The organism is Chitinophaga varians (genome assembly GCF_012641275.1).
Classification (GTDB): Bacteria; Bacteroidota; Bacteroidia; order Chitinophagales; family Chitinophagaceae; genus Chitinophaga; species Chitinophaga varians_A.
In genome coordinates this window covers 2710069-2825411 of record NZ_JABAIA010000001.1, presented here as the reverse complement: position 1 = coordinate 2825411, position 115343 = coordinate 2710069, and the positions used below count along the sequence as shown (strand labels likewise).

General features: G+C 48.6%; 106 protein-coding genes, 1 tRNA gene and 1 pseudogene (2 of these 108 only partly in view). 49 read left to right on the top strand and 59 right to left on the bottom strand.

The annotated features are described in order from the left end of the window. The 4 genes from HGH92_RS34160 to gltB all read right to left on the bottom strand — a co-directional run. A protein-coding gene (locus tag HGH92_RS34160) for a translocation/assembly module TamB domain-containing protein (RefSeq protein ID WP_168870860.1) crosses the window boundary here: on the bottom strand, positions 1-2713 show its 5' portion. 2357 nt of this gene lie to the left of the window's left edge; 2713 of the gene's 5070 nt are visible here — the first part of the coding sequence; the start codon lies at positions 2711-2713; its stop codon lies beyond the left edge, outside the window. A 270-nt stretch (positions 2714-2983) separates the two neighbouring features. Beyond that, positions 2984-3613: a hypothetical protein gene (locus HGH92_RS11520; RefSeq protein WP_168870859.1), complete on the bottom strand. Its 630-nt coding sequence runs from the start codon at positions 3611-3613 to the stop codon at positions 2984-2986. A gap of 290 nt (positions 3614-3903) precedes the next feature. Continuing rightward, positions 3904-5379 (bottom strand): glutamate synthase subunit beta, encoded by a 1476-nt coding sequence (locus HGH92_RS11515; RefSeq protein ID WP_168870858.1) that lies wholly within the window; start codon positions 5377-5379, stop codon positions 3904-3906. A gap of 93 nt (positions 5380-5472) precedes the next feature. Next, complete coding sequence (gltB, locus tag HGH92_RS11510) at positions 5473-10002, bottom strand: glutamate synthase large subunit (RefSeq protein WP_168870857.1); 4530 nt, start codon at positions 10000-10002, stop codon at positions 5473-5475. 344 nt (positions 10003-10346) lie between these two features. Between gltB and HGH92_RS11505 the strand changes: the two genes are divergently transcribed. Then, positions 10347-11438, top strand: a complete 1092-nt coding sequence (locus HGH92_RS11505) for a hypothetical protein (RefSeq protein WP_168870856.1) — start codon at positions 10347-10349, stop codon at positions 11436-11438. A gap of 23 nt (positions 11439-11461) precedes the next feature. Here the strand turns inward: HGH92_RS11505 and HGH92_RS11500 are convergent, their stop codons facing one another. The 4 genes from HGH92_RS11500 to HGH92_RS11485 all read right to left on the bottom strand — a co-directional run bounded on the left by HGH92_RS11500 (position 11462) and on the right by HGH92_RS11485 (position 16042). Further along, complete coding sequence (locus HGH92_RS11500; protein WP_168870855.1) at positions 11462-13003, bottom strand: glycoside hydrolase family 10 protein; 1542 nt, start codon at positions 13001-13003, stop codon at positions 11462-11464. 73 nt (positions 13004-13076) lie between these two features. Then, positions 13077-14936 (bottom strand): mechanosensitive ion channel family protein, encoded by a 1860-nt coding sequence (locus HGH92_RS11495; protein ID WP_168870854.1) that lies wholly within the window; start codon positions 14934-14936, stop codon positions 13077-13079. An 83-nt stretch (positions 14937-15019) separates the two neighbouring features. Further along, complete coding sequence (locus HGH92_RS11490) at positions 15020-15472, bottom strand: methylglyoxal synthase (protein ID WP_168870853.1); 453 nt, start codon at positions 15470-15472, stop codon at positions 15020-15022. Positions 15473-15526: 54 nt separating this feature from the next. Continuing rightward, entirely contained in the window at positions 15527-16042 is a 516-nt protein-coding gene (locus HGH92_RS11485) for a ferritin (protein WP_168870852.1), read from the bottom strand. Between the two features lie 153 nt (positions 16043-16195). Here HGH92_RS11485 and HGH92_RS11480 point away from each other — a divergent pair, with 153 nt between their 5' ends. The 4 genes from HGH92_RS11480 (at position 16196) to HGH92_RS11465 (ending at position 19747) form a co-directional block, all read left to right on the top strand. Next, complete coding sequence (locus tag HGH92_RS11480) at positions 16196-16792, top strand: NifU family protein (RefSeq protein ID WP_168870851.1); 597 nt, start codon at positions 16196-16198, stop codon at positions 16790-16792. An 85-nt stretch (positions 16793-16877) separates the two neighbouring features. After that, positions 16878-18575 (top strand): PNGase F N-terminal domain-containing protein, encoded by a 1698-nt coding sequence (locus HGH92_RS11475; protein ID WP_168870850.1) that lies wholly within the window; start codon positions 16878-16880, stop codon positions 18573-18575. Positions 18576-18605: 30 nt separating this feature from the next. Continuing rightward, the gene (pnuC, locus tag HGH92_RS11470; protein WP_168870849.1) at positions 18606-19229 is read left to right on the top strand and encodes a nicotinamide riboside transporter PnuC; all 624 of its coding nucleotides are present in this window, start codon (positions 18606-18608) and stop codon (positions 19227-19229) included. Then, positions 19226-19747 (top strand): AAA family ATPase, encoded by a 522-nt coding sequence (locus tag HGH92_RS11465; RefSeq protein ID WP_168870848.1) that lies wholly within the window; start codon positions 19226-19228, stop codon positions 19745-19747. The genes pnuC and HGH92_RS11465 overlap by 4 nt, the downstream gene beginning before the upstream one ends. On the opposite strand, the gene mtgA is transcribed toward HGH92_RS11465, so the two are convergent. After that, a complete protein-coding gene (gene mtgA / locus HGH92_RS11460; RefSeq protein ID WP_168870847.1) occupies positions 19713-20483 on the bottom strand; it encodes a monofunctional biosynthetic peptidoglycan transglycosylase in 771 nt (256 codons plus the stop codon). The genes HGH92_RS11465 and mtgA overlap by 35 nt on opposite strands. Positions 20484-20653: 170 nt before the next feature. On the opposite strand from mtgA, the gene HGH92_RS11455 reads away from it, so the two are divergent. Then, positions 20654-21271: an L-threonylcarbamoyladenylate synthase gene (locus tag HGH92_RS11455; RefSeq protein ID WP_168870846.1), complete on the top strand. Its 618-nt coding sequence runs from the start codon at positions 20654-20656 to the stop codon at positions 21269-21271. Positions 21272-21286: 15 nt separating this feature from the next. Continuing rightward, on the top strand, positions 21287-21676 hold the full coding sequence (locus HGH92_RS11450) for a hypothetical protein (RefSeq protein WP_168870845.1): 390 nt from the start codon (positions 21287-21289) through the stop codon (positions 21674-21676). A gap of 239 nt (positions 21677-21915) precedes the next feature. On the opposite strand, the gene HGH92_RS11445 is transcribed toward HGH92_RS11450, so the two are convergent. The 3 genes from HGH92_RS11445 to polA form a co-directional block, all read right to left on the bottom strand. Further along, a complete protein-coding gene (locus HGH92_RS11445; RefSeq protein ID WP_168870844.1) occupies positions 21916-23058 on the bottom strand; it encodes an aminopeptidase C in 1143 nt (380 codons plus the stop codon). 85 nt (positions 23059-23143) lie between these two features. Continuing rightward, on the bottom strand, positions 23144-23689 hold the full coding sequence (locus HGH92_RS11440; protein WP_168870843.1) for a GNAT family N-acetyltransferase: 546 nt from the start codon (positions 23687-23689) through the stop codon (positions 23144-23146). Between the two features lie 145 nt (positions 23690-23834). Beyond that, positions 23835-26618: a DNA polymerase I gene (gene polA / locus HGH92_RS11435; protein WP_247654870.1), complete on the bottom strand. Its 2784-nt coding sequence runs from the start codon at positions 26616-26618 to the stop codon at positions 23835-23837. 126 nt (positions 26619-26744) lie between these two features. On the opposite strand from polA, the gene HGH92_RS11430 reads away from it, so the two are divergent. Further along, positions 26745-27074, top strand: coding sequence for an arsenate reductase family protein (locus HGH92_RS11430; protein ID WP_168870841.1), 330 nt, complete (start codon positions 26745-26747; stop codon positions 27072-27074). Between the two features lie 112 nt (positions 27075-27186). Here HGH92_RS11430 and HGH92_RS11425 read toward each other — a convergent pair whose 3' ends face one another. Continuing rightward, positions 27187-28254 (bottom strand): glycosyltransferase, encoded by a 1068-nt coding sequence (locus HGH92_RS11425; RefSeq protein WP_168870840.1) that lies wholly within the window; start codon positions 28252-28254, stop codon positions 27187-27189. Between the two features lie 381 nt (positions 28255-28635). Here HGH92_RS11425 and HGH92_RS11420 point away from each other — a divergent pair, with 381 nt between their 5' ends. After that, positions 28636-28884, top strand: coding sequence for a hypothetical protein (locus HGH92_RS11420; RefSeq protein ID WP_078669652.1), 249 nt, complete (start codon positions 28636-28638; stop codon positions 28882-28884). 116 nt (positions 28885-29000) lie between these two features. Further along, entirely contained in the window at positions 29001-30140 is a 1140-nt protein-coding gene (locus HGH92_RS11415; RefSeq protein ID WP_168870839.1) for a formimidoylglutamase, read from the top strand. Between the two features lie 63 nt (positions 30141-30203). Here the strand turns inward: HGH92_RS11415 and HGH92_RS11410 are convergent, their stop codons facing one another. The 7 genes from HGH92_RS11410 to HGH92_RS11380 all read right to left on the bottom strand — a co-directional run bounded on the left by HGH92_RS11410 (position 30204) and on the right by HGH92_RS11380 (position 36789). Further along, positions 30204-30608 carry a lysozyme inhibitor LprI family protein gene (locus tag HGH92_RS11410; RefSeq protein ID WP_168870838.1) on the bottom strand — a complete coding sequence of 135 codons (405 nt, stop codon included), beginning with the start codon at positions 30606-30608 and terminating at the stop codon, positions 30204-30206. A 101-nt stretch (positions 30609-30709) separates the two neighbouring features. Continuing rightward, complete coding sequence (locus HGH92_RS11405; RefSeq protein WP_168870837.1) at positions 30710-31105, bottom strand: lysozyme inhibitor LprI family protein; 396 nt, start codon at positions 31103-31105, stop codon at positions 30710-30712. A gap of 3 nt (positions 31106-31108) precedes the next feature. Further along, the gene (locus HGH92_RS11400) at positions 31109-31918 is read right to left on the bottom strand and encodes a class I SAM-dependent methyltransferase (RefSeq protein WP_168870836.1); all 810 of its coding nucleotides are present in this window, start codon (positions 31916-31918) and stop codon (positions 31109-31111) included. 10 nt (positions 31919-31928) lie between these two features. Further along, a complete protein-coding gene (locus tag HGH92_RS11395) occupies positions 31929-33209 on the bottom strand; it encodes a M16 family metallopeptidase (RefSeq protein ID WP_168870835.1) in 1281 nt (426 codons plus the stop codon). A gap of 35 nt (positions 33210-33244) precedes the next feature. After that, on the bottom strand, positions 33245-34489 hold the full coding sequence (locus tag HGH92_RS11390) for a M16 family metallopeptidase (protein WP_168870834.1): 1245 nt from the start codon (positions 34487-34489) through the stop codon (positions 33245-33247). A gap of 136 nt (positions 34490-34625) precedes the next feature. Continuing rightward, positions 34626-35543 (bottom strand): retropepsin-like aspartic protease, encoded by a 918-nt coding sequence (locus tag HGH92_RS11385; RefSeq protein ID WP_168870833.1) that lies wholly within the window; start codon positions 35541-35543, stop codon positions 34626-34628. Positions 35544-35556: 13 nt separating this feature from the next. Continuing rightward, positions 35557-36789, bottom strand: coding sequence for an aspartyl protease family protein (locus HGH92_RS11380; protein WP_168870832.1), 1233 nt, complete (start codon positions 36787-36789; stop codon positions 35557-35559). A 131-nt stretch (positions 36790-36920) separates the two neighbouring features. Here HGH92_RS11380 and mqnC point away from each other — a divergent pair, with 131 nt between their 5' ends. The 3 genes from mqnC to HGH92_RS11365 all read left to right on the top strand — a co-directional run bounded on the left by mqnC (position 36921) and on the right by HGH92_RS11365 (position 39623). Then, positions 36921-38045: a cyclic dehypoxanthinyl futalosine synthase gene (gene mqnC, locus HGH92_RS11375; RefSeq protein ID WP_168870831.1), complete on the top strand. Its 1125-nt coding sequence runs from the start codon at positions 36921-36923 to the stop codon at positions 38043-38045. Between the two features lie 257 nt (positions 38046-38302). Next, on the top strand, positions 38303-38929 hold the full coding sequence (locus HGH92_RS11370) for a hypothetical protein (protein ID WP_168870830.1): 627 nt from the start codon (positions 38303-38305) through the stop codon (positions 38927-38929). A gap of 148 nt (positions 38930-39077) precedes the next feature. Continuing rightward, on the top strand, positions 39078-39623 hold the full coding sequence (locus tag HGH92_RS11365; protein WP_168870829.1) for a GNAT family N-acetyltransferase: 546 nt from the start codon (positions 39078-39080) through the stop codon (positions 39621-39623). Here HGH92_RS11365 and HGH92_RS11360 read toward each other — a convergent pair. Both HGH92_RS11360 and HGH92_RS11355 read right to left on the bottom strand, forming a co-directional pair. Continuing rightward, complete coding sequence (locus HGH92_RS11360; RefSeq protein WP_168870828.1) at positions 39617-41077, bottom strand: amino acid permease; 1461 nt, start codon at positions 41075-41077, stop codon at positions 39617-39619. The genes HGH92_RS11365 and HGH92_RS11360 overlap by 7 nt on opposite strands. Before the next feature lie 143 nt (positions 41078-41220). Continuing rightward, positions 41221-42114, bottom strand: coding sequence for a hydroxypyruvate isomerase family protein (locus HGH92_RS11355; RefSeq protein ID WP_168870827.1), 894 nt, complete (start codon positions 42112-42114; stop codon positions 41221-41223). A 200-nt stretch (positions 42115-42314) separates the two neighbouring features. Between HGH92_RS11355 and HGH92_RS11350 the strand changes: the two genes are divergently transcribed. Then, positions 42315-42599, top strand: a complete 285-nt coding sequence (locus HGH92_RS11350) for a hypothetical protein (RefSeq protein WP_168870826.1) — start codon at positions 42315-42317, stop codon at positions 42597-42599. An 81-nt stretch (positions 42600-42680) separates the two neighbouring features. On the opposite strand, the gene HGH92_RS11345 is transcribed toward HGH92_RS11350, so the two are convergent. Next, on the bottom strand, positions 42681-45566 hold the full coding sequence (locus tag HGH92_RS11345) for a TonB-dependent receptor (RefSeq protein ID WP_168870825.1): 2886 nt from the start codon (positions 45564-45566) through the stop codon (positions 42681-42683). Positions 45567-45605: 39 nt separating this feature from the next. Further along, entirely contained in the window at positions 45606-46436 is an 831-nt protein-coding gene (locus HGH92_RS11340; RefSeq protein WP_168870824.1) for a GLPGLI family protein, read from the bottom strand. A gap of 190 nt (positions 46437-46626) precedes the next feature. Between HGH92_RS11340 and HGH92_RS11335 the strand changes: the two genes are divergently transcribed. The 5 genes from HGH92_RS11335 to HGH92_RS11315 all read left to right on the top strand — a co-directional run bounded on the left by HGH92_RS11335 (position 46627) and on the right by HGH92_RS11315 (position 52076). Next, complete coding sequence (locus HGH92_RS11335) at positions 46627-48054, top strand: sensor histidine kinase (RefSeq protein ID WP_168870823.1); 1428 nt, start codon at positions 46627-46629, stop codon at positions 48052-48054. A gap of 211 nt (positions 48055-48265) precedes the next feature. After that, on the top strand, positions 48266-48952 hold the full coding sequence (locus HGH92_RS11330; protein ID WP_168870822.1) for a response regulator transcription factor: 687 nt from the start codon (positions 48266-48268) through the stop codon (positions 48950-48952). 24 nt (positions 48953-48976) lie between these two features. After that, positions 48977-50005 (top strand): phenylalanine--tRNA ligase subunit alpha, encoded by a 1029-nt coding sequence (pheS, locus tag HGH92_RS11325; protein WP_168870821.1) that lies wholly within the window; start codon positions 48977-48979, stop codon positions 50003-50005. A 155-nt stretch (positions 50006-50160) separates the two neighbouring features. Next, positions 50161-51009, top strand: a complete 849-nt coding sequence (locus HGH92_RS11320; RefSeq protein WP_168870820.1) for a 3-hydroxyacyl-CoA dehydrogenase family protein — start codon at positions 50161-50163, stop codon at positions 51007-51009. Between the two features lie 89 nt (positions 51010-51098). Continuing rightward, positions 51099-52076: an NAD-dependent epimerase/dehydratase family protein gene (locus HGH92_RS11315; protein ID WP_168870819.1), complete on the top strand. Its 978-nt coding sequence runs from the start codon at positions 51099-51101 to the stop codon at positions 52074-52076. Between the two features lie 4 nt (positions 52077-52080). Here the strand turns inward: HGH92_RS11315 and HGH92_RS11310 are convergent, their stop codons facing one another. From HGH92_RS11310 to HGH92_RS11245, 14 genes are all read right to left on the bottom strand, one after another. Further along, positions 52081-52764 (bottom strand): hypothetical protein, encoded by a 684-nt coding sequence (locus HGH92_RS11310; protein ID WP_168870818.1) that lies wholly within the window; start codon positions 52762-52764, stop codon positions 52081-52083. A gap of 90 nt (positions 52765-52854) precedes the next feature. Next, positions 52855-53799: a UDP-3-O-(3-hydroxymyristoyl)glucosamine N-acyltransferase gene (locus HGH92_RS11305; protein ID WP_168870817.1), complete on the bottom strand. Its 945-nt coding sequence runs from the start codon at positions 53797-53799 to the stop codon at positions 52855-52857. Positions 53800-54261: 462 nt separating this feature from the next. Next, a complete protein-coding gene (gene hemN / locus HGH92_RS11300) occupies positions 54262-55620 on the bottom strand; it encodes an oxygen-independent coproporphyrinogen III oxidase (protein WP_211092576.1) in 1359 nt (452 codons plus the stop codon). Between the two features lie 5 nt (positions 55621-55625). After that, positions 55626-56333 carry a sulfite exporter TauE/SafE family protein gene (locus HGH92_RS11295; RefSeq protein ID WP_168870816.1) on the bottom strand — a complete coding sequence of 236 codons (708 nt, stop codon included), beginning with the start codon at positions 56331-56333 and terminating at the stop codon, positions 55626-55628. A gap of 6 nt (positions 56334-56339) precedes the next feature. After that, positions 56340-56777 carry a FixH family protein gene (locus HGH92_RS11290; RefSeq protein ID WP_168870815.1) on the bottom strand — a complete coding sequence of 146 codons (438 nt, stop codon included), beginning with the start codon at positions 56775-56777 and terminating at the stop codon, positions 56340-56342. A gap of 27 nt (positions 56778-56804) precedes the next feature. Beyond that, positions 56805-58193 (bottom strand): cytochrome c oxidase accessory protein CcoG, encoded by a 1389-nt coding sequence (gene ccoG / locus HGH92_RS11285; RefSeq protein ID WP_168870814.1) that lies wholly within the window; start codon positions 58191-58193, stop codon positions 56805-56807. A 4-nt stretch (positions 58194-58197) separates the two neighbouring features. Continuing rightward, the gene (locus HGH92_RS11280) at positions 58198-59274 is read right to left on the bottom strand and encodes a cbb3-type cytochrome c oxidase N-terminal domain-containing protein (protein WP_168870813.1); all 1077 of its coding nucleotides are present in this window, start codon (positions 59272-59274) and stop codon (positions 58198-58200) included. A 9-nt stretch (positions 59275-59283) separates the two neighbouring features. After that, positions 59284-59463, bottom strand: coding sequence for a CcoQ/FixQ family Cbb3-type cytochrome c oxidase assembly chaperone (locus HGH92_RS11275; RefSeq protein ID WP_168808603.1), 180 nt, complete (start codon positions 59461-59463; stop codon positions 59284-59286). A 21-nt stretch (positions 59464-59484) separates the two neighbouring features. Further along, entirely contained in the window at positions 59485-61653 is a 2169-nt protein-coding gene (gene ccoN, locus HGH92_RS11270) for a cytochrome-c oxidase, cbb3-type subunit I (RefSeq protein ID WP_168870812.1), read from the bottom strand. A gap of 40 nt (positions 61654-61693) precedes the next feature. Next, the gene (gene ccoS, locus HGH92_RS11265) at positions 61694-61852 is read right to left on the bottom strand and encodes a cbb3-type cytochrome oxidase assembly protein CcoS (RefSeq protein ID WP_168870811.1); all 159 of its coding nucleotides are present in this window, start codon (positions 61850-61852) and stop codon (positions 61694-61696) included. Between the two features lie 7 nt (positions 61853-61859). Next, positions 61860-62150: a cupin domain-containing protein gene (locus HGH92_RS11260; protein WP_168870810.1), complete on the bottom strand. Its 291-nt coding sequence runs from the start codon at positions 62148-62150 to the stop codon at positions 61860-61862. A 195-nt stretch (positions 62151-62345) separates the two neighbouring features. Beyond that, complete coding sequence (locus tag HGH92_RS11255; protein ID WP_168870809.1) at positions 62346-64778, bottom strand: heavy metal translocating P-type ATPase; 2433 nt, start codon at positions 64776-64778, stop codon at positions 62346-62348. 2 nt (positions 64779-64780) lie between these two features. Beyond that, the gene (locus HGH92_RS11250; RefSeq protein WP_168870808.1) at positions 64781-65335 is read right to left on the bottom strand and encodes a hypothetical protein; all 555 of its coding nucleotides are present in this window, start codon (positions 65333-65335) and stop codon (positions 64781-64783) included. Between the two features lie 109 nt (positions 65336-65444). Continuing rightward, complete coding sequence (locus HGH92_RS11245; protein WP_317166388.1) at positions 65445-66038, bottom strand: Crp/Fnr family transcriptional regulator; 594 nt, start codon at positions 66036-66038, stop codon at positions 65445-65447. A 170-nt stretch (positions 66039-66208) separates the two neighbouring features. Here HGH92_RS11245 and HGH92_RS11240 point away from each other — a divergent pair, with 170 nt between their 5' ends. The 5 genes from HGH92_RS11240 to HGH92_RS11220 all read left to right on the top strand — a co-directional run bounded on the left by HGH92_RS11240 (position 66209) and on the right by HGH92_RS11220 (position 70142). Then, positions 66209-66805, top strand: a complete 597-nt coding sequence (locus HGH92_RS11240) for a pseudouridine synthase (protein ID WP_168870807.1) — start codon at positions 66209-66211, stop codon at positions 66803-66805. A 166-nt stretch (positions 66806-66971) separates the two neighbouring features. After that, positions 66972-67847, top strand: coding sequence for a YicC/YloC family endoribonuclease (locus tag HGH92_RS11235; protein ID WP_168870806.1), 876 nt, complete (start codon positions 66972-66974; stop codon positions 67845-67847). A 17-nt stretch (positions 67848-67864) separates the two neighbouring features. Then, entirely contained in the window at positions 67865-68353 is a 489-nt protein-coding gene (locus HGH92_RS11230) for a gliding motility lipoprotein GldH (RefSeq protein WP_168870805.1), read from the top strand. Further along, a complete protein-coding gene (locus tag HGH92_RS11225) occupies positions 68350-69369 on the top strand; it encodes a sensor histidine kinase (RefSeq protein ID WP_168870804.1) in 1020 nt (339 codons plus the stop codon). The genes HGH92_RS11230 and HGH92_RS11225 overlap by 4 nt, the downstream gene beginning before the upstream one ends. Before the next feature lie 62 nt (positions 69370-69431). Continuing rightward, the gene (locus tag HGH92_RS11220) at positions 69432-70142 is read left to right on the top strand and encodes a response regulator transcription factor (RefSeq protein ID WP_078669614.1); all 711 of its coding nucleotides are present in this window, start codon (positions 69432-69434) and stop codon (positions 70140-70142) included. Between the two features lie 20 nt (positions 70143-70162). Here the strand turns inward: HGH92_RS11220 and HGH92_RS11215 are convergent, their stop codons facing one another. Continuing rightward, a complete protein-coding gene (locus tag HGH92_RS11215) occupies positions 70163-70456 on the bottom strand; it encodes a hypothetical protein (protein WP_168870803.1) in 294 nt (97 codons plus the stop codon). On the opposite strand from HGH92_RS11215, the gene HGH92_RS11210 reads away from it, so the two are divergent. Beyond that, positions 70377-71189 carry a sensor histidine kinase gene (locus HGH92_RS11210; protein ID WP_317166387.1) on the top strand — a complete coding sequence of 271 codons (813 nt, stop codon included), beginning with the start codon at positions 70377-70379 and terminating at the stop codon, positions 71187-71189. The genes HGH92_RS11215 and HGH92_RS11210 overlap by 80 nt on opposite strands. An 8-nt stretch (positions 71190-71197) precedes the next feature. Here the strand turns inward: HGH92_RS11210 and HGH92_RS11205 are convergent, their stop codons facing one another. The 3 genes from HGH92_RS11205 to HGH92_RS11195 all read right to left on the bottom strand — a co-directional run bounded on the left by HGH92_RS11205 (position 71198) and on the right by HGH92_RS11195 (position 74846). Beyond that, positions 71198-71974 carry an SH3 domain-containing protein gene (locus HGH92_RS11205; protein ID WP_168870801.1) on the bottom strand — a complete coding sequence of 259 codons (777 nt, stop codon included), beginning with the start codon at positions 71972-71974 and terminating at the stop codon, positions 71198-71200. A gap of 17 nt (positions 71975-71991) precedes the next feature. Beyond that, a complete protein-coding gene (locus HGH92_RS11200; RefSeq protein ID WP_168870800.1) occupies positions 71992-73941 on the bottom strand; it encodes a BatD family protein in 1950 nt (649 codons plus the stop codon). A 203-nt stretch (positions 73942-74144) separates the two neighbouring features. Beyond that, positions 74145-74846, bottom strand: coding sequence for an SDR family oxidoreductase (locus tag HGH92_RS11195; RefSeq protein WP_168870799.1), 702 nt, complete (start codon positions 74844-74846; stop codon positions 74145-74147). Positions 74847-74942: 96 nt separating this feature from the next. Between HGH92_RS11195 and HGH92_RS11190 the strand changes: the two genes are divergently transcribed. Then, positions 74943-75638 carry a YjjG family noncanonical pyrimidine nucleotidase gene (locus HGH92_RS11190; RefSeq protein WP_168870798.1) on the top strand — a complete coding sequence of 232 codons (696 nt, stop codon included), beginning with the start codon at positions 74943-74945 and terminating at the stop codon, positions 75636-75638. 59 nt (positions 75639-75697) lie between these two features. On the opposite strand, the gene HGH92_RS11185 is transcribed toward HGH92_RS11190, so the two are convergent. The 5 genes from HGH92_RS11185 to HGH92_RS11165 all read right to left on the bottom strand — a co-directional run bounded on the left by HGH92_RS11185 (position 75698) and on the right by HGH92_RS11165 (position 78929). After that, positions 75698-75952 (bottom strand): hypothetical protein, encoded by a 255-nt coding sequence (locus HGH92_RS11185; protein WP_168870797.1) that lies wholly within the window; start codon positions 75950-75952, stop codon positions 75698-75700. Between the two features lie 27 nt (positions 75953-75979). Beyond that, positions 75980-76633 carry a phosphatidylserine decarboxylase family protein gene (locus HGH92_RS11180; RefSeq protein WP_168870796.1) on the bottom strand — a complete coding sequence of 218 codons (654 nt, stop codon included), beginning with the start codon at positions 76631-76633 and terminating at the stop codon, positions 75980-75982. Between the two features lie 127 nt (positions 76634-76760). Beyond that, complete coding sequence (locus tag HGH92_RS11175) at positions 76761-77645, bottom strand: phosphatidate cytidylyltransferase (RefSeq protein ID WP_168870795.1); 885 nt, start codon at positions 77643-77645, stop codon at positions 76761-76763. 66 nt (positions 77646-77711) lie between these two features. Next, on the bottom strand, positions 77712-77951 hold the full coding sequence (locus HGH92_RS11170; protein ID WP_168870794.1) for a DUF2007 domain-containing protein: 240 nt from the start codon (positions 77949-77951) through the stop codon (positions 77712-77714). Between the two features lie 27 nt (positions 77952-77978). Then, entirely contained in the window at positions 77979-78929 is a 951-nt protein-coding gene (locus tag HGH92_RS11165) for a CPBP family intramembrane glutamic endopeptidase (RefSeq protein WP_168870793.1), read from the bottom strand. Between the two features lie 198 nt (positions 78930-79127). Here HGH92_RS11165 and dusB point away from each other — a divergent pair, with 198 nt between their 5' ends. Both dusB and HGH92_RS11155 read left to right on the top strand, forming a co-directional pair. Next, complete coding sequence (gene dusB / locus HGH92_RS11160) at positions 79128-80195, top strand: tRNA dihydrouridine synthase DusB (RefSeq protein ID WP_168870792.1); 1068 nt, start codon at positions 79128-79130, stop codon at positions 80193-80195. A gap of 43 nt (positions 80196-80238) precedes the next feature. Beyond that, positions 80239-80808, top strand: coding sequence for an NUMOD4 domain-containing protein (locus tag HGH92_RS11155; protein WP_168870791.1), 570 nt, complete (start codon positions 80239-80241; stop codon positions 80806-80808). Positions 80809-80906: 98 nt separating this feature from the next. Here the strand turns inward: HGH92_RS11155 and HGH92_RS11150 are convergent, their stop codons facing one another. Then, positions 80907-84197, bottom strand: coding sequence for a DEAD/DEAH box helicase (locus tag HGH92_RS11150; protein WP_168870790.1), 3291 nt, complete (start codon positions 84195-84197; stop codon positions 80907-80909). Positions 84198-84285: 88 nt separating this feature from the next. Between HGH92_RS11150 and proC the strand changes: the two genes are divergently transcribed. Then, positions 84286-85083, top strand: coding sequence for a pyrroline-5-carboxylate reductase (gene proC, locus HGH92_RS11145; RefSeq protein ID WP_168870789.1), 798 nt, complete (start codon positions 84286-84288; stop codon positions 85081-85083). Here the strand turns inward: proC and HGH92_RS11140 are convergent. The 6 genes from HGH92_RS11140 to rimP all read right to left on the bottom strand — a co-directional run bounded on the left by HGH92_RS11140 (position 85080) and on the right by rimP (position 94866). Next, positions 85080-85574: a SixA phosphatase family protein gene (locus HGH92_RS11140; protein ID WP_168870788.1), complete on the bottom strand. Its 495-nt coding sequence runs from the start codon at positions 85572-85574 to the stop codon at positions 85080-85082. The two genes, proC and HGH92_RS11140, sit on opposite strands and share 4 nt — an antisense overlap. Before the next feature lie 179 nt (positions 85575-85753). After that, complete coding sequence (locus HGH92_RS11135) at positions 85754-87601, bottom strand: amidophosphoribosyltransferase (protein WP_168870787.1); 1848 nt, start codon at positions 87599-87601, stop codon at positions 85754-85756. A 235-nt stretch (positions 87602-87836) separates the two neighbouring features. After that, positions 87837-89216: a peptidylprolyl isomerase gene (locus HGH92_RS11130; protein ID WP_168870786.1), complete on the bottom strand. Its 1380-nt coding sequence runs from the start codon at positions 89214-89216 to the stop codon at positions 87837-87839. Positions 89217-89431: 215 nt separating this feature from the next. After that, positions 89432-93046 (bottom strand): translation initiation factor IF-2, encoded by a 3615-nt coding sequence (gene infB, locus HGH92_RS11125; RefSeq protein WP_247654869.1) that lies wholly within the window; start codon positions 93044-93046, stop codon positions 89432-89434. Positions 93047-93137: 91 nt separating this feature from the next. Continuing rightward, positions 93138-94385, bottom strand: coding sequence for a transcription termination factor NusA (gene nusA / locus HGH92_RS11120; RefSeq protein WP_168870785.1), 1248 nt, complete (start codon positions 94383-94385; stop codon positions 93138-93140). A 16-nt stretch (positions 94386-94401) separates the two neighbouring features. After that, the gene (gene rimP / locus HGH92_RS11115; protein ID WP_247654868.1) at positions 94402-94866 is read right to left on the bottom strand and encodes a ribosome maturation factor RimP; all 465 of its coding nucleotides are present in this window, start codon (positions 94864-94866) and stop codon (positions 94402-94404) included. Positions 94867-95026: 160 nt separating this feature from the next. On the opposite strand from rimP, the gene HGH92_RS11110 reads away from it, so the two are divergent. The 3 genes from HGH92_RS11110 (at position 95027) to HGH92_RS11100 (ending at position 96008) form a co-directional block, all read left to right on the top strand. Further along, positions 95027-95323 carry a DUF2752 domain-containing protein gene (locus tag HGH92_RS11110; RefSeq protein ID WP_168870783.1) on the top strand — a complete coding sequence of 99 codons (297 nt, stop codon included), beginning with the start codon at positions 95027-95029 and terminating at the stop codon, positions 95321-95323. Between the two features lie 6 nt (positions 95324-95329). Next, the gene (locus HGH92_RS11105) at positions 95330-95683 is read left to right on the top strand and encodes a TM2 domain-containing protein (RefSeq protein ID WP_168870782.1); all 354 of its coding nucleotides are present in this window, start codon (positions 95330-95332) and stop codon (positions 95681-95683) included. A 76-nt stretch (positions 95684-95759) separates the two neighbouring features. Beyond that, on the top strand, positions 95760-96008 hold the full coding sequence (locus HGH92_RS11100; RefSeq protein WP_168870781.1) for a DUF4834 family protein: 249 nt from the start codon (positions 95760-95762) through the stop codon (positions 96006-96008). A gap of 36 nt (positions 96009-96044) precedes the next feature. On the opposite strand, the gene HGH92_RS11095 is transcribed toward HGH92_RS11100, so the two are convergent. Next, the gene (locus HGH92_RS11095; protein WP_168870780.1) at positions 96045-96671 is read right to left on the bottom strand and encodes an HAD family hydrolase; all 627 of its coding nucleotides are present in this window, start codon (positions 96669-96671) and stop codon (positions 96045-96047) included. A 134-nt stretch (positions 96672-96805) separates the two neighbouring features. Here HGH92_RS11095 and HGH92_RS11090 point away from each other — a divergent pair. Then, positions 96806-96879, top strand: a tRNA-Ile gene (locus tag HGH92_RS11090). A 130-nt stretch (positions 96880-97009) separates the two neighbouring features. Here the strand turns inward: HGH92_RS11090 and HGH92_RS11085 are convergent. After that, on the bottom strand, positions 97010-97372 hold the full coding sequence (locus HGH92_RS11085; protein ID WP_168870779.1) for a hypothetical protein: 363 nt from the start codon (positions 97370-97372) through the stop codon (positions 97010-97012). A 162-nt stretch (positions 97373-97534) separates the two neighbouring features. On the opposite strand from HGH92_RS11085, the gene HGH92_RS11080 reads away from it, so the two are divergent. From HGH92_RS11080 to HGH92_RS11045, 8 genes are all read left to right on the top strand, one after another. Next, the gene (locus tag HGH92_RS11080; protein WP_168870778.1) at positions 97535-98455 is read left to right on the top strand and encodes a hypothetical protein; all 921 of its coding nucleotides are present in this window, start codon (positions 97535-97537) and stop codon (positions 98453-98455) included. A 108-nt stretch (positions 98456-98563) separates the two neighbouring features. Then, complete coding sequence (locus HGH92_RS11075) at positions 98564-98896, top strand: helix-turn-helix domain-containing protein (protein ID WP_168870777.1); 333 nt, start codon at positions 98564-98566, stop codon at positions 98894-98896. A 20-nt stretch (positions 98897-98916) separates the two neighbouring features. After that, positions 98917-99807 (top strand): toprim domain-containing protein, encoded by an 891-nt coding sequence (locus HGH92_RS11070; RefSeq protein WP_168870776.1) that lies wholly within the window; start codon positions 98917-98919, stop codon positions 99805-99807. Positions 99808-99868: 61 nt separating this feature from the next. Then, positions 99869-100231, top strand: coding sequence for a plasmid mobilization protein (locus HGH92_RS34315; RefSeq protein WP_410493885.1), 363 nt, complete (start codon positions 99869-99871; stop codon positions 100229-100231). Next, on the top strand, positions 100212-101375 hold the full coding sequence (locus HGH92_RS11060; RefSeq protein WP_168870774.1) for a relaxase/mobilization nuclease domain-containing protein: 1164 nt from the start codon (positions 100212-100214) through the stop codon (positions 101373-101375). Before HGH92_RS34315 ends, HGH92_RS11060 begins: the two co-directional genes overlap by 20 nt. A 788-nt stretch (positions 101376-102163) precedes the next feature. Continuing rightward, positions 102164-102421: a helix-turn-helix domain-containing protein gene (locus HGH92_RS11055; RefSeq protein WP_168870773.1), complete on the top strand. Its 258-nt coding sequence runs from the start codon at positions 102164-102166 to the stop codon at positions 102419-102421. A 38-nt stretch (positions 102422-102459) separates the two neighbouring features. Beyond that, a complete protein-coding gene (locus tag HGH92_RS11050; RefSeq protein ID WP_168870772.1) occupies positions 102460-103983 on the top strand; it encodes a hypothetical protein in 1524 nt (507 codons plus the stop codon). A 258-nt stretch (positions 103984-104241) separates the two neighbouring features. After that, positions 104242-104547: a phage antirepressor KilAC domain-containing protein gene (locus tag HGH92_RS11045; RefSeq protein WP_168870771.1), complete on the top strand. Its 306-nt coding sequence runs from the start codon at positions 104242-104244 to the stop codon at positions 104545-104547. Positions 104548-104658: 111 nt separating this feature from the next. On the opposite strand, the gene HGH92_RS11040 is transcribed toward HGH92_RS11045, so the two are convergent. Next, on the bottom strand, positions 104659-105882 hold the full coding sequence (locus tag HGH92_RS11040; protein WP_168870770.1) for a tyrosine-type recombinase/integrase: 1224 nt from the start codon (positions 105880-105882) through the stop codon (positions 104659-104661). A gap of 539 nt (positions 105883-106421) precedes the next feature. On the opposite strand from HGH92_RS11040, the pseudogene HGH92_RS34310 reads away from it, so the two are divergent. The 6 genes and pseudogenes from HGH92_RS34310 to HGH92_RS11015 all read left to right on the top strand — a co-directional run. Then, a pseudogene (locus HGH92_RS34310) lies at positions 106422-106751 on the top strand (YegP family protein); the annotation flags it as partial. 36 nt (positions 106752-106787) lie between these two features. Further along, a complete protein-coding gene (locus HGH92_RS34305) occupies positions 106788-106973 on the top strand; it encodes a helix-turn-helix domain-containing protein (protein WP_343744835.1) in 186 nt (61 codons plus the stop codon). Next, positions 106970-107305 carry a HipA N-terminal domain-containing protein gene (locus HGH92_RS11030; RefSeq protein WP_168870769.1) on the top strand — a complete coding sequence of 112 codons (336 nt, stop codon included), beginning with the start codon at positions 106970-106972 and terminating at the stop codon, positions 107303-107305. Before HGH92_RS34305 ends, HGH92_RS11030 begins: the two co-directional genes overlap by 4 nt. Continuing rightward, complete coding sequence (locus tag HGH92_RS11025) at positions 107295-108245, top strand: HipA domain-containing protein (protein WP_168870768.1); 951 nt, start codon at positions 107295-107297, stop codon at positions 108243-108245. Before HGH92_RS11030 ends, HGH92_RS11025 begins: the two co-directional genes overlap by 11 nt. 105 nt (positions 108246-108350) lie before the next feature. Further along, the gene (locus tag HGH92_RS11020; RefSeq protein ID WP_168870767.1) at positions 108351-108623 is read left to right on the top strand and encodes a hypothetical protein; all 273 of its coding nucleotides are present in this window, start codon (positions 108351-108353) and stop codon (positions 108621-108623) included. A 112-nt stretch (positions 108624-108735) separates the two neighbouring features. Continuing rightward, entirely contained in the window at positions 108736-110034 is a 1299-nt protein-coding gene (locus tag HGH92_RS11015) for a hypothetical protein (RefSeq protein ID WP_168870766.1), read from the top strand. Between the two features lie 98 nt (positions 110035-110132). Here the strand turns inward: HGH92_RS11015 and HGH92_RS11010 are convergent, their stop codons facing one another. Continuing rightward, the gene (locus tag HGH92_RS11010; protein WP_168870765.1) at positions 110133-111221 is read right to left on the bottom strand and encodes a TIR domain-containing protein; all 1089 of its coding nucleotides are present in this window, start codon (positions 111219-111221) and stop codon (positions 110133-110135) included. Positions 111222-111298: 77 nt separating this feature from the next. Next, complete coding sequence (locus HGH92_RS11005; RefSeq protein WP_168870764.1) at positions 111299-111886, bottom strand: sigma-70 family RNA polymerase sigma factor; 588 nt, start codon at positions 111884-111886, stop codon at positions 111299-111301. Between the two features lie 103 nt (positions 111887-111989). Here HGH92_RS11005 and HGH92_RS11000 point away from each other — a divergent pair, with 103 nt between their 5' ends. Both HGH92_RS11000 and HGH92_RS10995 read left to right on the top strand, forming a co-directional pair. Next, positions 111990-112970 (top strand): FecR family protein, encoded by a 981-nt coding sequence (locus HGH92_RS11000; RefSeq protein ID WP_168870763.1) that lies wholly within the window; start codon positions 111990-111992, stop codon positions 112968-112970. Between the two features lie 253 nt (positions 112971-113223). After that, positions 113224-115343: the 5' portion of a SusC/RagA family TonB-linked outer membrane protein gene (locus HGH92_RS10995; RefSeq protein WP_168870762.1), read on the top strand. Its footprint extends 1150 nt past the window's final position; only the first 2120 of its 3270 coding nucleotides appear in the window; the start codon lies at positions 113224-113226; its stop codon lies beyond the right edge, outside the window.

Genomic DNA, 115343 nt, shown 5'->3' with positions numbered 1-115343 from the left:
TGTCTGCGATAGACACATATGCCTGCAGGGTGGTATCTACGATACGGGCATATAAGCGCAGGCTGTCTACCTGTATCGAGTCATAGTTGACTTTAGGCTGGTTGGCTTTTACGAACAGCAGGCTGCTGTCGCTGTTGAGACGGCCGGCGATGTCAACCGGCATTTCCATGCGAATGCCGGGAACCAGCGGCTCCAGGTTATGAGGCACCTGCAGGGCGGCGGCAAATTCAAGATATTGTCCGGGAGGGACCACTACAATACGCCCGGAGTCGGCGGGCATCAGCGGTTTCATGATGATCTGGCTGAAGGCGTTGCCGATTTTTGTGTAATCCATACGCCCCTGTGCTGTAACCGGGCCAAACGGGCTTTTCAGCACCAGATATTGCTGGTCTGTATAGTGAGCGGTAAGTGCCAGAGTATCCAGGGGGATGACCTGGTCCTGCATCTGCACCTGCCAGCCGGTGAGCAATGCGGTGCCTTCCAGCCGCTGTGGTTCAAGGCTGCTGAAGTCAGCATCTACATTGCCTTTGAGGGTCATTGGTTCGTTGTGCCAGTGTGTGGCGAACAGGTCGGCCCGTGCAATTTCAATATTGGCTTTCAGGGTTTGCAGCGCGGTATCGCTGAGCGTGCCGTTAATGGCAAAGCGGGTATTCAGGCTGGTATCGGCACTTTCGCCGTTGGCTTCAAATACACCTTTGCGGATGTTGGCGTTCACGTTTACATCGTGGTACGTATAATGGTTATAGGTGGCTTCGTTCAGGGTAACTGCCGCCTGGGCTGCCATTTGTTTCAGCGTATATCCCTGACCGGTAGCTGTGAGATGGCCGCTCATCCATCCGTAGGTGGTGTCGTAGAGCATGATGCCCGGATGTACCCGGAAGTATGGGACATTCACGTCGTAGGCGCTGCGGACGCTGTCGGTGATATTGATCAGCTTTGCGTTGACAGTGGCGTTGGCATAGTCGCTTTTCAGTTGCAGCTGTGCCAGTATATTTTTCATACCGCCTTTAAACAGGCCGGTGATCAGCATATTTTCCGGCAGTCTGGGTGTATCGGGCAGCGTGCCGGCAGGCAGCCATGAGCGCAGCGCCTTGTTGCCGGTCTGGATATAGAGCTCTGGCAGATTGGCGTTGAACCGGTCTGCGTCGGTCGCATGTTCTACCTGGCCATTGGCGGTTTTGATCAGGTTGCCCTGGTGGTCATTTACATACAGCTGCTTGATATTCAACAGGCCAAGGTTGCCTTTTAATATAGCCGATAACGTTAGTTCCTTGTTCCACAGCGGGGCAAAAGATTTGTTTTTGCGTGCATCCGGTACAAAGGGCAGCCATTCTGCAAGGGCTACCTGCACAGAATCCAGGTTGGCATCAATACCCATCTGGTCCATGTGGTCTGCAATACCAGACCAGGAAGGAACGGTAATGGCTATATGTTTCCGGAAAACGCTCTTGCCGGTTTGCACAAAAAAGTTCCGCAGCTCCAGGCTTTTAGGCGTGAAGGTCACGTCCATGTTCGCTTTCCGGAGAGTGAACCCTGACCAGTCGCGGGCGGCAAGGCTTTTTAAACTGGCTTGTATGCTGTCCGGCGTATAACGGATATTGCTGATAGCGGAATTGATATTGGAAAGGAACAGGTGGTTGTAGTTGGGATCAGGGCCGGCAGCTTTGGGGGCCGGACCGCCGTTATCGTACCGCATGGCCAGTTTATCGAGATTGACCTGCGTGGCAAACACCTGCCAGGTATTGGGCGCCGTGTCCGGTGCTGCCGGCGTGGTATCTTTTCCGGGTACCATGGCCAATATGCCGGTGGTACGGTGAATGGAAAGATCGCCTACCTGTATGCGGGTGGAATCCTGGTCCAGGTTACTGTTGCGCAGCGTGAGGTCCCCGATTTTCCAGCCGGTGGTAATGCCGATGCCATCGCTGCTGTAGGTGAAATTACTTTCTTTAATGCGAAGCTGTTTAAGGAGCAGGTGAAGTCCTACGGCGTTGGTGTCCGGCGTTGGTGTCGGCGGAGCGGTGCCTTTGTTCGGCGACGGAATATATTGTTGATGGAAAAAGCCTTTCAGGCCGGCCAGTTCCACCCCTCTGAATGCATAAATGCCATCATCGGGAATCAGCTCGTCCGGATCGGCATGAAGGGTGTCCCAGGTAGCTACAGCATGCATGCCACCGGTCTGGTCATCGAAACTGACCTTAACATGCCGGAGGGAAACATCTTTGATACGGAACTGGATAGTAGTGCCGGTAGCAGGTGCAATTGTGTCGGGTTTCTTACCGGGAGAAACAAAAGCATCTACCGCAAACTGAAAGTTGAAGGCGCTGTCTCCTTTATGCCGGTAAACATTTACCAGCAGGGTATCCCATTCCAGTTTATCGATCTGTAGTTCATTGTTAATAAAGGCCAGCAGGTTATAACGCACTTTCAGGGAACCGGAGTACAGCAGCGCCTGATGGGAGGTATCGGCCACAAATACATTTCTCAGTTCGAGGTATTTCCATCCTCTGGCCCTGAGATAACCAATTTGTACTTTGGTCTTGAGTTTTTTCTGCAGATAGCTTTCGCCTTGCAGCCGCAGATAATTCTGTACACCGTCCAGCTGTAATAATAACACCGCCATCACGGGCAAAAGAAGCACCGCAACAATGATCCATAAAAGCCACCGCCACCACGGGCGCCTGTGTTTAATTTCTGTTTCTGCTGGTTCTGTCACTATAATAGGTTGCTAATAGTAATTTACTGAATAAAAACGCATAAGCGTTCCAATGGTTTATTTTCAGGTAAGCCCTGGCTTCCGCCCGCTTGCCCGGCGAAAAGCACAAAATCCATACCCGCAGGCAATGGGGATAAACAGTACTGCAAGGATACATTAAAATACGGGAACGGACATACTGAAAATTGTCCGGAAGGCTGAAAACAGGGATCCCGGGACAGTACTCATACAGAATATTCAGGAGGAAAATGTGCAGCCGGTACGGGTAGTTTATTGCCCGCTTTGAGGTGGTTTGTTGCGTTCATTAAAGCGGGAGATATAATAATCCAGCTTATCTCTTTTGGCTTTGTCGTTCCGGAATTCTTCCAGCAGGGCAGGGTCCTGCGGCAGAATATATTTTTTGAGGTTATAGAGCGATAGCTCCAGAATTTCGCCGCTGACGATGTTAATAACTTTCTTAAGCCTGACAGGCGTGTTCATGGCATTGACGGTCATATCGGCGGGATTGTAGGCGCTGCGGGCAGGCTGTACCCCCTGTAGTTCGTAGGTGCAATAATAGCCGAAGGCCTGTATCCGGTTAAGCCCGTTGTCTTTAATATAGATATTGGTGCCGTCACAAAATCCCCAATAGTTTTTTACTTTCTGTTCCTGCCCTGCCGCATCGCGAAGCACCAGTTCGTTCCTGCTGGCGAGGAGATAGATCTGCGCGGCGGTGCTCCGGCTTTTGATCACCAGATCGCCGGATTCGGAGGGGTTGTTTTCCCGGAATTCCCGGAAAGACCGGTACAGTCCTTTTTTGAGCCTTCCGGCCTGAAGGGCCTGGCCGGGTCCGGGATTGTCCTGTGCCGTGGTCATCAGGCAAAGGCAGATAAATCCCCAGAGGCAGCACCATTGTTTCATAGGGCACAAATGTATCCGGAATCGGGCCCTTGCCGCAGGGAAATAGCTGAATGGTGGAATTGTTTCTGCTGATCTGTAATTTCTGTCTGTAAAGTTATCAGGAGGAGATAAAAATAAAAGGCCGGGTAAAAACCCGGCCCGGCTGAAGGTTACAACAAAATCTAAACCTGCTTATGAGAAAAGCGTTAATAAATAGCTCCTAGCTTTTAGCCGTTAGCTGTTATCATATTTTTATGAACGTTGCCTTCAGCCTGTTTATGATAGTAACAGGCTAAAAGTGTCCGCTATTATTACAGTGCCATTGCCTGCAGTGAATGGTCTTTGCTTTCCAGCTGGGAGCTGCCCATCAGGAATTCATCTACTTTCCTCGCACACTCGCGACCTTCGCTAATGGCCCACACCACCAGTGACTGGCCACGGCGCATATCGCCGGCAGTAAACACTTTAGGAATGGACGTCAGGTAATCTTTTTCTGTGGCTTTCACATTTCCTCTTTCATCTTTTTCCACTTCAAGCTGTTCCAGCATGCCGGTGTGCTGCGGATGAACGAAGCCCATCGCCAGCAGTGCCAGTTCGCAGGGGATATCTCTTTCAGAGCCTGGTACTTCGGTGAATTTCGCGGGCCTGCCGTCGGCGCTCAGTGTCCACTGGATATCCACGATGCGGAGGGCTTTCAGATGCCCGTTATCGTCACCGATGAACGCTTTGGTAGCGATTGCCCATTGACGGTCGGCGCCTTCTTCATGGGAAGAAGATGTTTTCAGCACCATCGGATAAGTAGGCCATGGCATGAAATCGGTACGCTCGCCCGGCGGTTTGGGCAGCAGTTCCAGCTGGGTAACGCTTATCGCGCCGTGGCGGTTGCTGGTGCCCACGCAGTCGGAACCGGTATCGCCCCCTCCTATTACTACCACGTTTTTACCGGTGGCCAGGATATCGTGCCCGTCAACAGGAAGGTTGCTTACTCTTTTATTCTGCTGTTTGAGGAAGTCCATGGCGTAGTGTACCCCTTTCAGTTCGCGGCCGGTGATACCGAGGTCGCGTGGAATGGTGGAACCGCCTGCCAGTACGATGGCATTGTATTCCCTTAACAGGTCATTGGTGCTCACGTTAACGCCTACGTTGGCATTGCACTGGAAGGTAACACCTTCTTCTTCCATCAGTTTTACCCTGCGGTCGATGGTCCACTTTTCCAGTTTGAAGTCCGGAATGCCGTAGCGGAGCAGGCCTCCGGGCTTGTCGTCACGCTCAAATACGGTAACGCTATGGCCGGCGTAGTTCAGTTGGGCCGCTGCGGCCAGTCCGGCAGGACCGGAACCGATCACGGCTACTTTTTTGCCGGTACGTACGCGGGGCACCTTCGCCTGAACGAGGCCTTTGTCGAAAGCAATTTCTATGATATGCCGTTCAATTTCCTCGATAGCTACCGGCGGCTGATTGATACCCAGCACACAAGCGCTTTCGCAGGGAGCCGGACAAATACGGCCGGTGAATTCAGGGAAATTATTGGTGGAAGTCAGGATATCATAAGCATCCTGCCAGTCCTGGCGGTATACGGCATGATTAAATTCAGGTATTACGTTACCGAGCGGGCATCCGCTATGGCAGAAGGGTACGCCACAGCTCATACAGCGGGCGGCCTGCTGGTTCAGTTTCTGTTCGGGGAAGCGTTCTACAAACTCGTTGTAGTGGCCAACCCTTTCCCGGGGATCTGTTTTTCCGGGCAGCTCTCGTGTAAATTCCAGGAATCCTGTAGGTTTACCCATAGTCCTAAGTTATTTTCTCATTTTGTTATCAGGTAGTTTTTTGATTTACCAGATTGTTAAATCAATCTCCTGACAACAAAACCTGTTCAATTTTTAACGGTTTATTTTCTGTCCCTGTGCCACGCCTGCCTTCAATACTGCCTTGTATTCTTTCGGGAATACTTTCACGAAGTGGCGCAGTTGATTTTCCCAGTCTTTCAGGATAAATTTCGCCACGGTGCTGTTCGTGTAGGCGTGATGTTTAGTGATCAGGTCCTGCAGGGTAGCAACATCGTCCTGGTCCAGCGGATCGAGGTCGATCATATCGCGGTTGCAGTGGTTGGCAAAGGAGCCTTTTACGTCGTATACATAGGCGATACCACCACTCATACCTGCGCCGAAGTTGCGGCCGGTTTCACCGAGGATGACAGCGCGGCCACCGGTCATATATTCGCAGCCGTGGTCACCCACGCCTTCTGCCACAACGGTGGCGCCGGAGTTACGTACGCAGAAGCGTTCGCCGGCCTTACCGCGGATATAGGCTTCACCGGAGGTGGCACCATAGAAGCAGACGTTGCCTGCAATGATGTTCTCTTCCGCTTTGAATCCTGCTTCTCCATGAGGATAGAGGATCAGTTTGGAGCCGGAAAGACCTTTACCGAAGTAGTCATTGGCTTCACCTTCTAGTTCAAGGGTAAGCCCTTTGGTGGAGAAGGCGCCGAAGCTTTGACCTGCGGAACCGTTGAATTTGAAGTGGATGGTATCTTCCGGTAGTCCTTCGCTCTTGTAACGTTTGGATATTTCGTTAGAGAGGATAGTGCCGATAGTACGATCGGTATTTTTAACAGGATACTGTTGGTAAACCCTTGTTTTTTTGTCCAGTGCAGGCTGTGCTGCTTTGAGCAGCTGCCAGTCGAGTACTTCAGCGATGCCGTGGTCCTGTTCTTCCTGTTTGTACAGGCCGGTTTCAGGGGCAGCAGGTTCTTTGTACAGGATGGGTGACAGGTCCAGCTTCTGTGTTTTCCAGTGGCTGATGCCTTCGCGCATCTGGAGGTTGTCTACCTGGCCTACCATTTCCTGGATGGTACGGAAGCCAAGGTCGGCCATGATTTCACGGAGTTCTTCCACGAGGAAGGTGAACAGGTTCACTACATGTTGAGGGTCGCCGGTGAAGCGTTTGCGCAGGTCCGGGTCTTGTGTGGCCACACCTACGGGGCAGGTGTTGACATGGCATTTACGCATCATAATACAACCTTCCACGATGAGGGCTGCGGTGGCCACGCCCCATTCTTCCGCACCGAGCAGTGTAGCGATGGCAATGTCGCGGCCTGTTTTCAGCTGGCCGTCGGTTTGCAGTACCACCCTGCTGCGCAGCTTGTTTTTCACCAGTGTCTGGTGGGATTCGGCGAGGCCCAGTTCCCAGGGCAGACCGGCATGTTTGATGGAGCTTATTGGAGAAGCGCCTGTACCACCATCGTGACCGGCAATCAGTACCACATCGGCATGTGCTTTGGCAACACCGGCGGCGATGGTGCCAACACCTGCTTTAGACACCAGTTTTACGCTGATGCGGGCGGCGCGGTTGGCGTTTTTCAGATCATAAATGAGCTGTGCCAGGTCTTCGATGGAATAAATATCGTGGTGTGGCGGTGGAGAGATAAGACCTACACCCGGGGTGGAGTGTCTTACCTTGGCGATCCAGTCGTCCACTTTATGGCCGGGCAGCTGTCCGCCTTCACCGGGCTTAGCGCCCTGGGCCATTTTAATTTGTAATTCGTCGGCATTGGTCAGGTAATAGCTGGTAACGCCGAAACGGGCGCTGGCTACCTGTTTGATGGCAGAACGCATAGAGTCGCCGTTAGGCAGTTGCTCGTAGCGGATTTCATCTTCTCCCCCTTCGCCGGTATTGCTTTTGGCACCGATGCGGTTCATGGCAATAGCGAGGGTGGAATGCGCCTCATGAGAGATGGAACCGAAGCTCATAGCACCTGTAGCAAAGCGTTTGAAGATGCTGGATGCTGGTTCCACCTCATCGATAGAGATGGAAGCACGGGTACGTTTAAACGAAAAGAGGCTACGCAGGGTGCAGGCTTTTTCGCTCTGGTCGTTAACGGCTTTGGAGTATTTCTTGAAGATGCTGTAATCGCCCATACGGGTAGAATACTGCAACAGGTGGATGGTAGTGGGATTGAAAAGATGGAATTCCCCTTTCCGTTTCCACTGGTACACACCGCCTTCGGTAAGACGTTGCACCGGTTTTTCCTTACGGCCATAGCCCATCCAGTGTTTTGCCAGTGTTTCACGGGCAATTTCATCCAGGCCAAGGCCCTGAATGCGGGACACGGCGCCGGCGAAGTATTTGTCCACCACTTGCTGGTTGATGCCCAGTATCTCGAATATCTGAGCGCCCTGATAAGATTGCAGGGTGGAGATGCCCATTTTGGAGAATACCTTAAGCAGACCGTCACAAACGGCTTTGATATAGTTTTTCTTCAGTTTGTCCACGTCCAGGCTGGTGTCCAGTTTGTTGGACAGCTTCAGGTCGCGGATGGTGCTGAGGGCCAGGTATGGGTTTACAGCGGTGGCGCCGAAGCCCAGCAGGCAGGCGAAATGATGTACTTCCCAAACATCGCCGGCTTCCACGATCAGTCCTACAGAGCCGCGTTTGCCTTTGCGGATCAGGTGGTGATGTACGGCAGAAGCGGCCAGCAGTGAAGGGATAGCGGCATGTTCGGAGTCGATGGCGCGGTCAGAGAGGATGATCACTTCAAATCCGTCTTCCACGGCGTCTACAGCGTAGCGGCAAAGGCGGTCGAGTCCTTTCTCAAGGGAGCCTGGTTTACCATCGGCCTTGAAGTAGGTATGCAGTGTTTTAGCCTGAAACAGGCCGGTATCGATGCTGCGTATTTTTTCCAGTTCGTAGTTGTTGAGGATGGGATGGCGCAGTGCCAGGCTGTGGCAGTGCAGCGGATCTTCATCCAGCAGGTTGCCGTTGCCACCGACAAAAGTGGCGAGCGACATCACCAGTCTTTCCCTGATAGGATCGATAGGTGGATTGGTTACCTGTGCAAACAGCTGTTTGAAATAGTTGGCCAGATGCTGCGGCTGGTTGCTGAGCGCTGCCAGCGGCGTATCGGTGCCCATGGAACCAACGGGTTCTTTACCGTCGATGGCCATCGGGGAAATGATATGCTCCAGGTCTTCAGTGCTGTAGCCGAAAGCCCGCTGGTATTTGAAGATCTGGTCATGCTCCAGATGGGTGAAGGTGACCCTTGGCTCAGGCAGTTCTTCCAGACGGATTTTATATTTATTGAGCCACTCGCCATAAGGTTGTTGGGAGCAGATCTGTTGTTTCAGTTCTTCATCACCAATGATGCGGCCCTGGTCCATATCTACGATGAACATTTTTCCGGGCTGCAGGCGTCCTTTTTCTTTTACGTTTTTAGGATCGATGGGCAATACACCGGCTTCGGATGCCATGATCACACGATCGTCTTTGGTAACAACGAAGCGGCTGGGACGTAATCCGTTACGGTCCAGGGTGGCGCCGATAATTTTACCGTCGGTGAAGGAGATGGAAGCGGGACCGTCCCACGGCTCCATGAGGGAAGCGTGGTATTCGTAGAACGCTTTTTTCTCTGCCGCCATGTCTTCGTTGCCGTCCCATGCTTCGGGAATCAGCATCATCATTACATGCGGGAGGGACCGGCCGGTCATGGTCAGCAGCTCGATCACATTGTCGAGGCTGGCAGAATCCGACTGTCCTTCTTCTACGATAGGCAGCAACATGTCCATCTCTTCCGCTGTAAAATACCTGGACATAAAGTCACGCTCACCGGCACGGAGCCAGTTGAGGTTGCCTTTCAGCGTATTGATTTCACCATTATGGGCGATATAGCGGTAAGGGTGCGCCAACCGCCAGCTGGGGAAAGTATTGGTTGCAAAACGGGAGTGGATGAGGGCGAAGGCGGATACCATCTTCTCATCGCTCAGGTCAGTATAATAATGACGCACCTGGTAGGTGGTCAGCTGGCCTTTATAAACGATCGTTTTATAAGAAAGGGAAGCAATGTAAAACAGTGCTTTCTCTTTGGGAATAGTATTACGGACGGTTTTGGACACGTAGTTGCGGAGCACGAACAGTTTGCGCTCAAAAACTTCGGGGTCGCTGATATGATAGGGACAAGCGATAAATACCTGTTCAATTTCCGGTTCTACAGACAGGGCCGATTCACCGATGCCGTCAGGGCGAACCGGTACTTTACGGTATCCCAGGATTTCAAGGCCCAGTTTCTCAGCGCTGCGTTGCAGGATTTCCCGGCACTCTTCGCGCCAGCGGGGCTCTTTCGGGAAAAAGACCATGCCCACGCCATACTTGCCAAACTCCGGTAAGCTGATGCCTATCCGCAGGCATTCATCATACAAAAACTCATGAGGGACCTGAAACAGGATTCCTGCACCATCGCCCGTGTTCTGCTCACAGCCGCAGGCGCCGCGGTGTTCCATGTTTTCCAGCATGGTGAGGGCATCACGGATAATATGGTGGGATTTACGCCCCTTAATATGGGCCGTAAAACCTGTTCCGCAGGCATCATGTTCGAATTCAGGACGGTATAAACCTTGCGTTTGCTTCACTTCATCCATTTGGTTTAGATTTTTTTCTTTGATACACTCCTCCCTTCTGACTTTCGTCGATGGGTGGTGTACGATATAATTCGGGAACGGTTTAAAGATACTAAAGGAATGCTGTATTTTTTATATAAATTTTTGATAGAAGCGAAAAATTTAGAAAAAAATAAAATTATGTCCCTTATTGTTAGAATTTATAGAAAAATGACTGCGATGGGGCCTGGATTCCGGGCGGCAGGTTGCAGGAGGATTGTCAACCAGGGGGACTAAAATGATTAAGCGTGATGATAGCTGCTTTTGATTAATTTCGGGGAATTATCATTAACAGCGACCTATATCTATCATTCATATATAATATAATGTCAACAAAACAAGCGCTGCTGCTTTCGGCAGTGTTAACCGTCTGGGGAATGGCCGCTATGGCACAATATCCCACCGATGAGATAACTCCGGCAAAATCCCAACAGCAGATTGATCTGGGCAAAGGAATTATCACACTGGGAAAAGAAAAACTACTGACGGCCGATAAACTGCCGCAAAAAATCAGTGGCATTGAAGTGGTCAACGCCACCTGGGATACAGCATATCTCGGCTTCATATCACTCGGCTCCCGCTGGATGCACGCCTCCCCTGATAAAGAAATGACAGCCTACCTGTCTGAATTCGTTGAAAATGCATTTTCTCATCTGTATACGGCGGAGGGGACCAAACTACTATGGATAGTGGATGATCTGCGGATCGGGGAACAACCAGGCAGCGTAGGTGAAAAAGCGTTTATCCGCCTGAAGGCCACTGCCTATGGTTCAACAGACGGACAGACTTACAAACGGCTGTATGCCATGGACGAAGCCAAACTAAACAGGGGGATAGGATTGACAAAGAAACATCACCAGTTTATTGCCAGTGCTTTTATGGAACTGCTGCAGAAAGCGCCGGAAAAATCTGATGTGTCGCTTACTAAAACCGATATTATTCAGCGTCACCTGCAAAGAAGACAAATGCCGGCTTTAACAGCGCCGCAAATGAAAGACGGGGTATATCAAAATTTTGAGGAATTCCGGAAAAACGCTCCCGGCCTCACACAGTTTGAAATCAAAAAAGGGGAATACGAATATGAATGGGTTGATATCATCGGCACAACGGCGGATGGCCGGAAAGGACGGGTCAGATCCTGCTGGGCTATTGTGAAAGATGGCAACGTGTTTCGTTATCTGGATGGAAAGCTGGTCCAGCTGGAGCGGTTGAACTATGGGTATGTGCTTTCCCGTTATCTTAAAGACAGCCGTGACCGTAGTCGCTCGGCAGTTGTGGGTGCTGTACTGGGGGGCGTACTGGGCGCCATGATAGCATCCGGCAGCGGGCATATGGTCAGCGCTGATGCATTTCCTGCCCTGAAGGTAAGTCCTGATGCCACCGCTATCGACATGGAAACAGGCGCGTTTATTTTTTAATACACGCGCCTGTCCCCTATCTGTCAGGGTTCAAAGATAAAAGTCGTTTTACCGTTTTTGATTTCCATCCGTAGTGGCTCGCTGAGGTGGCTCTCATTTTGAAGCCGGTCCAGCGCGGTGACTACGTATGTATAGGTCTTGCCTTTTACATAAGTCTGGTCTTTGTATTCCGGGTCAGATGATTGAGGCAGTATGGCCAGAATTTTCGTAGGGTCGGTAGCGTTAATTGGCTCGTTGGCTTCAAAACGGTACAGCACATATTGTTTGGTACGGCCGCTGGTATCGTCATCTGTCCAGTGGATCTCCAGTCCACCGGGCCTTTCGAAGGCATCGATGAAGTATGGCGGGTCAGGCGTGGTATTAGGCAGCCATGCCATGACGGGGCGCAGCGCCGGGTATTTGTAATAGTGGTTGCGCAGCGAGTCTTCGATGCCCAACGGGTTGCCGCGGAAAGATTTGGCGCTGTAGAAGATGCTGCCTTGTATAGTATTAAGTGTTCTGGATTCTTCAATCTGCATAGGCAGTTCCCGCGGATTTTTCCAGGCGGGGTTGCTGCCGAGGCGGTACACGCCATGCCCGATATATATCTGCCGGCCATAGCCATGCTGGCTCCACCAGTTGAGCAGCACTTCATAGTCTGCCAGACGATGGCCGCGTTCCCAATACAACTGTGGTGCGGCGTAATCTATCCAGCCTTTTTTCAGCCATTTTAAAATATCGGCGTACAGGTCGTCATAGTTGGTCATGCCGCCATGTGTGTAAGATCCTTCGGGGTCTCTGCTGCGATCGCGCCACACGCCAAACGGACTGATACCGAATTTCACCCAGGGCTTTTCTGCTTTGATGGCCACACTGAGCATTTCGATGATGGCGTCCACATTGGCCCTGCGCCAGTCATCTTTCATCATCCCGTTGCCGTACAGGCGGTAGGAAACATTGTCCGGAAATTCTTTGCCAGGCACCCGGTAAGGATAAAAATAGTCGTCGAAGTGTACCGCATCGATATCATATCTTTTCACTACGTCCCGTACTACCATGGTCACATAGTTCCGTACTTCCGGAATACCCGGGTCGAAGTACTTTTTATTGTCATAAGTGAGGAACCATTGCGGTTTCAGGCGGGTGATATGATTGGCGGCCACGCTGCTGCGGCTTGCGTTGAATACAGCTCTGTAGGGATTGAACCAGGCGTGGAATTCCATGCCCCGTTTATGTGTTTCTTCAATCATGAATTGAAGCGGGTCATAGTAAGGATTGGGCGCCTGTCCCTGGATGCCGGTCAGGTATTCGGACCAGGGCTCGTACGGGGAGGCATAGAATGCGTCAGTTGCAGGACGTACCTGTGCTACGACTGTATTCATGCCATTGCGCTGCATCTGATTGAGCAGATCTATAAACTCCTGTTTTTGTTGTTCTGTTGGTAAACCGCGTTTGGAAGGCCAGTCAATATTTTCCACTGTAGCGATCCATACCCCGCGCATTTCCCTTTTGGGCGGCAACTGCGCCCATACCTGTTGTGTGAGGCCCGCACAAAGGGCCACACCGGCTAATAACTGCTTCAACATCTGCCTTACTTTAAACCGTAAGATGCGAAAATAGCAAAAAGGAAGCCTGTTTGCTTGCTTAATTAGATGATTCTTATGGCTTATTGTCCACTTTTACTTTAAAGGCAGGAGGCTCATAATTTCCCGGCATATAGGAAGGGGGAATGGTAGAGGCGTTCCCGTCGCGGTGCGCATGGTATTGCGGCGACATGATTTCTACGCCGGCTTCATTGAAATGGTCCTGTATCTGCTGGTTTAGCCGGGAATAGATTTCATTCATCCGGTGAGACTCCTCAGTATAGGCATTGATTTCATAGGCAACAGAAAAATCGTTGAGCGCGGTCTGCAAGACAAAAGGTTCACGGTCTTTTTGAATACCATCTGTGGCCAGGGCTGCGCGGACAAGCAGCGCATGCACCTGCTTCCATGGAACGTCATATCCAATAGTGACAGTTGTGTGCAGGATCAGTCCAAGGTCCTTGCTGGAGGAGGTGAAGTTAACAGTATGTCCGTTGAGGATACTGGCATTGGGCACAGTGATCTCTTCGTTTTTGGTGGTGCGTAAACGGGTCACCAGCAGGTTCTTTTCTATCACGTCGCCGGTAATCTCTCCAAGCCGGATACGGTCCCCTATTTTAAAAGGGCGCATGTAAGTGATCACGAAGCCCGCTACTACATTGGAAATGGCGGACGATGACCCCAGCGAGAAAAGGATGCCCAGGAAAACGGACACGCCCTGGAACACCTTGGAATCGGACCCGGGCAGATAAGGGAAGATGACAACGAACATAAACGCATACAGCAGGAATTTGATGCCGCTGGCCGTGGGCAAGGCCCAGTCTGTATAAAAGCCGTTTATTTTCAGGTTGCCGCAGGCTATTTCACTGGCGAGATAGTTGACCAGTTTAACGAGCAGCCGCGTTACCACATATATCACCAGGATGGTAAGCAGTTTGGGCAGATAATGGAAAACGCCCGACAGGATTGCTTTGACGGGCGACAAGGTCCAGTCTGTCAGCTTGTCTGCGATACCCCTGGTCCATGGAAAGATGCCGAAAATCAGCGGCAGGGTAAGGTATAAGACCAACAGGATAAGCACAACGCGTGCAATGCCGAGCGCGCTGTAAATGATGCCGAGCTGTTTCTGCTGATTCAGCAGGGCATAGTTTTTTACTTTCACGCCTTTGACGTACCGGTCTTTTTCGCGGACGAGTCTTCTGCGAAGCGCTCTGAACATGCGGTTGATCCCGAAAATGATAACGCCCAGCACCACCAGTATCAGCAACAGCCAGCCAAGGCGCACCAGGATATACTGAACGCTGTGCTGTGCTTTTTGTTCCCTGATGGCTTTGCGGATGATCGCCGCATATCCGGCGGCCACCTGTGCCTTGTCCTGGTCCAGCCAGAGCGCATCGTCATCTGTGATGGTCTGGATGATCAGGTCGTTGTAGGCTACGTCAATATTGTTTTCGTTGGGCACTACGATGATGGAGTCCGGTGAATAGAACGGATCTTTCTCTATCAGTTGCAGTTTACGGGAGATATTGGCGGCGCGGTCGCTGGGTTTGAACGGGCCCAGTTTATTATATACACGGAACAGGGTGTCGCCGAAGGGCGCTACGGGTATCCCCTGGGAAATGGCTTTCATCTGGAGTATGCGTTCCCGTTGCCGGGCTTTCTTCAGGGAGTCGGTTTGTTCGATATTGGCGAGTTGTTGTTCCAGTTCTTTTTTCCGTTGGTTGCTGCTGTTGCTCAGCTGGAGGATTTGCTCTTCCAGTGAGGCTTTGGCAGCGGCATCTGCTTTGATCAGAGAGTCGCTTTCCCGAAGCAGCCGGGTGGTAGCAATGAGTTGTGCGTTGGCGGTAGAGTCCTGTGATACTTTGCTGCTGTCTTGGGCCAGGCTCTGAAAGTGTATAGTGAGGATGGTTAATAAAATGGGAAAAAACGGTCTCATTCCGAAGCTTTCTATCAAAGTACGGAAATTTCCCGGCGCAGCATCGCTGCAGAGCATAAAAACGGGGAATTTAAAAGGTGGGACTACACTTTCCGTTTCAGGTACTGGCTATAGTCAGGCAGGATTACTTCATAGTCCTGGTGCATCAGCGGGGATGTCAGCAGGAAGTCGGCAGAAGCGCGGTTACAGGCCACCGGGATGTTCCATACCACGCCAAGCCGCAGCAGAGCTTTGATGTCCGGATCATGAGGCAGGGCTTCCATGGGGTCCCAGAAGAAGATGATCACGTCAAGTGCGCCTTCCGCAACGAGGGCACCAATCTGCTGGTCGCCGCCCAGCGGACCGCTCAGCAACTTTCTCACGGAAACGTCCAGTGCTTCCTCGATCAGTTTGCCGGTGGTGCCGGTAGCGTACAGTTCATGGCGGCTCAGTACCGTTTTGTTGTAGGTCGCCCATTCTATCAGTTCGGCCTTTTTGTGGTCGTGTGCAATCAGGGCGATCCTTTTGCGTGCTTTCAGCGTTTTGATTGTCTGCATATGCTGCAAAAGTACTAAGCCGCCTGAAAAAAATAAATGTAAAATTTAATAATATCAGTACTTGTCGGCTGTGTCCAGCGTCGCCAGATCACGGTCAAAGATGTAAAGACCGCCTTTGTCTTCACCGATGAGCTTCAGCTTATCAAGGATATGCCGGGCCATACGTTCCTCTTCAATCTGTTCAGTTACATACCATTGCATGAAATTGTGCGTGGCATAATCTTTTTCAAACAGGCAGAGGTCCACCAGGTTATTGATTTCTTTGGATACTGCCAGCTCGTGTTTAAATACGAGGTCAAAAACGGCCTGGATGTTTTTGAACTGGTGCTCGGGCTGCTTCAGTGCGGGCACCAGGCCGTGGGCGCCTCTCTCATTGATGTATTTCAGTAGTTTCAGCATGTGCGTCCGTTCTTCGTCGGAATGGCGATAGAGGAACTGTGCGGTGCCGTTGTAGCCCTGTACTTCGGCCCAAGAGGCCATAGCGAGGTAATACTGGGAGGAGGCTGCCTCCATTTCCACCTGTTGGTTGAGCGCAGCCAGGATTTTGGGAGAAAGTTCTTTCAATAACATGACCTTAAATTTTAATTTGATTTAGGGGACGGCGTTAGGGGAAGGATATTGTTGCCGCTTATAACGTTATTGTAAAATTCGATGAGGTTTCCCTTTCTGCGGGCAAAAATTCTGCCCGGAAAGTGCTACCTTTGTCAGGTAAATTAGGATAAAATGATTAAAACAGGAAATCCGATCATCAGCATATATACGGAAATGACGCCCAACCCGGAAACAATGAAGTTTGTGGCCAACAAACTGTTGTATCCAGGCAAGAGCATCGATTTTCCGGATGAGGCCAGCGCTAAACCATCACCATTGGCGATAGAACTGTTCAGCTTCCCTTTCATCAGGGGCGTGTTCATTATGGCCAATTTCATTACGCTTACCAAAACCAGTGAAACAGACTGGGACGATATAATCCCCACCGTAAAAGCCTTCCTGAAGGAATACCTGGAGGATAACCGACCTGTTATCAACGAAGACGAAGTGGTAGTGACCAAAGACACCGCCAGCAACGCCGTTAGCGCAGATGACAGCGACGTGGTAAAAAGAATCAAGGAACTGTTGGAAAACTACGTGAAACCTGCGGTAGAAATGGATGGCGGCGCCATTCAGTTCAAAAACTACGAAGCCGGTACGGTTACACTGATGTTACAGGGTTCCTGTTCAGGCTGCCCCTCTTCCATGATTACGCTCAAAGCCGGCATCGAAGGCATGATGAAGCGTATGATACCGGAAGTGAAGGAAGTAGTGGCAGAAGCTGAATAAGCCATAGTTGAGTGAATGATAGTGTTAAATGAAGCACAGTCTTAGTGGCTGTGCTTTTTTATTTTTTAAGACAGATATAGCGACAATGAAAGGATTACTGGTTTTGTTGACCGGCATGGCCATTGCAGCCCAGCCGGTACAGGCACAGAAGAAAAAAAGCACCGACAGCGCCGCCGCCGTTATTACCTACGGGATGCGCAGCAACGGAAAAGAGGTAGGCAACGGCCTGCAACTGTTCATCGACCACAACAGGGCACATATCGTTCCCGGTGGCCCCGCAGCCAAAGAACAACAATACCTGGAACTGGGCGAAAAAGCCACCCTCCAGGTACTTGGCACTCCTAACGGGAACATCTATACGCTAAAGAAACCTTTCACGGAATATGTACAGCCGGAGCTGCTGCCTGGTACAGACACCATCCTCGGACTGGTATGCCGGAAAGCCAGGCTCTTTATCCGCTCCAACACCATTGAAGTATGGTATACTAATCAGCTCGCCCTCAAAGGCACGCCTAACCTGACCGTTGCCCCGGGACTCGGACTGGTGCTCAAAGTAGTCCGCAATGGCAACAGTGAAACGATCGCCAAAAAAATCGAATACCGCAAAATTACCACGGCAGAACTGGCATGGCCGGCCCAACAGGGCCAGCAGGTAGATGATGCGGCCTATATGCGCGAAGTAATAGAAAGCCGTTATACTACCCTGCCGGTGTTTGACCAGGAACAAATCAGCTGGGGCAACAATATCGCAAACCCCGCAGATGACCAGACTGGCGTGACTTACCGCTACGCCGGCGGTACCGTCATCTTAAAAAAAGTAAAACTTCCTGCTCCCCAAAAAGGGGAAACCATGTTCGCTGAACTGGTACAGTATTCTAACGGTGACGCCTATGACCGCACGGGTTCCGTGTTTATGGTCCCTACAGATAAAGCCGGTTCTTTCCTGGACGGCCTTCGCAAAGGCGCTGCCGCACTACCGGCATTCACCGGCAAAAACGGCAAACAATACCAGGGCATGGTGGCTACAGACAACTATCTGCCGGCACTGGAAATACTGCGCTTCTTCACTCCTTTTGGGGTCCACCACTTCAATGACCAGGTGAAGATCAAAGGGTATCACTGGGCGGATTCCGTGATGTACAAACAGGATATCACCGAACTGCAAAACCGCTTGCAGGGCGAAGTGTGGCTGGGCGTTTACATCGGTAACTACGATAAAGGCGGCCATAAGGTAAGCCTGCGCTTCAAATACTATCCCGGCGACGGTGAAGATGACAACAGCAACAAGCCGGATTGGACCTACCCTGTTTTTAATACGACCAATCTGATGGAAATGGCCGGACAGGAATACCCTACCCTTTTCGATAAAGATTCACTGACAGTGACCGTCAACATTCCTGAAGGAGTGCATAACCTCCAGTTGCGTTATATCACTACCGGCCATGGTGGCTGGGGCGGCGGCGATGAGTTCAACCCTAAACAGAATGAAATATTCGTTGACGGAAAAAGGGGGTATCATTTTATTCCCTGGCGTACGGACTGTGGCACTTACCGCCTGTCTAACCCGGCATCCGGCAACTTCGGCAACGGATTGTCTTCCTCAGACCTGAGCCGCTCCAACTGGTGCCCCGGCACGCTCACTTCACCGGTATTTATTTCCCTGCCAGACCTTGGACCAGGACAGCATACCATTAAAGTGGCTATCCCGCAGGGCGCCCCGGCCGGTACCAGCCAGAGCTTCTGGGATGTGTCAGGCACGTTAATGGGTACACGGAAAAAATAATCCATCAACTGCAATACTTACATTTGTTGTATGAATGAATTTATAACGGGACTGCAAAACGGCTTGCATGGAATGACATGGCTCGAAGCTATTGCAGTACTGTTTGCTGTATTGTCGGTCATCTTTCAGAAGAAAAACAATATACTGGTATATCCCACCGGTATTATCAGCACCGGCATCTATACCTACCTTCTTTCGAGAGAACATTTTAAACTTTATGCAGACGCCACGCTCAACGCCTATTATCTGGTAATGAGTGTTTACGGATGGTTATACTGGGCCCGTCAGGGTCCGGCCAAACCGGAAGTGAAGATCAGCCGTAGCAGCCCACGGGAGCTGGCTACGGCGATCTTCATCGCCCTGGCGGGATGGGCCGTTTTTTATGTGCTGCTGGTCAACTTCTCCGATTCCAATGTACCGGTGATGGACGCCTTTATTTCTGCCACAGCCTGTGGCGGCATGTGGCTATTGGCCAAACGGAAAGTGGAAAACTGGATATTGCTGAACATCTCCAATTTTGTGGCGGTGCCACTGCTCTTCTACAAACACCTGTACCTGACTGCACTGTTGACCATCTTTTTGTTTATCATTGCTATCTTCGGATATTTCAGCTGGCGTAAGGCTGTGCTGCAACAGGAAACTTCCCATTCATGAAAAAAGTAGTCGTCATAGGGCCTGAGTCTACAGGCAAAAGCACGCTCAGCGCCACGCTGGCAGCGCATTTTAATACCACCTGGGCGCCGGAATATGCCCGGCAGTATCTGGAGGAGCTGGGACGGCCTTATGAACAGGAAGATCTGCTGAACATTTCCTACGGACAGATGATGATGGAACAGAAAGCAGCGGCCAAAGCCAAAGACCTGTTTATATGTGATACCGATCTGTATGTGATCAAAGTATGGAGCGAACATAAATACCAGGATTGCGATCCCCGTATCCTGAGCGCTATTGCAAACCAGCGGTGCGATCATTATCTGCTTACCTATATTGACCTGCCCTGGGAAGAAGATCCCCAGCGCGAATATCCTGACCCTGAGATGCGTCATTATTTCTACCAGGTGTACAGGGACATCGTGATGCAGTCCGGTGTAACCTGGACGGATATACGGGGTGGTTATGAACAGCGGGAAGCGCTGGCTATTGAGGCTGTGAATCGCCTGCTGGCGGAGTAGTATTCTTCTCGGTTTCCGTTTTCTTCACACCGGAAACGAGTTCCATAATATCCGGATCGGGCGCGAGGTTGCGCATTTGTACCAGGATTTTGCGCTGTCTCCAGGCGGTGATCCTGGCCGGCGGGTTCACCGTATATTTTACCGGATTAGGAAGGCAGGCCGCTATCATGGCGGCTTCTTCCCGGTTCAGACTGGCGGCGTTTTTATGATAATATGCCTGTGAGGCTGCTTCAACGCCAAAGATTCCATCGCCGGTCTGGGCCACATTAAGGTATACTTCCAATATGCGCTGTTTGCCCCAGATTTTTTCGATCATAAAAGTGAAGTATACTTCCAGGCCCTTGCGTACCCAGCTCCGGCCCTGCCAGAGGAAGACGTTTTTAGCCACCTGTTGGCTGATAGTACTGGCACCTCTTATTTTTTTGCTGGCTTCGTTGTGTTTCATTGCCTTTTCGATCGACTTATAGTCGAAGCCGTCATGGTCGGGGAACAACTGGTCTTCGCTGGCGATGACGGCCAGTTTGGCGTGTTGGGATATTTCATCGTAGCTGACCCAGGATTTTTGCAGGTGTTTATCGGTGCCCCAGAGGCTGAACCAGCTGGAGATCATAGTGATGGTGATAGGCGGATTGACCCATCGTAACAGGATGATATATACAAATTGTGCGACAAACAGGACCAGCAATATCCGCTTCAATCTCCTCCACGTTCTGGGGACAATGCCTTTTAACTTCATTCCGCGTAGGTTTGGAAAAATCGGGCTGAAAGATAGGAAGTAATTGTGGAATTATGAATTACGAATTGCATATTAACTTACAGTGAGGATTTTATTTGGTAATTTTACACTAGCAGCACGGTTGTTGTGCATGTTGTCATCATTGTTACTTTCACTTAATTTATGATACTATGCTGTTAAATGTTCACCCGGACAATCCAAATCCCCGTCATATAAAAACGATCGTCGAATGTCTGAAGGATGGAGGGATTATTATCTATCCTACGGATACCGTTTACGGATTGGGTTGTGATATTACCCAGCATAAGGCGATAGAACGTATTGCCCGTATTAAACAGATCGATCCCAAAAAGGCGCAGTTTTCATTTATCTGTTATGACCTGAGCCATTTGTCGGACTATGCTAAAAGCGTGGACACGCCGGTATTCAGGATGTTGAAGAAAGCGCTGCCTGGCCCCTACACTTTTATCCTGCCTGCCAGCAAGATGGTGCCGAAGTTGTTAAAGACAAAAAAAGACACTGTGGGTATCAGGGTGCCGGACAATAATATTTGCCGGACGATCGTACATGAGCTGGATAATCCGCTGATGAGCACCACGCTGCCCGTGGACCATTACGTGGAAGAATATACGGACCCGGAGATCATCTATGAGAAGTTCGGTAAGGTAGTGGATATCGTGGTGGATGGTGGCCCTGGCGGGATGGGCTTTTCCACGGTGGTGGATTGTACCGGTCCGGAGCCTGAACTGGTGCGTGAAGGCATCGGTAGTTATGAAGCGATTAGCTGATCATATTTTATGAAGATGAAATGGTGGATAATTGGCTGTCTGATGACAGGGCCTGTAACCCTACGGGCCCAGGTGGTGTCTGAAAAAACACCGCCGCTGCCTCATCGTCTTTTTTCCGATACAGCAAAAACAGCGGGGTATGTGCCATTCGGCACTTTTACGAAAGCAGGTACCTCTCCTGGTCTGCCCCTCACCTCTTTTAATTTTAATAACCGGAAGTCGTCCGGTGCCCCGTCTTCCCTTCCTGCTTACCCCGTATATATGATGGCCAGCCATGCGTATTATGACCAGCATTTTGGTTTCTTCTGTAAAAAAGAATGGAGCTGGCAGAAACAGACCGGCATTCCGGTGAAATTGCGGCTGGGAAGTTATCAGTTGACACAGCAACAGGAAGGGAAACATTGATCTGTAAATTATTAATCAATATTTTATAAATATATATTTGACATAATCAAATATCTGTATTTGACTAAGTCAAATAAGTTGGGTCGATCCTAAAAGATGATTTTGGGAGATATTTTGACCTATATCGGAACGATTTTATAAGGACGGGACAGGTAATTTGTCCGGACATAAAAAAAGCCGATTCTCCCGGGAGAAGCGGCTTTTTTTATGTTGTCGGCGGGTGTTAGTTGCCCGTAAAATTAGATTTTTAATTTTTTCGCGATGTCGGCCGGCAATGCTTTTTTATTCACCATGAAGCTGGTGGTTTTATAAGCGAAGTACGGCATAGAGGCGTAGAAATAGCCCTGACCGAAGTTTTCAGTACCCCAGGAGTTTTTCACGCGGAAGTATTTATTACCGTTCTGGTCTTTTACGATACCAACGATGTGCATGCCATGGTCGTCTTGTGTTTCGAAGTTATCGAAGGCGAGCTGGCGTACTTCCGGGGTAATGGTTTTTTCCTTTATCGGTTCGAGGAACATGTTTTTCTTTTCTTCGGCTGACATATCAGTCCAGTCTTTGTCTGGCACGATGGCGAGGCCTTCTTTGAAGTTGAAGCCTTTTTCGCTTACGTCAGCGGCCCATGCGAGGGTATAACCGTTGGTAACAGCGGTTTCCGCGATGCGGGTAAAGTCCTCCAGGGTTACGTTGTATACTTTTTCCCAGTTCCAGTTGTCCGGTACTTCCAGCACAAACTGGCTGTTGTACGGATGGTGGGTGAAAGAAGAGATCAGGACATAATCATCTGCGTTGAGGCCCAGTTCTTTAGCGAAGGACTGCGGCGTATAGGATTTACCGTTATACTGGAATTTTTCCGGTGCATCGCCCATATAGGCGTTCAGTACGCCGTCAAATGCTTTCTGCCAGTTCGGGTTAACGGTACCATTGGCTTCACCGATGGTTTTCACCATGCCTTCCAGCAGGCCTTCCATTTCAGCGTGGTTGTACATTTTGCCTTTGTTGCCATCGTAAACGGACTGGGGTACCAGGCCGTATTCACGCAGGCACAGCAGATCATCAGGGAAGCCGCCGCCTTCGCCGAAATTAGCTTTACCATGCATTCTTACATAGTTGGCAGCTTTCAGCGGGTACATTTTACGGACAACGAACATTTCGCTCAGGTTGAGGCCTTTGGCCTTACCGCCGCGGAGCAGTTCAGATTCAAAAAAGGACAGGCCGGAGAAAGACCAGCAGGTACCGGTGCGGCCCTGGTTTTGTACATCTCCTGCGTCCATATTTTTAATAACGGAAAACTGGTAACGACTACCTTCTACATTAGTGCTCGTTTGCGCAAATACAGCAGTGCTGCACAGCATGGCAGCGCTGATCATCCATTTCTTCATGTTGTTAAGACAGGTTTTAGACAAGGGCCAAAAATAAGGGAATCGGGGTATTCTTCCCTGAAAAAGATGGATGAACGGAGCTGTGCTACGGTTTTTGTACAGTTTTTTGTTGTTCCAGATATTGTTCTCTCGTGATCTCCCATTCCCAGAGATCTTCGTTCTCCCTGTTTTTGACAGCGCCCACGAATCGCATTCCGGATTTTTGTAATATTTTAACAGAGGCGTTATATTCTTCTTCTGTATGGGCGATTACTTTTTGTACGTAGGAGTGCCCGAAAGCGAAGCGTACGAGCGCCTGCGCCATTTCAGAGCCGAGGCCCTGCTCACGGTAATCTGCAGTGATTTCATAGCCCATTTCAACGAGCCCCTGGTGATTGGGTTTGCCTTTGAATCCGCCGGCGCCTATCAGGCGTTTGTCTTCCCGGTGAATAACGAGGTAAAAAAACCATCCCAGCATGGAAGGGTCGTTGCGTAATTTATCATATGCTACCAGCACCATTTCGGGATATTCTGTCCACCCTTCCGGGACCGCAATCCCGAGGAGTTCGGCCAGTGTATCATTGCCCTGTAATAGCGACTCAAAATGCTGCAGTGTGCATGGCAACAATTGTAGTCGAGGAGTTTGGATCATGTTTTGAAACTAGTAAACTGTTTTGGGAAATACAACCATTTGGTATTTTTTCATTTTGATATTTAACTATCGGGAATGCCGGGGGTAAACAGCTTCTTCCGCATGCAATAGTTAAATATCAAAATGAAAAAATGTGCAAATTAAATTAGTGCGCCTGCAGCCAGTTTTCACCGATTCCCATTTCAGCTTCAACGGGAACGTCCAATGGCAGTGCATTACGCATACAATCCAATATCAGGGGTTTAATAATGTCTAATTCAGAGCGATGGGCGTCAAAAACCAATTCGTCATGCACCTGCAGGATCATCCTGGATTTCAGGTTCCTTTCCTTAAAGGCCTTGTGTATCGCGATCATGGCCAGTTTGATCATATCTGCGGCCGTGCCCTGGATAGGCATATTGATCGCGTTCCTTTCCGCATAACCACGTACTACCGCATTGGAAGAGTTGATGTCTTTCAGCCATCTTTTACGTCCAAGTTTCGTTTGTACGTAGCCGTTAGTCTGCGCAAATTTTACCTGGTCGTCCATGTATTTTTTGATGGACGTATACTGCGCGAAATAGTTATCGATCAGTGTTTTGGCTTCACTTCTGGCGATGCCCAGGTTTTCAGACAAACCGAAGGCGCTCACGCCGTAGATGATACCGAAGTTCACGCTTTTCGCGTTCCGGCGCATATCTGCGGTCACGGCGTCCAGCGGAACATTGTACACTTTAGCCGCTGTGGCCGCGTGGATATCTATTTTCTGACGGAAGGCGTCCATCATCTGTTCATCCTGGGCAATGGCCGCGATGATGCGCAGTTCTATCTGTGAATAGTCGGCAGACAGCAGCACAAACTCTTCATTGCGGGGCACAAAAGCCTTTCTCACTTCCCGCCCCCTGTCTGTCCGGATAGGGATATTCTGGAGGTTGGGGTTATTGGAGCTCAAACGGCCGGTTACTGCTACAGCCTGATTATAGGAGGTATGCACGCGGTTGGTCCGTTTGTTGATCATTAACGGCAACGCATCTACGTAAGTTGATTTCAACTTGCTCAGCTCGCGGAAAATCAGGATGTCGTCCACGATCTTGTGTTTGTTGGCCAGCTTCTGCAGCACGTCTTCACCGGTGGCATATTGACCTGTTCTGGTCTTTTTCGCTTTGGGGTCCAGCTGTAGTTTTTCAAACAGCACTTCGCCCAATTGTTTGGGGGAAGCCAGTTTGAACCGTACGCCGGCTTGTTCATATACGCTTTCTTCTGCGCGTTTTATTTCTGTTTCCAGCTCACGGGAGTAATCGGCCAATGCCATGGTGTCAATACGCACGCCTTCAAACTCCATATCGGTCAGTACTTTCACCAGTGGGTTTTCCACGTCGTAAAATACTTTCTCCACTGCTTTTTCCGGCAGCATGGGCTGGAAGGTATGTTTCAGCTGCAGGGTGATGTCGGCGTCTTCTGCGGCATATTCCTTGATTTTTTCCACTTCCACGTCCCGCATATTGCCTTGCCCTTTTCCTTTTTTGCCGATCAGGGTTTCGATGGCCACCGGTTCGTATTGTAGGTATTGGGCGCTCAGCGCGTCCATGCTCCTGCGGCCTTCCGGCTCAATAAGGTAATGGGCCAGCATAGTGTCGAACAGCGGTGTCGTTACTTCCAGTCCGTACCATTTCAGCACCAGCATGTCGTATTTGATGTTCTGTCCTACCAGCGTGATAGACGGGTGTTCAAAGAGGGATTTGAACTCGTGCAGGATGGCACGTGCTGCGTCGTAATCGGCCGGCAGGGGAATGTAGTAGGCTTCGGCATTTTTATAGGCGAAGCTCATGCCCACGATATCGGCTTCATTGGCGTCGGTACCGGTTGTTTCGGTATCGAAGGCGATCTCTTTTTGTTGCAAAAGGTCCGCCAGCAGGGCTGCCCGTTTTTCCGGCGTATCTATCAGCACATAGTTGTGCGGCGTATTGTGAATATTTTTGTCGGGCGCGAGGAAGGCGGCAGCTTCGGCAGGTTCTTCCGCCACGGCCGTTTCCACGGCTTGTCCGAAAAGATCGGTTTGTACCACTTTGCCTTTAGCAGGTTCGGGTGTGCCGCCGGCCATGGTAAAACTATCTCCCAGCACTCGTTTACCGAGGGTTTTAAATTCCAGTTCGGTAAAGATCTCGGTGAGTTTTTCTTTATGGATGCCTGTCAGGGAAAAATCTTCTTCGTGGAAAGTCACCGGCACGTTGGTGATGATAGTGGCGAGTTCTTTGGACAACAGGGCATTTTCGTGGCCTGCTTTGATCTTCTCTCCCATCTTGCCGCCGATGGCGTCTGCATTGGCCAGTACGTTTTCCAGTGTTTCATACTGGGCCAGCAGTTTCATGGCTGTTTTTTCACCTACGCCGGCGATACCGGGGATATTGTCCACTGCATCGCCCATCAGGCCGAGGATATCTATTACCTGGTGTACGTCTTTGATCTGCCATTTTTCACATACCTCTTTAGGGCCCAGAATTTCTTCCTTGCTGCCCATGTATGGCGGTTTGTAGATGAATACGTTTTCTTTCACCAGCTGGCCATAGTCTTTATCGGGCGTTACCATGTATACGGTATAGCCTGCGTCAGCGGCCTGCCAGGCGAGTGTGCCGATCACGTCGTCAGCTTCATAACCGTCCAGTTCCACTACCGGGATATTAAATCCCTCAATGATCCGTTTAATATCCGGGAGCGCGTCCAGCAGGTCTTCCGGAGCATCTTCACGATTGGCTTTATAGTCGGTGAAAGTGGTATGGCGTTCGGTAGGCGCATGCGTGTCAAACGCAACGGCCAGATGGGTAGGTTTTTCCTTATTGATAAGGTCCAGCAAGGTGGTGGTAAAACCAAATTGGGCATTGGTATTGCGACCGGTGCTGGTAAGCCTGGGATTTCTGATTAACGCGTAGTAAGCCCTGTAAATCAAGGCCATAGCGTCTAATAAAAATAATTTCTTTTGCATCACTAAACCTACAAGAATTAATTTGAATGCACAAAATTAAGATAGTACCACAATATACGTTCAGATTGTATTTTTAAACCGGAAATATAGTAGCATATGAATAAGATATATCATTTGTCGACCTGCAATACCTGCAAAAAAATTCTGGAGGAAATAAAAGCCAAAGAAAGAGGAATTGAATTGCAGGACATCAAAACGGAAAAAATCACGCCCGCGCAGCTGGACGAGATGCATGCCCTGTCTGGCAGCTATGAGGCCCTTTTCAGCCGCAGGTCACAGAAATACAGGCCTATGGGGCTTCATGAGAAAACCCTCACGGAGAAAGATTACCGCGACCTGATACTGGAAGAGTATTCTTTCCTGAAAAGGCCGGTAGGCATTGCCGGAGACCGGATTTATATCGGGGCCGAAGTGAAGAATATGTAACATCCGGGAAGTACATGATTATTCCTGGTTCGCCTGATGGGCGAAGAGGATGTGCTGAGATGGGAGTTGAACGGGAAAAATGCGGATGTTTCTTTTTTCCCGTTTGGCTTCTTTACGGTTGTTGAAGTTTTTGGACAAACTGTTTGACCACATCTTTGTAAAGCGACATGTCCTGCTCATGCTGGAAAGATTTGAACGGGAAGCGGGAAACCTCTTCCAGCGCTGTTTTCAGGTTGAATTTTTCCTGCGCGACAGAATAGAAATACCCCTTTTCCATGAGATATTCACCGAGATATACCTGTTCGGACTGGCCAGGCGTAGGTACCAGGATCGCTTTTTTGTTGAGTTTGACGAGGTCCATCAGGGTGGTGTAGCCGGAGCGGCTCAGCACCATGTCAGATGCAAGCATGGCTTCGTTTAACGCTTTGGCGTCCAGATGGTTAACGTGTATTACGCCGGGAGCTACTTCTTCGTGGTAGTGGGTGCCCGGTTTGCCGCTGACGATCAGGGCTTTCAGGGAGAGGTCCTTTACCTGGTCCAGCACCAGCTTTTCCAGGTTGGTGCGCTGGGGTTCCGGCCCTGAAATAAGCACCAGGAGATCGTATTTCCTTTGAACGTCCGGTTGTGGTTCAAAACGGCTGAGACAGCCTATGTACGTGGTGTTGGGCGGGAGTTTTGCCGGATGGGCCAGTTCTCCGGAGAGGTTATTGTCGCCGGCGAAGTCCGGAATCCAGCAGGCGCTGTATTTACGGATGAAGTTATAGTTGATTTTCTGTAATGTACGCTCTATCCAGCCACCAAAGGGTGTTTTGATCAGGAGCTGATGGGTGATGAATACGGTGGGAATGTCTTTTTGGTATAGTCCGAAGCGGTTATCAGAGATAACGGCGTTGATCTGGTATTCTTTTACGATCTTTTTGAGCCACCGCTGCTCATATTTCACCGCCTTGTATATTTTGGGAATCTGTTGTATGATCTTCATTCCGAAGAACTTACCTTTTTGCGCGTACTGGATGCGGTATCCCGGCAGCGGTAAAATGGTGATTTCCGGGAATTCCTGTTTCAGCAGTGCGGCATGTTTGCCTTCGGCAGCAATAAAAACCTGAGCGCCTGCGTTTAGCATTTCATAGATGAGCGGAATGTCGCGGGTGGCGTGTCCCAGGCCCCAGTCCAGAGGCACTGTTAAAATTTTTACGGGAGGCTGGATTGTGGACAAATAAATTGAATTTTTTTGCGAATTTAGCTTAAATTACAAAGGGTGATTGTTAAGAAAAGGTAAACTAATTTGGGAAGGATTTATATTTAACCGGAAGTATATTAAATAGCATTATGAAAAGGCTTAAATGGATGGTGATCTTTTTTCTTTGTGGAAGTTTAACGATGACAGGTTGCAAAGTGTTTAAGAAGAATGATTGCGGTTGTCCCACTATGAACAAAAAACGAATGCACTAAAAGGCACATCTGGCACAACATTAAAACGATTTTTACCTTATCTTTTTTTGGATTATCCCATGAAAACCTGGCCAAACAATTATTCGGGGAAACAGTCAAAATTTTTTTCATGAAACCGGTAGATAGAGATTTATTGATCCTGCTACATGAAGATAGGTACACAGAGCAGCAGATACAGTCTGCTGTAAGGCAAATCAGTGAGATGTTGTCTTTAATTGAAACCATGGATTATCTGTGCGCAGTAATGGAAGTAGTAGATTGCAACAAAAGCAGAATTACCAGCAAAAGATCGGTGCTGGAGAAGGCAATTTCACGTAAAGCTCACAAGCCTTTTGAGTTCATCATTCACCGCAACTAACAGTCGTACATTAGCATTTTCGGTACAGTAGCATTACCCGCTGCTTATCTGCTTCATGGATGTATTTTTTTTAAATTCTTGTTGTACGTTTGCCGTCAAACAAACCCAACTAAGTGATGGCAGATTTTTCGCACCTGCAGGATTTTTTGCAGCCTGTTTCCAAAGCTTTTCTGAACGATGATCAGGAGTATGACGCTTTCCAGATCGGAGGTGTAGCAGATGTTTATGAGGAAGAGCATCATCCGGACCTGGATGCTGCTGATATTGTATTGCTGGGAGTGGGCGAAGAAAGGGGCAGCGCCAGCGGGAAAACGGGTACCAGTGGTCCTGATGCCATCCGGCGGGAGTTTTTTAAACTCTACAACTGGCACCGTGATATCAAAGTGGCGGACGTGGGCAACCTGCGTTCCGGCGCTTTTCTTGCCGATGCATATGCTGCTATGAAAACAGTGGTGGGTGAACTGGTGCAGGCTAATAAAACGGTGCTCATCCTGGGCGGCTCTCATGATCTTACCTATCCCCAGTACAAAGCATATGCGGCCCATCAGCTGATCATCGAGGCCACTGTGGCCGATGCCCTGATCGACCTGCAGGAAGAGTCCTCCCTCCGCAGCGAAAGGTACCTGATGGACATCCTCACTGAACAGCCCAATTATCTCCGTCACTATAACCATCTGGGCTTCCAGAGTTATTTCGTACATCCGCGCATGTTAGAGACGCTGGACAAACTGCGTTTTGATTGTTTTCGTTTAGGCCGTATCCGTGAGAATATGGAAGAAGCGGAACCGGTGCTGCGCCACTCTGATTTATTCAGTCTCGATATCAATATCATCCGGCATACAGATGCGCCGGCCAATAACCTCTCCCCTAACGGGTTCAGCGGCGAGGAAGCCTGTTCCCTTGCCCGTTATGCAGGTATGAGCAGCCGTCTGTCGTCTTTCGGTATTTATGGCTACCGGCCGGAAAAAGACAAGGAACAGCTGACAGCCCGCCAGATCGCTCAGATGATGTGGTATTTTATGGACGGCCGCTCCGTCAAAAATAAAGAGGCACTGCTGGACGACCGCGACGCCTTCTGGGAATTTCATATAGCCTTCTCCGATATAGAAACCGTTTTCCTGAAAAGCAAACGTACCGGCCGCTGGTGGATGCAACTCCCCGACCAGGAGTTTGTGCCCTGTGCGTATAACGACTACCTGCTGGCCAGCAATAATGAAATGCCGGAACGCTGGCTGCGTCACCAGGAGAGATTGTGATATTTTTTCATTTGGGTATTTGACCATTAAAGAGGTTTCCTAAATGATCAAATACCCAAATAACTAAATATCTAAATCCAGAAGAGCGGTGACACGCTCTTTCACATAAGCGGCTTTGTTGTCTGTAGAGATCATGTCATCGTCCAGTCCATCCATGGTGCTTTTATGCATCTTCTCCACCCGCTCGTCTATCTTACGGAAATACGCATCTTTCTTCTCTTCCCAGGCACCTTGTTCTATCTGAAGGGTATGTAGCCTGTTGGGCTCAATCTGGCTGTAAAGGCGCTGTAATGTGCTGTGCAGGAGGCTGTCGAGCTGCTTGTAATATACGAGTGCGCAGCCGTAGCTGTTGCTGGTAGAAAGGCAGCGTTGATAACGGTTTTCCAGTGTGTCCAGTGCCGCCTGGCGGGACTGGGAATAGGCATTACCACACAGGAATACTGCCAGGATCAGGATAGGGAGTCTCATAGGCGCTGTGGTTACGCCAAATATACAAAAAATAATATGTAATTTATATTATATAAATATTAAGGATCGGGAATGACCTCCGTCTCCATAGCCGATTGGCGCTATTCAGTAGCGCCAACAGAGCCGGTGCAGGTTTCGCCCGGAGGCAGGCCATTAAGCCACACCCGGATAGCATCTGTACGCTGGTTGGTCAGCTCGGTGAGATAATTGGATTTACATACCGGGAACATGCTGCCATAGGTTTTGGCAGGTTCGGGGTACATTGCTTTCAGCTGGGCATCACGCAGTTGTACCCAAAGTCTTTGCGCTTCCTTGAAATTGGAGATGAACGTCTTATTGGCCGCGTATTTCTTCAGGATCTCCTGGTATACAGTATTCAGTTTCTTATCGGCCTCTTTGTACTCCTGCCCTGCCTGTTTGTTCATGTCCGATTGGGACTGGGCCATCCCGGTGAGGCTGCCAGCCACGATCAACAGGGTAATGACAATTGATTTCATATGTTAAGGTTTAAGGAATTTGAATGCATATACCATGGGTAGCTTTCCTTCCATGCCTTTGATCTGAAAATGTCCGTTTTCACCGGTGGTGTTCTGAAAACAATTGTACGGCGAATAGTCAAACTCCTGAAATACCTGTAGCTGTAAGCCCTGTGCCAGCAAGGAGCTGAAGACTTCGCCCAGCGGATGGTTCCAGGAATAGGCAACACCTTTTACATCTGCGTTGTCTTCCGCGTCTGTATAGGTGTCATTGTTGTTTTCCACAATCGTTTCCGTATTGAAATAATCGTACTGCACGCGGGTAAACTGTTCATCGAACATCCATACCACCGGATGGAATTCGGCCATGACAAAGACTCCGCCCGGTTTCAGAAAATGCTGCACTACCCCGGCCCATTTGTCCATGTCGGGCAGCCAGCCGATGGTGCCGTAAGAAGTGAACACGATATCGAAGCTGTCCTGCAACTGTGCAGGGAGGCTGTACACATCGCAGCAGATAAATTTTGCCTGGTCCTGAAGGCCCAGTTGCGCGGTCAGGGTATTGGCCTGGGCAATGGCCGCGTCAGAGAGGTCCACGCCGGTCACATCGGCGCCCATGCGCGCCAGGGAAAGCGTGTCCTGCCCGAAATGGCATTGCAGGTGCAGGATGCGCTTTCCCCGGACATCGCCCAGCAACGCCAGCTCAATACTATTGAGTGAGCTGCGTCCCTCCAGAAAAGCCGGCACATCATAAAAAGAAGAAGTAACGTGTACGGCTGTACGCTTATTCCAGAGTGCTTTATTGGCTGCCAGGTAATGTTGTTCGTCTTGCATGATTATCACGTCAAATTACCACCAGTTCATAGAAATCGCCGGGGGTGAGATATTGTTTGGCGAGTTGCTGTAATTCTTCTGCAGTGATATTCTTGATCGTCTGAATATTGTTGTAGAAATAGTTTTCGTCCAGATCGTTGAGGATCAGGTTTTTCCAGCGTTGTATCAGCTGGAAGGCGCCGTCCAGGTCGCCGAGGATAGAGCCGATCATGTAGTTGCGCACAAGGTCCAGTTCTTCCTGTGGCACCGGCTCGTTCTGCAGCCTGCGCAGCTCATTGTACACTTCTTCGATGGTGGCTTCGCACACATCCCTGCCGGCTTCGGTCTGGATGTTGAGCGCGCTCACCTGCCGGAAGTTGTACAGCTGGGAATAGATGCCATACGTATACCCTTTTTCTTCCCGGATATTGCTCATCAGCCTGGAGCCAAAGTAGCCGCCCAGGATGGTGTTGAGCACCAGCATTTTAGGGAAGTCCGGATGATAGCGGTTCGGAAAAGGACGACCAATACGGATAGCGCCCTGCACGCCATTTTCATCATTGAAAATGCGGAATTTCTTTTCCTCTGCCGGTTGTACCGGCAGTTCCGGCCTGAGCAGGCTGGACTCGCCGTTCCAGCGGGTGCTGCCGAAGTATTGATTCAACAGTGCCAGCATGTTGCCAGGCATATTGCCCGCTACAAAAATGCGGCAGTTGTTGTACGTATAATGCTTCTGATAGAAAGCACGCAGCGTTTCTGCCTGTAATGCATCATAGGCCATCATGCTGCTCACGCGGCCGTAAGGATGGAATTCACCAAACAGGTATTTATCGATAAAGCGGTTGGCCACAAAATCACATTTCTGGAGATTGACGGCCAGCTTCTGTTTCTGGTTTTGTTTGTAGAGCTGTAATTCTTCTTCCGGAAAAACAGGATCGAGGATAACGTCCTGCAACACCGGCAGCAGCACTTCCGTATGTTTGGACAGGCAGTGCAGCGTGAAGGTGGCATTTTCATGATATGCATTCCGGTTAAGGTAGGCGCCATGATAATCGATGGCCTCGTTGATTTCGAGGGCGGTGCGTTTGCTGGTCCCGTTTTTCATGAGGAAGTTGGTAGCCAGGGCTTCCAGGCTTTCGCTTTCATACCATGAACCGGCGGGGAACACCAGTTCCAGCTGCAGGGTTTCCTGTTCTTCCGATTTAATCGCATAAACGGGAATACCATTGTCCAACGTGAATTTCTCGTAGGGCTTCAGCTTTATATCAAACTCCACAGCGTCTTTAATGGGAGGAGGAATTGTTCTGTTCATATAGTCTCATTTATACCGTGTGACTGAGATGTGGTTTATCCCTGATTTTCGGCGTAATAGTAAATGGTATTGGCATTTTTTTCATCGAAAAGCAGTTTGGCTTCCCGGTGAATATCTTCTGCTGTCACCACTTCATAGTTTTCAAACTCTTTATTCATCAAACCGGCATCACCGAGCAGCTCATAAAAGGCCAGGTTGTTGGCGCGATTGAGCAGGCTCATGTCTTCAAATGCCAGCAGGCTCTCCACACGGTTTTTCACCTTTTGCAGTTCGCGGTCGGCAATCACTTCCGCCTGTAGTTTTTCCAGTTCTGTCTGGATAGCTTTTTCGGCATCTTTCATTTTCACGCCTTTCACCAGTTTGCCTTCGATGGTAAGCAGGCCTGCGTCGAGGCTGCCAAAATGGTAACAGTCGATATTACTGAAGAGCTTTTTCTCTTTTACCAGCACCTGGTGCAAACGGGAAGAGCTGCCGCCACCGAGGATATCGGAGACGAGATCAGCAGCATAGTAACGTTTGTCTGAACGGGGGTACATATGATAACATTTGTACAGCGCGTCCAGCGGCACATTGGCTTTTACTTCCAGTTTATGCGCAGCTGTCTGCGGCGGTTCAACGGGCAGGTTACGATGGTATTTTTCTCCGGAAGGGATATCGCCAAACCATTTCTCTGCCAGTGTTTTCACCTGTTCCGTTGTAATGTTGCCCGCCACGGAAAGGATGGCATTGACAGGCCGGTAAAACTTAAAGAAGAAGGCTTTTACATCTTCCAGCCTGGCATTTTCTATGTGTGACAGTTCTTTCCCGATGGTCATCCAGCGGTAAGGGTGGGTGGTGTAGGCCAGCTCCCTCATTTTGTGCCATACATCGCCATAGGGTTTGTTGATGTAGTGTTCCTTAAACTCTTCTGATACTACTTTGCGTTGTACATCGAGGCTTTTTTCACTGAAGGCCAGTGAAAGCATCCGGTCACTTTCCAGCCAGAAAGCAGTTTCAATGTTTTCTGCCGGCAGCTGTATGTAGTAATTGGTAAGATCGCTGGTCGTATAGGCGTTGTTCTCTCCTCCTGCCATCTGCAGGGGCTCATCATACTCGGGAATGTTGACAGAGCCGCCAAACATCAGGTGTTCAAACAAGTGGGCAAAACCGGTCTGTTCCGGGTTCTCGTCCCTGGCGCCTACGTCGTACAGTACGTTTAATACAGCCATGGGCGTAGTATGGTCTTCATGTACCACAACCCGCAACCCATTAGCTAATGTAAATTTATTATAATGAATCATAATGTAATATTCGTATAGAAGTAAAAATAGGGTAAAAGGACTAATTACGTATTAGGAATTAAAATTAGGGTTTGGGTTTTCCATTGTCAGGATGGATTTTGAGGGACGTGTACAGCCTGTAATACCATGTCAGCGGTCATTCCAGGTATACTTCCTTCTTTTCGTAGTTTATCGTGATGGTGAATTGTTTCCAGATATCATAACCAATAGAGCCGGCAATCTCAGTGAACACGCCCACGTCATTGATGTCTTTGCAGTAGCTGACAGGCACATTGGCCATTGTTTTTCCACCGAGCTGCAATGACGGGATGTTGCTGTTGATATAGTACAACACTCTGACCATATCCTGCACCCTGTCTGTGTTCAGCGTAGGTAGACTGTTGATACGATTGGCATCCACATAGGGCCAGTTGAACAGGATGCCATAGTCGCCACCGGTGGTGATGTGGTAATGGCCCGGAAGATAACGGCCGTCCGGCATGGTGATAGCGGCATCTATTACCGGTGTGGAATAGTTGAGCTGAAAATGGAGCAGTCTCCCGGTATTGCCGATGGGCGTTTTACCGTTACGGTACAGTACCAGTTGTTGTTGCCGGTAATCGATTTTCACGATATACAGTTTCAGCAGGGCCACACCGATCACTCCGTCGATACTGTCTCCGAGGTTATCAAGATTTTCGAGATAGGCTTCCACGTAAGGAATTCGTAACCCCTTCAGGTACAAAGCGTTGAGAGTTACCACATTGGTCCTTACCATGGCATTGTTGATACCGCTCATAAAAGCCTGATGCCCGCTGTTGATGCGCATTTTTTCAGAAACACGTTTATGCAGCACCGTTACTTCCGCCCCACTGTCAAAAACAAACTGCAGGGTATCGGTACCGCCGGAGAGCACCACCGGTATTACCACATGTTTGTCGATCATGCGGAAAGGAATTACAGCCACAGGTTTGCTGTTGTCTGCCGCTGCGGGGGCAGCATTTTTTCGTTGTGCGAAGGCAGGCAGGAATAAATTACAGCACCAGCATATTACTATCACCAGAGTACGCCACATGCTGCAAATAACGTTAAAGAATACTTTTTATTGGCAACTTTTTAATTAACAGCTCGCTATCTCTCGCGATCAACAGTGTGGCCTTGGTGCCTACGTTTTTGAGCATTTCGCGGAATATCTGCAGGTTGGCCCCCAGGTTGTTATTGATGGCCATAATGATATCTCCTTTGCGGATACCGGCTTTTTCGGCCGGAGAGCCTTTGATGATGTCAGTCACTTCCACCCGGCCGTCTATCAGATAGATAATAAGGCCGGTATAGGAGTAGTCGAACATATCTTTGAAGTGGGTGTTGGGCATCAGGTAGATTTCTTTCCTGCCGTAATTAAGCGTGATATTAAACCGCCGCAGCAGGTCGTTGCCGATCATGCCGCCGAGGAAAGGATAAGCCGTGATGTTGGTCCTGTCATCGAAGATATAGGTAGGCACGTTACGAAAAGAAAAATTGCCGACGCGGAACTCCTGGACGGTGGTAAGCGACATCTGCATTTTGCCTCCCAGGCCCTGGGCCTCTGTTTGTATGATTTTCCTGCTTTTCCGGTGATGGGTGATCAGCGCGCTGTCGTTGACGAACTGGGAAGACAACAACAGGCACATACCGGCGCCGGTATCAAAATAATAACGGTTAGTGACTGTTTTACGTTCATGGCGCAGCGGCGCTGTGATCAACGGTATCTGCGTGAGTGACGGGCGCAGCAGCTGTCCTCCCCGGGGGTAGGTATAACGGCCTTTGCTGTTGACGATAATTTCCTCCGTATCGTAATCCACCGTTACAATATAGCGGGTCAGGAAACTGTACCCGATGATACCATCTACCTGAATACCATATACCTGGCTGATCAGCTCATAATCATTGACGTGGAAATCGAGGCTGTCAATGGTAAGTCCTGGCAGCTTCAGGGTGTGGTCCATCGCGAAAGACACGGTTTTGGCGGCTCCCAGCCCTTTTACCACTTTGTCTGTCGGCGTGAGTTTGATGCCCAGCCGGACACAGGTAGCGGTGTCGAGAGAGATGCCGGCGCTGCCCGTGTCCAGGATAAACTGCAGGGTGTCCGGGATATTATCCAGTGTGGCTGAAATGACAACCACGCCGCCATAATATTGCTTGAATTTAAAACGGGTGATCAACACAGATTGCTGTGTGGTATCGTTCTCCAGGATGGCATTTCCGGCAGATACTGGTTGATAAAGACCGGTTAGTGCTGCCAAAGCGAGCAGCAAGGCGAGTAACAGATTTGGTTTAGGCATACAGATGATGCAAGGGGATCATTTTCCTAAATTTAATGTATATACCGCTACATATAAAATATTTTTATTACCCGCTGTTATTGTGCGATATACTACCTTTGTCGGGTTATTCAGTGAATAGAAAATAGCATATGGTACTTCAGGATTTATATCAAAAGGCACAGCAGTTTGAATTTCTGACAGCAGAAGAAGGGGTGTACTTGTTTGAAAATGCACCGCTGGCAGAACTGATGCACATTGCCAACGAGTTACGTAAGCAACAGGTGCCGCATGGAAAGGTGACCTGGCAGATAGACAGAAATGTGAACACGACCAACGTGTGCACGGCCAACTGTAAGTTTTGCAACTTTTACCGCATTCCCGGTCACGCCGAAGCCTATATTACCGATATTGAGGAATATAAACGCAAGATAGACGAGACCCTGAAATACGGTGGGGACCAGCTCCTGCTGCAGGGCGGGCATCACCCGGAACTGGGACTGAGCTTCTATACCAACCTGTTCAGGGAGCTGAAAAAGCTGTACCCTACTCTCCGTCTGCATACGCTGGGGCCCCCGGAAGTAGCGCATATCACCAAACTGGAAAAGAGCACGCATATTGAAGTGCTGCGCGCATTAAAAGAAGCTGGCATGGACAGCCTTCCGGGCGCTGGTGCTGAAATTCTCAACGACCGTGTACGCAGGCTCATCTCCAAAGGCAAATGTGGCGCACAGGAATGGCTGGACGTTATGAGGGCTGCACATAAACTGAACATCGCATCTTCCGCGACCATGATGTTTGGCCACGTGGAAACAGTAATGGAGCGCTTCGAACACCTGGTGGACATCCGTCAGGTACAAAGCGAGAAGCCGGAAGGGCACTATGGTTTCACCGCTTTCATCCCCTGGACGTTCCAGGATGTGGACACGCTGCTGGCGAAGATCCGCGGCGTTCACAATATGACCACCGCCGAAGAATATATCCGCATGATCGCCATGAGCCGTATCATGCTGCCAAATATCAAGAATATCCAGGCTTCCTGGCTTACTGTCGGCAAACAGGTGGCGCAACTGTGCCTGCACGCAGGAGCCAACGATTTCGGGTCTATTATGATTGAAGAAAACGTGGTAAGCGCTGCCGGTGCCCCTCACCGCTTCACCTACCGCACCATGCAGGATGCTATCCGTGAAGCCGGTTTCGAGCCGCAGCTGCGTACCCAGCTGTACGAATTCCGTGAGTTGCCTGCTGCAATCGAAGAACAGATAATTAACTATTAATCAGGGATCCCAGGGCTGAAGCCCTGGGCTACGATATGAGGGCCCTTGAGGCCAAGAGTTGAATGACCAGAAAGGACCTCCTTTTTGGTCATTTTTTTTAGTCTTATTCTTAATCTGTTTTAATCTTCCCCGAAATCTGGCTAGTTAACAGTGCTCATAGCCATCACCGTTATAGGAATGTTAAAACTATCTAGTGCCTGTTACATTTTCCTTCTTGCCACGTCTAACAGGTATAACACAAAAACAAGGAGGGAACCATGAAAAAGCTGGGTTTAATATTGTCAGGATTAGTGATAATGGCTTTGGCTGCGTGCAGTACGAAAGTTACTTCTTCCTGGCGAGCCAACAACGCGCAACAGTTACAAAAAGATCAGAAAATAATGGTGATGGCGCTGGTTCCTCAAAAGGACCGTGCCCTGAGAAGCCAGATGGAAAATTTCACCGCATCGGAACTGAAACGTAAAGGGTATAACGCTGTTTCTTCCTTACAGGAATTCGGTCCCGACGAGTTTATCAAAATGGGTGAAAAACAAGCTATCAGAAAGCTGCAGGGAAGTGATGTAAACCAGGTCCTGACCATTGTGATGGTGGATAAGGGAAGACAAAGAAGTTATACTCCGGGTTATGCCTATGCTCCTTATGGTTATTGGGGCTTCTGGCCTTACTACTCCCGTTGGTACAATACCTATTATTCACCGGGTTATGTCACCTATAGTACCAGGTATCAGTGGGAAGGTAATCTGTACGACCTGAAAAGCGGTCAGTTACTGTACTCTGTACAATCACAATCTTTTGACCCGCCTTCCACAGCAAGAATGGCGGTATTATATGCACAGCAGGTAGTGAAGGACATGACGAAGAGAAACCTGTTGGCCAACAACTAACGATTTTGGATAATGACAATTTTAAGTGTGATAGGTGAACGGCAGATCAATATTGATCTGCCTTTTTTGTTTTATGAATAGTTCATAATCAATAAATTCGCAATTCATAATTTTATTCGTAGGTTTATCCCCCACTTTAATTCCGGTTATGTTAGATATACCTGTCAATCAAGATATACACCTGCGGCAACTCACCATGCAGGACGCCCCACTGGTATATAAACAGCTGGATGCCTCCAGGAAGAGCCTGCGCAAGTTCCTGCCGTGGGTGGACTACAATACCCATGAAGAGCACAGTGCCCGGTTTATTCAGATGATGCAGCGTAAAGCGGAAGAACAGGAAGCGATAGCGCTGGGAATCTGGTATCAGCATCATTTATGCGGTGTGATGGACCTGCACGGATGGGACCACCAGGTACAGAAAGCGGAGATCGGTTATTGGGTCGGAGAGGCATTTCAGGGCAAAGGTATCGCTACCGCAGCCTGTCGCGCGCTGATCTCCTATGCGTTCAAAAAATTACGGCTGAATAAGATTGAAATAAAATTTGTTTTACAGAACGAACGAAGCGGGCAAATCCCCATTAAGCTGGGATTCACCCGCGAAGGTATTCTGCGGCACAACGCCAAGCTGCATGGCCAGTTTGTGGACATGGTAGTGATGGGTGTGTTACGGCAGGACTGGAAACATTATTGACCGGCATTCAGCTCCCGCCTTACCTTGCTGTGTTTCCTGCCATAGAAGTAATAAATCACCATTCCTATTGCCATCCAGATAATAAGCCTTAACCAGGTGTCCAGCGGCAGGAATATCATCATGCCCACGCAGGTGAGGATACCCATGATAGGCACAAAAGGCACCCATGGCGTTTTGAACGGCCGAGGAGCGTCCGGCATGGTGTAACGCAGTATCCATACGCCGGCGCATACGATCACGAATGCCAGCAGCGTACCGATGCTGGTCATTTCCCCTACCACCTTGATGGGCACCAGCGCGGCAAATAAGCTGATAAATGCACAAAACAGGATATTGGACTTCCACGGTGTGCGGAAACGGGGATGTATGTCTGAGAAAATTTTAGGTAACAGTCCGTCTTTTGACATCGCGTAAAACACGCGTGACTGCCCCCAAAGATCTACCATGATCACGGACGTATAACCGATGATGATAGCCAGCACCACCAGTTGCCCCAGCCATTTAAAAGGCGTATGGGAGATAGCGATGGCCACCGGGGCGCCACTGTTCTTAAATTCGGTATATGGCGCGAGGCCGGTCATGACATGTGAGAACAGGATGAACAATACCGTACAGATGGCGAGTGAACCGAGGATACCGATAGGCATGTTGCGTTTCGGGTTTTTTGTTTCCTGTGCTGCCGTGCTGACGATATCAAAACCCAGGAAAACAAAGAAGACCACGCCTGCTCCCCGCAGGATACCGGACCATCCAAAATGGCCTAATTCACCCGTGTTTTTGGGGATATAGGGCACCAGGTTGGACGGTTGTATATATTTCCATCCAAGGGCAATAAAAACCAATACAACGCCTACTTTCAGGGACACTACCACCGCATTCCAGATGGCGGAGCCTTTGGTGCCGCGCATGAGGATGTAGGACATCAGGATTACTACCAGCGCAGCAGGAAGGTTAAACAGTCCGTGTACCACCTCTCCGCCCGGGAGTGTTATTGTTTCAAACGGAGAATGGACCAGCCGTGGCGGAAGATAAATACCGTAGCCGGAGAGAAACTCCACCAGGTAGTTGGACCAGCTGATAGACACGGTAGCCGCGCCCACAGAGAATTCCAGTACGAGGTCCCAGCCGATGATCCAGGCAAACAGCTCTCCCATAGTGGTATAGGCATACGTATAGGCGCTGCCTGCAATAGGGATCATGGCGGCAAATTCTGCATAACACAAGCCTGCAAAAGCACAGCCGATGGCAGCTACCACAAAGGAGAGCGTGACCGCCGGACCGGCGTTATTACCTGCTGCCAGGCCTGTCAGGGAAAAGAGACCGGCGCCGATAATGACACCAAGGCCCAGCATGACCAGCTGAAAACCGCTCAATGTACGTTTCAGGCCCTGGCTTCCCTCCTCTCCGGACTCGCGCAATAGCCAGGCCAGTGGCTTTTTGTAGTATTGTTTCATTAATACCCTACTTGTTTGGTGGACTAATTGGGCGCAAAAGTAGGACAACATTTTGTGATTTGGACATTTGGCTATTTTTTATTTGAAGTATTTGTAGGTACCCTATCAAACAAAAAATAGCCAAATGGCTGAATTACAAAATATTATGCGATATCGCAGATATGAACAGCATTGTTCAGGGAGGCCAGTTTATCCGGGCGGGAAGGGATGAACTCCTGCGCCACATGTCCTTTAAAGCCTGTTTCATAGATGGCTTTCATGATGGCAGGATAATACAGTTCCTGTGTTTCATCGATTTCGTGGCGTCCGGGAACGCCGCCGGTATGATAGTGGGCAATGTACTGATGATGATCACGGATGTTGCGGATCACATCACCTTCCATGATCTGCATGTGGTAGATATCATACAGCAGTTTGAAGTTCTCAGAACCCACTGATTTGCAGAGCGCTACACCCCAGGCGGTATGATCGCATTGATAATCATGGTGGTCTACCTTGCTGTTCAGCAGTTCCATCACGAGGGTTACTTTTTTCTTTTCTGCATAACCGATAATGCGTTGCAGCCCTTTGGTGCAGTTTTCGATTCCCTGTTCATCGCTAAGGCCGTTACGGTTGCCGGAGAAACAGATGAGATTGGAGAAGCCTGCTTTGGCCGTTTCATCGATATAATGCCGGAAATAGGTTTCCAGTTTATCGTGATGGGCCGGGTTGTTAAACCCGCGGGTGATGCCCCACTCCGGACCGTTGCTGGCCACCATGGCGGAGATCATGTCATGTTTTTTCAGGATGGCAAAATCCTTCGGGTCTACCAGGTCAATCGACGGGATACCGATTTTTTTGGCTGCCACGCAAAGGTCGGCCAGCGGAATATCATAACACCACGCACATACAGAGTGGTTGATTTTGCCTTTCAAAGGTTCACCAACGGCTTTGTCGTGGGCCGCCACCCTTTCTGAAAGGGAAGATAATGCGGTAGATGCCAGTGCCATAGTCGCTACTTTTTTGATCATGTCGCGGCGGGAATTTTCCTCGTGCATAATTTCAGTGTGCTTTAAGTGGCATCAATTTAAATGAAAATAAGCGTATTTGCAACACTTGCTGCAACTCCGCGGCAGGAGCGGCCCCGACAGGATGTCAGACTGCTTTTTCAATATAAACGCCCTGAAAATCTTACCTTTATATTAACAAGCTATTTTGGTAAGCATTTTGTTTATGTATTGAAAAGCGGAGGTTGAAAATGGAAAAAAAGTATACCCCAAGTTTATGGCTCTGTATTCTGATGGACCTGATTGGCTGTGCCAGTTACGCTGTTCCGGTTTTAGGCGATGTCAGTGACCTGATCTGGGCCCCGATTTCAGCAATTATCTTTTACCGCATGTTTGGCGGCCCCATAGGTACTTTTGGTAGTGCCTTTAACTTTCTGGAAGAGCTGTTCCCCGGAACAGACTTTATTCCCACATTCACCATGGCGTGGGTTGTAAAACGCATATGGGCGGGCAGAAGGACCGTCGCCATGAAGTGATCTTCAGATTTTCGATTTTTTGATTTGGATATTGAGGCTATTTATTTTAATACCAAATCAAAAAATCGAAAATCAAAAAATTTAGAACTGGTTATTTCTGAAGCCTCCTTGTCCGCCACGGGGCCCCATCATCATCCGCATACCTCTCTCCCCGTTATTGTTTCCTTTGTTATTACCGCCAAACTTATTCAGGAAATAGGTAAAGCTGATCATAAAGTATTGTTGCAGCACATTGGAACGAACGTCTTCAATATAGTTATCACTTACATCACGGGAAACGCTTACATACTGCCTTAGCAGGTCGAAGCCCTGTATCCTGATCATGCCCTGTTTCTTAGCAAATACATACTTAGACACGTTGGCGTTCCACATGGTGGAGGTAAGGTTATAACCGGCAGTACGGCCTCTGCTAAGCGCGCAGGTCACATCTGAACCGATCATGAAACCCAGTGGCAGATTGAAGTTCACATCTGCGTTGATGTTATAGTCAAAGTACTGCGTATTGGGCGTGGACGGCAACGTATAGGAGGTGGCGTTATAATTCACACTGGCTCCCATCGACGCGTCAAACAGCTCCTTGTACATGTAGCTCACATTCACGGACTGTGACAGCTGCAGGGTGTTTTTATAGTTCATGACGCCCTGGGTAATGTTCACATCACGGCTGTACCCGATGGAGGTACCGGTATTCAGGTTCTGTCCCGGTGTTTTTGACAGCGGGATAGAGTTATGCAACATACCGGAGACACTATAGTAGCCGTTTACGTTTACCGGTTTGCTGAAAGTCTTTCCGGTAGCAGTGTCCAGCCTGGTGGAGTTGATAATCTTGTTAGAGCCAAATGATCCTCTCAAAGAAGTGAACATGCCCCGGAACGTGGTATTATTGAACTGGTTGTAGCTAATACGCACGGTATTGTTGTAAGAAGGTTTCAGGTTGGGATTACCTTCCTGTACATACAGCGCATTACTGTTGTCTGGTACGGGTTGCAGCTGTTGTACGGTTGGCTGTGTCGTGTTACCATTGTAGTTTATGCGTAACCGTTTGCTCTTGGCGAACGTGTAGTTAAAAGTGGCGTTAGGCGCAAAGTTAACGGTACTCTGATGTATCAGGCTGTCTCTTTTGGTACGGAAAGAATAGGTGGTGTTGTCAAGATTATTGAACAATACATTTAATCCGATAGAGTAATCATATTTCAGTTTAGACGTACGGAACGCAAGGCCGGCCTGCTGATTTATGGTATTGTTGGTGAAAGCGTTACTCAGCGAGTCGTTGAGCTGATCATACACGCCTTTGCTTTCGTTGTAGTCGTAAGTATATTTTTTACTATCGCTTTTGTAGTTGGTGATGCCGTAGTTGGCCTCAAGGTATTTATCGCGGCCCAGGGGCTCTGTATAGGTAAGGTTGGCGCCGGCATTTTTACTGATAGTGTTGATCTGGTTGCTCTGGTTAAACGTAGAGAGGCTGTCGTTGGCAAAATAATACACGCTGGACTTATTGAAGTTCTGCTGGTCATTAATGCTATTGTTGTACGACAGGTTGAGGCTAAGTGTGCGGCCCGGAGTTTTAAACCGTTTTCTGAACAGGAGCGATCCGCCGATATTTTGATTATTGCCATGTCCATCGTTGGTGGTGGTGCCTTTGTTGACGGTATCCTTATTATTGTTCAGCGTCTGATAGTCACGGGAGCTGAAGCTGTTTCCATTGGTGAGGGAATAGGAAGGAGAAAACACGATGGAGTGCAGGGAATCTATCTGGTATTCCACGCGGGCATCGAGGCGGTTGTTGCTGTTATCTGTCTGCGAAGAAGAGTTTTCATTGTAAAAGGTGGTGCTGTTACCGGCAAAAGTCTGCCGGGACGTTTGTTGCGTCAGGTTGTTTTTGGTATCGTTAAAGAAGTAGCTGCCGCTGAACTGCACTTTTTTATTGAAGTCTTCGCTGAAGTTGAGGCCTGCGTTCCAGTTGCGGGTGATGCCGGGATTGCTGTTGCTGCCGCCACCGCCGCCGCCCTGGGAGATGATCATGCCTCCTCCTCCGCCACCGCCACGGCCCCCTCTTCCACGGCCTCCGCCACCACCGCCTCCGGCAGGACTGAAGCTCATCTGGTCACGGATCGTATAGCCGGTACTGTTAATGTTGTTGCCGCCGCCGACCAGGCTCATTTGCTGGTTGTCACGGAAACGGTTAAGGTTAAACGCCGTTGAAAACCGGTCGTCTGTACCATAACCTGCGGAAGCACGGCCAAACAGGCCTTTCTTTTTATCTTTTTTGATGGTGATGTTGATCGCTTTTTCTGTTTGCCCGTCATCGATCTTAGTGAATTCGGCCTGATCGGATTTTTTATCGATGATCTGTACTTTGTCGATGATGTTTGCGGGGAGATTTTTAGTGGCCATCTTGGGGTCGGTGCCGAAGAAGGGTTTGCCGTCCACATATACTTTAGTGACGGTTTCGCCTTGTGCGGTAATGGCCCCGTCTTTATCCACGGTCACTCCCGGCAGTTTTTTGAGCAGGTCTTCCACCACGGCATTATCGCGGGTTTTGAAGGCATCAGCATTAAATTCGAGCGTATCTTTTTTGACAACGATCGGCGGCTTTTCGTCTTTTATTTCCACCGCGTTGAGGTTAACGCCTTTCAGCTCCATGCCCAGTGTGCCCAGTGTGAGTGATGGCGTTTCGTCCGTGATTTTGACGGGTTTGTTGATGGCCTTGTATCCCAGGAAGCTGATATACAGCCGGTAGTCGCCGTTGGCGATATTGGTGATCTCAAAATTCCCCTTGTTGTCTGTGATGGCAGTGCTGGCCACCGTAGAATCTTTGGCATGCAGTAATACGACAGTTGCTGCAGGCATAGCTTCTTTGGTACTTTGGTCAGTCAGCTGCCCTTTAATCTTTCCTTGCTGCGCCTGGGCCTGGGAGCATATTACTCCCAAACCCAGTACCAGCAAGAGCTGTATAATTTTCTTCATAATGGAGTTTCGCGCGAAAAGGTAAGATAGGGTGAATTTTTACATTTGGGGTTGCCGCTTACGTAATTTCTCCATCTCCTGTTGTCTGATATCCCGCATTTGTTCCTGGCTGATTTTTTCAGCACCGGCGGGTACGGCGAGATCGGTGTCTGTTACGGCCTGGAGGTTTACGCTGGTGGCGTTATAGGCACGTCTGCCGCCTTCGGCCACCAGTACCACGGCGTTGGCTTCCGGCAGCAGCCCGTTGATTGGCGAGAAGCTGAATGGCAGTTCGGTGGTGTACCATACGGTGTAGGTATCGTCTTTTAACTTGATAGTAGCTTTCTTACAGGTATAACCTGCTATTTTCTTTGTTTTGTCGCTGGCTTTGGCATCGGCGGCCACGATAAAATCTTCTTCGGCATAGTACGTTTTGCGGTCATCGCCGAAGGTGCTGAAAACGTGAAGTATCTTCTTATTGGCGAGGTCAAAGTATTGGGTATTGCCACGGCCCATCATGCCCATGCCCGGGCCCATTCTGCGTTGCCCCGGCCCCTGCCCTTGTCCGGGCGCCTGTGCATTGGCGGTGTCTCTGCGGGCTCTGCCGCCCCAGCCACCGCGGCCGCCGCCACCGTTGCCAAAATCGGGCCTTTCAGTGGCCAGTTTGGCATGACCGTTATTGAAAGTAAGGGTTTGTTTAAAAGTGATTACATCAGGGATTTGGGGAGCTTCATCACCGTCGCCGCCACCGCGCTGGAACCCACGCATCCGCTCGGGGTCTGTTTTAGCAGTCACCTCGTAAACAATAGTGCCTGACTGCTGCGCCAGCAGCGGCTGTGTAAAGGGCAGCACCAGGGCTGCGCTCATAATGATCCGGGATATACCTTTCATGGTTGCTGATTTTATCAACAAAAATCCTCCTTCCCCGTCTCTTTTTGCGTTAAAAACCTTTATTTACTGTTATTTACTGTTAAAGATCATCTGCCAGCGTTAAATAGGCTTATCTACTGTTAATTATTGTTAAGGATTTCGCCCCTTTAGCGCCGGAATGGATAGTTTTGTAACGATATAAATATGATTGATGCGGCAAAGAATCCGAAACATCCTTATCCTCATGTGCAGCTGTATTCTGGGAATCTTTCTTTTCCAGGGCTATTGGGTGTACAATTCCTATCGCATCCGGCAGGAACAGTTTAGCAAGGAAATCAATGACGCCTTGCGGACAGCGGTATTTAACAAACAGTTCTCCGACGTGCACCGGCAGTTCCCGGACATGCGCAGCTATCGTTATTATAACAGGTCCAAAGACAGCGCCCGGATGGTGATCATACGGAGAGACCAGCACGGATGGCATCGCGGCGCCAGACTACCAGGTCCTCCGCCCCCGCCAGACAGCATCAAAGGGGATGTTACCACCCGCATTTATGTAGACACGCTCGCCCGCCAGATCTCCGAATTCCTGATCGCCAATAACCATAACGACAGCGCCAATCTCAAAAAACTGGACTCCATCTTCCGCGCTGAACTTCATAACCGCCAGATAGCCACCCCGTACAAACTGGATACTTTCCATATGAGCTACAGTGGCTTTGAAAGGGAAAGCTTCCGCGACAGTATCCGGAAAAGAGAACCGCGACAAACATCGAAGATACCATTCAACCCTGCCAGCAACCTCTTCGTACAGGCCAGCTTTGAATCCCCGCTACAGTTTATCCTGCAGAAAATGCTCTGGACGCTGATAAGCTCCGTCGCACTGCTGGTGCTGACCGTGTTGTGTTTTGTATATATGCTCCGGACCATCCTCAAACAGAAAAAACTGTCAGAGGTGAAGAACGACTTTATCAATAACATGACCCATGAACTGAAAACACCAATCGCTACAGTGTCTGCTGCGGTAGAGGCCCTGCAGAACTTCAACGCTTTGAATGACCAGCGTAAGACACAGACCTACCTGGATATATCCAAGAATGAACTGCAACGGTTGTCTGACCTCGTCGAGAAAGTGCTGCATATCGCTGCGGAAGAAAAAGAAGACTTTGAGCTGTTCAGAGAGGAAACAGACCTGAACGAAGTGATCGACAACATCCTGACGAACCATCAGCTGAAAGCCGCCAAGATGCTACAGGTGCGGTATGACAACAAGTTGACCCGCCCCACTGTTTATGTAGATAAAACCCATCTGTCCAATGCCATTAATAACCTGGTGGACAACGCCATCAAATACTCCGGTGAGCAGGTACAGTTGTATATCAGCTGCAGCGAGGAACACGGCATGCTGAAGATCAAGGTGAGGGATAACGGCATTGGTATTCCACGGGCTTACCAGGAGAACATTTTTGACAAGTTCTTCCGGGTGCCTACAGGCGATCTGCATAACGTGAAAGGGTTTGGACTGGGGCTGAGCTACGTAAAAAAGATCGTGGAAATGCATGGCGGCACTATCCGGGTGCATAGTGAACCTGACAAGGGAACAGAATTTACGATTAACATTCCCTTGTCCCAGGGCTGAAGCCCTGGGCTGCGATTAGATTAAGCCTTTGCTATTGATTTTTTTATTGATGGCTTTAATGTTGGCCGAATGAACTGTACCCAATAAAGGTGACAACGCGTGAAGCCGTTTCGGTACTGATGTTTCGTTATTGAAAGGCTTTTATACGGCACTGTTCCCAATAAACACACAACGTAGCCCAGGGCTTCAGCCCTGGGATCAAAAAAAAGATATGGCAAAAGTATTATTAATCGAAGACGAATGGCAGCTGGGCCAGATTGTGAAAGACAGTCTGGAAACCCGTGGATTTGAGATGTTGTATGCCGAAGATGGTAAGGAGGGCCTGCGGCTGTATCAGCAGGAGCGGCCCGATGTAGTGGTATTGGACATCATGATGCCGAATATGGACGGCTTTACGGTCACAGCAGAGATCAGGAAGCAGGATAAATTTACGCCGATCATCTTCCTGACGGCCAAATCCCAGACGGCGGACGTGGTCAAGGGATTTGAATTGGGAGGCAACGACTATCTCAAGAAGCCGTTCAGCATGGATGAGCTGATCGTACGTATCAAAGCGTTGCTGAAGCGGTTCAGCGACCATCCGGCCGTAAAAGAGATGGAAGAGGGATCTGTGGTGATTGGCCAGTATATCTTCAACTATGCCAAGCAGACCCTTGCCCGTAACAATGTTACCGAGTTCCTCTCCCACCGGGAAGCGGAGATCCTGCGCCGGCTGTACGACAACAAAAATGAGGTGATGGAGCGTAAGGCCGTGCTGATGGACCTCTGGGGCGATGATAATTTCTTCAATGCCCGCAGTATGGACGTTTTTATCACCAAATTGAGGCGTTACCTGAAGGACGACAGCCGCGTCCAGATCGTTAATATCCGCGGGGTTGGTTATAAGCTGATATTTTAGCATTATCGCTTATCTTTGTTCTTTATGGAACAGTTAGTACAGCAAATAGCAGCCTATAAACAGGAAATAGCGGCTTTTACGCCTGCCAATGCGGCCGATCTGGAGCAGTACCGGATAAAATTTCTGGGCACCAAAGGCCTTGTGAAGGCCCTCTTCGGAGAAATGAAACAGGTCCCCAACGATCGCAAGAAAGAATTTGGACAGATCCTGAACGAATTTAAGCAGCTGGCGGAAGCCCGCTATGAAGAGTTTACAGCGCTGAAGGAAGCTGCCGGCGACAACCATCAGGATGTAGACTATACCCTGCCAGAGGCCCCTCACCGCCTGGGCACCCGTCATCCTATCAGCCTGGTGCGGAACAAAATCATCCGCATCTTCGAACGGCTGGGCTTCACCATTGCAGAAGGCCCGGAAATTGAAGATGACTGGCATAACTTCACCGCGCTGAATCTCCCGGAAAACCACCCTGCACGTGATATGCAGGACACTTTCTTTATCAGCAAAAATCCTGACTGGCTGCTGCGTACCCAGACTTCCTCCGCCCAGGTAAGGGTGATGGAAGAAGGCAAACTGCCTATCCGTATCATCAGCCCGGGAAGGGTATACCGCAACGAAACCATTTCCGCCCGTGCGCACTGCTTCTTCCATCAGGTAGAAGGGCTGTACATCGACGAGAACGTTTCTTTTGCCGATCTTAAACAGACCCTTTATCACTTCGTGAAGGAGTTCTTTGGTGAAAATACCGGTATTCGCTTCCGTCCCTCCTACTTCCCGTTCACAGAGCCCAGTGCTGAGATGGACATCTCCTGCTTTATATGTGGCGGCACCGGATGTTCCGTATGCAAACATACCGGCTGGGTGGAAATCCTCGGTTGTGGCATGGTACACCCCAAAGTACTGGCCAATTGCGGCATTGATCCGGAGAAATACACCGGTTTCGCTTTCGGTATGGGTATCGAACGTATCACCATGCTGAAATACCAGATCAAAGACCTGCGCCTGTTTTCTGAAAACGATACCCGCTTCCTGGAGCAATTTGAAGGAACGGTATAGATATTTAGCGATTTTTTGGTGTAGGCGGCCGAGGCAGCCTGCATCAAAAAATCGTAAGTCAAAAACAGCCCCCGACAAATGATTTATTGTTGATTTTAGGTAGTCAGGCCGCCTTCAAATCAAAAAATCGTAAATCAAAAAATTCCCACATCAAGATGATACACTCTATTGCTGTATGCGGCGCTGGCACCATGGGAGCCGGTATAGCCCAGGTAGCGGCTTCCAGTGGTTACAAGACGGTCCTGTTTGATATCCGCCCTGAAGGGCTGGAAAGAGCGCAGGCACAGATCACCAAAAGCCTCTCCACAGCGGTGGAAAAAGGCCGCCTTAAGGCGGAGGAAAAGGATGCGGCCCTGGAAAGGCTTACTTTTACCAGCGACATACATCGCTGTGTGGCAGATGTGATCATTGAAGCCATTATAGAGGACATGGCTGCTAAAACAGCCCTGTTCAACCAACTGGCGCCCATCAACCGGGAAGACACCATTTTTGCTTCCAATACCTCTTCCCTGTCTGTTTCTGCTCTGGCGGCCACGCTTCCCCATCCTCAGCGGGTAGCCGGCATGCATTTCTTTAATCCTGCCCATCTGATGAAACTGGTGGAGGTCGTGAGCGGTGAACAAACATCACCTGAAACGACCAGCCGTGTTTATGAGCTGGCAAAGTCCATGGGAAAAGTGCCGGTAAACGCAAAAGACGCCCCAGGTTTTATTGTGAACCGTGTGGCGCGGCATTACTATCTGGAAGCTATGTTGCTGGCCGAACAACAGGTGGCTGATTTCAGCACCATTGATCAGCTGCTGGAAAACGCCGGCTTCCGGATGGGACCTTTTGCCCTGATGGACCTCATCGGTAATGATATCAACCTGGCCGTCACCCGGTCGCTGTACGACGCCTTTCAACAGGCGCCCCGCTTCAAGCCTAATGCGCTACAGGAACAACGGGTGCAGGACGGTAGGCTGGGCCGTAAAACAGGTCTTGGCTTCTATCGCTACGAGCAATAAACTTTAACAGTTATAAATCCGGTGAATCGCTCAAATCACGGAAATCATTAGTTAATTTTGGGCCTCTATCAGTAAACGAATTAGTCTTCATGATTTTAGTCACCGGCGGAACAGGTTTTTTAGGCAGTTATTTGATTCGGTCATTGGTCGCGGCAGGTAAACCTGTGAGAGCCCTTTACCGCAAAGCCCCTTCTCCCCGGTTGCAGGACCTTTCCGAAAAGATTGAATGGGTACAGGGCGATATCCTGGATGTATGTACACTGGAAGATGCCATGCAGGGCATTAGCCAGGTGTATCACTGTGCCGCTGTGGTGTCGTTTCAGCCCGGCAATGCCGCCAATCTCATGAAGATCAATGTAGAAGGTACCGCCAACGTAGTGAATTTAGCACTCGATGCCGGTGTGCAAAAGCTGGTGTATGTAAGCTCAGTTGCTGCCATTGGCAGGTCGAGGGAACAGGCGGCCATTGATGAAGATTGCGAATGGGAAGACAGCCCTAATAACTCCCGTTACAGTATCAGTAAATTTCAGGGTGAAATGGAAGTGTGGAGAGGCATCGCGGAAGGCCTCGATGCCGTGATCGTAAATCCTTCTATCATATTGGGCGCCGGCTTCTGGGACGAAGGCTCCGGCACCCTGCTCAAGAATGCCTGGAAAGAATTCCCTTATTATACCGAAGGCGTCAACGGTTTTGTAGATGTGCAGGACGTGGTAAGAGCGATGATGCTGCTGATGGACAGCTCCGTGAGCGGGGAACGTTTCATCCTGTCTGCCGACAACTGGGGATACCGCCAATTGTTTACCACTATGGCCCATGCATTGGGCAAAAAGCCACCCCATATAGCAGCTAAGCCATGGATGGCCGAAGTGGTGTGGCGGCTTGAAAAAATAAAGGGTATGCTGACCGGCAAACATCCGGTAGTGACCAAAGAAACGGCGCGTACGGCACAACTGAAGGTGTACTACGACAACCAGAAAATCCGGACGGCCCTGCCGGCATTTAACTTCCGTCCACTGGAAGAAACCATCCGGGAAATTGCGGCCGCTTTCCTGGCATCCCGCAACTGATATTTTATCTCAACATCAACGCGCCAATGGCAGCAGCCAGTGTTTTGGCTGTTTCTGCAGGGGCGTCTTTGCTGACCCATACACGGGGTTTTTCGCCGGGGATGACTGCCGCTACCGGCTGTCCGCGGTATTGAAATTCATAACACACTTTTTCGTAGGAGTTGACCTTGCCGAAACGGTTATGTGCCGTAATGCGGATATCGGTGTCTGCGCACCGGAGTATACCGGCTTGTTTGTTATTGTTCAGCTCCAGGTACCCCGGGGATTTTAATATCATTTCCCAGCGTTTCAGCGGCTCATTTTTAGTCCCGTTGATCAGCGTATAGGAAAGGGCCGCGCTGCCATCAAGGTCTTTTAAAACGGCCGGCAAATCGCGATTGCTGAAGGCGATCCGGGAGGTGTTCATGGTTTGTACCAGGATGTGTTCATCATTGCCGTTGACATAGAAATTAAAAGGCGTCTTAGGGTCTTTGATGAAGCTGCCCATTGTTTCGGCCACGCCGTTTTTACGGGAGGAGGTAGTATACAGTCCGAAGGAAATGGTTTTGGCAGAAAGCCAGCCATCGTTCACCTTCACCGGCCATTCCTGTGCCTGGCTGTACAGGTTGTTCTGCGGGGTGGAGGTAGTGGGTTGTTTGGCAGTAGTGCAGGCGAGGAGAAAGAGAAAGGGAAACAATAATTTTTTCATGAATTACGAATTACGAATTACGGATGACGGATGACGAATGACGCTTACAGGTGGGGTCCACCCCTATCGTCATTCGTCATCCGTCATGGGTTAAAGGGATTTTACTTTGTCCCAGATTTCAGGAATGCGTTTTACCCAGCCGAGTTCTCTTCTTTTTTCGCTGGCTACTTCTGCCGGATAACCGAAGTATACTTTACCGCCTTCGAGGCTGCTGGGCACACCGCTTTGAGCCAGTACCACCGCACCTTTGCCGATGGTCAGGTCTTTGTTGACGCCTACTTGTCCCCAGAGGATCACGTTATCTTCGATATGCGCTTTACCTGCGATACCAACCTGGGCGGCAATGAGGCAGTTTTTGCCGATTACGGTACCGTGGCCGACATGGATCATGTTGTCCAGCTTCGTGCCGCGGCCGATGATGGTATCACCGCTTACGCCTTTGTCGATGGTACAGCCGGCGCCTATCTCCACATCGTCTTCAATGATCACCCGGCCACAGCTTACCAGCTTGTCGTATATCACCTCTCTGTCGGCTCTTTTCTTAAAGTAAAATGCATCTGCACCGAGTACGGTACCTGCATGAATGATCACGTTGTCACCAATAACAGCATGGTCATAAATAGTTACGTTAGGATGTATCAGACAGTTACGGCCAATGCGCACATGATTGCCAATGAATACGTTAGGTTGTATGATGGTCCCTTCTCCGATCACTGCGGAATCACTGATCGCTTTGGTTGCCGGTTCAAAGGGGCGGAAGCGGTTCACCAGTTTTACATATGCACTGAAAGGATCTTCCAGTACTAACAACGCCTTGCCTTCAGGGCATTCCACTTTTTTGTTGATGATAATGATGGTCGCGGCAGATTGCAGACTGGCGTTGTAATATTTTTCAAAGTCTACAAAAGATATATCCCCTGGTGTTACCTTATGTATTTCATTGAGGCCGGTAGCCATCAGCTGGCTGTTGCCTACCAGCTCTGCGCCTATGAATGCAGCGATTTCCGTTACTGCAACGGGTGCTTCAAACTTCATATGATCTGTGTTGTTGAATAATGTTAAGTGCAACAAAGGTAGTAAATCGGGGAAAGCAATAAACAAAATATGGAGGGGGTAATAATGATAACCGGGAAGTTTCAGACTGCTGTTATCCACAATTATTTTAGTAGTGTGAATAAAATTTTTTGCAATTTTTTTCTTTTGTCATGAAATTATTTTTAATATTGTGTAGGGAATTTTGTTTCCCTGTACTTACTAACCCATTCACATAATAAGAAAGTCTGATTGTTCCAACGGTCAGACTTTTTTTATTGCCGCTGAAACCCTTTGCCGGCAAGTGTTACAGCCGATGACTATTTTTTTCTTTCTCTTCAGCGGTATATCGTTTCCTCCTTTTACGGGTCATTTTATCTCCTGCTCCCCCATCTCCGGAAAAAGACAAAAGGGAGCAAAAACACGATTAAGTATCCTTTGCTCCCCGTTTTTTTCCCGATGAAGTTATATGGCTTTGCTGAACAACTGGCTTTCGGGCAGTTTTCTCCACAACCGGGCATCAAATGCCATACAAATATTGCGGATGAAAGGACGTCCTTTCGTGGTAACCACTACGCTGTTCTTCACTACTTCCACCAGTCCGTCCCGCTCCAGCTCCTGCAGGCGCTGAAGCCCTTCTGTCACTGCATCACATTGTGTGTCCGCCTTACGCCAGCTTGTTTCAAAAGTGCACATCAGATCGCGGATATGTCCTTTCAACAGTTGGTCTTCCTCATCGAGGATATGCCCGCGGACGATAGGGAATTCTCCGCTGCCCACCCGCTCCTGATAGGCCGCTACCTGCTTCTCATTTTGTACATAGCCATACCCGTTATCCCCGATGGAAGAAGCGCCTAAACCAACCAGCAAATCAGTATGGGAAACGGTGTACCCCATGAAGTTACGATGCAGTTCTCCTTTCTCTGCGGCCACAAACAGCTCGTCTCCCGGCAGTGCAAAATGGTCCATACCGATCTCTGTATAACCATTCTTTGCAAAAAGGATTTTGCCCAGTTCATACAATCGTCTTTTCTCTTCGTCTTTGGGTAAATCAGCTTCTGAATAACGGCGTTGCCCCACTCCTTTTATCCAGGGCACATGCGCGTAACTGTAAAAGGAGATCCTGTCGGGCCTTAACAACATCACCTTATCAATCGTGTCCTGCATACCACAGGCGGTCTGTAACGGAAGGCCGTATATCAGGTCGAAGTTGATAGCGGTGAAGCCGGTTTTTCTGGCGTGTTCCACCACTTTGGCCACCATTTCGAAAGGTTGTAACCGGTTGATGATCTCCTGCACCCTTGGATCAAAATCCTGTATGCCGAGGCTGACACGACGGAAGCCGAGATCGTATAATGTTTGCAGATGTCCGGGGGTGGTATTGCCGGGATGTCCTTCAAAGCCGAGGGAGGCATCCGGCAGTAATTCCGCATGCTGATAGATGCCCTGCAGCAGCGTCGTCAGATTTTCCGGACTGAAGAAGGTAGGGGTGCCACCACCCAGGTGTATCTCGCGGATACGGGGCCTGCCTTCAAACGCGGCCACATACAATGCCCATTCTTTCAGCACGGCCTGTATGTAGGGTTCCTCCACTGCATGGTTGACTGTAATGTGTTTATTGCAGCCGCAGTATGTGCAGAGCTTTTCACAGAACGGCAGGTGAATGTAAATACTGATACCGTCTTTGTTATTGGTGGCATGGAATGCTTTTTTCAGCAACGTCTTCCATGTTTGCAGGTTAAATGTCTGTTCGTCCCAGTAAGGCACTGTCGGATAACTGGTGTACCGGGGAGCTGCGATATTGTATTTGCGGATAAGGTTCATGATGATTATGGTTTATGACAACAACGTTCCACCACTTTTTCACTGTGGGCAGACATCACAGGGCTGATATATGGTATGCCGAGGTTGAGGCCCCGCAGAATAAGCAGTACCCCCATAATGCCTACGGCAAAAGGAATGAGCGCGCGTATACGGTTACGTGCTCCGATGCTCACCAGGTGGCTGAACCAGGTGACGGTCATCATCGCCGGCAATGTGCCTGCGCCAAAAGCAGCCATAAAAAGACTGCCTTTCCAGGTGGCACCGGTAGCTACTGCACCGGCAACAGCCAGGTATACCAGGCCGCAGGGAAGCAGGCCGTTCAGCACGCCGATGCCATAAAGGGTACTAAACCGCTGCTGACGTAGCAGTGCACCCAGCGCTGATTTTATTTTGGAGAGATAGATACCCGGGAGATGACCGCCTTTTGACCGGTATATGCCGGTATATTGCAGTGCCACGATCAGCAGCAGGAGGACACCGATGCTGATAGACAGCCACTGCTGCAGGCCGCCCAGGTACAGTTGCCGGCCTACCCAGCCGAAGATCATCCCCAGCATGGCATAGGTGGTGATACGGCCGGCATTGTACAGCAGGATGCCTGCCAGCTTCTTCACGCCCTCCAGGTGTTGCACCGGCAGCGTAAGCGCTATCGGGCCACACATGCCAATGCAGTGAAAGCTGCCCAGGAAACCGAGAATAAGTGCGCCTATCATGACTGACTAGTTAATGTGAAAGCTCTCTTCCTGATAAAATGGTTTACCACCGTTTTCCCACTGCACCTTTACGAGGTAGTTGCCTTTGTGGAACAACTGGCGATTGATCACCAGCATGCCATCGCTGCTGAGATGCAGCGGCATTTCCACGTCCATGCCGGCGTCAGAAGGACGGTAAAATTTTATTTTTCCGGTGATGCCGGTGCCGTGCAATTCCTGTGGAAAGGTGACAGCAATACCTTCAGATTGCTGAGAGATCTGCACCGGGGAAGAAAGTGTACCGGCGTTCCTTTTCCCGTCCAGCACCTGCTGATACTTCAGCTCTTCCGCGTAATAATCCTTGGTGACCATGTCTGTTTTGGTGCGCATGCTTTTGGTGACCAGCGTCAGGATGCCGATCGCAAAAACTACAAACACGATGATGATTTTATGTCCCCAGTTCATGATGCTATGATTTAAATGATATAATGTTTATTGTACAGGCCCGAGGAAGGTGGTACGCATACGGGTGATCCGTTTGTCGCCTTCATAAAGACCGATATAAAGAGAGGATTTCCGGTTATGCAGCGCCTTTTTCGGAATGATGATAAAGAAGGTGCCTTCCCCCTGTCCTTCTGCTTTTACGGTGATGGTGCTTTTACCAACTACTTCCACGTGTCCCGGTTCATCTTCCAGTTTCAGCTGCAGGGGTATTTCCGCAGTGGTTTTATTGATCAGTTTAATACGGTAGAGATTAGAGATACTGTCGCTGCCCCGTTCCTGGTATAACATGCCGGCGGTGCGCATAATGGTGCCGCGGACTGGTTTGCGGCTGGCAAGCATAAAAACGATGGCGCCGAGCAGCAGGGTAAGGATACCGGTGTAGATACGCAGGCGTGGCGTGAAACGCAGCGGCGCTTTCCGGGCGATGCCGTTTTCTGAAGCGTAGCGTATCAGTCCGCGGGCACGGCCGGTTTTGTCCATCATATGATCGCAGGCATCGATGCAGGCGGTGCAGTTCACACATTCCAGCTGGGTGCCGTTGCGGATATCAATGCCGGTGGGGCAAACTTTCACGCACTGGGCGCAATCGATACAGTCACCGATGGCCCTGGAATCATCTTTACGGAATTTTCCGCGGGGTTCTCCCCTTTCGTAGTCGTAGGCTACGAGGATGGAGTTTTTATCCAGCAATACGCCCTGTAAGCGGCCGTATGGGCAAACAATGGTGCATATCTGTTCGCGCATAAATGCAAACACGCCGTAGAACACACCGGAAAATACCAGGATGGCGATAAAGCCGCCGGTATGTTCAGACAAAGGCGCTGTAATGATTTTACCGAGTGTTTTGGCGCTGATGATGTAAGCCAGGAATATGTTGGCGATCAGAAAGGACAATGCATAAAAAACGAGGTGTTTGGCGGTTTTACGGATGATTTTATTCGTGTTCCATGGTTGTTTCGCGAGCAGGCGCTGGGCGGCGGCATCTCCTTCAATCCAGTATTCTATCCGACGAAAGAGCATCTCCATAAAAATGGTCTGCGGGCACATCCATCCGCAGAAAAGCCTTCCAAAGGCCATGGTAAACAATACGATGAAGAGGATAAAGGCCAGCATGGCCAGACCGAAAATAAAAAAGTCCTGAGGCCAGAAGATAGCCCCGAACAGGATGAATTTGCCTTCTACTACATTGAGCAGAAATAAAGGCCTGCCATTTATGGATATAAACGGCAGGCTGAAAAAAACACTAAAATAAAAGATGCTGAGGAGGCTCCGGATATTATAGTAGCGGCCTTTCGGCTGCTGGGCGAATATCCAGTTGCGCTTTCCCTGCTTATCAACTGTGGCTATACTGTCTCTGAACGTATTGCTGTCGGCCATGACTTTATTCTTTTACACCTTGTGGTTCTTTTGGATTGGGAGGGTTGCTGCCGTGGATGGATTTCACGAAGCTGGCCAGCTGGGCCAGTTGTTTCGGTGAAAAATCTTCCTGCCAGGCTTTCATCCCTTTGTCGGACACACCGTACTTGATGGTTTTAAATACCTCGTTGATTTTACCGCCATGCAGCCAGTAGTCGTCTGTAAGGTTGGGGCCTACCACGCCTTGTCCCTGCGGACCGTGGCAGGGAGCGCAGCTGGCGACAAATAATTTCCCTCCGGCAGCCAGGTCATCGGCGTTGTCCAGCATTTTCACATTGTTTTCGTCGATATTATTGGCGGCATTTTTCAGGTATTCAGCTTTGGCGATAGCCGCTTTTTCTTCAGCCATGGCCAGCTCCTGTATCTGATTGGGGGCGGAGTGGGATATTTCCGTGCGCCAGAAATATACTACGCCGAAACAGATGCTGAAGACGAAACCCCACTTCCACCAGGGAGGTGTGGGGTTATTCAGCTCATGGATGCCATCAAAATCATGGCCCATGTCTTCTTCTGTTTCGGACGTAGCATCCAGGGTCCTGGTTTTGTTGATTCTCTCCAGCCAGGAGATACGTGGTTTGGCAGGATCTGCTGCGTGAGCTGCCGCCCGGCGTTTGCTTTTACTTTTGATACCGGCCAGAAAGCGCAGTACAAAAAGCAGGGAGATGATCACGCCGATTTCCAGGACAACAATGGAAACTAACAGGTATAGGGAGGACTGGGATAGTGGCGTATAATAAGATGATGCTTCCGGTGCCACGCTGGTGGCGTTTGCCGGCAGACTGGCCGCCAGTGCCAGCGTTACCAGTATCAGGATGGCCGGAAGTTTGGCAGCCTCTCTTTTCATTCTTTCGCGATAAAGGTCCATGGCGCCCACCACCGCATTGCCCAGGATGGCGATCACCAGGACCAGCCCGATGATGACCGTCAGCAGCACCAGCGCTACCGGGTCTTTCAGTTCGGAAGGCGGCTTGGGACCGTTGGCCAGCGCGGACACGCTGCATAACAGGCTACCGCTGAGTGTATATAATAGCTTCCTTTTCATATGTATCGTTTATAGGCTTTGGGTTTCATCATTATCTAAAGGGATGCGGCTGATCTGGTCCACCATGTTTCGGTCTGCCCGGAACGCCCAGAAAGCGGCGAAGACAAAGAAGATGGAGAAGATCAGCAGGGAAGCCATCGGGTAGATGCTGACACCGGCAATTGATTCCAGATAATTAATGAACTTCATGGTCCTGTGTTTTTATGTTGACTAAAAATCGTTTTTGATGGTGCTTCCGCTGCTGGCGTCCGCGGTGGCGGGCTTTTCTGCCGGGGCCATTTTAATGTCCCTGCCCATTCTTTGCAGGTAAGCGATCAGCGCTACAATTTCACGGTCTGCTTTGACGGGCAGTTTATCTTTCTCCAGCGTGGCGGCGATGCTGTTGGCCTGTTTGTCGAGATCAGCGAGGGCCTGCTTTTCGTAACCATCCGCATAAGGCACGCCCAGTTTGCGCATCACATTGATCATAGCTGGTGTTTTGCTTCTGTCGATACGGTCTTCAAACAACCATGGGTACGGTGGCATGATAGAGCCGGGAGACATGGACGTTGGGTCCAGCATATGGTTGTAATGCCAGCTGTCAGGGTATTTGCCGCCTATTCTGGCCAGGTCCGGACCGGTGCGTTTGGAGCCCCACTGGAACGGGTGGTCGTAGATAAACTCACCGGCTTTGGAGTATTCACCATAACGGGCCACTTCATCACGGAAAGGACGGATCATCTGGGAGTGACAGGTATAACAGCCTTCACGGATATAGATGTCGCGGCCGTGCAGTTCCAGCGGCGTATATGGTTTCACGCTGCTGATGGTTGGAATATTGCTGCGTACCAGGAAGGTTGGCACCATTTCAAGGATACCGCCTACAGCTACTACTACCAGGCTGAATACCACCAGCTGAATAGGACGGCGTTCGATCCAGTTGTGCCAGTGTGCTTTACCATGGGTAGGTATTACTTTAGGCAGCGGCGCGGCTTCGGCTGCTTCGTTGGCCACGAAGGCGCCACGGCGGATTGTTTTGTACAGGTTCACCACCATCAGCACCAGGCCGCTAACATACAGCAGGCCGCCAAAGGCACGCAGGGCGTACATTGGAACGATGGTGGTCACGGTTTCGAGGAACTGGTATTTCAGCTGGCCTTCTTCGGTGAACTGTTTCCACATCATGCTCTGGGTAAAGGCGGCCCAATACAGTGGTATCACATAGAAGATAATGCCGAGGGTACCTATCCAGAAGTGGGTGTTGGCCCATTTGCGGGAATACAGCTGGGTAGAGAAGATGCGCGGGATCATCCAGTACAGGATGCCAAAAGTCAGGAATCCGTTCCAGCCCAGTGCGCCAACGTGCACATGCGCGATGGTCCAGTCGGTATAGTGGCTGATGGCGTTCACATTTTTGAGAGACAGCATCGGTCCTTCGAAGGTGGCCATACCATAGCAGGTAAGCGCTACCACGAAGAATTTGAGGATGGCGTCTTCCCTTACGCGGTCCCATGCGCCGCGCAGGGTCAGCAGGCCGTTGAGCATACCTCCCCAGGACGGCGCGATCAGCATCACGCTGAATACGGTGCCCAGAGATTGTGCCCATTCAGGCAGCGCGGTGTACAGCAGGTGGTGAGGGCCGGCCCATATATAGATAAATATCAGTGACCAGAAGTGGATAATAGACCAGCGGTAGGAATATACCGGCCTGTTGGCGGCTTTGGGCACAAAGTAGTACATCAGGCCCAGATAAGGCGTGGTAAGGAAGAAAGCCACCGCGTTGTGGCCATACCACCACTGTACAAGTGCGTCCTGTACGCCGGCGTACCAGCTATAGCTTTTAAACAGCGACATCGGATACTCGAAAGAGTTGATAATGTGCAGCATGGCAATGGCTACCCACGTACCCATATAAAACCAGATGGCCACATACAGATGGGATTCGCGCCGGCGAAGGATAGTACCCAGCATGTTGGCGCCAAACACCACCCATATAACGGTGATGGCTATATCAAACGGCCATTCCAGCTCCGCGTATTCCTTGCCGGTAGTATATCCCAGGAAAAGCGTCAATGCGCCGCCGGCGATAATGGCCTGCCATCCCCAGAAGTGGATCTTGCTCAGCAGGTCGCTGAACATACGGGCTTTACATAACCGTTGCAGCGAGTAGTAAACACCCATGAAAATGCCATTACCTACAAAGGCGAAGATCACGGCATTGGTGTGTACGGGCCTGAGACGCCCGAAGGTAGTAGGGGCAAAGCCCAGGTTAAGCTCCGGCATTACCAGCGTAAGGGCTGCCCAGAGCCCTGCCAGCATACCGATCAGCCCCCAGAACATACAAGCGTAGGCAAACCATTTTACCGTGCGGTTGTCGTAATAAAATTTTTCGAGAGACATAGTGCTGTTTATTGTTGCTTAATAGATGGCTTGTTTGCGTTTATTCGTTGGTGTTATCCTTTTTGTCTTCAAAGAGAATACGGTGTGCGGGAGAGAAATCATCTTCAAACTGTCCGTTCTTTACTGACCAGATGAAGGCTGCCAGAAAGCCGGCTGCTACGGTAAGGCTGGCGCCAAGTAAAAGAATAATTACGCTCATAACAGTATCATTTTACCAGTAAAAGCCTGGTTGTTTCCAGAGCTTGCAAGGCATGTTTTTCGTTGGCACTGAATGTCAGCAGGTCGCCGGTTTCCAGTACCGTTACTTCGTCTTTCAGCATAAAGGCTACTTTGCCTTCCAGTATCAGCACCATGGCATCTACAGGTGAAACATGCGGCGGGATCTGGTGCCCCTGTTGCATGATGATGAGAGTGGCTTCCGCCCTTCTGCTTTTCAGCAACAACCGGCTGGTTACTTTTCCGGTCCCCTCTTCCTGTAATACGTTCATGGTCTTCATCAGCATAAAAATCATGGTGTGTGCAAATCCGGCAAAAGCATAGATCGCCCGTTATGCACAGGCAGCCTTGCTTTCAGGCTGCCCGTACATTCATTTCAACCGGGCTTTAATACTGGCGCTTTTAAGATTTCACGGTGTGTATGTTGTGTTGATAGCAAAGGTAGCGGCAACCACCAGGCACCGCAATGATATTGCTCAATCAGGAATATGATTTTTGTCAGACATTTCTCCTGATGCTTTACCAGCCAGCTTTTTGCCCTGCCACTCGCTGAGCAGGAAAGTCATCAGCACAATACTGATAGAACTGGCAGGCATTAATATGGCGGCTACCAGCGGAGATAAAAGCCCTTGTACAGCGAAGTAAAGGCCGGTGATATTATAAACGAGAGAGAGGATGAAACTGGCCAGGATAATACGTTTGTTGGCTTTGCACAGCTGCACGAACGATAACAATAAAGGCAGCTGTCTGGCTTCAAGGATGCCATCACTGGCGGGTGTGAAATTGTTACTGTCTTCTGTAAGGGAGATGCCGATATCGCTCTGTTTCAGGGCACCGGCATCATTCAGCCCGTCTCCTATCATCATCACCTTTTTTCCCTGTTGTTGCAGGGAGATGATATAAGCCAGTTTGTCCGCCGGTTTTTGCTCAAATAATAAAGTGGTCTCATGGCCCATGAGCTTGCGCAGATTCACGGCTTCCTGGTCATTGTCCCCGGAGAGCACTGACATGGAATAGTGTTGCTGCAACTGCTTTAGCAACGGCCGGATACCGCTGCGGTAATTATTATGAATGGTGAACAGGCCGGTCAGTTTGTCGTTGATGGACAGGTATACGAGACTGCCGTCCACTTCATCCTTCAGGTGCGCACCGGTAAACGCTGCATTGCCCAGCCGAATGAAATTACCTTCTACCCAACCAGACACGCCTTTGCCGGTAACATCACGGAAATCACCAACGGGCATCCTGGTGTTGGTGTTGCAGTAAGCGGCTACGGCTTTGCTCAGCGGGTGAGTGGACTGTGCAGCGAGGCTGGCGATGAGGCTCTCCTGAAAAGGAGTAAGCGTATCACCGTAATATTTGACATCGCTGCCGGTCTTGCCGGTGAGCGTACCGGTTTTGTCGAACACGATATGCGTGGTATTGGCAAGGTTCTCTATGGCCTGCGCATTGCGGAGATACAGCTGGTGCCTGCTCAGGATACGCAGGATATGGCCGTTGGTAAAAGAAGAGGCCAGCAGCAAAGCGCACGGACAGGCAATGATCAGGATGGCGGTAACGGCGGGCCATATGCGGGACGGGTCATGTAATGCCCAGTAAGTGGCGCTGAGCGCGGCTATCAGCAGTACCACCCAGGTGAAATTGCGCCCCAGCAGGTGTACAAAGGACACGTGTTTTTCTTCTTTGTTCTTCAGCTCATCACGGTTCCAGAGACTGGTAAGATAACTTTGCGCTACTTCCTTGATGGTCAGGATTTCGATGTTTCCTTCCAGCTGTCGGCCGCCTGCGTAGATGATCTCGCCCATGGATTTATTGACAGGCGTGGCTTCCCCGGTCACAAAGCTGTAGTCGATCAACGCTTTTCCCCGTACAATGATGCCGTCTGCCGGCACCAGTTCATTGTTGTGGATGAGTAAAGTGTCGCCTGTTTTAATATCGGGCAACGCGGTAGGGACTTCCTTTTCGTCGCGTATAACGCTGACGGCTATAGGGAAATAAGCGGTATAGTCCCGGTCGAAAGAAAGGCCCTGGTAGGTTTTGTCCTGCAGGATACGGCCTATCAGCATAAAAAACACGATGCCGGACATGGAGTCGAAGTAGCCGGCCTGCCCTTGTGCGACGTCCGTCACGCTTCGGATAAAAGTCACTACAATGGCGAGCACAATAGGTACGTCGATATTAAGGAAACCGTGTTTGAGGCCGCTCCACGCGGATTTAAAGAATACCTGCGCGCTGTAGAAGAATACCGGTAACGCCAGTACGAGGTTCATATACCGGAAGAGCCGGTTCATACCTGCGTCGGTGTGGCCGCTGCCGGTAAAATATTCCGGGAAACTGAGCAGCATGATATTGCCAAAGCAGAAGCCGGCTACGCCCAGCTGGTAAATGAGGTTGCGTTTGATACCGGGCTTCTTGTGCTGGAGGTCCTGAAGACTGATGTATGGCTCGTAACCGATGGCGGTCAATACTTCCGCAACGTGCCGCAGGGAGGTTTGCGCTTCGGAGAAAATGATCAGTGCTTCTTTCTTGCTAAAGTTAACGGTTACACGCTGTATGCCTTTGTCGAGCCGGTGGAGGTTCTCCAGCAGCCACAGGCAGGAGCTGCAATGTATATGCGGGATGTAGAAACTGACGTGGGTCTGGGTTTCGTCCCGGAACTGTATCAGCTGTTGTTGTATTTTTTCATCTTCCAGGAAGGCGAATTTATCTTTTCTGACAGTAATGCGTTGATTTACACCAGGTTTGTCATTGAGGTCATAATATTCACACAGGTCATACTGGTTCAATATTTCGTAGACCAGTTTACAACCTTCGCAGCAGAAAGTTTTGTCCTGAATGGTGATGTCCTGGTGGTGGCAGTCTTCCCCGCAGTGGTAGCAGGTTACTTGTACGTCAGAATAGGTGGCCATGATTAGTCGATGCTTACGGTGTTAAGAATTTCATCCTGATGGATAACGATGGTGTTGGCAGGCAACACGGCCGGATACAGGATGTTTTGCGCGATATAGTGCCACTGTTGCAGCAGTTGTTCTACCGTGTACATATCGCTGAGGCATATTTTATAAGCGGGGCTCCAGTGGCCTTGCAGCAGGTAGTTGCCGGTTACCTGGCGCAGCTTCTGAAGCAGCAGCATAATTTTATCGAACGATAGCCGGATGCTGTCATAAGCAGTGGGTTTCAGGCTTTTACGGCCTTTTTTATGGATGGAAGCGTTGCGGATGACCGGAAAGATGAGGGCCGTTTCTTTGCGTATCAGTTGCGATATTTCGGTCTGCATTTTAGCGAAGAGCAGTTGTTCCAGGTCTGCGGTGGCCGGGGCAGTCGGATCGTCCTGCCTTTCCAGGTTAAACCAGGCCATGACTTCTTCCGCGGTACGTTCTATGGGTATATGGAACTTGCTGACGATCACGTCGCAGAGCGCGGCGGGAGTCAGTTCGTGAAAGTTAATGATAGCATATGGATGCATGGATGGATGGTATTTTTGATGTTACAAAAGTACCAGTACCCCCATCCTTGTGGAATGATATGTATCAAGTCGGTGTATGATATTTGTCAGTACCTGGCCGGAACGGCTGCTAGTCCTGGAGATTGGCGGTCTTCACGATTTGCTGGAGGTCGAGGAGGCGTATTTTTTTACCTTCCAGTTCTATCATGCCGTCTTTTTTGAATTCGGAGAGCAGGCGGATAGCTGATTCGGTGGCGGTGCCTACGAGGTTGGCTATTTCTTCGCGGGAGAGGCGGACGCTAAGGGTATGGCCGTCTTCTTCCACGCCGTAGGTTTCTTTGATGAAGAGGAGTGTTTCTGCGAGTCTTTCGCGCACCGGTTTCTGGGCGAGATGAGTGATTTTAAGCTCGGCTTTGCGCAGTTCGCTGGACAGGATGCGCATCATTTCAAAAGACAGGGAGGCGTCTTTCTGCAGGATGCTCATGAAAAGGTCTTTTGGTACAAAGCAGATGGAAGAATCTTCCAGTGCGGTGGCGGTGGCGGTATAGCGTTCATTGCTGAGCAGTGCTTTATACCCCATGATATCACCGGCTTTTACCAGGCGGATGATTTGTTCGCGGCCATCATCACCGCTGTGGGAGAGCTTTATTTTCCCGTCGTTGATACAGTAGACGCCAAAGGGATAGGCGCCTTCATGGAAGATCACCTGGCCTTTTTTGTACACAGAGCATACTTTGGCCTGGTCAATCTGTTCCAGATTGCACTGTTCCGCCTTGCAGAAAATGGAGGAAAAACGGTCCCTGCAATGTTGGCAAGCAGGATTTTGTATTGTGCTACCCATATCAATCTGCAAAAGTACTAATTTACAGCTCCTTAACCAAAGCAAATGCGGACGTGTCGTTAAATTATTATGTAATTTATAAACCATATGAGGTGCTGTCCCGGTTTACCCCGGAAGGAAACAAATCCTGCCTGGCAGATTACTTTAAAGTGCCCCGGGATGTTTATCCGGTGGGGCGACTGGATTATGACAGTGAGGGGCTGTTGTTGTTAACGAACGACAAGTCATTGAATAACAGGTTGCTACTGCCACAGTACGCGCATGAAAGGGAGTACTGGGTGCAGGTTGACGGAGCAGTTACGGAGATGGCCGTGCGCCAATTACAGGAAGGTGTGGACATTACGGTAGACGGCAGGCTTTATCACACAAAGCCCTGTTTTGCCGAGATCTTTCCGGAAGAACCATTGCTGCCGCCGCGCAATCCTCCTATCCGATTCCGCAAAAACATTCCGGCGCCCTGGTTGCGGATGATATTGCAGGAGGGAAAGAACAGGCAGGTGCGTAAGATGACGGCGGCCGCCGGCTTTCCTACGTTGAGGCTTGTCCGTTACAGAATGGAGGAAATCACCATAGAAGGCATGCAGCCGGGAGACATGGTACAGTTGAGCCGCAATACCGTTTATAAAAAACTCCGCTTGCAGGTATCCTGATTTGACAGGATTTGATTACTTTAATGTTCCCGGGACTGAATCCATGGGCTAAGATGTTGAATGCGGATATCCTTTGGCCCAAGCCGGGGGAAATATCAAATAACCACTTGTCAATATTAGCAAATCCACAAATTTTAACTAGGTTTGTTGCCTACAAATATTTATTATGCTGAAATCAATGACTGGCTTCGGAAGGGCAGAAAGCGCGAGAGGCGAAACAAGTATCGTGGTTGAAATCAAATCGCTGAATGGAAAGCAGTTTGAGGTGAACCTGAAAATATCGCCCCTGTTAAAGCCCTACGAGTTTGACATCCGTTCGCTGATGCAACAAACCCTGCAACGCGGGACACTGGATGTCAGCATCAACATTCGTCAGAATGGTGCAACGCGGCCGGTTGTGATCAACACAGACCTGGCTAAATACTATTACCAGTCTATTACGATGCTGGCCAACCAGCTGGAGCTGCCGCAGGGCGATATGCTGAACGTGCTGATGAAACTGCCGGAAGTGGTAACGCCGTCTACCGACCAGTTGACTGAAGAAGAGTGGAAAGATGTGGAAGACACCCTGAAGGAAGCGCTCACCGACCTGGACATTCACCGTCAGGATGAGGGCCTGATGCTGAAAGCAGACCTGCAAACACGCATTGATAATATTGAACAATATTCCGTTAAAGTCCGCGAACTGGACCCACTCCGGAAAGACCGTATCCGTCAGCGACTCGAAGGACTGCTTGCCGAACATGTAGGAAAAGACAATGTTGACGGCAACAGACTGGAACAGGAGCTGATCTTTTATCTGGAAAAACTGGATATCTCTGAAGAACTGTCCCGTCTGGAAAACCACCTCCGCTACTTCCGTGAGATCCTGAAAGAAGAAGATCCTGCCAAAGGAAAGAAACTGGGCTTCGTATTGCAGGAGATAGGCCGCGAAATCAATACCACCGGTTCCAAAGCCAACGACGCCGGTATCCAGCAATGGGTAGTACTGATGAAAGATGAACTGGAGAAAGCCAAAGAACAAGTATTAAACGTTTTATAGTAAGGCGTATACCGTATATGAAAAGACTATTTGGGGTAACCGCAGGTTTACTTTTACTGGCTGCAGCCTGCAAGCCGATCAAAATGGATGCCTACGAAAAGAACCAGGAAATACCGGGACATGACTGGGCTTACGGCTATAAACCTGCTTTTGATGTGAACATTCTGCCGGAAGATACTGCTACCCTGTTTGATATTTATGTGAATGTACGCCATAGCGATGCCTACCCCTACAGCAATATGTGGCTGCTGATAGGCACCAAATATCCGGACGACAGTATTCCCAAAGAACAAAGGGTGGAACTGCCGCTGGCTGATATCAATGGCAAATGGCATGGCAACGGTATCGATGATATTTTTGAACACCGGGTCCTTATCCAGCAAAAAGCCCTCTTCAACAAACCAGGCACCTATCATTTTACATTTGAACAAAACATGCGGCAAAATCCGCTTCCCCATGTAATGAATATAGGTCTGCGGATAGAGAAAGCCGGCAAACGGCCATGATGAGAAAATTCTTTAATAAAATGCAGGAAGGACAGTCAGTTTCCTTCATTTACCTGCTGGTACTGGCTTATACTATCGTCGCTCTCATCTGGTGGGGCGTGCTGCTGTTCAGACAAAGCGAACAGATCAGTCAGTTCGAAAAACAAAACCTCTCCCTGCGTATTGATAGCCTCGCCCAGCCGGTAGAACATCAGCTGGAATTTCAACGGATAGAAAAAGACGCTCATATGCGGTCTTTTAAATATGTCGGAGAAGGTGCCATTTTTTTAGGGATCATTCTGCTCGGCGCGCTCTTTGTATATAGAGCGGTCTGGAAATACATGAAGCTCAGCCGGCAGCAGCAAAACTTTATGATGGCCGTGACACATGAGTTAAAATCACCCATCGCTGCCGCCAAACTGAACCTGGAAACCATCCGCAGACATAGGCTGGATGAGGAAAAGCAGGCCAAGCTGATAGATAATACCATCCGGGAAACCAACCGGCTCGACCAGCTCTGTAACAACATTTTGCTGGCAGCACAGCTGGAAACCCACAACTATCAACTGTTTAAGGAGCCGCTCGACTTCTCCGCCTTGCTGGAAGGGAATATCCGGGAACTGCGCAACCGCATCGCGACACATGTCATAAATGCAGACATTCTGCCACATGTATGGCTGGAAGGTGACAAACTGATGTTGCAGATAATCCTCAGCAACCTGGTAGAAAATGCGGTGAAATATGCTCCCCGTAACTCCACGATCACGGTACGCCTCTTTGAATCCGGCCATCGCCTGAAATTGCAGGTGTCGGATGAAGGCCCCGGGGTGCCCGATGAGGAAAAGGAACGCATCTTCATGAAGTTCTACCGCCTTGGCAATGAAAACACCAGAAAAGCCAAAGGCTCGGGATTAGGACTGTTTCTCACCGCCAAGATCGTTGAACAGCACAATGGCCTGATATGGGTGAAAGACAACCAGCCTGCCGGCGCCTGCTTCGAGATAATGTGGCAGGAATATTCCGTGCAAAGAGCGTAAATTAGTTGACGGATTCATGCTTCGGCAAGTCCGTGATTTATAGTCACATCAAACGATAACACATGAAGGAAGCGACCAAAGCATCCATATTACTGGTGGAAGACGAGGAGAACCTACAGGAGGCGCTGAAGCTCAACCTGGAACTGGAAGGATACGAGGTGACCGCCGTAGACAATGGTACCGCTGCCCTGAAAGCAGTAAAAAACGAATATTTCGATCTCATCATACTGGATATCATGCTGCCGGAAATGGACGGCATTGCTGTATGCGAAAACATCCGCATCCAAAACAATGAAGTGCCCATCCTCTTCCTGAGCGCCAAAAACAGCAGCGCCGACCGGGTGCTGGGCCTCAAAAAAGGCGGTGATGACTACATGACCAAACCCTTCAACCTCGAAGAGCTGCTGCTCCGCGTAGAGAAGCTGATCGTCAAAAACAAAAAAATACAGGATAAAGACAGCGTGCCCAATGTGTACCGCTTCGGCAATAATATGATCGATTTCGCTGCACAGGAATGCGTAGGCAAAGACGGTAAACACTATGAACTGAGCAAGAAAGAAGCCATGCTGCTGAAACTGCTGATCGAAAATAAAGGCGAAGTTGTCACCCGTGAAAAAATATTGCAGGTGGTTTGGGGATATAACGTATACCCCACCACGCGTACCATCGATAACTTCATCCTCAACTTCCGTAAATATTTTGAGGAAGACAGCCGCAACTCCAAGTATTTCCACTCTGTAAGAGGCGTAGGATATAAATTCACCGAAGCCTAGTCATTTTGGGATTTTTTGATTTACGATTTTTTGATTTGAAAGACATCAGAGCAGTCTCGATCAAAAAATCGCAAATCAGAAAATTCCTGAATTGAAAACCACTTTTCCGCAATTTCTCCCCGCTTGCCTGTAAAAACCTGCCTCCGGATAATTCCCGCTTCCCCAAAGGAGTGTTTTGACCGATATTTATTGGACTGATCAGAAAGACGTTCAACTTTCCTGTAAACCTTAGTCGTGGTACAACATTTCATTGAAATAGTTTTGGCTGCGGGATGGCCGTATTGGCTATTTTTTTTGTTAAGTCTCCTTGCCATTGTAGTATTTTTTATCCGCCGGGAAAAAAGAATTAGAAGAGCCTCAGCGAAAGAAATAACCATACAACACACCTTAATCAACCTGGAACTCCATGCTTTCCAGGCACATATGGACCCGCATTTTATATTTAACAGCCTCAACGCTATCCATCATTATATCCTTACCACCAGTACGGACATGGCCTCGCTGTACCTCACCCGCTTTGCACGGCTGATGCGCCTCATGATCAGTAATTTCAACAAAGAGTGGGTAACGCTGCAGGAAGACCTGGAAGCGCTGGAACTCTATATACAACTGGAGCAGCTTCGTTTTGACCAACAGTTTTCTTATCAAGTGAGGATTGTGCAGGACGTGAATTCCCACAGTACCCTCATCCCTCCCCTGATCATCCAGCCTTATGTACAATATGTGATCTGGCACCGGTTACTGATGCGCCCGGAGAAAACCGGCGGACGCCTGGTGGTCCATATCGGGAAAGATGATAACCGGCTCTATATCCAGTTGGAAGACAACGGCATTCAGGCCAGCGAATTACTGGACGATATCGGCGAGCGCCAGGCTGCCGGTATAGACATCGCCGCAGAACGGCTGTATATGATGAGTGAGAAATATCAGATGAAAGCAGGAATTCAGGCGCAACAACTGTTTGATGAAACCCGCCGTCCCAATGGCAACCGCCTTACCATCAGCATGGAGCACATGTTATCGCGGCACATGCCGCTGGCGGTATAACTCCCGCCCTACAGTCGCTTAATCCAGGCGCAGCTGATCCATCCGGTTTTACCGTCGGCCAGCGATATCTTACAGAAGTCTTTGGTAGCATCTGCAATATGTACTTTCATACCTTCCTGTACTTCAAAGGCATCCTTACTATTATCGTCCGGCGCCGTTTTTACTTTGATATTGCTATGCATGATAATACCTGCCTGGTGGTTGTTGGCTACCGCATAAGTGTCTATGGCCATTACCAGATAAAGCGTAAACAAGGTCCCGAGCGCATAATTGCCCCAGCGGAGGAATTTGTTTTTCCAGCCGGGCAGGAAGGTGTTGAGCATCACGCCGGCTATCACCAGCCAGAAAAAAACGATGCATCCAACGGCCCAGCCATTGGGCTTGTGCAGCTGCTGAAGCTGCCGCCACCACTGTTGGAAGAATACTAACGGTAACTCATCTACGAAGCCGTTCACTTTTTGATTCGCAAGGGCCAGGTTGTGTTTGGCCGCTTCATCGCGGGGCGCCAGTTGCAGGGCTTTTTCGTAGTTAAAAACCGCCTCTCCTGTTTTACCGGCTTTGTAGTAGGCATTGCCGGCGTTGAAATACAGTGCTTTTATAGCGTAGCCTTCGTCTATCAGTTGTTGATAAGCGGCCGCGGCTTCTGTGAATTTGCTTTGCTGATAAAGGCTGTTGGCCGCATCAAAACGTTGTTGCGGGAGTGCCTGCTGTGCCCTGAGGATGCTGCCGGTTAACAACAGGACGGCCAGTAACAGGGCTGATTTAATATGTTTATATCCGGGCATACTACCTTTTCTCTTGATTAGTTTTTGAGTGCATCTTCCAGGTTGCTGATGATCGTCACCGCTTTGGAATAGGTGCCCTGCATTTTATCGTTGTTATGGGCCGGGGCATACAAGGCCACTTCGCAGTTGTCGATCAGCTCAAACAGGTCGCTGGTATTGGTGCCGTTAATATGACGGGCGGCCAGTTTATCCTGTATCAGTTGTTTGCTCAGGTCTGCGAAAGGAATTTTCAGTTTGTGGCTGAGATAACCCCAGACGGCGCGGGACGTTTCTTCATAGAAAGCTTTGTCCTTGCCTTCTTTGAGGTAACGGGCGGCCAGCTCCAGCCGCTTCAGCGCTACTTTATTGGCGTAGCGGTGTTTCAGCAGGGCGGCATTGGTGGTATTGTAATCTTTTCTGCGTTTGTAGAAGATGATGGCGCCGGCGATAAGCAGCGGCAGCGCCAGCAACACATAGAACCACGGACTGATGATAAACCAGCTGCGGCTTCTGGTCCATTGCTGGATACCTCCGTCTATTTTCACCAGTTCGTTTTTGCCTACGCCAAAATCATGTTTATCTTCTTTTACCCGTTTGCCTTGTGTGATGTCGATCACAAAAGGTTCAGAGCGGAGTGTCTTGTAACTGTTGGCTGCCGGATCGAAGTACGAAAACTCGACGGCAGGAATGGTATGTTTGCCTGCTTCCTGTGGCATGAGCACGTATTCAAACTGCCTGCTGCCGGAAAGCGGGTTGCTGTTTTTCTCGATGTCGTCCGTCATTTTGGGATCGTACTTCTCAAACCCGGAGGGTACGTCCACTTTGGGAGCATTGAGCAGGTTTACGTTGCCATGGCCGCTGATGGTTACTTTGAGCGTAAGGGCGTCGTCGGTGCTGAGGGTGGTTTTATCCACTACAGCAGTCATTTTGAAGCTGCCTACTGCGCCGTTATAGCTGAGTGGACGGCCTTCCACCGGCAATGGTTTTACGTTGATCCTGATCGGGTTGCTCTGGATTTTATAGGGAACATCCTGGTATTCCACTTCCGGCCGGTTGAAAAAATCGTCGAAGAACGGGTCTTTGAATGCCGGATCGTTGAAGAAATCTTCAAACGGGTCGCGGCCACGGTTGCGTTTTCCGTTGCCCACCAGTTTCACGAGCCGCACCTGGTTGTCCACCTCTACCGGATCTAATTCCAGTGTGCCGGACTGCAGCGGGAACAGCAGTGTTTTACGGATGGTGAATACTTTATAGGGGACGCCGTTGATACGTTCTTCCGTTGCCTGCGGCGGATTGGGAAGTTCTATGTCTTTAGCGGAAAACCCTTTGAATGCCGGTACTTTGGTGACGCTGGAGTTTGTCGGGAGCCGTGTATAGAGTTTATACGTGGCCGTTAGTTGGTCACCTTCGTAGAGGTTGGTTTTATCTACGTCTACTTTAAGGAAGATGTTTTTCTTCAGTTTTTCGTTGATGTCCTCCCCTTTTTTGAGGATGCCGTCAGACAGGTCTTCGCTGATGCCGCCACCGCTTTGTCCGCGGTGCTGGGGCACCATCTGTTGCGGCTGTTGTTGCGGTTGCTGTGCCTGGGCGTTGCCTTTCCGTACTTCAATGAGTACCGGGTTGGACTTGATGACATTGCCGTTTACCCTGGCCTGTGCGCCGGGAATGGTGAAGCTGCCCACATGTTTGGGCTGCAGCACATAGTTCAGTGCAAAATACTCGGAGCGGCGACCATTGAAGATGGATTGTCCCTGCATTTGTGAAGGGCCTTGCAGTACTTCAAAGTCTTTAAAGCTGGGTGGTGTAAAGCTGGCGATGTTGGTCCCGTTTTCCAGCATGAACTGGATCTGGAAAGGTTCGTCCAGGGTAACGGAATTGCTGCTCACGCTGGTGGTAAAGCGGAGATCTTGTGCGCTGGCACAAACGACCAGCCCTAAGCAACACAAAACAGAGAAAATGTACTTCCTTATACTAAATCTGTCCTTCATAGTTATGTCAACAAATTTAACCAAACCCGCTCCGGAAGCGGTGTCAACTGCCGTTAAAACTTAGTTAAAAGATTATATATATGCAATTACGAATTACGAATTACAAATTACGAATGTGGGTTTCTTAGTGGAAGGACTATTTAGGAACCTTTTTATAAACATGCCCTTAATTCATAATTCGTAATTACTAATTCCTAATAGTTTTAAATATCTCCTAACATGGGTCTGAGCTGTATTTCTTCAACAACAGTCTGTTTGGCCAGTGTAAAGGCTCCCCATACTACGCTGGCGATATCTTCCGGGGGCATCATCCTGTCCGGCGGCGCTTCGAAGCCGTCCCAGGAGGCGGTGAGCGTAGGCCCGGGACTAACGGCGGTCACCCGCACGTTGTGGGGCATCAGTTCGCGGCGCAGGTTTTTGGTGAATCCGAGCAGGGCATATTTGGTGATACTGTAGGAGCCGCCGTTGGGATAGGCATGATGGCTGGCGGTGGAGCACATATTGAAGATATGGCCGTTACGTTGGGCTATCATGAGGGGCAGCAGTTCACGGGTGAGGTGGTAGGCGCTGTAGACATTGACGGCCATCAGTTTTTCAAGCAGGCCATCAGCTTCTTCATGAAGGGCGCCGGGGATAAAGATGCCGGCATTGTTGACCAGTATATCCACGGTGGACCAGGTGTCTTTGATTTTCTGTGCAAAAGCCATTACCTGGGCTTTATCGCCCATGTCTACAGATTCGGCGATGACTGTTACAGCGGGATTCTTCTCCTGAATAGCTGCCTTTGCAGCGGCCAGCGCGTCTGTATTCCGTGCACAGATGATCACGTTGAAACCTTCTGCTGCCAGTCTTTCTCCAATAGCCTTTCCGATACCTTTGCTGGCACCTGTTATAACTGCGTTCATAATTTCTTCGATTAAAGTGTTAAAATAGTGAATTTTGGCTGAATGACCTTAGTCTGGAAACCCCATCTGTCTGGTATTTTGTACCTTTGCCGCGTTATGAGATATAAACATCTTTTCTTTGACCTGGACCATACGCTCTGGGACTTTGAAACCAACGAACAGGAGACCTTGCTGGAACTTTTCAACAGTCATGGACTGGCCAACCGCGGAGTACCATCTTTTGAAGCATTTTCAGAATCTTATGTCGGGCACAACGAACGGTTATGGGACCGCTTCCGCAAAGGCTTCATCAACCGGGCAGAACTGCGTGATAAACGTTTCCGCCTCGCGTTGCTGGATTTCAAGATCGGTGATGAGAAGCTGTGCCAGGCCATCAGCACAGCGTTTCTGGAGATACTGCCGAACAAAAAGGCGCTGTTTCCCGAAACGAAAGAAACGCTGGACTACCTCGCTGCTAAAAACTACCCGATGCACATGATTACCAACGGGTTTGAGGAAACGCAGCTGTTAAAGATGAGGAATGCGGGAATTGAACACTATTTCACCCATATTGTCACTTCCGAAGTGGCTGGCAGCCTGAAGCCGTATGCTCCGATTTTTGAGTATGCCATGGCCAAAGCCGGCACTACTGCGGCGGAAAGCATTATGGTGGGCGATGCCATGGAGTTGGATATTAAGGGGGCGCATGGTGTGGGCATGGACCAGGTGTATTTTAATCCGGCGAAACCACCGGTAGATTTTACGCCGACCTTTACCATCGGACATCTAAAAGAACTCAGAAATATTCTGTAAAAAAGAAACGGGGATTTCGATTATCGAAATCCCCGTTTCTTTTATGAGACAGCGTGGTGTTACTGTGCCTTCCTGATAGCAGCGGTCCTGAGGCCGGCAGTGCGGGAGGGCTGTAAACAGCAGCTTTTTTTCGTTTTGTTGCGGGCCGTAGAGTCCTGTTGACACTGCATCATCTTCGCTGTGCCGCAGGGCAGCGGTTTGTGTGCTGTTGCCGTGGCCTCTTTGGCAGGCGCCTTGTGGCCAGGTTTATCCTGAGCGGTGGCGGCCCCTGTGGCCAGGAGTAACATTGTCAGCGCAGTCAAAACATTTTTCATACGGTCCGGTTTAAGTCTGTTAATATACTAGATTTTTGCGATCACGGTCTGTCCGCCTTTTACCACTTGCTCCAGTTGTACGGCCACTTCTGTGCCTATAGGCAGGTAAAGGTCCACACGGGAGCCGAATTTGATAAAGCCCATTTCTTCATTCTGGCTTACCTGCATGCCTGGTTTGAGGTAGTTAACGATCCTGCGTGCGAGGGCGCCTGCGATCTGTCTTACCAGGATATCCGCTTTCTGGTTGCCGATTACCACAGAATGCCTTTCATTTTCTGTAGAAGATTTCGGATGCCATGCCACGAGGTATTTACCGGCATGGTACTGGGACAGCTTCACGGTACCGCTGATAGGGTTGCGGTTCACGTGCACGTTGGCAGGGCTCATAAAAATAGATACCTGCAGGCGTTTGTCCTGGAAGTACTCCGGTTCAAAAACTTCTTCAATCACCACCACTTTACCATCGCAGGGAGAGATCACCAGGTTGTCTCCGGTAGTATACTGTCTGGCCGGTACACGGAAAAAGGATACGATAAAAAGGAAGAACAGGATGGAAAAGATCAGGACAGCATAGCTCACTGCCGGGATAGAGCCCAGCCAGTAAAATACTGCTCCGTTGATCAGTGCCAGTACCAGGAATACCAGGGAAATGGTAGCAAATCCTTCACGATGGATCTTCATTTGTTTTCTTGTTTGTTAGATTTTTATATATATCCAGGCTTTCGCCGGGATGATTAAGCAAAGTGCAAATTTACTTCAGAAATACTTTTTTCTGTCAGATGAATATAAAATATTGATTATGTGTGTGCTAGGACATCATGAAGGCATGTACATAAATCCAGGCGAACGGGGTGGCCAGCAGCAGGGAATCGAAGCGATCGAGGAAGCCACCATGGCCGGGCATGATATTTCCGGAATCTTTGACGCCGGCCATGCGTTTGAGCCTGGATTCCAGCAGGTCGCCGATGGTGCCGAATACGGCTGCGATGCCAGCCAGCACCAGCCAGTGCTGCAATGACAGGTATTGCTGACCCCAATAGTAACCATATACGCCGGCGGCGGCCACGGCCAGTATCATCCCTCCCACGGTGCCTTCGATGGTTTTCTTAGGGGAAATGGAAGGAAAGAAAGGCGTACGGCCTATGAGAGAGCCTACAATATAGGCCATGGTATCATTGATCCAGATAAAAATGATAAGCAGCAAGGGAATCAGCCAGCCGGGGGCTGTGCCTACGTTCTCCGGTGTATAGTGGATATCGATGGCATTGAGCCGGATATTGACCAGCAGGCTGAAGGGAACGACCGCATACAGCAGCCCCATGCAGGAATAACCTACATTACGGGGAGAGAAGTCCTTGTCCAGCAATATTTCACCGAGGGGCAATACCAGCAGGAAAATAATAGCGATCCACCATCCGAGGAAGCCGGTGGAGATGCCGCCCAGCTGAAAATATTCTCCGGTAAAAGACAGCATGATGGCGCAACCTGCGATGGTTACTCCCCATTTGTGCCAGGAGGGGATATTGTTGTAGCCGGTATCGATCAGGCGCATGAGCTTAAAAAATTCCTGCAGCGCAAAGAAGCTGACCAGGAAAAAAAGCAGAAAGAAGGTAAAGGGACTCCATAAGATACCTCCCAGCATCACTGCCACAAACACAAGCGCAGAGGCAGTGCGGGTAAAAAAAGTCTTCATTATGCGTAGTTCTGTTAATGATTCTGAACCGCAAAAGTGTGCAAAATTACCCTGCGGAGCAAATTGCTATTCCGACACCTGGTCGCCGGTGGGAAGGTTGTTATGATTATGCACAAGGTCCCTTGCTATTTGTTCTTCTTTTTCGTGCACATACAATTCCACCTGTCCGGGGAGGGTAATATTGTAGGAAGATGACTGACGATTGATCAGCACCGCGGTGACGCCGTTGTCTGCCAGCATACCTTTTACTATCTCCGCTTCAAAGGGACGGTCACTCGAAAATATTTTCACCCAATCTTTTTCCATGGTAATAACGTTTGTCTCCCCGGTAAATTACTGATTTTCATCCACACCGGTGTCGTCTATTTGATCGTTGTCTGCCTTTTGAACAGGGGCTGTCATGAGCATGGGCGTGGATTTCTGGCGTAGTGCCCATAGCAGGCCGACGGAGACCACGAGGCTGAACAGCGCGATATACCATTCTACCGGCGTGTCTTTGGTGGGGTCGGTCTTAATAATGCCCTGCTGGAACAGGTATATCATCACCACCAGTGAGCCATTGTTGAGTATATGGGCAAAGATGCTTAACCAGAGGTTGCCGCTCAGCACGTAGATGGCGCCCAGCACAAAGCCCAGCACTACCCGGACCATAAAGCCGAGCATTTCAAAATGAATGAAGCTGAAAAAGACAGCGGTCAGGAATACGCTGAGCCATACCCTGCGGGTGCTTTGGATGAGCAGGCGCTGGAATACGCCGCGAAAGAACACCTCTTCTGCTATAGCAGGCACAATGGCCATTAACATCAGGTTAACGAAAAGGTCTTTGACAGATGGCATGTGAAGCATCACGCCCACCAGTTTTTCGGCTTGTGCCTGCATATCGCGGGCTGCCTGCGGTACGTTCCAGGTCTGGTTCCAGTTGTTCAGATAGCCGCCAAACCAGGTGATGCTGTACATGGCCATCAGCGCCAGCAGTATCTGAAGGGCCCGCGGGGCGGGCTTCAGGCCCAGATAGCTACCGGGATAAGGCTGCCACAGGTAGGCAAAAAGGGCTGCCGGCACCAAATAAACCACGATGGAATATAAAAACTGTGTAATTTTCAGATAGCCGATAAGGTTAGGGTCCTTAATATCCCCGTTTTGAAGGTCCAGCAATGAATGACCAGTCAGCGGTTCCATCAGCAACATCAGGGCTGTATTGTATATCAGCATAAAGCCGATAAAGAAACCGAAAAAGGTAATAAACTGTAAAGCGGGTGGGGACTGTTTCAGATAACCGGTCATAAATACTTACTGTATTAATTTTGCGTAAATTTACATCGTGAAATCCAGTTTGCAGTGATACCTGGTGATCTCCGTCATCTTTTTATGTATGCTGCCTGCTTACCTCCGGGAGTAAGGAACTGTCACTTCCCGCTGTGAAAAAGAGTAATATAAAGTATAAAAATAATAACTGCGGTCTGGCACCGTGGTATTTAACTTATGGTGAAGATAGGAAATATAGAATTGGGTGAATTCCCGCTGTTGCTCGCTCCCATGGAGGATGTAAGCGATCCGCCCTTCCGTGCGGTCTGTAAAGATAATGGCGCAGACCTGATGTATACCGAGTTCATTTCTTCGGAGGGGCTTATCCGTGATGCCATCAAAAGCCGGCAGAAACTGGATATTTTCCCTTATGAGAGACCGGTAGGCATCCAGATCTTTGGCGGAGATGAAGAGCCAATGGCCATGGCCGCCCAGATAGTGGAAACGACCAATCCCGACCTGCTGGACATCAATTTTGGCTGCCCGGTAAAGAAGGTGGTTTGTAAAGGCGCCGGAGCCGGCATCCTGAAAGACATCCCTAAGATGGTAAAGCTAACCGCTGCAGTGGTGAAAGCCACCCGGCTGCCGGTAACCGTAAAAACCCGCCTCGGCTGGGACGACAACACGAAGAATATTGAAGAGGTGGCAGAGCGGCTGCAGGACGTGGGCATACAGGCGCTGACCATTCATGGCCGTACCCGCACCCAGTTGTATAAAGGCCATGCAGACTGGACTTTGATAGGAAAAGTGAAGAATAATCCCCGTATCAAAATTCCGATTTTTGGTAACGGTGACATATGTACGCCGGAACAAACGATAGCAGCCCGGGAGAAATTTGGCGTAGACGGGGTCATGATAGGCCGCGCCGCCATCGGTTATCCCTGGATATTCCGGGAGATAAAGCATTTTATGAAGACGGGCGAACATTTGCCGCCTCCAACTGTTTTGGAAAGAGTAGAAGTCTGCAAAAAGCATCTCCGCCAGTCCGTGTCCTGGAAAGGTGATATTGTGGGAATCCTTGAAATGCGCCGCCATTACGCAAATTACCTCAAAGGACTGCCCCATATAAAGGAATTCAGGCAACAATTAGTAACTTACAAAACATTAGCTGAAATAGAAGACGTATTAGACGCGATTGTTTCACAATACAAGGACCACATTTTCGAAAGGACATCTCCCCCACTAGCTGAACAGAATTTTCTACCGGCTGATAATGAAATGGCTGGTTGTAACGTTTACGTCTAAACGGACTAACCCCATCAAAACAAAAATTATAAATTACTTTCACATGACCACAATTAAAAATCTGAGAAATGAAGTCTGGAAGGACTTACAGATTAAAAACAAATCTGCCCTGCGTAAGAGATACGCGGTTTCAAACATGGGGAGAGTGATCAGTTATCATGAAAGTACAGAAGATGGTAAGCTGCTCACGGGTTCTACCGTGGAAGGCTATACGGTTTTGAATGTAAAACCGGCGGACAGCTACCAGTCACTCTACCTGCACCGGGAAGTGGCCAAGCTTTTCAACAAAAGACCAGGACGTGCTCACAGATATGTGATCCACCTGGACTATGACAAGAAAAACAACAAGGCCAGCAACCTCAAATGGGCTACCAAAGAGGAAATGGAAGACCACCAGCAGAACAGCCCGGCAAAACTGGCTTACAAGGAGAAACAGCGTAACCGCCTCAAAGGCCTGAAGCTGAACGTGACCAAAGTGAAGAGCATCAAGCGCTTACTGAACAAGCCCGGTAAAAAAACCATGAAGCAGATTGCTGAACAGTTTGATATCAGCGAAATGCAGTTGTACCGTATTAAAAGCGGTGAAAACTGGTCTCACGTAACACTGGATTAACGCCTGGTTTACCAGGAATGATCATATATGATGTTGTCTGACTATGGCCATACAACGTGTGGCCATAGTTGTTAGGTTACTTTTTCGATTTAGCTGTTTTACAGGCTGCCCCTGACCATCTCACCCAGTACCTTCCGGTAGTGCGGGCTCCGGCTCAAAGCCGGTTCATAGCCCAGCAGGACCACCTGTTTTCGTGCACGCGATAACGTTACCAGTAACTTACGGTCTACCTCTATATCTGCTTCATCCCATGTGAAACTACCCAGGCATTGCAGGGTATCCACCTGTGCGGCATGATAAACCGCCAGGGACACGATAATAATATCGTTTTCCGATCCCTGAAAACGCTCCACCGTGTCTATGTTCACCTGTTGCAGGGCCTTGTCTCCCGCCAGTAACTCCCGTATCAGGCTGATCTGGGTGCGCCATGGTGTGACCACTCCTACCGTATCCCGGTTAAAGGAATCGCCATACTGCAAACGGAGGTACTGTAACAGGGAAACAACCCGCTCAGCTTCCGTCTGGTTCATTTTGGAAGTGGCCTCGTAAGGGCTGGGAATAAATATTTTCCTGCCCAGGGTCAGTATGTGCCGCCATGGGACTGTATCCGGACAAGCGGCCGGATCAAAATCCGCCCGTTGCTGCTCTCCGCCCGACGCCAGTTGCCCTGCATAATAGTGATTCACCAGGCTGGCAATACTTTCATGCATCCGGAAATGGGTGTTCAGCATTCCCCATGCATGGCGCCACTGCGCCTGCTTGCAGCGGCGCATCAGTCTCTCAAAGATGGAGCACCGCAGGTCACGTATGCCCAATTCCAGCAACAGCGGGTCTTTTACCCGGCAGAAAGCGGCTTCCTGTGTAACCACGGGCGGCAGCTGGTTTTGGTCGCCTATGAGTATAAACTTACGGAAAGGCATCAGCAGCCCTAACAGCTGCGGCTCCGTAAGCTGTGACGCTTCGTCAGCGATCAGCGTGTCGGTGGGGATGCCCATCATCACCAGTTGCTCCAGCCGGGTGGCCATGGTGGCGACTGTTGCCACAAAAACGCGATGCCCGGTGATATATGCCCGCGCATCGTCCAGCGAGCCTTTGAGGCAGAGGTCCCGCAGTTGCCGCGCACTTCCGGTACTCCTGCCACCAAGCCGCAAATGTGCTATCTGACGGGCTTCCAGCTTGCTGCAAATCTCATCTACTGCTTTATTGGTGAACGCCACAATCACTACATGGCGCTGTTGTTTGATCATCTCTCCCACTATCGTGGTGAGCAAAGAGGATGTTTTGCCCGTACCCGGAGGCCCCTGTAACAGGTAGTAGTCCTGCGCCTCCAGCGCCTGCTGCACGATCTTTTCCTGGTTGGCATTGAACATGGCAGGTGCCGGAAATGGTAAGGGATGCCAACGGGGTATTTCCAGCCCGAGCAACATGCGGACACGCTGTGCATTTGCCGGCGACAGCATCTGAAACAGCGCAGACGCCGCCATCCAGTAATTTGACTCATAGATATCATGCTCAATGACCCATTCATCAAACTGCCGGAAGAAATCCAGCGTCATCTGGCGGTTGTTGAGTGAGAAGGTGAGCGTATCTTTTGCCAGGTCATCGATGCGGCCTTTCAGCAGCTGTTGTTGTAATGGCTGTAATCCCGCGCCTGTACGTGGATAGATGACTGCGGTATCACCAGTGCGGAAGTTGTGGCTAACGGGACCGGCTATATCAAAAAGCACGGCGCTGTTCACATGGTCAAACTCCCGGAAACGTAATCCGGGAATAATATTAAAGCGGGCGGCCTTTTCCGCGGCTGTCTGCAGCCAGAGTGCGGAGAAGCCGTCGGCGTCTTCTTCCCGGTCTGTTTCGGAATACATGCCGCATTTGGCCTGCAGGTATTCCCGCAGTACAAACGACAGGTACTGTTTATAATAGGCTTTGGCTTCTTCGCTGGCGGAATACCAGGCTTTTTCGAAGGCAGTGAAATGTATGGCGCTGAAAGGAGGCAGCCCGGTGGCGGCCGCACCGGTGATGGAAGACAGCACGCCATACTCCTCTCCTGCCAGCCGCAGCAGCATGGCCACCACCTGATTACGCAACAGCATCAGCTCATTTTCAGTGCGGTGCGTACTGCTGACATTGCGGAGTGGATTAGCCGCAGCGGCCGAATACAAAATAGCGGAACTGCCTTTGCGTTGCCGGCCGAAGGCGGAACGTAACAGCAGGTTGTACCCTACTACCTGCATTTCATGGTTTTTCCAGGTATTAAAGTCAGGCGCTTTCCCGCTTTTTAACTCAAAAATTTCTTTACGGTGCGGGTCCTCATTGTCTTCGGTCATGAGGTCCAGCCTTCCCTGCAGGCCATAGCGGGCAGAGAAAAAGGTAGGCTCTATCTGTACCGGCTTATCGCGCAGGTCGCGGACGGTGGCCTGGAGGTTGCCCCAGTGGTGCTGCCGGATGTCGCGGAACATTTCATTGAGCTGCTCGCGCCCATAGGCGGCCGCCTGTAGCACGTTTTCGGCCACCGCTTCCACGAAGGATGTTTTTACGTCCACTTCGCTGTTACGCAGCATCTCGTCGAGCAGGGCATTGACAAGGTTTCCCTTGAAAGCGGCCGGGGAAGCCTGATGGGGCGTTAGTTTCCTGACGAGGTACAGCAGATGGTTAGCGCCTTTGTGCGTAAAACATTCTGCAAGGTCGCTGATATCGATGAGCAGGTCCGGTTCCAGGATAATCTGGCTTTCGGGCGCCGTCTGATACTGATGTGGGTTATCTCCCTGCCGGCAGTGATGCACCAGGATGGTGTCGTATGGGCGCAACAGGGGATACAGGGCCACTACGGTCTGGTCATCGAGTTGATCAAGCAATAACTCAAACGTGCCCTGTTCATCGTTTTTGGCGGTGATGGTGAAAGTATGTGAGCCTTTATCATTCAGTGCCAGCGGGCTGGTACCGGTGACCATACATTTCAGCAGTGGAATATCGGAAGGGTGATGCTGGTACGACAAGGAGAGGCGGATATCGCCGTTATCGCGGAACAGCAGCCGGATCTCTTCCGGTTCCGGTTCCTGATAGGCCCAGGCCACCGCTTCGGCGAGCGCTTTAATGCAGCATTGGTGCTCTTGTTCCTGCAGGGGGAACATGCCGCTGGTGGCCCTGTTGGTGAGGATGCGAAGCGCTGACAGCGGTTGCCGGATCTCCGGAGGCACTGACTGTTTATCGAAATAAAACTGCATACGCGCAAACAGGTTGCCGAAAGACCGTGTTTCTTCACCTGTAAGATCGCGAAACAGGGTTTCCAGTATCTGCCGGTACTGGCGGATTTTTTCTTCCGGGTTGGTTGAATGATGCGCTTCTTTTATCCTGGCGAAAAAAGCTGCTGCCTTGTGTGTTGCCTGCATAGTTGCAAGATAACGAATACGCACGGTTTGCATCAGTGGCGCAATTGTTATACCTTCCGTAGGATTTTTATCTGAAAAAATAAATGTTATGTCAGCCAAAAAAATAGCCATTATAGGCGGGGGAAATCTGGGTTCAGCGATCGCACAGGGATTGGTGAAAAGCGGTTTTTCCCAGCCGTCCGATATTACCATTACCAAGCGAAACACCAGTACCCTGGCCGATCTGAAAGCTGCCGGCGTGCAGGTGGAAACAGACAACGCGAAAGCTATCCGGCAGTCGGAGGTGATTGTAGTGGCACTGAAGCCCTATAATGTGCGGGAGGTGTTGCAGGAACTGAAAGCAGCATTCGACCCTGCGAAACATATCCTGATCAGTGTGGTGACCGGCGTCAGCATCGCTGACCTGTCGCATATTGTACCGGACCTGCCACTGGTGCGGGCCATGCCTAATACGGCGATTGCCATACAGGAGTCTATTACCTGTATTTGTGCCGCCAATGCCAGCGAAGAGCAGGTGCGTTATGTAAAGACCATGTTTGACCAACTGGGCGCGACTGTCAGCATTGATGAAAAGCTGATGGATGCCGCTACCGTGCTGGGCGCCTGCGGTATTGCCTTTGCGTTGCGCTTTATCCGTGCCAATATACAGGGCGGTATCGAGATTGGGTTTGACGTAAGAACAGCCAGCCTGATTGCTGCGCAAACAGTAAAAGGCGCCGCCGAGCTGTTGATCCGGGAGAACCGTCACCCTGAAGAGGAAATTGACAAGGTGACCACTCCAAAGGGCTGTACTATAGCCGGACTGAATGAAATGGAGCACCAGGGCTTCAGTTCATCACTGATAAAAGGCATTAGTACTTCTTATAATAAGATTGTGAAGGGTTAGTTGTTGCGAGGGTAGTCGAAGAAGAGGAATTTTTTGCGGGCGAGGTCAAAGTCTTTCCAGCTGTCGGTATCGGCCTGTATGGCAAAGATGCCGGTAGTGGGCACATTATCGATGCGGATTTCTTCAGTGAGATAATTGGCAAAGTCGGTGATACCGGGATTATGTGCGAAGATGGCCACCGCGTTGAAGTCGTCATCTATTTTTGTGATCACTTTGAGGAAAGTGGACGCATAACAGAGGTAGAGTTCTTCTTCGAGCAGGATCGCCTGTTTGGGATAGTGCCATTCTTCAGCCATGATTTTGGCGGTAGTGCGGGCACGTTTGGCCGGGCTGGCGATGATCAATTCGGGGACCATGCCTCTGGATACGAGGCGTTGGGCCATTTCCGGGGCGTTTTGTTTTCCCCGCTTGTTGAGCGGCCTGTCAAAATCGTCCATGTCCGGATTGGTCCAGCTGGATTTTGCATGACGGATGAGTAAGAGTGTTTTCATGGGCTGAAAACGGTGATTTACCGGAACGAAAATAAAGATTTTACAGGAAGTTAATGTGTTAGGAGAATAAAGCCAGCCGGCGAGGGATGATTTAAGACAAAATTAACACGGCAGGATACAACTAAAAAAGCGAAGATCAGTTGCTGATCTTCGCTTTTTTTATGATGATGAGTCCTGATTTAGTAGCCTCTTTCATTTTTGCCTTCCATGAAGTTCATGAAGGCTTTATTTACCACGCGGTTGCCGCCCGGGGTAGGATAATCACCGGTGAAGTACCAGTCGCCCAGGTTATTGGGGCATGCCTCGTGGAGGCTTTCAATGGACTGGTAGATGACTTCCACTTTGGCGCCGATACCTTCAGGAGTGAGGATTTCCGCAATTTTGGCGGAGATCTGTTCCGGCGTGAAGGGTTTATAGATATTTTTCACCACGTTTTGCGCGTGGAGGGTGTTGGTGCGTTGTAACTCTTTGCACAGGCCGTAGGCTTCCTGGAGGATATGTTCCTTGCCATGATCTTTCAGCAGGGCGATGGCAGCCTGGAAGGCTACGAAATCGCCCATTTTGCTCATATCGATACCGTAGCAGTCGGGGTAGCGGATCTGCGGAGCAGAGGACACCACGATGATGCGTTTGGGGCCGAGGCGGTCGAGCATTTTGATGATGCTTTCGCGGAGGGTGGTACCGCGAACGATAGAGTCATCGATCACCACGAGAGAGTCGATACCGGGTCTTACCGTACCGTAGGTGATATCGTATACGTGTTGTACCATTTCATTACGGCTGGAATCTTCCGTGATGAAGGTGCGCATTTTCACGTCTTTGATAGCGATTTTATCGATGCGGATACGACGGTTGATCATTTCATTGAGCTTCTCCTCGTCGTAGTCTTTGTCCCAGGAAAGGATTCTCTCCACTTTGATTTTGTTGAGATAGTCTTCCAGTCCTTTTAACAGGCCATAGAAGGCTACTTCCGCCGTGTTGGGGATGAAGGAGAAGATGGTATTTTTCAGATCGTTGTCGATAGCTTTGAGTACGGTAGCGGACAGGTTGCGGCCGAGGGAGGTACGTTCCTTGTATATTTTTTCGTCGTTACCGCGGGAGAAGTAGATCCTTTCGAAGGAGCAGGCTTTGCGTTCTTTCGGTTCGAGGATCTGGTCGATGCTGTATTCGCCGTTTTCTTTTACGATAAGGGCGTTGCCGGGCATCAGTTCGAGCACTTCATTTTCGCCAACGTTGAAGGTGGTACGGATAGCGGCTCTTTCAGAAGCGGCCACGATCACGTCGTCATTGACATAATAGTAGGACGGACGGATGCCGTGCGGATCACGGATAACGAAGGCGTCGCCGGTGCCAATGAGGCCGCACGCGTGGTAACCGCCGTCGAACAGGGAGAATGCCTGTTGCAGGATATGTTTAACATCGAGGCCATTGCGGCGTTCTTCATCTTCCTTGGAAAGGAAGTGATGAACGGTTTCGAGCATGGCAGCGAGGTCAGAATTCTTGTGAACTTCACCGGGGTTTACCTGAACAAATTTGAAGAGCTCATCGGCGTTTACCAGGTTAAAGTTGCCTGCCATGGCGAGGTTACGGGCGGGGATGGTGTTGTAGCGTACGAACGGGTGGCAGAGTTCCACGTTGTTTTTGCCCTGGGTGGCATAGCGGAGGTGTCCCATCAGGTTTTCACCAAGGAACCGGATGTGTCCTTTCAGGAGGCCGGGATATTTGGTGATTTCGGGTTGATATTTTTCGATTTCCTGGATCTCTTCCCGGATTTTACTGAAAACATCGCCGATAGCTTGTGGGGCAGCGCTGCGAATCCTGTGCATGAAGGGAACGCCGGGCTCCGTATTGAGTTTTACTGTGGCCACACCAGCGCCGTCCTGGCCTCTGTTGTGTTGTTTTTCCATGAGCAGGTACAGTTTGTTGAGCCCATAGAACACAGTCCCATATTTTTGCTGGTAATAAGAGAATGGTTTTCTTAATCTTATGAATGCCAGGCCGCATTCATGTTTGATCGCATCACTCATCGCTGAAATTTGAAGACGCAAAGTTACGCCAAAAAAATACGAAATACGAATTGTGCGTGTTGAGCGGTGGGAAGCGGGGTGGGCAGGCTGTCAGAAAAGCGGCGGGCATCTACCTGAACAAGGGGTAAAATATGGGAGCAGAAGACCGGAAAAAGAAGATGGGCGAGGACAGCCGCGTTATCCGCTTTTGTCTTCGCCCATCAGGAGAATCAATTTGAATCCTGTTCCGTCACAATTACTGTTTGGCCAGAGAGGACATCCATTGGCTGATGTGGGTACAGTTTTTATAGTCGTCATCTACGTGTACGTAGAAGGTGGGTATCTTTTCGATGAGCCATTTATTGATGGCTTCAGCTCTTTTGATATCGAGGGTCCGTTGCTGGATACGGGAATAGTCGTCGGTCAGGTTTTCGCGGTGTGGCTGGGTACGTGTTTTAAGGTACACGATCCGGACGCCGGTAGCGCCTGATTCGTCAGTAAATGCAACCGGGGCTGACATATGTCCTGGTTTAAGGGTATCGAGCATCATAACGATATCTCTTTCTGACGGGTCATCGAGCTGGTCGATAGTGAGCAGGGTGCCTTCGCCGGTTTTGGACTGGAGCATACCGCCGTCGAATTTTGCGCTTTTAGAGTCGCTGAATTTGGCAACCGCTTCCGGGAAAGTGATTTTGTTATTCAGGATCAGGGTGCGGATGGAGTCCAGTTTGGCGGTGGCGCCGGCCAGATCGGCTTTCGTTACGGCAGCTTTCAGCAGAATATGTTGTACCGTTACGTTATCGCCGGAGCGTTTGATCATTTGGATCAGGTGATAGCCGAACTGGGATTTTACAGGGGAGGATATTTCACCTTCCTTCAGACGGAAGGCGGCGGCCATAAAGTCCGCGTCCCACTGTTTATCGCTGCGGTTCATCACGTAGATGCCTTTATTTTCTTTTACTCCGGGGTCTTCAGAGTAGAGGATGGCGAGGGAGCCGAAGTCGGATTCCTTATTGACCACTCGTTTTTTGAAGTCCTGGAGGCGTTCTATTGCGTAGTTGTCCATTTCGCGGGTCGCCTTGGGAATCAGGACGAGTTGACCTATTTCCAGTTCGGACTCATAGAAATGGAGGCTGTCTTTCGGGATGGCGTCGAAGTAGCGTTTTACTTCAGAAGGAGTCACCTTCACGTTTTCCACGACTTTATTGCGCATTGCCTGGGCGAGCAGTCCTTCCTTGATGGGGGTACGGAAACGTTCGCGGAGCTGGTATACGCTGTAGCCGGTAATTTCTTTCATTTTTTCTTTGGAGCCGTAGAGCTGTTCGAAGTAGCGGATACGGTTTTCCATTTGAGCTTCCACGTCTCCGTCAGAAACGGGCAAGCTGTCCCTTTCTGCCTGGAGCACCATCACCTTTTGGGAGATCAGCATTTCCATGGTAGTGCAGGCAGCCTGTGGGCTGACGGTGCCATCGGGGGAGTTCCGGGCCTGGTCTGCCATGGCGCCGTCCATATCGGATTTGAGGATGATCTTATCCCCTACTACGCCGATAATTTTGTCTGCCACGAGTTTTTGCTGAGCAGCAGCAGCTTGCCATAACAGCAAAGCTCCTGCAGATAAAGCCAAAAGTTTCTTCATATTATAGCGGTAAAATCCAAAAATAACCAATTAAAGATCAGGACTGTATTTAATATCGACGGATTTAACAAAAGTTTAGATAAGCCTTTGGTTTCGCGCCGATGGGCAGGGATAATAAAAGAAAAAGCTGTCAAAAAGCGGGGATATTGAGGGTATCACCATTTCTGACAGCTTTTTTTATGACTTCCCGGTCTGGAGGGACCGGGAAGCGGGTATTAGAGAGTTCTTTTTACTTCCACCTCTTCGAAACCTTCGATGATATCGTCTGGTCTCAGGTCGCTGTATCCGCGGATACTCAGACCGCACTCCATGTTAGCGGCCACTTCTTTCACGTCGTCTTTATAACGTTTGAGGGAGCCGAGTTCGCCTGTATGGACTACGATACCGTCGCGTACCACGTTGATGCGGGTGTTTCTGGTCAGCTTGCCATCGAGAACGAAGCAGCCTGCCACTGTAACCTTGTCGAATTTGTAAGTTTCGCGCACTTGTACGTTGCACACCACTTTTTTCTCGATTTTGGGTTCCAGCATCCCTTCCATCGCGCTCTTGATCTCGTCGATCGCGTCGTAGATGATGGAGTAGTTGCGGATTTCGATGTTTTCTTTTTCCGCAAGTTTGGCAGCCTGGGAAGAAGGACGCACCTGGAAACCGAGGATGATAGCGTCGGAGGCAGTAGCGAGCAGGACGTCGGATTCGGTGATCTGACCTACTGCTTTGTGTACGATACTGATAACGATTTCTTCGGTAGACAGTTTCTGGAGGGAGTCGCTCAATGCTTCCACAGAGCCGTCAAAGTCGGCCTTGATGATGAGGTTGAGCTGTTTAAAGTTACCCAGAGCCAGCCTGCGGCCGATTTCATCGAGGGTGATATGTTTTTTGGTACGGATACCTTGTTCGCGGACGATCTGTGCTCTGCGGTTAGCGGTTTCTTTTGCTTCAGATTCGTCTTCGTACATTTTGAATTTCTCACCGGCTTGTGGTGCGCCATTGAGGCCGAGCACCTGTACCGGCATAGAAGGACCTGCTTCATCCATACGTTGGCCGCGTTCGTTGAACATGGCTTTGATTTTACCGTAGAAGGAGCCGGACACGATCGTGTCGCCCTGGCGGAGGGTACCGTTTTGTACCAGCAGGGAGGCCACGTATCCACGGCCTTTATCGAGAGATGCTTCCACGATGCTACCGGAGCCTTCGCGGTCCGGGTTGGCTTTCAGGTCGAGCAGTTCCGCTTCCAGCAGGATTTTTTCCAGCAGGACGTCGATATTGAGGCCGCTTTTAGCGGATATTTCCTGGCTTTGGTATTTACCGCCCCAGTCTTCGACGAGGAGGTTCAGCTGGGCCAGTTGTTCCTTGATTTTTTCCGGGTTGGCGCCGTCTTTGTCCACTTTGTTGATAGCGAACACCATTGGGAGGCCTGCGGCCTGTGAGTGGGAGATCGCTTCACGTGTTTGTGGCATGATGGCGTCATCGGCAGCGATCACGATCACCGCGATGTCGGCGGCTTTGGCACCGCGGGCACGCATGGCCGTAAATGCTTCGTGGCCGGGGGTATCGAGGAAGGTGATTTTTTTGCCGTTGGCAGTAGTTACCTGGTAAGCACCGATGTGCTGGGTGATACCGCCGGCTTCACCCGCTACCACGTTGGCGTTGCGGATATAGTCGAGCAGTGATGTTTTACCGTGGTCAACGTGACCCATGATGGTAACGATCGGAGCGCGGGGCTGCAGATCTTCCGGTGCGTCTACGTCTTCTTCTTCTTCGGAGTCTTCCGCTGCGTCGAGGCCGATGAATTCCACTTCGTAGCCAAATTCGCCGGCTACCAGTTCGATTACTTCCGCGTCGAGGCGTTGGTTGATGGATACCATGATACCAAGGCCCATACATTTGGAGATAACTTCAGCGAAGCTAACGTCCATAAGGTTGGCGAGCTCGCTCACAGAAACAAATTCCGTTACCTGGAGTTTGTTGTCTTCAGCGCCTTCTCTGGCTTTCTGGCTGGCTCTTTCCTCGCGTTTTTCCCTACGGTGTTTGGCTTTCACGTTTTTACCGCGACCGCCGCCACCGAGTTTGGCCATGGTTTCCTTGATTTTATTCTGGATTTCGTTTTTATCGATTTCCTTTTCTTCAGCAGTGCGTTTATCATCAGCGCCGCGGGCACCACCCGGACGGAAGTTTCCGCCCTGGCCGGGCCTGTTGAAGCCTGGTCTGTTTCCGCCCTGGCCGCCTTGTCTGTTGAAGCCGCCTTGTTGGCCACCTTGTCTGTTTCCACCCTGGCCGCCTTGTTGGCCCTGGCCTCTGTTGAAGCCGCCGCCTTGCTGGTTGCCGCCTCTGTTGAAGCCGGTACCTTGCTGGCCGCCCTGACGGTTACGGTTATCACCACCCTGGGTGCCGCCGCCCTGGTTACGGTTATCGCCATGGCTTCTGTTGCCGCCACGATTATCACCGCCACGGTTATCGCCGCGATTATCGCGGTTTTCGTGGTGCGGACGGTTACCGCCGCCACCTTGCTGGCCGCCTTCCTTGAAGTCTTTCGGCTGGATGGGTTCAGGTTTTTTCTCTACGATGATACGTTTACGTTTACGTTTTTCATCGCGGTTGAAATTGCCTTTATTGTTATCGCGTCTGTCGGACTGAACGGGCAGTTCGATTTTGCCGATTACTTTCGGGCCGGTCAATTTTTCGGCCTGGATGTTACTGATCACGGTAGGCTCTTCCGGTTGAGGAGGAGTCTGGGTGTTTTCAGCAGCGGGGGCAGGCGGAATGTTGCGTTGTTCTTCCTTTACGGGCTGTTTAACAGGAATGTTAGCCGGTTCTTTGACTGCAGCCGGTTTTGCCTCTTGTAATACTTCTTCCACTTTGTTAACTACAGGTTTATCTTCAACCGGTGCGGCTTTTTCCGTTTTTTCTGTCGTATCGGTTTTAACTGTTTGCGCTACTTTCTCTGCTGGCGGAGCGGGGGCTGTTTCAGCTTTTTCCGCTTTGGGCGCTGCTTTTTCCACGTCTTCCTGTTTTGCAACGGGGGGGGCAACTGGTGCCGGCGTGGGTTCCGGTTTTTCTTCCGGTTTAGCTGCTACGGGAGGGGTGACCGGTTGTGGTTTTTCCTCTTTGGGAGCAGGTGCTGCTGTTTGTTGAGGAGCCGGTTTTTCTTCCGGTTCTTTTTTGGCAGCGGGTTTTTTATTACGGTTAAGGGCGTCCAGGTCTATCGTGGTGATGACTTTCGGGCCGTTAATCTTAGGAGATTCTGTTTTCACCACTTCTGGTTCAGCGGGAGGTGCCGGTGCTTTTGGAACTTCCGCAACAGGGGGAGCTGTAACAGCCGGAGGTTCTTGTTTAGGCTTGGCTTCCTCTTTTTCTTTTACCGGAGGGGGTGTTGGTTGAGCCGGAGCAGCCGCCTGAGGTTCCTTTTTAGGCGTTTCCTTCACAGGTTCCTGTTTAGGTTCGGGGGCTTGTTCAGCTTTGGGAGCTTCCGCTACGGGTGCAGCCTCATCTTTTTCTTTCAGGTTCTTTTTTGCCGCAGCCTCTGCTTCCTCTTTCTCCTTCTTCATCTTTGTTTCTAACACGCTTCCTTTGGGCAGGGCTATCTGGTCGCTTTTGCGTTTGTTAGCCTTGTCCTGTTGGAATTCCGACTGCAGGGCTGAGTACATGACAGCCGTAAGGCGGGCATTTGGAGATCCAAAGCCGCCCATATCGAAGCCTTTATTGCTAAGGAAATCGATGAGGGTTTCCTTACCAATATTAAACTCTTTGGCTGCAGCCAGCAATCGTGGTGTGTTGTTTGTTGTTTCAGGCATATCGTATTTCGGGCCTCCCCTGTTTCCCGTTTCTTCCAAACGGGATGTTTTTTTACGTTTAAACAATAACTCGAAAAAATCAATTCCCCTTCTAATAAGCCCTTTACCTGGGAAGGTTTCTGGCTGGGCTTTATTCTTTGTCAAACTCTTCCTGTAATATTCTTCTTATATCCTGCACTGTCTCTTCTTCCAGATCTGAACGGCGAACCAGTTCTTCAGTGGTCAGCTCCAATACGCTGCGGGCAGTGTCACAACCTATTCTTTTCAGCTCATCAATGATCCATTCTTCGATTTCATCTGAGAATTCTTCCAGATCGATATCAAATTCGGCTTGTTCCTGCGCTTCGTCACGGAAGACATCAATTTCGAAGCCTGTGAGTTCGCAGGCGAGTTTGATGTTAACGCCTTTTTTACCGATGGCCAGTGATACCTGGTCAGGGTTGAGGTAAACGGAAGCGTATTTGTTTTCGCTATCTACTTCCATGCGGCTGATCCGGGCTGGTGTGAGGGAGCGTTGAATCAACAGCTGGATGTTGGTAGTATAGTTAATGATATCGATATTTTCGTTTCTGAGTTCGCGCACGATGCCGTGGATGCGGCTACCTTTCATACCTACGCAGGCGCCTACCGGGTCGATACGGTCATCGTAGGATTCAACGGCCACTTTTGCTCTTTCACCGGGTTCGCGGACAATTTTCTTGATCACGATCAGGCCGTCAAATATCTCAGGCACTTCAATTTCCAGCAATTTAGCCAGGAAGGATGGATGTGTACGGGAAAGAATGATGAGTGGCGCGTTGTTTTTCATTTCCACTTTCTTTACTACCGCTCTAACATTTTCTCCTTTCTTGAAATAATCTGTCGGAATCTGTTCAGATTTGGGCAAAATTAACTCATTCCCTTCATCATCAAGCAATAAAACTTCTTTTTTCCAAACCTGGTATACTTCCCCGGTAACAATTTCGCCGGCTTTGTCGGCGTATTTCTTTACCAGGATGTTCTTTTTCAGGTCACCGATACGGGCGGAGAGGGTTTGTTTGGCGGCGAGGATAGCCCTGCGGCCGAAGTCGAGGATCTCTACTTCTTCATAAAGATCTTCCCCAATCTGGTAGTCCGGTTCAATTTTAATGGCCTCTGAGTAGGCGATCTGCGCATTGTCATCTTCCACTTCACCGTCAGACACGATAGTGCGGCGGCGTAATATTTCAAGGTCACCTTTCTCTGTATTTACGATCACGTCAAAATTCTCATCTGAGCCATACTTCTTTCGCAGCAGTGTTTTGAACACATCTTCCAATACCTTCATCAACGTAGGGCGGTCAATGTTTTCCGCCTCCTTAAACTCGGTGAATGACTCAATCAGGTTAATACTAGCCATGTTTATGTATTATATTTTAAAACACGATGCACACTTTGGTGTGCTTTATTTCATTTAGTGTTAATTCGGTTTGTTTGGTTTCTTTCTTTTTGCCGATTGTTTCCTCGATGGTGATGGAGTCATCCGTAACCGCCAGCAATGTACCTTCTTTCACTGCACCGTCAAGGAGGGTGACCTCCACTTTGCGGCCAATGTTTTTCAGGTATTGTCTGTGCAGCTTCAGGGGCTCGTCCAGCCCGGGGGAAGAAACTTCCAGGGAGAAATCGTTGTCAGGAAAGAGCTCACTGGTTTCCAGCAGTGCGTAGAGTTTACGGTTGAAAGACACCAGTTTGTCTACTGGTATCCCCTTATCCCCATCTATAAAGAGTTTTACGTTATTGGTGGGTTTTATCCTGATGTCTACCAAAAAATTGTCGGGATCGTTAGCCAGCAGTCCTTCTGCCAGGTCCCGGATAGCTTTTATCACTTGTTCGTTTGCCATACAAAAAACGAGAAGGGGACGTTCTCCCGTCCCCTTCGTTTGAATCATTTTTCCTGATGCAAATCTACAAATTATTTTAATTGAAAAACAAAATCTTTAACTTGAAGAGAATTCAAGACCGCAAGCAGCCCCATCTGGATAACATATTTAATTTTTTTTAATGATATTTACATTCCTGAAAAAGTTACATCTGGAATTGCTGGCCTGGCCGGCAGGGCTGATATGTTTATTTTTTCTGGACCCGGCTGCCGGTCAGCCCTCCCTGTGCCTGTTTAAAAATATCGGTATTCCTTTCTGTCCCGGCTGCGGGCTGGGCCACGGAATCCACTTTTTTCTGCATGGCCGGTGGCAGGAAGCCGTTCACCACCACTGGTTAGCACCCGTTACGGTAGTAATGCTGATTTACCGGACCGTCCAGGTGGCACGGTTCCAATACGCAGAATTTAAATTACAATAAATCGTTATGTCTGATTATTCATTTGCCATGTTGCCGGGCATCGAACAGGAGGAAATGTTGTGGCTACAGGAGCTGACAAAAAGCTACAGTACTGACAACAAACAACGTTTCCTGGCCTTGTACCAGTCCCGCCGGAAAGATCCCCAGATGATCCTGATCTGTTGCCTGATCGGACTGATAGGCACCGCTGGGATCCAGCGCTTTGTGCTCAACCAGATCGCCATGGGCATTCTCTACCTGGTGACTTTGGGCTTTTGCTTCGTAGGTACCATCATTGACGCCGCGAACCACCGTAAGCTGACCTGGGAATACAATAAAAAGGAAGCGCTGACGAGCGCTGCGCTGCTGGGATTGTCCTGAAAGCAACGTTAAAGAAACCTTAAAATCAGCGGATTATCCGGTCTCCGGAAAGATAATCCGCTACCTTTGTCGCATTATGTTGAGATTTTTACTATACATGTTTTTTGCGTGGCTGCTGTACAAGCTGGTATTTGAGTTTATCATACCGGTTTACAGGTCCACCAAGGCGGTTCGTAAACAGATGAACGACATCCAGCAACACATGCGCCAGCAGTATGAGGAGCAACAGTCAGCCCATAACTATGGCCAGGGACAGTCCTCCCAGGGGCCGGCACCCAAACCGCCGAAAAGAGACGATTACATCGACTTTGAAGAAATCAAATAAAGAAAGGCCGCATCATTGCGGCCTTTTTCATTATCATCAGCCGTTCTGCGGCCTGAAAATATCCAGTATCGTTTTCGGCGCCTGCAGGTGGAGTGTCTGTAACCCCACCACCTTCGCCCCTTCTATATTGGGCAACGTATCATCAATAAATAATGTCTCTTCCGCTTTTAGCCCGTTCTCGTCCAGCACCATCTGGTAAGATTCACGGTCCGGTTTCCGGTGGCCCATCAGATGGGAATAATACGCCTTATCGAAAAACACCGCCAGCGACGGAATGCCTCTTGTGTCCTGCAGCATTTTGTTGAATGTTTCCAGATGGATGGCGTTCGTATTGCTCAGCAGATACATGCCATAATGTTGCCTTAACTGTTGCAGCAACTGTAAACGTTGCAGGGGAAAGTCCAGCAACATGGCATTCCATGCCGCAATGATCTGCTCCTCCGTTACCCCTTCGGCGACATGTTTCTTCATTTCCGCCACAAATGCTTCCGGTGTGATATGCCCCGTTTCCAGGTTGTCGAATAACCGCGAACCCTTGAACTGGTTATATAACTGCTCAAAATGTTGCACGCCCAATGCCGTAAAAGCCTCACGGGTCAGCTGATAATTGATATTAAGAATCACCCCACCCAGGTCGAAGATGATATTTTTTATGCCTTTCATAGTATACAAAGAAAGCAGATTTTTTACAGTATAGGCGTACCCGTGCCCACAGTTAAAAAAAATTTAGGATAATTCGGGGAAATAATTAACTTTGCCGTCCCTTGAAAAAGGGAATCCCCCTGTTCTTCGGAACCGCTCCTATAGCTCAGTTGGTTAGAGCACTTGACTCATAATCAAGGGGTCCCAGGATCATGCCCTGGTGGGAGCACACTACACTAAAGGCTTTCAGCGCGGATGCGTTGGGAGCCTTTTTTCATTTGATACATGTTTTGATACATGTTTTCGGGAGCGGAGGCTGAAATGGTTTTACGGAAAAATGACAAATAGTTAATCACTTATTATCTAAATAAGCTGATTGCTGCAACCACAAAGGCGGCTGCCGTAATTATCAACGTCCACAAGGCTATGCGAAAGATCAATTTATTGTATCTCCTATTTTCTTCGTGGTTAAGACGGTCTTTTGAAAAGCCTCCTTGGGAAGTAAAAAATCGCCCTTCCATCGTCAACTGCATTTCCCAAAAGGGGGCAGAAGGAAAGGTATACATTTTAATATATCCCTTATGCTCTAAATACCGTATGAGTTTCATATCTGTATACTCCCTACCTAAGGATTCAAGAAATTCCAGACCAAATGATGATTTACCAGTTGCGGACTGCTCAAGCATCTCATTTAGTATTTTATCAAGTATATAATCTTTCATTATTTTAAAGTGTTATTTTGGTAGCGGCTATTTGTACATGACAACATGTGTCGCTTGGAATAATAATGTAATTTAACCATTCTGAGCTTTATTGCGAGCTATAACGCAATTGATGTAATCATCTATGGCATTTTCTTACTTGAAAAAATCTTGAGACCATAAATGAAGAGCCGTATTAAAGTAAGTTTCCCAACAAAGCTACTATCCAACCATAATTACCTAAATGAGGTTCCTGTTGAAGGAAAAACCACAAACAGGTTTAACTTCATGATAGGTTGGTATGAACTATACGCAAATCAAATTATCCGGACCGGGAACTGTATTACCCTGTTGAGTACCCCGTATGCTATAACAATTGATACTTTCTGGAATACAAATCACTTTGAGGATATCAGCAAGTATGTATTCTGGACCTTTAACGATAGTTTTCAGCAGAAATTAATTCAACAGCTGGCATCAATTCCAGATTCAGTAATAACCAGGTGTAATGACCTGTTAACTCAATTCGCATTCCCATACAATGAAGCGGACCATATTAACCCTGACGAGGAATTACAATGGTGTTTTGTGAAAAATACCTCTTTAAAAAAGTCAGGGAAGTATGAACTGATGTATTGCCGGGACCGGGAGAACAGAACCGCCATAAAATCTGCTCTGGCAGCTTTTATTGATCGTTCGACTGCTGAACAGGTTACCGTAACTATAGCCAATGAAGCTGCCCCTTCTTTTTTGAGTATGTTAGTTCCCAGCAATGGTAGCCAGCTGGTAACACTCAATTATATTAATGAAAAAGTAAAAGCGTCCGGGTGTAAATTTGACGTCTTCCGGTCAGTTAAGAAATCTAAGGGTAACCGCAATCCTTACGGCTTTAATGGCTGTGTCGCTGCCGTCATTGACCACTTCTATCAACTCAATTATTTCGTTTCCACGTACTCGTTAGAGGATATTTTCCAAGCTTATTTTGAATATACAGGTAACGGTATCGCAAAATTCAGCACTTTTATGTCCGAATTCAGGCAGGATAACAGTTACTTAAAACATATGAAAATGCTTAAAAAATTGAATATTAATAAATTAAGATGAAGATTTTAATCATTCCCTAATTGCCTAAATCGCTTCCCTAATCTCCCTGATTTCCCGTCCTTCCCTGTGGATATTGCAAACAGTTGATAACAATTAAATCAAACTGTTATGGCAATTATTAATCCATTCGATTTAATCATTTCTAAAATTGACGTTTTACAGGCATCTGTAAACGGCTTGCGCGAAAACAACAAGAAACCTATTGTTGTTCAGCCGGAAGATCCTGACAGATTGTTGAATCTGGTGGAAGCCGCAAATGTTCTGCGTAAGCCAGTGGGGACTGTTCGTTATTACATTCACCACAAATCACTACCAGCCATTAAGGTAGGTAAAGGATATGTAGTGAAACATTCTGCATTGATGGCATGGGTTAATGAATTCCAGATGAGGCCCAATGAGAATCCGGCTGGCCGGATGAGATACCGATTTGCAAAACGCTAAAATACTACTAAATGCAACGTGTGAAAGACCTGAAGAAATGGGATTTAGTAGACCTGTTATCTAAACTCGGCTACGAGCCTAGTAGGGTAATAAGGGACGATTACTGGTACTTATCCCCGCTTAGAGTAGAGAAAACACCATCATTTAAAGTAAATCGGCGGCTGAACGTCTGGTATGACCACGGTAGGGGTCAGGGTGGTGACCTGATCGATTTTGGGTGTCTGTATAACAACTGTTCTGTCAGCGACCTTCTGAAAAAATGGGACGGCCTCCCCTCCCCTGCTTTTTCTTTTCACCCGCTAGTTGCTGGTGAAAAGAAAAATATTGCCAGAGATGGCATTGCTGTTCTGGGAATAAGACCAATTGCTGATCACCATTTATTGAGGTATTTAGACAGCAGAGCGATAGCGCACTCTCTGGCTGCCTCTTACTGCAAGGAGGTAGACTTTTCCCTGCATAACCGCCAATATAGGGCCCTTGGATTCCAGAATAACGCCGGAGGCTATGAGTTGAGAAATGCTGACTTTAAGGGCTGTTGTGCGCCGAAGGACATCACCCTGATTACCAATGAAGGGCGACAGCTGAACATATTTGAAGGATTTTTTAGTTTTCTTTCATACCTGGCCTGTCAGAAAGAAGTGGGAACAACCGGCGATGATTTTCTGATATTGAACTCTCTTGCGCTATCGGGAAAAGCCACGGACCTAACAGAGAAGTACCATAAAATCTCCTTGTATTTGGATAATGATGACGCCGGGAGGCGAGCAGCCCAATCCCTAAAAACGAGTGACAGAATCTTAGATTGTTCATCGCTTTATCACGGATTTAAGGACATAAATGACTGGTGGGTAAATCAGAATAAGCCCATGCAAAAGGTTATGAATACTGTCCGGCGTGGGCTTCGTCGTTAGGAGCAAGCCATGTTTCCGCTACGCTTCAACGGCTTGAAAAATTGGTAGTCACTTCGTTCTAATGCTTGAAATTATGGCAAGACCCAGGAAAAATGAAAGTGAAAAACGTACCCTTCAGGTGAATATCCGATTGACATTATGTGAGAATCAAAGAGTCACTGAACTGGCAAAATCGGCCGGTATCACCCCTGCCAATCTCATTCGACAAAAATTTTTTTCAGGCAGGTTTCCGGTAGTAAAACACTCCCCCATTGAAATTGATCTGTATCGGGAACTCCATAAGATTGGCGTAAATCTCAATCAGGCCACCCATAGGATTAATAGAAACGAGTTCCCCGGAGAGTATTTATCTATTCTGATACAGCTTTCCAGGAATGTTAACCATGCTATTAAACTGTTAGTAGATGACGGCCGATCAGGTTAAGGGAAAGCGATTTAGAGGGGCATTGCGCTATAACCTGGCTAAAGTGGAAAAAGGTGTTGCGGAGATATTGGACACTAATTTTTCCGGTATCGGAGAAAATATTATAATGAAAGAAGTCGCTATGATAAAGGCTTTGCGTCCTAATCTTCAGAAATATTTTTATCATACCTCATTGAACTTTCCACCTAAAGAAAATTTATCAAATGAACGGATGAAATCTATTGCCAAAGACTATTTATCGGAGTTGGGCTTTAATCAACATCAGTTTATTGTCTTCCGGCATCGGGATGCAGATCACCCTCATATTCACATTCTGGTAAATAGAATTGGTTTTGACGGTAAAGTTGTTTCAGACAGCCAGGATTATGCCCGCAGTGAAAAGGTAATTAGGGACCTCGAGAAGAAATATAATCTCACTCCCGTAACATCCAGTAGGCAAGCCGTGGAACGGGCAATGACAAAGAACGAAATGGAAATGATGAAGCGTACCGACACGCTATCTGTAAAGCTTAAACTTCAGACGATCATTGGTAATGCCCAAAAACAAAGTCATTCCGTTCCCGATTTTATACAGGCACTAGAAGCCCGGGGGATAAATATACTCTTTAATCAGGCCCAGACTGGTTTTGTAAGCGGTATTAGCTACGGTTTTGAAGGTTTAATTTTTAAAGGTTCAGCCTTGGGCAACGGTTTTAAATGGACACAGTTAAAAGGAGGGTTAGACTATGAACAAGAAAGAGATCATGCAACAATATGCGAAACAAACACTAGGACAAGATCCATCCTATCAGATAATGGATTACGGCAAAGTGCTGGAGATGGTGCAATCCATCAAACAGTGGCATCAAACATGCCTAAACGAACAACAGCGTCTGCACAGAGAACACCTGGAGAGGATGACACAAGCATATCGAATTTTGCGAGCGGACAGCGCCAATCTTCACAGAAATTTGGACGAACTGAATCAGCTTGTGAGGAACCTTCACAGCGGCACTTTGAATTATCTGAAGTTGCAAAGGAGGCGGGAATTCTGGTTGGCGGTATTATCCGGGGTTTGCTCAGCCCTGTTGATACTGATAATTATGAAGATATGGCTACTATAAATGAGTTCAAAAAGAAGAAGAAAAGGAAGATCCGGCGCTGATAAGTAAAAACGGCAATTGCATAGAGCAATTGCCGTTTTTACTTATCAGCGTAAGGCAGAAATTATTGTGTATGTTTTGTCCATTGCCTCTTTTGTGACTCGTAATATACAGTCTTTTTCTGCGTTGCTGAGAACTACGGGCCGTCTTGCGTCAGATTGATCAACGGCCTGACACCGCAATTTCCTATAAAATGTTGGGGTACTCCAGTTACATTCTTTGCATACCGTCTCTCTAATCGCATGCGGCATTTTCGTAAAGTGATCGTGTAAGATTGATAATACGTTCTCTAATTTTTCCATGGTAAAACAGTTTATTGGTTAATAGAATTTGAGGGTTGTACCCCTTGAAGAAAGTCAAAGCGTGGGCAATACGGTCTTTAAAGCCGTTCAATTTCTGTATTAAATAATCCGGAGAAGTGTTGGGAGAGAGCAATAAAAAAGACGCAGAGCCCAACAGAGTGTCCTGGAGGTACTGGTATACCTGGCGACGACTAAGTGAGCCCATGCGCCATAGCATGGGCTACTCACCTTGTATCCCTCGTCGCCTTTCAAATTACCAGTTTTCCAGGACGAGATCTAAAGCAAGAAGCTTGAATATCTTTAGATCACTAAAATAAAGAATTTGCGTTTTCCTAACCTGATAGCAGTTTCATAATAACAATATTTGTTAGCAAATTAAGTAAAAAAATAATAAAAACCACTTATTAGTAGTAAAATATAAGTAGTTTCTTATCAGTAGTAACATATAAATGGTTACTTATTTGTAAACTATTCATTTATTTTACTATATGGATAGCAAAAAAGAAAACTCCAAGAAAATACACCTTGATCCGGATGACCAACTAGCAAAGTTGGGCGCACGAATCAAGGCGCTCCGCATCAAAGCCGGATACAAAAACTATGAGGTTTTCGCGTATGAAAATAATATCCCCAGAGCCCAGTATGGTCGCTATGAGCAAGGAAAGGACCTGCGGTTTAGTAGCTTGGTGAAGGTCGTGAGTGCCTTGGGAATGACGATGGAGGAGTTTTTTAAGGAGGGGTTTTAATATACATTAAGGAAGAAATAAAAGAAGAGACACTACATATGCTCACAAATATCCCTCGCAGTTATAAATTCAGATTTGAAAACAATTTTATTGATTTTTTAAATTTAATCAAGACAGCCTCAGTTACCTTTAAGGGACAAGATCTTGAGATTGATGGACAGCTGGAAGGGCACTCAGATATTAGCTTCAATTTATATCGTGGTATAGACAAGTTTAAACGCGTTCTATCTGACGCATGGCATGACAGCAATAATAGCTTGGAGGAAACGCTGGACAATACATACCTCAAAACGGACAAGTTTTTTTTATTATCAAGATATATTACAGAAGTTGAATCAATCCAACAACTACTAACAATCGAAAAAGGGGATTTTTCGCATAAAAATTTTTATTTCTCCAATATTTCAACAGAACAAAAATATCAGGTAGTTACCCTCGATCAAAAGGAATTTCAAGAGTATTATTTTTGGATGGATCATTATGTTAAGAAGATGCTATCCTATCTAAATCATATAAAATCGGCCATTGAAAATGTTCCACAAGAAGAGTTTAGAATTCCAGAGTATATGAAGCCTGACCCGAATGACTCTTCCTTTGAAAATCCGATAGGTTGTTTTGAATACCTTTTCCTTAACAACGGAATCTCAAGGATGCGAAACCAATTTGTGCCGACAGAAGAAGATTATTATCATAACGATATAATTTATGATAAAGAGAAGGAGGTTCTAACCATTCATGATCAAGATCCGGAGACGGGTGAGTGGGAAACTAAGGTAGTTCATTTTAAAGATAAGTATCGTAACAGATTATATAGTTCGTTCTTATTAAGCAGAAAACTAATTGATGAGCATATTAATAAGGACAAGAAAGATGATGAGATTAGAACTTTTATATCTCTCATTCTTGGAAAGCTCAAATATCTACTCAAATCTATAGAGAGTAATAAAGACGCAATAAAATATGAAGAAAGTCCCAAGCCCATAAGGGGATTGATCAGATATCTTTATGAGAAGTATGATTTTTTTTGCCCAAAGGCGGATGATTTGGTTGAGGATATTTTGTCAGAAAAGATAAAAAAAATAGAGCAAAGCCCCCCTTCAAAACTTATCCCCCAATTATCGAATACTATAAATGTTTTTATGTTTAAGCGAAGAAATATAGAAACATTTTCAACCATTTTATATCATGGTCTAACGACGGGCCAATTAATATCAAAAGAAACTGATATTCAAAAAATACGTAAAGCTTTTGATGGAACAGCTCAGGTACACCCACTTAAAATTCGGTGGATAGATAGAGGTAAAAATGGGAAATGTAATAAACAAACCCTGTTGTATCTTTTTCGACGATTAATAGAAGAGGGGATTATAGAAGAAATAACAGATAATAAACTGCTATTTCAAAGGCTAAACTTTGTATTTGTCGATGAGAATGGAGAGCAGCTTCAATATTTGAAGGAAAGTAAGGCAGCTGCTGGTAAGAGTTCTAAAACAATAACCTATTCAAAAAAAGTAATTGATACTGCCATTAAGGATATAAATACTGCAACTTATGGTAAATAACGCAGCATATCATACCTTAACCTTAACTCTGATAGCTTAATTGTTCGGGTCAAGCTATTTTCTTATCTACAATTTTACCCCAGATAATACTGTATTTTGAAAGGAATAACGTCTTATAGCAGGGGTAAGATATCCTGTCATATTGTGTTTAGGCTCTTTGTTTGCTTACCCTTTTTCGCAGTCTGATATCCTGCATGACTGCTGTAGGGTATCATAATTTTTATAACACAGGGCTAAAGCTCCAAAAAGAATTACAACATGACAATGAATACTATACCACTACAGGATGAGTGGTTTGATATGAAGAAAGCCGCCAAGCTACTTAATGCTAAGATGGGCCGTACCAAATTGTATCGCTACTTAAGAGAGGAAGGGGTTTTAATGAGCGATAATGAACCTTATCAACAGTATGTTGATGCCGGTTATTTTAAGCTGATAACCAAGGACATCAGAGGGAGAATGGGGCAACTGCTCTTCCGTCAGCCTGTGACGCTGGTGTCTATGAAAGGAGTTGACTTTATAAAGACAAAAATTAGTCGTTCTGCTGATGATGGTAAAAAATAAATCAAAAAGCGAATACCGTATCGGGATTTTTACATCCTGATACGGTATTTTATTATATTAAAAACAAACACTATGAGCCTGTCTATCCCCTATGATCTACTATTAAAATTTTCAAAACTCCACCAAATTCCTCGCATACTCCGCTTGTACCCCCATCTCAAACCCCGCAAAATACCTCTCCGTGGTCATCAGACTTTGATGCCCAAGGTTAGTGCTGGCCAGCTTCAGCGGTGCGCCACTCTGAACAAGAATCGTAGCATATGAATGCCGGGCCACATAAGTCGTCACCGGCATCTCAAAGCCCAGATCCTCTCCTATCTTCTTCATCCACTTATTGGTGTTCTTTGTGAACTGTTTCACCTTCTTACGGATGGTTTCTGCATCGTCACCGATTTCGGCAATGTTGAAGATATAGCCGTCAGCGTGGGTGAACGGCTGGCCCCATTTGGCGATGATCTGGTCAATGTACGTGTTCCGGGTGGCTATAATGTTAACAGGACTCCCCTTGGTGGTACGTTTCGTCTTTTCCCGGAGGAAAGTAATATAGGATGGGTGGGCGTTTCGATGCTTCAGTAAAGCAATATCCATCATATTAATCCCATTACACAGGTAGCTAAATATCCAAAAGTCCTTGGCTTTGGAAATGCCGGAGTCAGGAGGCACAGGATATTCAAAAACTTGCTTTAGTTGCGCTTTGGATAAGGCTTTTTTGATGTTTTTACCAGTGGGGATAATGTATTTACGCTTCCCGAAGGGATAAGCCTCTGGCTTGATAAGGCCATTTTCGCGGGCTATATTCATAATGGTACGGAGCGGCCGCAGGTAAATGCCTACCGTCGTAATGGACCGACCCCGGGAAAGCATCCAGGCTTCAAACCCTTCCAGATACTCTTTGGTGATATGGGCGAGCTGAGGAGCCCTCCGGTACTTTTTCAGACAGTTAATAGATGAAGTGTAGGAGTCGGCGGTACCGTGCTGGTCTTTTGATTTTAATTCAGATATATAGTTATTGTATAATATTTCGATAGATTCCGTGTAAATCCGCTCCTCGAAAAAGCTGGACTCAAATTGAGAAAAGGAGAACGGAACAATCCCCTCGCAGCACCGTTCTGCGTCTTTTTCAATAATACCTATCTCCTGACGGATTCGCCGAAGGTCGCCTTTGGCTTCAGCCGTATTCAGCTGGTCCCATTCCGCCGCCGTGGCGTCGTAGCCAGTGGCGTAGTACTTGCGGACCCCTTTATAAGTTACCCGGAGCTTTAAGGGGAACCGCTCCCTGTTTTTAACCCTCCGGAGGTCCGGAACCACTTTAATATTCACCTTATCCTGCTTCATGATAATTTCAGTGATTGTTTTTGATACATATTTTGATACATGTTTCTTAAAAATATCCCGAAATGATATGATGCAAGTGTAGGTATAAATTCGATACAAAGAGCCATGGTAAAGGCTTACTGATGTAATCGGGGGGTAACTGAAAGTAACTGAAAACATGAATTTTAATGACTCATAATCAGGGGGTCCCAGGATCATGCCCTGGTGGGAGCACACTACACTAAAGGCTTTCAGCGCGGATGCGTTGGGAGCCTTTTTTCATTTGCATACTTTTCTTTCGTTTAATTTCAATACTATATCATTTATTGATTTAGATTTTTCTCTTTTAAGATGCTGTTTTGTTTCTTAATAAAATTGAAGGTGAATAGTCATTGGTTTTAATAGAATAGCGTTATAATGGGACTGTACCCGATAGGGTGTATTTTGAAGTGATTTTTGTTTTTATGTACCCGATAGGGTATATTTTCCTGAGAAAATCTAAAAAAATAATCCCGATAGGGTATAAAAAACTGTATTTTTATTAACAAGCATTCAATTCTATGGGCACTTTCGTAATTACCCGTCAGCCTAATGGTGAATATCGGTTTGTCCTTAAAGCAGGCAATGGAGAAATTATACTTGCCAGTGAAACATATGCGACTAAGATTGCTGTGGAGAATGGCATCGCTTCAGTAGTCAGTAATAGTCCACGTAAAGAACGATATGAATCTAAAAGCACCTCAAATGGTAAATATTACTTTAATCTAAAGGCTTCGAATGGCCAGGTTATTGGCGCGAGCGGAATGTACCAATCAGAAAGTAGTAGGGACAACGGAATCCAGTCTGTTATGAGAAATGCTGTTGGTGCGCAAATTGAAGATAGTACAGTAACGGATGAATTACTTTCTGTAACAACCTCGCAGTTTGTGAGAGAAAGACGCAGACAAATTGGGCTTACCCAGGAAGAGTTGGCGTTTAAGGCTGGCGTAGGATTGAGGTTTATTCGGGAACTGGAGCGCGGAGATAAGGATACATTACGTATCGATAAAGTAAACCAGGTATTGAAACTGTTTGGTTATATTTTGGGCCCTGTTCAAATCAACAGATCATGAGAACAGCTGAAATTTATATGCATGGGTGGCTGGCGGGTTGGTTATCTGAAACAGAGCGAGGCTATGAGTTTATTTATGATGAACTTTACTTGTCTGATTCAATGCATCAACCGATCAGTAAAACATTGCCATTACAAGCGAAACCATTTACCAGCACTGTAATGTTTCCCTTTTTTGATGGATTGATACCAGAGGGATGGTTATTGAATATTGCGGAGAGAAATTTTAAACTAAATGGAAGGGATAGAATGGGCTTGTTGCTTGCTTGTTGTGAAGACTGTATAGGAGCTGTTAGTGTTAAACCTTTAATCAGGCTGCAAGATGAAAAGTAATCGTTGCCTTTATTGTTATAAGGAATTATCAGAAACAGAGGTTGACTTCCATTCACGTTGCAGCAGACTTTTTTTTGGGACTTCCCGACCTCCTGAATTGCCATATACGGAAAATCAACTGAAAGAGTTGGCCCAAAAAATTATTAATAGTCATGTTGGCTTAACCGGGGTACAGCCAAAGTTGTCCCTTGATTTGACAGGAGATAATAACTCGGGGAAAGAACGCCTTACAATTGTGGGGACACTTGGTGGTGGGTATATTTTGAAGCCGCATATGGAAAAATTTCCGACGCTGCCTGTGGTCGAAGATCTAACTATGCATTTAGCGAAACTTGCGGGGATAATGACTGTCCCACATAGCCTCATCAGGATGAAGTCGGGGAACCTGGCTTATATTACCAGAAGAATAGACCGGCAAGACGGGCAGAAAATCCATATGGAAGATATGTGCCAGTTATCGGAACGTTTAACAGAAGACAAATACAAAGGATCTTATGAGCAGGTTGCACGTGTGATTTCCAGATTTTCAGATGCGCCGGGGCTGGACGTAGTCAATTTTTTTGAGCAAGTCCTTTTCTGTTTTATTACGGGTAATGCAGACATGCATCTGAAAAATTTCTCTCTGATAAGTTCGTCTGGTCGCGGGTATGGACTTTCGCCTGCCTATGATATGGTGTCTACCGCGTTGGTAATGCCTGAAGACGATGAAGATCTGGCGCTGACATTGAATGCAAAAAAGAAGAAAATAAGAAAGAAAGACTTCGAGACGGCCTTTAAAACAGCTCAGTTAAATGCAAATCAGATTGAAAACTTGTTTAAAAGGATAAAACGATTCGTCTCCCTGGCGAATGATTTCATTGATATCAGCTTTCTAAGTGAAGAAGATAAAAATATATACAAAGAAATCATTCAGGAAAGGGCACAACGATTAGAACGCTAATACCAGGTTTACAATCAGCGGAGCCTTTTTTCATTTAAGTTTACTGGTTTTCCGGTATAGGTCGCACCCCATGAAAAATCTAGTTTTGAATAAACTATCAGGACTATGTTTTCTCCAACCTGTAAATCTATATTCATTGCAGCCGTGGGGTTTGCAGTAATGCCCGGAAATGCCCGGTCGCAAAGTAAATTCGACCCCAAACTGCTGGCGCCTGGCAGAAGTACCCTCACCTGTTACACCGTAAAAAATGGTAAAGAATCGCCGATAGGTACTTTTACTGTCAGGCTTCATACTGCCGGCGATAAACTCACGGTGACGGCAGGAGCCAATGTGGAAAAAGTTGTGACGGTGAGCAAGCCGGAGAGAAAGTGGAGGTGAAACTAAAGAAGACAAGAATGTAAGGTACTAGTGCCGCTTACAGACCAGCAGATTTTATGCTATATGTTGCTCTAATGACTAATTTTGTATGGTCAGATAAACTATCACAATTATGCTTTCTCCATTTCGTAACTCAATATTCATCGCAGCCACATTAATTGCTGCCATTTCAGGCAAAGCCCTGGCGCAGGGTAAATTCGACCCTAAGCTGTTGAAGGATAGCAAGACCACGTTGGTGTGCTATCTTGTCAATGACGGCAGTGAACAGGCGATCGGTACTTTTACCATCGGTGTCAATACTGCCGGCGGGAAACTCTCCCTTACCACTACCACCGCCATCGCCGGGCTGGAACCGTGGAAAGATACGGCCGTATCAGATCTGAATACCTTCAAACCTATCTACGTTGCCTCCCACAATACCATGAAAGACATGGAGTTGCATTTCGGCAATGATGTTACCGGTTATCATGTTGACAAAAAAACAGGCGAGAAGAAACAGATCAAAGAGGCGGGGAAACAGCCCTTTGTTGACAGTTATTCCTATCCTTTCCTGTTGTCCCTCCTGCCGTTGGCTTCCGGCTACAAAACCGACCTGTCAGTATTTGAATACAAACCAACCAATACCGATAATGTGAAAAAAGTGGTGGTGGAGGAAGTTAAAAACAATACGTACGTCAGTAAATTCACCGGAAAACACGATGTATGGGAAGTGTCTGTCGTAGAACCGGCAACCAATGATAAAATGGTCTGCCTGATCGATAAAAAGACCCGTCGCCTCTGGCAGATGGAAGAGATGGCCAACGGCCAACATATCAGAATGGTAGATATGGAGACTGACTTTAACTCCATCAAAGCACCTTTCGATAAAACGGCAACCATGAAAATGGTGAAAGACGGTAACGCCATCATCTCCGGACAGGTATTTGCCCGCGACTTCGACGAAGGCAACAGACTACAGGTGGTGAATATAAAAGCTAAACAAGTCGCCGCCAAAGGCACCCAGGTGATCCTCATCCCTTATAACGATTACTTTAAGGAATGGATCAAGGTAAACGAAGACCAGCGGAAAAAAGGCCGGGAAGGTATCGCAATTTCAGATGATGCCGCCCAGTGCATCAAAAGCACCAGAGTATACGATGACAACGGTCATTTCGAGTTCGTGAACCTGATGCCGGGAGAATACCTGCTGTATTCGGAATTTAGTTTTTCACACGGTTATACGCAAAGCGAAGTAGTGGGTTACACAGATCACTATATTAACGGGATGTTCCAGGGCACCAGCACCAATACCGTAAACCGGGACTATAGTACCGGCGTAGGCGCCACCGTGAAGAAAGTGGTAACGGTGAGCAAGCCCGGAGAAAAAGTGGACGTGAAATTGAAGAAAACCAAGACCTGGGAAGCGAGGTGATTTTTATATCATATTGAAAGGCCTTCAGCACCATACGCTGAAGGCTTTTTTATTTAGTTTCATAACAGCTATAAGCTAAAATAGTATACTACTCTAACTTATGGCTGTTGTTGATTGTATGAACTAAGTTTGCTTAAATAATATTCGCTAAATATTTCTATTACTCTATCTACTCCTTTGGGGGAAGCAATTTCAAAATTGATCTGCTCAATGGAATCCTTATTCTCTTTCCTAATATTAATTACTCGTTTTATTTCATTAGGCATACCATTAATTGCATTAAGAATAACTTTCGACCATCCATTCATTATCGTCTTTATCTCAGCTAGTCCTGATGGCGGTTCGGGTTCATTTACACGGTATTCCCATGCTAATAGTTCTTTACAGTAAGCAATAATTCGGTTTACGGCGCTTTTAATCTCTAAAACATTGCCAGATACGCCAGGTGGGCCAAATGATGTGTTTAGTTCGTTTAGGATGTTGGGAAAGATCGTTACAATTCTTTGCATGTCATTTAGACTTTCTTGAAACCATTCCTGATATCCTTCTTCAGAATATTTTTTTGATCGGTTAAATACAAAGCCTTTTTCCAGCTCTTTGTAACTCTGATTAATGTCTATTAGCTTAGATGATAATAGTTCAGCGGCTAAAAGATACTCCCATCCAAACGGCTTCTCAATAGCAATTCTTTTAGACTCCTTGGTTTCGTTTTGTAGGTCATTAAGATTATTGTATACAAAATTTGTTAACTTTTCTCGAACCTGATTACAAAATGGACCTAGTGCGGCTTTAAGATTTCCGTCTTCCCTGTTGATATCGAACAGTCCCGGAGCAACTCCTAATAGATCTGTTGGAAGGTGGAATGGTTCGCTATTCCTTGGGGTAACAAAAAAAACCTTATCTTTTCCTAATCTGCCTATAAATAACCCAAGTTCAAAAATGACATTATCGCGGATGGTATTTTTTTTATCATTCCGCATTATAGTAATATCATCTGGCTTGAAGACGAAAATTGCAAAATCAAAATTCCCAAGTGCGGCAATTAGGTCATCAAGGGTACTGCTTGATAGTTGAAAAATACCCTGATTCCAAACGGTAACATTGGCGTCGTAATCTAAATTTTCCTGAATTGCATTTGCTATGTTTAAGGCTTCTACAGAGGAGCCAACGAATATCCTTGGTTTCATGGGGTAATACAGGTTGTATAATAGACCAATATACGATATATATCAATATAACTTATTCCTTTGGGGTAGGACTTTGCCTACACCCACCTCTCCACTACCGCCAGTCCCACTACCGCTATCACGCCATAATCCTTAAACTCGCTTCGCATCACCTGTAGCGCTTTACCCATGTGCTTCTCCACGGCCTTCACGGAGATGCCTAAACGCTCAGCTATTTCCTTATAAGACAGCTCATCTCTTCTGCTCATCAAAAAAATTTCTCTGCTGCGGGCGCTGAGCCTGTCCAGTGCTTCGCCGAAGCGTTTTTCCAGTAATTGCAGGTCGTAGTTGCAGGTGTTTTCGGTGACTTCGGGGGTAAGCAGCTGTTGATGGTGTTGGTCATGGATCAGGGAGTTGCGCAGCTCATTGAGGATGCGGTTGCGCAGCGCACTGTGGAGGTATGCGCGCAGGTTGGTGATATCTCCGAGGGAGGAACGTTTCCGGTACAGGGTAAGAAATATTTCCTGTAGCAGGTCTTCCAGCAAATGCGGCACGGGCAGCTTTTTGAAAGCGGCCAGGTACAGTGCCTGCGCATGTCGGTCGTACAACGCCTTGAAGGCGTTGTTATCGTCGCGTGCCAGCAGGGCTGTGAGTTCGTGGTCGGATAAGGTGGAATACGCGGTCATTCGGGCCAAAAGTTAAAAAAATAAAAGCGATGTTGATAGTATCTCCCTAAAAAAGAAAAAAGAAGGGGTAGGGTGGACAAAAAGTTATGTGTCTTATATAGACATGCAACCAGATACAACCGATCGGCAGCTGCTGGAGCTGCTGGACAAATACCTTAAGGGGGACTGTACGGAACAGGAACGGCAACTGCTGGAGTCCTGGTACGAAGCCTATGAATCCCGGCTGGCGGACGATGGTCCTGCTGAGCTGCCGGCGCTGTACGACCATATGGTGGTCCGGTTGCAGGCTGAAGAGGAATGGGCTGTGCCTGTTAAAAAGATGCGTAGCTGGTGGAAAGTGGCTGCCGCGCTACTGGTATTGATTGCCGGTACGCTGCTGGTGTGGGTTTTAAGCTCTTCCCGGATGGAAGAAGTACGTACGCTGGCGGGACATCACCGACAGGTGACCCTCCCCGATGGCACGCTGGTATGGCTCAATGTCAGCAGCAGCCTTAAGTACAGCACCGGTATGAAAAACGGTAAGCGCGACGTGTACCTGGAAGGGGAAGGTTATTTCGATGTGGCCGCCAGCGACCGCTACCCTTTTATCATTCATACAAAAGATATCACGGTAAAAGTGCTGGGTACGCGGTTTAACCTGAAAGCCTATACGGGCGAATCGCTGGAAACCTCCCTTCTGCAGGGAAAGGTGGCGGTAAGCCTGAACCATCGGCCGGAGAAATCATTACAACTGTCACCACAATATAAACTGACACTCACCCGCAAAGAGGCCGCTGAACAGGCCTCCGGGGAGGACTGGGGCGAATTTATAGCGGAAGTGCTGCCCATACAACGGGAAGGCGAAACCGAAATACTCTGGCAGAAAGATAAAATGGAATTCCACGACAAACCATTTTCCGAGCTGGCCAGGATTATGGAAAGATGGTACGGCAAAACCATCATTATTAAAGACACATCGCTCAACAGCAACCGGTTCAACGGTACCTTCCGCAGGGAAGACATCAACCGGGCGCTGAAAGCCTTACAAATCACTGCTGACTTTAACTATAAAATCAAGGGAGATACAGTAATCATTTATAAATAATCAACCAAAAGAACAGAACAATGCAAACATCCAGGACTATTCCGCTGCCGGGCTAGAGCCCCCCTGTACATCAATAAAAAAGGGAAGTGCTGCTACACTCCCCTTTTGCCGTCAAACATGGAATGAAACAACAATTTCCGTGCGGGAAGTCATGTGTTTCAAATTGCCTAACATTCAAACCAAATGTATGAAAAAAAAGCTGTGTCCACAACCAGCCATTCCCCGGTCTTTATTGAGAAAAACACTATTGTGTATGAAGCTTTGCCTGTTACTGATGACTGCTTTTGTCCTGCAATTGCGTGCCGCAGTTTATTCACAAACCCGTTTTTCCATCAACAGCAAACAGATGGAAATGCGACGGCTGCTCGAATGGATTGAAACAAAAAGCAGCTACCGCTTTCTCTATAATTTTAAAACGTTTCCCGCTACCGACAAGGTAGATGTGAACTTCAACAATGCCACGCTGCCGGTCATTCTCGACAAAGTGCTGCAACAAACTTATACCTACCGGATACTGGAGGATAACCTGGTGGTCATCTCCCCCGCCGAAAAACGGCAGGACATTACCGTAAAAGGTAAGGTGGTGGGCAATAACGGCATCGAGCTGATAGGAGTAAGCGTACAGCTGAAAGGCACCAGCCGTGGTACCGCCACCGACGAACACGGTGACTTCTCCATCAACGCGCCCGCAAATGGGACATTGCTTATCTCCTATGTGGGATACGCTTCCCAGGAAGTCCCCGTCAATGGTAAAACGCAGCTGAGCACCATCACGCTCAAAGCCTCCGATGCCGGCCTTAATGAAGTCGTGGTGCTGGGTTACGGCCAGAAACAAATACGGCAGAGCGTTACCGGCGCCGTGAGCAGCATACAAACAAAAGAACTGAAACAAAGCCCGGTGGCCAACCTGACCAATGCGCTCGCCGGCCGCCTGCCAGGGCTCATTACAGCACAACGCTCCGGCCGCCCCGGTTCTGATTATTCACAACTGTTTATCCGCGGCATCAACACTACAGGCTCTACGAACCCGCTGATTGTTATCGATGGCCTGCCTCGCGGCAACGCTGATCTTGGCCAGCTGGACGCGAATGAAATAGAATCCGTGACCATCCTGAAAGATGCTGCTTCTACAGCTTTATACGGTATACAAGGCGCCAACGGCATCGTGCTGGTGACCACCAAACGCGGCCAGGACGGTCCGCCCAACATACAAATCAACGGACAATATGCGCTGCAACAGCCAACCACTTTCCCCCGCTTCCTCGACTCCTACCGCTCCGGCCTCCTCCAGAATGAAGCAGCCAAAAATGATGGCATGCAGCCGGTATGGACAGAACAACAGCTGGAATATTTCCGTACCGGCCTCAAACCCTATGATTATCCCAATACTGACTGGTACAACGAATTGATCAGGAACTTCTCCCCGCAAAAGACCCTGAATATGAATATCAGCGGAGGCTCCAAATATGTACGGTATTTCGTTTCCGGCTCTTACCTGCGCCAGGAGCCGCTCTACAAACATGCTAATGAAAATATTTATGATATCAAATACAAATACGACCGCTTTAACTTCCGTTCCAATGTAGATATCACGCTGGATAAAAACACCGATCTGCAGGTAGACCTGGCCTCCCGGCTGGAGAACCGCACCGGTCCATCATCCGACAGGGCCGATTTTGAATTCCTCTGGGTAGTGCTGTCGCAGATGACAAATAACCTGACGCCGGTTAAAAATCCCGACGGCAGCGTGGCCTCAGGCAATATGCGGGAGGACTTCTATAATCCTTATGGCCTGCTCACCCGCAACGGTTACCTCGACGCCTACTGGCACAGCACCAACGGCAGCGTGGCACTCACCCGCAAACTGGACTTCATTACGCCCGGCCTCAAAGTAAAAGGCCTCTTCACCTTCGAAAACTATGGTACTATCAACGTAGCGTTTGATCAGGAATTTGACTCTTACCGCTATAAATCAGTTCCCGGCACCAGCGGCGGTATCTACACCCAGCACCGCACGGCCACCAGCCTGCAACGCTCCGGCGCCACCAGCGGGGAACGGTACTACTATTACGATGTGAAACTGATGTATGACCGCGATTTCGCCAAACACTCACTGGGCGGCCTGTTGCTGTTCAACCGCAACTATCGTTCGCAGTCCGGCGACCTGCCACGGGTATACGAAGGTTATGTAGGCCGCCTTGCCTACAACTACGATAAAAAATACTACCTCGAATTCAATGCCGGTTACAATGGCTCTGAGAACTTCCCTCCCGGCCGCCGCTATGGCTTCTTCCCTGCGGTATCCGCTGCATGGATGATCAGCAACGAGCGTTTTATGCCTAAAGACGGCGCGCTCAGCTATCTGAAACTGCG

What these genes read in the sequence shown, in the direction of transcription:
- HGH92_RS11155 (WP_168870791.1), top strand. Translation starts at nt 80,239, where the DNA reads ATGACCACAATTAAAAATCTGAGAAATGAAGTCTGGAAGGACTTACAG.
- HGH92_RS11095 (WP_168870780.1), bottom strand. Translation starts at nt 96,671, where the DNA reads ATGAAAGGCATAAAAAATATCATCTTCGACCTGGGTGGGGTGATTCTT.
- HGH92_RS11430 (WP_168870841.1), top strand. Translation starts at nt 26,745, where the DNA reads ATGAATAAGATATATCATTTGTCGACCTGCAATACCTGCAAAAAAATT.
- HGH92_RS11305 (WP_168870817.1), bottom strand. Translation starts at nt 53,799, where the DNA reads ATGAAGTTTGAAGCACCCGTTGCAGTAACGGAAATCGCTGCATTCATA.
- HGH92_RS11150 (WP_168870790.1), bottom strand. Translation starts at nt 84,197, where the DNA reads ATGCAGGCAACACACAAGGCAGCAGCTTTTTTCGCCAGGATAAAAGAA.
- HGH92_RS11350 (WP_168870826.1), top strand. Translation starts at nt 42,315, where the DNA reads ATGGAAAAAAAGTATACCCCAAGTTTATGGCTCTGTATTCTGATGGAC.
- HGH92_RS11100 (WP_168870781.1), top strand. Translation starts at nt 95,760, where the DNA reads ATGTTGAGATTTTTACTATACATGTTTTTTGCGTGGCTGCTGTACAAG.
- HGH92_RS11045 (WP_168870771.1), top strand. Translation starts at nt 104,242, where the DNA reads ATGACAATGAATACTATACCACTACAGGATGAGTGGTTTGATATGAAG.
- gltB (WP_168870857.1), bottom strand. Translation starts at nt 10,002, where the DNA reads ATGGATGAAGTGAAGCAAACGCAAGGTTTATACCGTCCTGAATTCGAA.
- HGH92_RS11025 (WP_168870768.1), top strand. Translation starts at nt 107,295, where the DNA reads ATGAAAAGTAATCGTTGCCTTTATTGTTATAAGGAATTATCAGAAACA.
- ccoS (WP_168870811.1), bottom strand. Translation starts at nt 61,852, where the DNA reads ATGAGCGTAATTATTCTTTTACTTGGCGCCAGCCTTACCGTAGCAGCC.
- HGH92_RS11220 (WP_078669614.1), top strand. Translation starts at nt 69,432, where the DNA reads ATGAAGGAAGCGACCAAAGCATCCATATTACTGGTGGAAGACGAGGAG.
- dusB (WP_168870792.1), top strand. Translation starts at nt 79,128, where the DNA reads ATGGTGAAGATAGGAAATATAGAATTGGGTGAATTCCCGCTGTTGCTC.
- HGH92_RS11480 (WP_168870851.1), top strand. Translation starts at nt 16,196, where the DNA reads ATGATTAAAACAGGAAATCCGATCATCAGCATATATACGGAAATGACG.
- HGH92_RS11255 (WP_168870809.1), bottom strand. Translation starts at nt 64,778, where the DNA reads ATGGCCACCTATTCTGACGTACAAGTAACCTGCTACCACTGCGGGGAA.
- HGH92_RS11075 (WP_168870777.1), top strand. Translation starts at nt 98,564, where the DNA reads ATGGCAATTATTAATCCATTCGATTTAATCATTTCTAAAATTGACGTT.
- HGH92_RS11000 (WP_168870763.1), top strand. Translation starts at nt 111,990, where the DNA reads ATGCAACCAGATACAACCGATCGGCAGCTGCTGGAGCTGCTGGACAAA.
- HGH92_RS11165 (WP_168870793.1), bottom strand. Translation starts at nt 78,929, where the DNA reads ATGACCGGTTATCTGAAACAGTCCCCACCCGCTTTACAGTTTATTACC.
- HGH92_RS11355 (WP_168870827.1), bottom strand. Translation starts at nt 42,114, where the DNA reads ATGCACGAGGAAAATTCCCGCCGCGACATGATCAAAAAAGTAGCGACT.
- HGH92_RS11140 (WP_168870788.1), bottom strand. Translation starts at nt 85,574, where the DNA reads ATGAAAACACTCTTACTCATCCGTCATGCAAAATCCAGCTGGACCAAT.
- HGH92_RS11135 (WP_168870787.1), bottom strand. Translation starts at nt 87,601, where the DNA reads ATGAGTGATGCGATCAAACATGAATGCGGCCTGGCATTCATAAGATTA.
- HGH92_RS11175 (WP_168870795.1), bottom strand. Translation starts at nt 77,645, where the DNA reads ATGAAGACTTTTTTTACCCGCACTGCCTCTGCGCTTGTGTTTGTGGCA.
- HGH92_RS11450 (WP_168870845.1), top strand. Translation starts at nt 21,287, where the DNA reads ATGAAATGGTGGATAATTGGCTGTCTGATGACAGGGCCTGTAACCCTA.
- HGH92_RS11515 (WP_168870858.1), bottom strand. Translation starts at nt 5,379, where the DNA reads ATGGGTAAACCTACAGGATTCCTGGAATTTACACGAGAGCTGCCCGGA.
- HGH92_RS11185 (WP_168870797.1), bottom strand. Translation starts at nt 75,952, where the DNA reads ATGAAAAATGTTTTGACTGCGCTGACAATGTTACTCCTGGCCACAGGG.
- HGH92_RS11500 (WP_168870855.1), bottom strand. Translation starts at nt 13,003, where the DNA reads ATGTTGAAGCAGTTATTAGCCGGTGTGGCCCTTTGTGCGGGCCTCACA.
- mqnC (WP_168870831.1), top strand. Translation starts at nt 36,921, where the DNA reads ATGGTACTTCAGGATTTATATCAAAAGGCACAGCAGTTTGAATTTCTG.
- HGH92_RS11250 (WP_168870808.1), bottom strand. Translation starts at nt 65,335, where the DNA reads ATGCATCCATATGCTATCATTAACTTTCACGAACTGACTCCCGCCGCG.
- pheS (WP_168870821.1), top strand. Translation starts at nt 48,977, where the DNA reads ATGGAACAGTTAGTACAGCAAATAGCAGCCTATAAACAGGAAATAGCG.
- HGH92_RS11005 (WP_168870764.1), bottom strand. Translation starts at nt 111,886, where the DNA reads ATGACCGCGTATTCCACCTTATCCGACCACGAACTCACAGCCCTGCTG.
- HGH92_RS11315 (WP_168870819.1), top strand. Translation starts at nt 51,099, where the DNA reads ATGATTTTAGTCACCGGCGGAACAGGTTTTTTAGGCAGTTATTTGATT.
- HGH92_RS11195 (WP_168870799.1), bottom strand. Translation starts at nt 74,846, where the DNA reads ATGAACGCAGTTATAACAGGTGCCAGCAAAGGTATCGGAAAGGCTATT.
- HGH92_RS11505 (WP_168870856.1), top strand. Translation starts at nt 10,347, where the DNA reads ATGTCAACAAAACAAGCGCTGCTGCTTTCGGCAGTGTTAACCGTCTGG.
- polA (WP_247654870.1), bottom strand. Translation starts at nt 26,618, where the DNA reads ATGGCCTTGATTTACAGGGCTTACTACGCGTTAATCAGAAATCCCAGG.
- HGH92_RS11225 (WP_168870804.1), top strand. Translation starts at nt 68,350, where the DNA reads ATGATGAGAAAATTCTTTAATAAAATGCAGGAAGGACAGTCAGTTTCC.
- HGH92_RS11235 (WP_168870806.1), top strand. Translation starts at nt 66,972, where the DNA reads ATGCTGAAATCAATGACTGGCTTCGGAAGGGCAGAAAGCGCGAGAGGC.
- mtgA (WP_168870847.1), bottom strand. Translation starts at nt 20,483, where the DNA reads ATGAAGTTAAAAGGCATTGTCCCCAGAACGTGGAGGAGATTGAAGCGG.
- HGH92_RS11390 (WP_168870834.1), bottom strand. Translation starts at nt 34,489, where the DNA reads ATGATTCATTATAATAAATTTACATTAGCTAATGGGTTGCGGGTTGTG.
- HGH92_RS11050 (WP_168870772.1), top strand. Translation starts at nt 102,460, where the DNA reads ATGCTCACAAATATCCCTCGCAGTTATAAATTCAGATTTGAAAACAAT.
- HGH92_RS11420 (WP_078669652.1), top strand. Translation starts at nt 28,636, where the DNA reads ATGAAACCGGTAGATAGAGATTTATTGATCCTGCTACATGAAGATAGG.
- HGH92_RS11400 (WP_168870836.1), bottom strand. Translation starts at nt 31,918, where the DNA reads ATGCAAGACGAACAACATTACCTGGCAGCCAATAAAGCACTCTGGAAT.
- HGH92_RS11405 (WP_168870837.1), bottom strand. Translation starts at nt 31,105, where the DNA reads ATGAAATCAATTGTCATTACCCTGTTGATCGTGGCTGGCAGCCTCACC.
- HGH92_RS11040 (WP_168870770.1), bottom strand. Translation starts at nt 105,882, where the DNA reads ATGAAGCAGGATAAGGTGAATATTAAAGTGGTTCCGGACCTCCGGAGG.
- HGH92_RS11395 (WP_168870835.1), bottom strand. Translation starts at nt 33,209, where the DNA reads ATGAACAGAACAATTCCTCCTCCCATTAAAGACGCTGTGGAGTTTGAT.
- HGH92_RS11290 (WP_168870815.1), bottom strand. Translation starts at nt 56,777, where the DNA reads ATGAACTGGGGACATAAAATCATCATCGTGTTTGTAGTTTTTGCGATC.
- HGH92_RS11485 (WP_168870852.1), bottom strand. Translation starts at nt 16,042, where the DNA reads ATGTTATTGAAAGAACTTTCTCCCAAAATCCTGGCTGCGCTCAACCAA.
- HGH92_RS11230 (WP_168870805.1), top strand. Translation starts at nt 67,865, where the DNA reads ATGAAAAGACTATTTGGGGTAACCGCAGGTTTACTTTTACTGGCTGCA.
- HGH92_RS11465 (WP_168870848.1), top strand. Translation starts at nt 19,226, where the DNA reads ATGAAAAAAGTAGTCGTCATAGGGCCTGAGTCTACAGGCAAAAGCACG.
- HGH92_RS11010 (WP_168870765.1), bottom strand. Translation starts at nt 111,221, where the DNA reads ATGAAACCAAGGATATTCGTTGGCTCCTCTGTAGAAGCCTTAAACATA.
- HGH92_RS11440 (WP_168870843.1), bottom strand. Translation starts at nt 23,689, where the DNA reads ATGATCCAAACTCCTCGACTACAATTGTTGCCATGCACACTGCAGCAT.
- pnuC (WP_168870849.1), top strand. Translation starts at nt 18,606, where the DNA reads ATGAATGAATTTATAACGGGACTGCAAAACGGCTTGCATGGAATGACA.
- ccoG (WP_168870814.1), bottom strand. Translation starts at nt 58,193, where the DNA reads ATGGCCGACAGCAATACGTTCAGAGACAGTATAGCCACAGTTGATAAG.
- HGH92_RS11260 (WP_168870810.1), bottom strand. Translation starts at nt 62,150, where the DNA reads ATGAAGACCATGAACGTATTACAGGAAGAGGGGACCGGAAAAGTAACC.
- HGH92_RS11380 (WP_168870832.1), bottom strand. Translation starts at nt 36,789, where the DNA reads ATGCCTAAACCAAATCTGTTACTCGCCTTGCTGCTCGCTTTGGCAGCA.
- HGH92_RS11080 (WP_168870778.1), top strand. Translation starts at nt 97,535, where the DNA reads ATGAAGAGCCGTATTAAAGTAAGTTTCCCAACAAAGCTACTATCCAAC.
- rimP (WP_247654868.1), bottom strand. Translation starts at nt 94,866, where the DNA reads ATGGCAAACGAACAAGTGATAAAAGCTATCCGGGACCTGGCAGAAGGA.
- ccoN (WP_168870812.1), bottom strand. Translation starts at nt 61,653, where the DNA reads ATGTCTCTCGAAAAATTTTATTACGACAACCGCACGGTAAAATGGTTT.
- HGH92_RS11015 (WP_168870766.1), top strand. Translation starts at nt 108,736, where the DNA reads ATGCTTTCTCCATTTCGTAACTCAATATTCATCGCAGCCACATTAATT.
- HGH92_RS11215 (WP_168870803.1), bottom strand. Translation starts at nt 70,456, where the DNA reads ATGGCAAGGAGACTTAACAAAAAAAATAGCCAATACGGCCATCCCGCA.
- HGH92_RS11360 (WP_168870828.1), bottom strand. Translation starts at nt 41,077, where the DNA reads ATGAAACAATACTACAAAAAGCCACTGGCCTGGCTATTGCGCGAGTCC.
- HGH92_RS11340 (WP_168870824.1), bottom strand. Translation starts at nt 46,436, where the DNA reads ATGAAAGGTATATCCCGGATCATTATGAGCGCAGCCCTGGTGCTGCCC.
- HGH92_RS11085 (WP_168870779.1), bottom strand. Translation starts at nt 97,372, where the DNA reads ATGAAAGATTATATACTTGATAAAATACTAAATGAGATGCTTGAGCAG.
- nusA (WP_168870785.1), bottom strand. Translation starts at nt 94,385, where the DNA reads ATGGCTAGTATTAACCTGATTGAGTCATTCACCGAGTTTAAGGAGGCG.
- HGH92_RS11110 (WP_168870783.1), top strand. Translation starts at nt 95,027, where the DNA reads ATGATATTTACATTCCTGAAAAAGTTACATCTGGAATTGCTGGCCTGG.
- HGH92_RS11330 (WP_168870822.1), top strand. Translation starts at nt 48,266, where the DNA reads ATGGCAAAAGTATTATTAATCGAAGACGAATGGCAGCTGGGCCAGATT.
- HGH92_RS11130 (WP_168870786.1), bottom strand. Translation starts at nt 89,216, where the DNA reads ATGAAGAAACTTTTGGCTTTATCTGCAGGAGCTTTGCTGTTATGGCAA.
- HGH92_RS11310 (WP_168870818.1), bottom strand. Translation starts at nt 52,764, where the DNA reads ATGAAAAAATTATTGTTTCCCTTTCTCTTTCTCCTCGCCTGCACTACT.
- HGH92_RS34315 (WP_410493885.1), top strand. Translation starts at nt 99,869, where the DNA reads ATGCTTGAAATTATGGCAAGACCCAGGAAAAATGAAAGTGAAAAACGT.
- HGH92_RS11180 (WP_168870796.1), bottom strand. Translation starts at nt 76,633, where the DNA reads ATGAAGATCCATCGTGAAGGATTTGCTACCATTTCCCTGGTATTCCTG.
- HGH92_RS11455 (WP_168870846.1), top strand. Translation starts at nt 20,654, where the DNA reads ATGCTGTTAAATGTTCACCCGGACAATCCAAATCCCCGTCATATAAAA.
- HGH92_RS11410 (WP_168870838.1), bottom strand. Translation starts at nt 30,608, where the DNA reads ATGAGACTCCCTATCCTGATCCTGGCAGTATTCCTGTGTGGTAATGCC.
- HGH92_RS11520 (WP_168870859.1), bottom strand. Translation starts at nt 3,613, where the DNA reads ATGAAACAATGGTGCTGCCTCTGGGGATTTATCTGCCTTTGCCTGATG.
- HGH92_RS11445 (WP_168870844.1), bottom strand. Translation starts at nt 23,058, where the DNA reads ATGAAGAAATGGATGATCAGCGCTGCCATGCTGTGCAGCACTGCTGTA.
- HGH92_RS11200 (WP_168870800.1), bottom strand. Translation starts at nt 73,941, where the DNA reads ATGAAGGACAGATTTAGTATAAGGAAGTACATTTTCTCTGTTTTGTGT.
- HGH92_RS11055 (WP_168870773.1), top strand. Translation starts at nt 102,164, where the DNA reads ATGGATAGCAAAAAAGAAAACTCCAAGAAAATACACCTTGATCCGGAT.
- HGH92_RS11060 (WP_168870774.1), top strand. Translation starts at nt 100,212, where the DNA reads ATGACGGCCGATCAGGTTAAGGGAAAGCGATTTAGAGGGGCATTGCGC.
- HGH92_RS11190 (WP_168870798.1), top strand. Translation starts at nt 74,943, where the DNA reads ATGAGATATAAACATCTTTTCTTTGACCTGGACCATACGCTCTGGGAC.
- HGH92_RS11295 (WP_168870816.1), bottom strand. Translation starts at nt 56,333, where the DNA reads ATGATAGGCGCACTTATTCTCGGTTTCCTGGGCAGCTTTCACTGCATT.
- HGH92_RS11275 (WP_168808603.1), bottom strand. Translation starts at nt 59,463, where the DNA reads ATGAAGTTCATTAATTATCTGGAATCAATTGCCGGTGTCAGCATCTAC.
- HGH92_RS11385 (WP_168870833.1), bottom strand. Translation starts at nt 35,543, where the DNA reads ATGTGGCGTACTCTGGTGATAGTAATATGCTGGTGCTGTAATTTATTC.
- HGH92_RS11030 (WP_168870769.1), top strand. Translation starts at nt 106,970, where the DNA reads ATGAGAACAGCTGAAATTTATATGCATGGGTGGCTGGCGGGTTGGTTA.
- HGH92_RS11495 (WP_168870854.1), bottom strand. Translation starts at nt 14,936, where the DNA reads ATGAGACCGTTTTTTCCCATTTTATTAACCATCCTCACTATACACTTT.
- HGH92_RS11345 (WP_168870825.1), bottom strand. Translation starts at nt 45,566, where the DNA reads ATGAAGAAAATTATACAGCTCTTGCTGGTACTGGGTTTGGGAGTAATA.
- HGH92_RS11105 (WP_168870782.1), top strand. Translation starts at nt 95,330, where the DNA reads ATGTCTGATTATTCATTTGCCATGTTGCCGGGCATCGAACAGGAGGAA.
- HGH92_RS11205 (WP_168870801.1), bottom strand. Translation starts at nt 71,974, where the DNA reads ATGCCCGGATATAAACATATTAAATCAGCCCTGTTACTGGCCGTCCTG.
- HGH92_RS11475 (WP_168870850.1), top strand. Translation starts at nt 16,878, where the DNA reads ATGAAAGGATTACTGGTTTTGTTGACCGGCATGGCCATTGCAGCCCAG.
- HGH92_RS11335 (WP_168870823.1), top strand. Translation starts at nt 46,627, where the DNA reads ATGCGGCAAAGAATCCGAAACATCCTTATCCTCATGTGCAGCTGTATT.
- HGH92_RS11280 (WP_168870813.1), bottom strand. Translation starts at nt 59,274, where the DNA reads ATGAAAAGGAAGCTATTATATACACTCAGCGGTAGCCTGTTATGCAGC.
- HGH92_RS11365 (WP_168870829.1), top strand. Translation starts at nt 39,078, where the DNA reads ATGTTAGATATACCTGTCAATCAAGATATACACCTGCGGCAACTCACC.
- proC (WP_168870789.1), top strand. Translation starts at nt 84,286, where the DNA reads ATGTCAGCCAAAAAAATAGCCATTATAGGCGGGGGAAATCTGGGTTCA.
- hemN (WP_211092576.1), bottom strand. Translation starts at nt 55,620, where the DNA reads ATGAACCTTATCCGCAAATACAATATCGCAGCTCCCCGGTACACCAGT.
- HGH92_RS11415 (WP_168870839.1), top strand. Translation starts at nt 29,001, where the DNA reads ATGGCAGATTTTTCGCACCTGCAGGATTTTTTGCAGCCTGTTTCCAAA.
- HGH92_RS11020 (WP_168870767.1), top strand. Translation starts at nt 108,351, where the DNA reads ATGTTTTCTCCAACCTGTAAATCTATATTCATTGCAGCCGTGGGGTTT.
- HGH92_RS11170 (WP_168870794.1), bottom strand. Translation starts at nt 77,951, where the DNA reads ATGGAAAAAGATTGGGTGAAAATATTTTCGAGTGACCGTCCCTTTGAA.
- HGH92_RS11370 (WP_168870830.1), top strand. Translation starts at nt 38,303, where the DNA reads ATGAAAAAGCTGGGTTTAATATTGTCAGGATTAGTGATAATGGCTTTG.
- HGH92_RS11490 (WP_168870853.1), bottom strand. Translation starts at nt 15,472, where the DNA reads ATGCAGACAATCAAAACGCTGAAAGCACGCAAAAGGATCGCCCTGATT.
- HGH92_RS11320 (WP_168870820.1), top strand. Translation starts at nt 50,161, where the DNA reads ATGATACACTCTATTGCTGTATGCGGCGCTGGCACCATGGGAGCCGGT.